The organism is Paenibacillus sp. LjRoot153, assembly GCF_964253085.1.
GTDB lineage: Bacteria > Bacillota > Bacilli > Paenibacillales > NBRC-103111 > Paenibacillus_E.
The window spans coordinates 6,626,081-6,741,423 of record NZ_CAXUQH020000001.1 but is presented as its reverse complement, the minus strand read 5'-3'; the positions used below and the strand labels follow the sequence as shown (position 1 = coordinate 6,741,423).

The 115,343-nt window shown below is 46.7% G+C and carries 94 protein-coding genes, 2 pseudogenes, 2 riboswitches and 1 other annotated feature (2 of these 99 running past the window's edge); of the genes and pseudogenes, 66 read left to right on the top strand and 30 right to left on the bottom strand.

The window, feature by feature from the left end:
* Both ACSQ8P_RS29060 and trmB read left to right on the top strand, forming a co-directional pair.
* Positions 1 to 391, top strand: the 3' portion of a protein-coding gene (locus ACSQ8P_RS29060) for a WGxxGxxG family protein (protein WP_436238369.1). 251 nt of this gene lie to the left of the window's left edge; only the last 391 of its 642 coding nucleotides appear in the window; the start codon falls outside the window, past its left edge; the stop codon is at positions 389 to 391.
* Between the two features lie 148 nt (positions 392 to 539).
* Positions 540 to 1,304 carry a tRNA (guanosine(46)-N7)-methyltransferase TrmB gene (trmB, locus tag ACSQ8P_RS29055; protein WP_436238368.1) on the top strand — a complete coding sequence of 255 codons (765 nt, stop codon included), beginning with the start codon at positions 540 to 542 and terminating at the stop codon, positions 1,302 to 1,304.
* A 61-nt stretch (positions 1,305 to 1,365) separates the two neighbouring features.
* Here the strand turns inward: trmB and ACSQ8P_RS29050 are convergent, their stop codons facing one another.
* Both ACSQ8P_RS29050 and ACSQ8P_RS29045 read right to left on the bottom strand, forming a co-directional pair.
* Positions 1,366 to 2,493: an MGDG synthase family glycosyltransferase gene (locus ACSQ8P_RS29050; protein ID WP_436238367.1), complete on the bottom strand. Its 1,128-nt coding sequence runs from the start codon at positions 2,491 to 2,493 to the stop codon at positions 1,366 to 1,368.
* 3 nt (positions 2,494 to 2,496) lie between these two features.
* Positions 2,497 to 3,027 carry a phosphatase PAP2 family protein gene (locus ACSQ8P_RS29045; protein WP_436238366.1) on the bottom strand — a complete coding sequence of 177 codons (531 nt, stop codon included), beginning with the start codon at positions 3,025 to 3,027 and terminating at the stop codon, positions 2,497 to 2,499.
* 685 nt (positions 3,028 to 3,712) lie between these two features.
* Between ACSQ8P_RS29045 and ACSQ8P_RS29040 the strand changes: the two genes are divergently transcribed.
* The 4 genes from ACSQ8P_RS29040 to rplT all read left to right on the top strand — a co-directional run bounded on the left by ACSQ8P_RS29040 (position 3,713) and on the right by rplT (position 6,326).
* Positions 3,713 to 4,948 (top strand): glycosyltransferase family 2 protein, encoded by a 1,236-nt coding sequence (locus tag ACSQ8P_RS29040; protein ID WP_436238365.1) that lies wholly within the window; start codon positions 3,713 to 3,715, stop codon positions 4,946 to 4,948.
* Positions 4,949 to 4,977: 29 nt separating this feature from the next.
* Positions 4,978 to 5,122, top strand: a sequence feature (ribosomal protein L20 leader region).
* A gap of 52 nt (positions 5,123 to 5,174) precedes the next feature.
* Positions 5,175 to 5,675: a translation initiation factor IF-3 gene (gene infC, locus ACSQ8P_RS29035; protein WP_056609101.1), complete on the top strand. Its 501-nt coding sequence runs from the start codon at positions 5,175 to 5,177 to the stop codon at positions 5,673 to 5,675.
* A gap of 31 nt (positions 5,676 to 5,706) precedes the next feature.
* Positions 5,707 to 5,910 carry a 50S ribosomal protein L35 gene (gene rpmI, locus ACSQ8P_RS29030; RefSeq protein ID WP_028553997.1) on the top strand — a complete coding sequence of 68 codons (204 nt, stop codon included), beginning with the start codon at positions 5,707 to 5,709 and terminating at the stop codon, positions 5,908 to 5,910.
* Positions 5,911 to 5,966: 56 nt separating this feature from the next.
* Positions 5,967 to 6,326 (top strand): 50S ribosomal protein L20, encoded by a 360-nt coding sequence (gene rplT / locus ACSQ8P_RS29025; RefSeq protein ID WP_028553998.1) that lies wholly within the window; start codon positions 5,967 to 5,969, stop codon positions 6,324 to 6,326.
* Positions 6,327 to 6,384: 58 nt separating this feature from the next.
* Here rplT and ACSQ8P_RS29020 read toward each other — a convergent pair whose 3' ends face one another.
* The 3 genes from ACSQ8P_RS29020 to ACSQ8P_RS29010 are packed head-to-tail and all read right to left on the bottom strand — an operon-like array spanning position 6,385 to position 10,298.
* Complete coding sequence (locus tag ACSQ8P_RS29020; protein ID WP_436238364.1) at positions 6,385 to 7,491, bottom strand: GerAB/ArcD/ProY family transporter; 1,107 nt, start codon at positions 7,489 to 7,491, stop codon at positions 6,385 to 6,387.
* Positions 7,492 to 7,516: 25 nt separating this feature from the next.
* The gene (locus ACSQ8P_RS29015) at positions 7,517 to 8,737 is read right to left on the bottom strand and encodes a Ger(x)C family spore germination protein (protein ID WP_436238363.1); all 1,221 of its coding nucleotides are present in this window, start codon (positions 8,735 to 8,737) and stop codon (positions 7,517 to 7,519) included.
* Positions 8,738 to 8,771: 34 nt separating this feature from the next.
* Complete coding sequence (locus ACSQ8P_RS29010; RefSeq protein WP_436238362.1) at positions 8,772 to 10,298, bottom strand: spore germination protein; 1,527 nt, start codon at positions 10,296 to 10,298, stop codon at positions 8,772 to 8,774.
* A gap of 521 nt (positions 10,299 to 10,819) precedes the next feature.
* Here ACSQ8P_RS29010 and ilvB point away from each other — a divergent pair.
* The 5 genes from ilvB (at position 10,820) to ACSQ8P_RS28985 (ending at position 17,178) form a co-directional block, all read left to right on the top strand.
* Complete coding sequence (ilvB, locus tag ACSQ8P_RS29005; RefSeq protein ID WP_436238361.1) at positions 10,820 to 12,565, top strand: biosynthetic-type acetolactate synthase large subunit; 1,746 nt, start codon at positions 10,820 to 10,822, stop codon at positions 12,563 to 12,565.
* Positions 12,562 to 13,050: an acetolactate synthase small subunit gene (gene ilvN / locus ACSQ8P_RS29000; RefSeq protein ID WP_436238360.1), complete on the top strand. Its 489-nt coding sequence runs from the start codon at positions 12,562 to 12,564 to the stop codon at positions 13,048 to 13,050. The genes ilvB and ilvN overlap by 4 nt, the downstream gene beginning before the upstream one ends.
* Before the next feature lie 138 nt (positions 13,051 to 13,188).
* Complete coding sequence (gene ilvC, locus ACSQ8P_RS28995) at positions 13,189 to 14,181, top strand: ketol-acid reductoisomerase (RefSeq protein ID WP_436238359.1); 993 nt, start codon at positions 13,189 to 13,191, stop codon at positions 14,179 to 14,181.
* Positions 14,182 to 14,341: 160 nt separating this feature from the next.
* A complete protein-coding gene (locus tag ACSQ8P_RS28990) occupies positions 14,342 to 15,889 on the top strand; it encodes a 2-isopropylmalate synthase (RefSeq protein ID WP_436239626.1) in 1,548 nt (515 codons plus the stop codon).
* Positions 15,890 to 15,981: 92 nt separating this feature from the next.
* Entirely contained in the window at positions 15,982 to 17,178 is a 1,197-nt protein-coding gene (locus ACSQ8P_RS28985) for a PLP-dependent aminotransferase family protein (RefSeq protein WP_436238358.1), read from the top strand.
* Positions 17,179 to 17,875: 697 nt separating this feature from the next.
* Here ACSQ8P_RS28985 and ACSQ8P_RS28980 read toward each other — a convergent pair.
* On the bottom strand, positions 17,876 to 18,562 hold the full coding sequence (locus ACSQ8P_RS28980) for a DUF559 domain-containing protein (RefSeq protein WP_436238357.1): 687 nt from the start codon (positions 18,560 to 18,562) through the stop codon (positions 17,876 to 17,878).
* Between the two features lie 181 nt (positions 18,563 to 18,743).
* Between ACSQ8P_RS28980 and ACSQ8P_RS28975 the strand changes: the two are divergent.
* The 10 genes and pseudogenes from ACSQ8P_RS28975 to ACSQ8P_RS28930 form a co-directional block, all read left to right on the top strand.
* A pseudogene (locus ACSQ8P_RS28975) lies at positions 18,744 to 19,232 on the top strand (VanW family protein); the annotation flags it as partial.
* A 129-nt stretch (positions 19,233 to 19,361) separates the two neighbouring features.
* Positions 19,362 to 19,817 (top strand): DUF2269 family protein, encoded by a 456-nt coding sequence (locus ACSQ8P_RS28970; protein WP_436238356.1) that lies wholly within the window; start codon positions 19,362 to 19,364, stop codon positions 19,815 to 19,817.
* A gap of 211 nt (positions 19,818 to 20,028) precedes the next feature.
* On the top strand, positions 20,029 to 21,564 hold the full coding sequence (locus tag ACSQ8P_RS28965) for a spore germination protein (RefSeq protein ID WP_436238355.1): 1,536 nt from the start codon (positions 20,029 to 20,031) through the stop codon (positions 21,562 to 21,564).
* Positions 21,561 to 22,658 carry a GerAB/ArcD/ProY family transporter gene (locus tag ACSQ8P_RS28960; protein ID WP_436238354.1) on the top strand — a complete coding sequence of 366 codons (1,098 nt, stop codon included), beginning with the start codon at positions 21,561 to 21,563 and terminating at the stop codon, positions 22,656 to 22,658. Before ACSQ8P_RS28965 ends, ACSQ8P_RS28960 begins: the two co-directional genes overlap by 4 nt.
* Positions 22,655 to 23,776, top strand: a complete 1,122-nt coding sequence (locus ACSQ8P_RS28955; RefSeq protein WP_436238353.1) for a Ger(x)C family spore germination protein — start codon at positions 22,655 to 22,657, stop codon at positions 23,774 to 23,776. Before ACSQ8P_RS28960 ends, ACSQ8P_RS28955 begins: the two co-directional genes overlap by 4 nt.
* 31 nt (positions 23,777 to 23,807) lie before the next feature.
* Complete coding sequence (locus tag ACSQ8P_RS28950) at positions 23,808 to 24,911, top strand: GerAB/ArcD/ProY family transporter (protein WP_436238352.1); 1,104 nt, start codon at positions 23,808 to 23,810, stop codon at positions 24,909 to 24,911.
* A complete protein-coding gene (locus ACSQ8P_RS28945) occupies positions 24,908 to 26,026 on the top strand; it encodes a Ger(x)C family spore germination protein (protein WP_436238351.1) in 1,119 nt (372 codons plus the stop codon). The genes ACSQ8P_RS28950 and ACSQ8P_RS28945 overlap by 4 nt, the downstream gene beginning before the upstream one ends.
* Before the next feature lie 149 nt (positions 26,027 to 26,175).
* The gene (gene leuB / locus ACSQ8P_RS28940; RefSeq protein WP_056609132.1) at positions 26,176 to 27,255 is read left to right on the top strand and encodes a 3-isopropylmalate dehydrogenase; all 1,080 of its coding nucleotides are present in this window, start codon (positions 26,176 to 26,178) and stop codon (positions 27,253 to 27,255) included.
* Between the two features lie 230 nt (positions 27,256 to 27,485).
* On the top strand, positions 27,486 to 28,034 hold the full coding sequence (locus tag ACSQ8P_RS28935; protein ID WP_028554012.1) for a peroxiredoxin: 549 nt from the start codon (positions 27,486 to 27,488) through the stop codon (positions 28,032 to 28,034).
* 79 nt (positions 28,035 to 28,113) lie between these two features.
* The gene (locus tag ACSQ8P_RS28930; RefSeq protein ID WP_436238350.1) at positions 28,114 to 28,422 is read left to right on the top strand and encodes a glycine cleavage system protein H; all 309 of its coding nucleotides are present in this window, start codon (positions 28,114 to 28,116) and stop codon (positions 28,420 to 28,422) included.
* Here ACSQ8P_RS28930 and ACSQ8P_RS28925 read toward each other — a convergent pair.
* The 6 genes and pseudogenes from ACSQ8P_RS28925 to ACSQ8P_RS28900 form a co-directional block, all read right to left on the bottom strand.
* The gene (locus ACSQ8P_RS28925; protein WP_436238349.1) at positions 28,419 to 28,706 is read right to left on the bottom strand and encodes a hypothetical protein; all 288 of its coding nucleotides are present in this window, start codon (positions 28,704 to 28,706) and stop codon (positions 28,419 to 28,421) included. The genes ACSQ8P_RS28930 and ACSQ8P_RS28925 overlap by 4 nt on opposite strands.
* Positions 28,707 to 29,005: 299 nt before the next feature.
* A complete protein-coding gene (locus tag ACSQ8P_RS28920; RefSeq protein WP_436238348.1) occupies positions 29,006 to 30,967 on the bottom strand; it encodes a glycoside hydrolase family 15 protein in 1,962 nt (653 codons plus the stop codon).
* A 179-nt stretch (positions 30,968 to 31,146) separates the two neighbouring features.
* A complete protein-coding gene (locus ACSQ8P_RS28915) occupies positions 31,147 to 33,303 on the bottom strand; it encodes a 1,4-alpha-glucan branching protein domain-containing protein (RefSeq protein ID WP_436239625.1) in 2,157 nt (718 codons plus the stop codon).
* Between the two features lie 132 nt (positions 33,304 to 33,435).
* A pseudogene (locus ACSQ8P_RS28910) lies at positions 33,436 to 34,131 on the bottom strand (1,4-alpha-glucan branching protein domain-containing protein); the annotation flags it as partial.
* Positions 34,132 to 34,163: 32 nt separating this feature from the next.
* A complete protein-coding gene (locus ACSQ8P_RS28905) occupies positions 34,164 to 34,796 on the bottom strand; it encodes a DUF4912 domain-containing protein (protein ID WP_436238347.1) in 633 nt (210 codons plus the stop codon).
* A gap of 292 nt (positions 34,797 to 35,088) precedes the next feature.
* Positions 35,089 to 35,301, bottom strand: coding sequence for a hypothetical protein (locus tag ACSQ8P_RS28900; RefSeq protein ID WP_312886319.1), 213 nt, complete (start codon positions 35,299 to 35,301; stop codon positions 35,089 to 35,091).
* 193 nt (positions 35,302 to 35,494) lie between these two features.
* Here ACSQ8P_RS28900 and ACSQ8P_RS28895 point away from each other — a divergent pair, with 193 nt between their 5' ends.
* Positions 35,495 to 35,917 (top strand): hypothetical protein, encoded by a 423-nt coding sequence (locus ACSQ8P_RS28895; RefSeq protein WP_068666390.1) that lies wholly within the window; start codon positions 35,495 to 35,497, stop codon positions 35,915 to 35,917.
* A gap of 277 nt (positions 35,918 to 36,194) precedes the next feature.
* Here the strand turns inward: ACSQ8P_RS28895 and ACSQ8P_RS28890 are convergent, their stop codons facing one another.
* Positions 36,195 to 36,968, bottom strand: a complete 774-nt coding sequence (locus tag ACSQ8P_RS28890) for a LytR/AlgR family response regulator transcription factor (RefSeq protein ID WP_436238346.1) — start codon at positions 36,966 to 36,968, stop codon at positions 36,195 to 36,197.
* A gap of 189 nt (positions 36,969 to 37,157) precedes the next feature.
* On the opposite strand from ACSQ8P_RS28890, the gene ACSQ8P_RS28885 reads away from it, so the two are divergent.
* Positions 37,158 to 37,787 (top strand): hypothetical protein, encoded by a 630-nt coding sequence (locus ACSQ8P_RS28885; protein ID WP_436238345.1) that lies wholly within the window; start codon positions 37,158 to 37,160, stop codon positions 37,785 to 37,787.
* On the opposite strand, the gene ACSQ8P_RS28880 is transcribed toward ACSQ8P_RS28885, so the two are convergent.
* The gene (locus ACSQ8P_RS28880) at positions 37,758 to 38,399 is read right to left on the bottom strand and encodes a helix-turn-helix domain-containing protein (RefSeq protein ID WP_436238344.1); all 642 of its coding nucleotides are present in this window, start codon (positions 38,397 to 38,399) and stop codon (positions 37,758 to 37,760) included. The genes ACSQ8P_RS28885 and ACSQ8P_RS28880 overlap by 30 nt on opposite strands.
* Before the next feature lie 252 nt (positions 38,400 to 38,651).
* Here ACSQ8P_RS28880 and sigI point away from each other — a divergent pair, with 252 nt between their 5' ends.
* Genes sigI through ACSQ8P_RS28860 form a run of 4 tightly spaced genes read left to right on the top strand, consistent with a single transcriptional unit; the run spans position 38,652 to position 42,033 of the window.
* Positions 38,652 to 39,440, top strand: a complete 789-nt coding sequence (gene sigI, locus ACSQ8P_RS28875; RefSeq protein WP_436238343.1) for an RNA polymerase sigma factor SigI — start codon at positions 38,652 to 38,654, stop codon at positions 39,438 to 39,440.
* Between the two features lie 19 nt (positions 39,441 to 39,459).
* The gene (locus tag ACSQ8P_RS28870; protein WP_436238342.1) at positions 39,460 to 40,836 is read left to right on the top strand and encodes an anti-sigma factor domain-containing protein; all 1,377 of its coding nucleotides are present in this window, start codon (positions 39,460 to 39,462) and stop codon (positions 40,834 to 40,836) included.
* Positions 40,833 to 41,006, top strand: a complete 174-nt coding sequence (locus ACSQ8P_RS28865; protein WP_436238341.1) for a hypothetical protein — start codon at positions 40,833 to 40,835, stop codon at positions 41,004 to 41,006. Before ACSQ8P_RS28870 ends, ACSQ8P_RS28865 begins: the two co-directional genes overlap by 4 nt.
* 13 nt (positions 41,007 to 41,019) lie before the next feature.
* On the top strand, positions 41,020 to 42,033 hold the full coding sequence (locus ACSQ8P_RS28860) for an aldo/keto reductase (RefSeq protein ID WP_436238340.1): 1,014 nt from the start codon (positions 41,020 to 41,022) through the stop codon (positions 42,031 to 42,033).
* Between the two features lie 224 nt (positions 42,034 to 42,257).
* Here the strand turns inward: ACSQ8P_RS28860 and ACSQ8P_RS28855 are convergent, their stop codons facing one another.
* Entirely contained in the window at positions 42,258 to 43,178 is a 921-nt protein-coding gene (locus ACSQ8P_RS28855; RefSeq protein WP_436239432.1) for an IS3 family transposase, read from the bottom strand.
* Between the two features lie 11 nt (positions 43,179 to 43,189).
* Positions 43,190 to 43,510, bottom strand: coding sequence for a transposase (locus ACSQ8P_RS28850; protein WP_436233700.1), 321 nt, complete (start codon positions 43,508 to 43,510; stop codon positions 43,190 to 43,192).
* A gap of 314 nt (positions 43,511 to 43,824) precedes the next feature.
* On the opposite strand from ACSQ8P_RS28850, the gene ACSQ8P_RS28845 reads away from it, so the two are divergent.
* Positions 43,825 to 45,333, top strand: coding sequence for a leucyl aminopeptidase (locus ACSQ8P_RS28845; RefSeq protein ID WP_436238339.1), 1,509 nt, complete (start codon positions 43,825 to 43,827; stop codon positions 45,331 to 45,333).
* A 106-nt stretch (positions 45,334 to 45,439) separates the two neighbouring features.
* Here ACSQ8P_RS28845 and ACSQ8P_RS28840 read toward each other — a convergent pair whose 3' ends face one another.
* A complete protein-coding gene (locus ACSQ8P_RS28840) occupies positions 45,440 to 45,994 on the bottom strand; it encodes a hypothetical protein (protein ID WP_436238338.1) in 555 nt (184 codons plus the stop codon).
* A gap of 129 nt (positions 45,995 to 46,123) precedes the next feature.
* Between ACSQ8P_RS28840 and ACSQ8P_RS28835 the strand changes: the two genes are divergently transcribed.
* The 3 genes from ACSQ8P_RS28835 to ACSQ8P_RS28825 all read left to right on the top strand — a co-directional run bounded on the left by ACSQ8P_RS28835 (position 46,124) and on the right by ACSQ8P_RS28825 (position 53,099).
* The gene (locus tag ACSQ8P_RS28835) at positions 46,124 to 47,401 is read left to right on the top strand and encodes an MFS transporter (RefSeq protein ID WP_436238337.1); all 1,278 of its coding nucleotides are present in this window, start codon (positions 46,124 to 46,126) and stop codon (positions 47,399 to 47,401) included.
* A gap of 1 nt (position 47,402) precedes the next feature.
* On the top strand, positions 47,403 to 48,326 hold the full coding sequence (locus ACSQ8P_RS28830) for a Gfo/Idh/MocA family protein (protein ID WP_436238336.1): 924 nt from the start codon (positions 47,403 to 47,405) through the stop codon (positions 48,324 to 48,326).
* A gap of 345 nt (positions 48,327 to 48,671) precedes the next feature.
* On the top strand, positions 48,672 to 53,099 hold the full coding sequence (locus ACSQ8P_RS28825) for an OmpL47-type beta-barrel domain-containing protein (protein ID WP_436238335.1): 4,428 nt from the start codon (positions 48,672 to 48,674) through the stop codon (positions 53,097 to 53,099).
* A gap of 118 nt (positions 53,100 to 53,217) precedes the next feature.
* Here the strand turns inward: ACSQ8P_RS28825 and gcvPB are convergent, their stop codons facing one another.
* Genes gcvPB through gcvT form a run of 3 tightly spaced genes read right to left on the bottom strand, consistent with a single transcriptional unit; the run spans position 53,218 to position 57,157 of the window.
* Positions 53,218 to 54,675, bottom strand: a complete 1,458-nt coding sequence (gcvPB, locus tag ACSQ8P_RS28820; protein ID WP_436238334.1) for an aminomethyl-transferring glycine dehydrogenase subunit GcvPB — start codon at positions 54,673 to 54,675, stop codon at positions 53,218 to 53,220.
* Positions 54,672 to 56,027 (bottom strand): aminomethyl-transferring glycine dehydrogenase subunit GcvPA, encoded by a 1,356-nt coding sequence (gcvPA, locus tag ACSQ8P_RS28815; RefSeq protein ID WP_436238333.1) that lies wholly within the window; start codon positions 56,025 to 56,027, stop codon positions 54,672 to 54,674. The genes gcvPB and gcvPA overlap by 4 nt, the downstream gene beginning before the upstream one ends.
* A gap of 35 nt (positions 56,028 to 56,062) precedes the next feature.
* The gene (gene gcvT / locus ACSQ8P_RS28810) at positions 56,063 to 57,157 is read right to left on the bottom strand and encodes a glycine cleavage system aminomethyltransferase GcvT (protein WP_436239624.1); all 1,095 of its coding nucleotides are present in this window, start codon (positions 57,155 to 57,157) and stop codon (positions 56,063 to 56,065) included.
* A gap of 91 nt (positions 57,158 to 57,248) precedes the next feature.
* A riboswitch (glycine riboswitch) is annotated at positions 57,249 to 57,369 on the bottom strand.
* A 1-nt stretch (position 57,370) separates the two neighbouring features.
* A riboswitch (glycine riboswitch) is annotated at positions 57,371 to 57,467 on the bottom strand.
* Positions 57,468 to 57,665: 198 nt separating this feature from the next.
* Here gcvT and gcvH point away from each other — a divergent pair.
* A complete protein-coding gene (gcvH, locus tag ACSQ8P_RS28805; RefSeq protein WP_436238332.1) occupies positions 57,666 to 58,055 on the top strand; it encodes a glycine cleavage system protein GcvH in 390 nt (129 codons plus the stop codon).
* Positions 58,056 to 58,099: 44 nt separating this feature from the next.
* On the top strand, positions 58,100 to 58,696 hold the full coding sequence (locus tag ACSQ8P_RS28800; protein WP_436238331.1) for a sulfite oxidase-like oxidoreductase: 597 nt from the start codon (positions 58,100 to 58,102) through the stop codon (positions 58,694 to 58,696).
* Between the two features lie 270 nt (positions 58,697 to 58,966).
* On the opposite strand, the gene ACSQ8P_RS28795 is transcribed toward ACSQ8P_RS28800, so the two are convergent.
* Entirely contained in the window at positions 58,967 to 59,761 is a 795-nt protein-coding gene (locus tag ACSQ8P_RS28795; protein ID WP_436238330.1) for a helix-turn-helix domain-containing protein, read from the bottom strand.
* A 157-nt stretch (positions 59,762 to 59,918) separates the two neighbouring features.
* On the opposite strand from ACSQ8P_RS28795, the gene ACSQ8P_RS28790 reads away from it, so the two are divergent.
* The 4 genes from ACSQ8P_RS28790 to ACSQ8P_RS28775 are packed head-to-tail and all read left to right on the top strand — an operon-like array spanning position 59,919 to position 64,259.
* Positions 59,919 to 60,836, top strand: a complete 918-nt coding sequence (locus ACSQ8P_RS28790; protein ID WP_436238329.1) for an aldo/keto reductase — start codon at positions 59,919 to 59,921, stop codon at positions 60,834 to 60,836.
* A 2-nt stretch (positions 60,837 to 60,838) separates the two neighbouring features.
* Positions 60,839 to 62,791 carry a hypothetical protein gene (locus tag ACSQ8P_RS28785; RefSeq protein ID WP_436238328.1) on the top strand — a complete coding sequence of 651 codons (1,953 nt, stop codon included), beginning with the start codon at positions 60,839 to 60,841 and terminating at the stop codon, positions 62,789 to 62,791.
* Positions 62,782 to 63,618: an amidohydrolase family protein gene (locus ACSQ8P_RS28780; RefSeq protein WP_436238327.1), complete on the top strand. Its 837-nt coding sequence runs from the start codon at positions 62,782 to 62,784 to the stop codon at positions 63,616 to 63,618. The genes ACSQ8P_RS28785 and ACSQ8P_RS28780 overlap by 10 nt, the downstream gene beginning before the upstream one ends.
* Positions 63,615 to 64,259 (top strand): hypothetical protein, encoded by a 645-nt coding sequence (locus ACSQ8P_RS28775; protein WP_436238326.1) that lies wholly within the window; start codon positions 63,615 to 63,617, stop codon positions 64,257 to 64,259. The genes ACSQ8P_RS28780 and ACSQ8P_RS28775 overlap by 4 nt, the downstream gene beginning before the upstream one ends.
* A gap of 413 nt (positions 64,260 to 64,672) precedes the next feature.
* Here the strand turns inward: ACSQ8P_RS28775 and ACSQ8P_RS28770 are convergent, their stop codons facing one another.
* Positions 64,673 to 66,994 (bottom strand): helix-turn-helix domain-containing protein, encoded by a 2,322-nt coding sequence (locus tag ACSQ8P_RS28770; protein WP_436238325.1) that lies wholly within the window; start codon positions 66,992 to 66,994, stop codon positions 64,673 to 64,675.
* A gap of 303 nt (positions 66,995 to 67,297) precedes the next feature.
* Here ACSQ8P_RS28770 and ACSQ8P_RS28765 point away from each other — a divergent pair, with 303 nt between their 5' ends.
* The 14 genes from ACSQ8P_RS28765 to ACSQ8P_RS28700 all read left to right on the top strand — a co-directional run bounded on the left by ACSQ8P_RS28765 (position 67,298) and on the right by ACSQ8P_RS28700 (position 87,594).
* On the top strand, positions 67,298 to 68,857 hold the full coding sequence (locus tag ACSQ8P_RS28765) for an extracellular solute-binding protein (RefSeq protein ID WP_436238324.1): 1,560 nt from the start codon (positions 67,298 to 67,300) through the stop codon (positions 68,855 to 68,857).
* A 93-nt stretch (positions 68,858 to 68,950) separates the two neighbouring features.
* Positions 68,951 to 69,850 (top strand): ABC transporter permease, encoded by a 900-nt coding sequence (locus ACSQ8P_RS28760; protein WP_436238323.1) that lies wholly within the window; start codon positions 68,951 to 68,953, stop codon positions 69,848 to 69,850.
* A 13-nt stretch (positions 69,851 to 69,863) separates the two neighbouring features.
* On the top strand, positions 69,864 to 70,733 hold the full coding sequence (locus ACSQ8P_RS28755; protein ID WP_436238322.1) for a carbohydrate ABC transporter permease: 870 nt from the start codon (positions 69,864 to 69,866) through the stop codon (positions 70,731 to 70,733).
* Positions 70,734 to 70,804: 71 nt separating this feature from the next.
* The gene (locus tag ACSQ8P_RS28750) at positions 70,805 to 75,598 is read left to right on the top strand and encodes an OmpL47-type beta-barrel domain-containing protein (RefSeq protein ID WP_436238321.1); all 4,794 of its coding nucleotides are present in this window, start codon (positions 70,805 to 70,807) and stop codon (positions 75,596 to 75,598) included.
* 104 nt (positions 75,599 to 75,702) lie between these two features.
* Entirely contained in the window at positions 75,703 to 77,697 is a 1,995-nt protein-coding gene (locus tag ACSQ8P_RS28745; RefSeq protein WP_436238320.1) for a beta-galactosidase trimerization domain-containing protein, read from the top strand.
* A 106-nt stretch (positions 77,698 to 77,803) separates the two neighbouring features.
* Positions 77,804 to 78,031 (top strand): spore germination protein, encoded by a 228-nt coding sequence (locus ACSQ8P_RS28740; protein WP_436238319.1) that lies wholly within the window; start codon positions 77,804 to 77,806, stop codon positions 78,029 to 78,031.
* 119 nt (positions 78,032 to 78,150) lie between these two features.
* Positions 78,151 to 78,396: a hypothetical protein gene (locus tag ACSQ8P_RS28735; RefSeq protein WP_436238318.1), complete on the top strand. Its 246-nt coding sequence runs from the start codon at positions 78,151 to 78,153 to the stop codon at positions 78,394 to 78,396.
* A 178-nt stretch (positions 78,397 to 78,574) separates the two neighbouring features.
* The gene (locus ACSQ8P_RS28730; protein ID WP_436238317.1) at positions 78,575 to 80,413 is read left to right on the top strand and encodes a cache domain-containing sensor histidine kinase; all 1,839 of its coding nucleotides are present in this window, start codon (positions 78,575 to 78,577) and stop codon (positions 80,411 to 80,413) included.
* Positions 80,391 to 81,959, top strand: a complete 1,569-nt coding sequence (locus tag ACSQ8P_RS28725; RefSeq protein WP_436238316.1) for a response regulator transcription factor — start codon at positions 80,391 to 80,393, stop codon at positions 81,957 to 81,959. The genes ACSQ8P_RS28730 and ACSQ8P_RS28725 overlap by 23 nt, the downstream gene beginning before the upstream one ends.
* A gap of 201 nt (positions 81,960 to 82,160) precedes the next feature.
* The gene (locus ACSQ8P_RS28720; RefSeq protein WP_436238315.1) at positions 82,161 to 83,435 is read left to right on the top strand and encodes a hypothetical protein; all 1,275 of its coding nucleotides are present in this window, start codon (positions 82,161 to 82,163) and stop codon (positions 83,433 to 83,435) included.
* 40 nt (positions 83,436 to 83,475) lie between these two features.
* Positions 83,476 to 84,408, top strand: a complete 933-nt coding sequence (locus ACSQ8P_RS28715) for an ABC transporter permease (RefSeq protein ID WP_436238314.1) — start codon at positions 83,476 to 83,478, stop codon at positions 84,406 to 84,408.
* A gap of 15 nt (positions 84,409 to 84,423) precedes the next feature.
* Complete coding sequence (locus ACSQ8P_RS28710; protein ID WP_436238313.1) at positions 84,424 to 85,296, top strand: carbohydrate ABC transporter permease; 873 nt, start codon at positions 84,424 to 84,426, stop codon at positions 85,294 to 85,296.
* An 82-nt stretch (positions 85,297 to 85,378) separates the two neighbouring features.
* On the top strand, positions 85,379 to 86,971 hold the full coding sequence (locus ACSQ8P_RS28705; RefSeq protein ID WP_436238312.1) for an extracellular solute-binding protein: 1,593 nt from the start codon (positions 85,379 to 85,381) through the stop codon (positions 86,969 to 86,971).
* Between the two features lie 104 nt (positions 86,972 to 87,075).
* Positions 87,076 to 87,594 (top strand): DinB family protein, encoded by a 519-nt coding sequence (locus ACSQ8P_RS28700; RefSeq protein WP_436238311.1) that lies wholly within the window; start codon positions 87,076 to 87,078, stop codon positions 87,592 to 87,594.
* Positions 87,595 to 87,903: 309 nt separating this feature from the next.
* Here the strand turns inward: ACSQ8P_RS28700 and ACSQ8P_RS28695 are convergent, their stop codons facing one another.
* The 3 genes from ACSQ8P_RS28695 to ACSQ8P_RS28685 form a co-directional block, all read right to left on the bottom strand.
* Positions 87,904 to 88,764, bottom strand: a complete 861-nt coding sequence (locus ACSQ8P_RS28695; RefSeq protein WP_436239623.1) for an IS3 family transposase — start codon at positions 88,762 to 88,764, stop codon at positions 87,904 to 87,906.
* Positions 88,765 to 88,775: 11 nt separating this feature from the next.
* Complete coding sequence (locus ACSQ8P_RS28690; RefSeq protein WP_436233768.1) at positions 88,776 to 89,072, bottom strand: transposase; 297 nt, start codon at positions 89,070 to 89,072, stop codon at positions 88,776 to 88,778.
* Positions 89,073 to 89,381: 309 nt separating this feature from the next.
* Complete coding sequence (locus ACSQ8P_RS28685; protein ID WP_436238310.1) at positions 89,382 to 89,813, bottom strand: VOC family protein; 432 nt, start codon at positions 89,811 to 89,813, stop codon at positions 89,382 to 89,384.
* A 229-nt stretch (positions 89,814 to 90,042) separates the two neighbouring features.
* On the opposite strand from ACSQ8P_RS28685, the gene ACSQ8P_RS28680 reads away from it, so the two are divergent.
* From ACSQ8P_RS28680 to sdaAA, 11 genes are all read left to right on the top strand, one after another.
* Positions 90,043 to 91,866 (top strand): cache domain-containing sensor histidine kinase, encoded by a 1,824-nt coding sequence (locus ACSQ8P_RS28680; RefSeq protein WP_436238309.1) that lies wholly within the window; start codon positions 90,043 to 90,045, stop codon positions 91,864 to 91,866.
* On the top strand, positions 91,850 to 93,472 hold the full coding sequence (locus ACSQ8P_RS28675) for a response regulator (protein ID WP_436238308.1): 1,623 nt from the start codon (positions 91,850 to 91,852) through the stop codon (positions 93,470 to 93,472). The genes ACSQ8P_RS28680 and ACSQ8P_RS28675 overlap by 17 nt, the downstream gene beginning before the upstream one ends.
* Positions 93,473 to 93,612: 140 nt before the next feature.
* A complete protein-coding gene (locus ACSQ8P_RS28670) occupies positions 93,613 to 95,007 on the top strand; it encodes an ABC transporter substrate-binding protein (RefSeq protein WP_436238307.1) in 1,395 nt (464 codons plus the stop codon).
* 83 nt (positions 95,008 to 95,090) lie between these two features.
* Entirely contained in the window at positions 95,091 to 95,987 is an 897-nt protein-coding gene (locus ACSQ8P_RS28665; protein ID WP_436238306.1) for a carbohydrate ABC transporter permease, read from the top strand.
* 18 nt (positions 95,988 to 96,005) lie between these two features.
* Positions 96,006 to 96,896 carry a carbohydrate ABC transporter permease gene (locus tag ACSQ8P_RS28660; RefSeq protein WP_436238305.1) on the top strand — a complete coding sequence of 297 codons (891 nt, stop codon included), beginning with the start codon at positions 96,006 to 96,008 and terminating at the stop codon, positions 96,894 to 96,896.
* A 14-nt stretch (positions 96,897 to 96,910) separates the two neighbouring features.
* The gene (locus ACSQ8P_RS28655) at positions 96,911 to 99,013 is read left to right on the top strand and encodes a heparinase II/III domain-containing protein (RefSeq protein WP_436238304.1); all 2,103 of its coding nucleotides are present in this window, start codon (positions 96,911 to 96,913) and stop codon (positions 99,011 to 99,013) included.
* A 156-nt stretch (positions 99,014 to 99,169) separates the two neighbouring features.
* Positions 99,170 to 102,079, top strand: a complete 2,910-nt coding sequence (locus ACSQ8P_RS28650) for a discoidin domain-containing protein (RefSeq protein WP_436239622.1) — start codon at positions 99,170 to 99,172, stop codon at positions 102,077 to 102,079.
* A gap of 448 nt (positions 102,080 to 102,527) precedes the next feature.
* On the top strand, positions 102,528 to 103,259 hold the full coding sequence (locus ACSQ8P_RS28645) for an SDR family NAD(P)-dependent oxidoreductase (protein ID WP_436238303.1): 732 nt from the start codon (positions 102,528 to 102,530) through the stop codon (positions 103,257 to 103,259).
* Between the two features lie 37 nt (positions 103,260 to 103,296).
* On the top strand, positions 103,297 to 103,938 hold the full coding sequence (locus ACSQ8P_RS28640) for a ThuA domain-containing protein (RefSeq protein WP_436238302.1): 642 nt from the start codon (positions 103,297 to 103,299) through the stop codon (positions 103,936 to 103,938).
* 505 nt (positions 103,939 to 104,443) lie between these two features.
* On the top strand, positions 104,444 to 105,124 hold the full coding sequence (gene sdaAB, locus ACSQ8P_RS28635; protein ID WP_436238301.1) for an L-serine ammonia-lyase, iron-sulfur-dependent subunit beta: 681 nt from the start codon (positions 104,444 to 104,446) through the stop codon (positions 105,122 to 105,124).
* A complete protein-coding gene (sdaAA, locus tag ACSQ8P_RS28630; RefSeq protein WP_436238300.1) occupies positions 105,121 to 106,005 on the top strand; it encodes an L-serine ammonia-lyase, iron-sulfur-dependent, subunit alpha in 885 nt (294 codons plus the stop codon). Before sdaAB ends, sdaAA begins: the two co-directional genes overlap by 4 nt.
* 54 nt (positions 106,006 to 106,059) lie before the next feature.
* Here sdaAA and ACSQ8P_RS28625 read toward each other — a convergent pair whose 3' ends face one another.
* Genes ACSQ8P_RS28625 through ACSQ8P_RS28605 form a run of 5 tightly spaced genes read right to left on the bottom strand, consistent with a single transcriptional unit; the run spans position 106,060 to position 111,151 of the window.
* Entirely contained in the window at positions 106,060 to 106,974 is a 915-nt protein-coding gene (locus tag ACSQ8P_RS28625) for a TauD/TfdA dioxygenase family protein (RefSeq protein WP_436238299.1), read from the bottom strand.
* A gap of 25 nt (positions 106,975 to 106,999) precedes the next feature.
* Positions 107,000 to 108,343 carry an LLM class flavin-dependent oxidoreductase gene (locus tag ACSQ8P_RS28620; RefSeq protein ID WP_436238298.1) on the bottom strand — a complete coding sequence of 448 codons (1,344 nt, stop codon included), beginning with the start codon at positions 108,341 to 108,343 and terminating at the stop codon, positions 107,000 to 107,002.
* Positions 108,344 to 108,367: 24 nt separating this feature from the next.
* Positions 108,368 to 109,204: an ABC transporter permease gene (locus ACSQ8P_RS28615; protein WP_436238297.1), complete on the bottom strand. Its 837-nt coding sequence runs from the start codon at positions 109,202 to 109,204 to the stop codon at positions 108,368 to 108,370.
* Positions 109,197 to 110,075: an ABC transporter ATP-binding protein gene (locus ACSQ8P_RS28610; RefSeq protein ID WP_056609282.1), complete on the bottom strand. Its 879-nt coding sequence runs from the start codon at positions 110,073 to 110,075 to the stop codon at positions 109,197 to 109,199. Before ACSQ8P_RS28610 ends, ACSQ8P_RS28615 begins: the two co-directional genes overlap by 8 nt.
* 35 nt (positions 110,076 to 110,110) lie before the next feature.
* Positions 110,111 to 111,151, bottom strand: coding sequence for an ABC transporter substrate-binding protein (locus tag ACSQ8P_RS28605; protein WP_056609284.1), 1,041 nt, complete (start codon positions 111,149 to 111,151; stop codon positions 110,111 to 110,113).
* A 145-nt stretch (positions 111,152 to 111,296) separates the two neighbouring features.
* Here ACSQ8P_RS28605 and ACSQ8P_RS28600 point away from each other — a divergent pair, with 145 nt between their 5' ends.
* The 4 genes from ACSQ8P_RS28600 to ACSQ8P_RS28585 form a co-directional block, all read left to right on the top strand.
* Positions 111,297 to 112,547: a helix-turn-helix domain-containing protein gene (locus ACSQ8P_RS28600; protein ID WP_436238296.1), complete on the top strand. Its 1,251-nt coding sequence runs from the start codon at positions 111,297 to 111,299 to the stop codon at positions 112,545 to 112,547.
* 81 nt (positions 112,548 to 112,628) lie between these two features.
* On the top strand, positions 112,629 to 114,686 hold the full coding sequence (locus ACSQ8P_RS28595) for a molybdopterin oxidoreductase family protein (protein WP_436238295.1): 2,058 nt from the start codon (positions 112,629 to 112,631) through the stop codon (positions 114,684 to 114,686).
* 53 nt (positions 114,687 to 114,739) lie between these two features.
* A complete protein-coding gene (locus tag ACSQ8P_RS28590) occupies positions 114,740 to 114,973 on the top strand; it encodes a hypothetical protein (RefSeq protein WP_436238294.1) in 234 nt (77 codons plus the stop codon).
* Positions 114,974 to 115,151: 178 nt separating this feature from the next.
* Positions 115,152 to 115,343, top strand: partial view of a cadherin-like beta sandwich domain-containing protein gene (locus ACSQ8P_RS28585; protein ID WP_436238293.1) — the 5' end (the start) only. The gene runs 3,201 nt beyond the window's last position; only the first 192 of its 3,393 coding nucleotides appear in the window; it begins with the start codon at positions 115,152 to 115,154; its stop codon lies off the right edge, out of view.

The window sequence follows — 115,343 nt, the reverse complement described above, 5'->3', positions numbered from 1 at the left end:
AACGAATGGCATTTATAATGGGAGTTTAACGACCCCAAATACGTATTCTGGCTATGGAACAACTGGAAGAGGCACAGGAGTTACGGACCATATAAATGGTTATGGAACGAATCCGGTTGAGAGAGGGGCTAACGCGGTTGAGAGAGGTGTCGAACGCGGAGCTAATGCGATTGAGCGTGGTGTCGATCGCAGCGCAAACATGGTTGATAGAATGAGTACAAAAAGCATTGCAACAACGCCACCAAGCACTTATGGTACTTCTTCTTATCGAGCTTATGCAACAACGGATAATGACAATGATATGGACTGGGGCTGGCTTGGTCTCGTGGGGTTATTGGGCTTAGCAGGTCTACGAAGTAATAATAAAAGAAGAGACGAAAGCTATAAATAAACATCTTCTAAGAGCGAAGCACCTTCCATTTCGGAGGGTGTTTTCTTTCATTCTTCCATTCATCTACTAGAGGAAAGTTTTGATTTTTTTTATAGAATCGTCTATGATTTGTATTCGAAAGCATGTACGTGTAGGAGGCAAATGAATAATGCGTTTACGGGGCAGAAAAGGTATCAGAGAAGATATAGAACGTCAAAAAGAACTCGTTGTATTAAATGCCAAGGATTATAAGGGCAAATGGTCCGAGTTGTTCGGAAACAATAACCCGATTCATGCCGAGCTAGGGATGGGCAAAGGGCGCTTTATTAGTGAAATGAGCAAAAAATATCCGAACATCAATTTCATTGGTGTGGATATGTATGATGAATTGATTCGCAAGGCAAGTGAGAAAGCTAAGATTGCTCATGAAATTACCGCGGACAAGGAAGAAGATGCGGTGCTTAGCATTCCGAACCTAAGGTTGATGTTGTTCAATATCGAGCATATTGAAGAGGCATTTGCTGATGGTGAGCTAGAGCGCGTGTATTTGAATTTTAGTGATCCATGGCCGAAGAAGAAGCATGCGCGCAGACGTCTAACGCATCCGGGGTTTGTTGCTAAATATCAACAAATTTTGAACGCTAAGGGCGAAATTCATTTGAAAACCGATTCCCAATCTTTGTTCGAGTTTTCATTGAATTCGTTTGCTGACATGAGTCTAAGAATGCGCAATATTTCGCTGAATCTTCATGTGGACGGCATTCATCCAGATCATGTGATGACCGAGTACGAAACGAAATTCGCGGGGCAAGGCATGAATATTCATCGCCTAGAAGTTGTGATTGGACAAGAAGCATTGTCCACACATCAAGAGCAGTTGAAGCAAGCCGCTGCATCCGCCCTAGCTGCTGAATCGAAAGAATCAGCTGAATAAGCTCTACAACCAACAGACTTATCCATGTTGCCAATGTGCAGCAAGGATAGTCTGTTTTTTTTCATCCTAACAGTTGGAGAATGACTTCTGAACCATCGCCTGCGGGCAAGTGACTCTTTCTATGTTGATTGGAAATGCGTTGGGCCTGCACATCCGCATAGCGGCTAGCCAGCATAGACAACCAGTGAGAGATCGTATCTGCAGACTGGATTGATTCTCCGAAGCCGTGTCTAGTAAAATAATGCACGTTTTCTTCCTCTTGGCCTGGAATAGGATCATAGAATAACATGGGAATCGATTTAGCTAGTCCTTCCGAGCACGTCATTCCCCCTGGTTTCGTAACGAGCAGGTCGGAGACTTCCATCAACTTGCCAATCTCTTGTGTAAATCCAAGCAGGTGAATATGTGGATGTTGATACCGCGGATCTGCCGCTAGCTTCGAAATGGCTTTGTGATTATGCCCTAAGCAAAAAATAAACTGAATTCGGTCCCTCCACGTCAGTAAATGCTCACTCAATGAATCGCCGCGGATGAGTCCCCAACCTCCGCCCATGACCAATACCGTAGGCCTCGATGAGAGATTGAATTGCTGTCGAATCAATGCCCTATCATGGACTTCTCGGAAGCTAGGATGCACCGGGATCCCCGTAATTTCGACATGTGCTGCCGCAATGCCATGTACAATGAGCTTATGTTTCACATCCTCGGAAGACACCATGTATTTATTCACCTCCTGGCTGACCCATGTTCCATGAACATCGTAGTCGGTGATAACCGTGCATAGAGGGATATGCAAGCCTGCTCTTTTCAATCGAGAAACAACGACGCTTGGAAAAGGATGCGTACATACGATGGCTTGCGGGGCCCAGTGCCTGATCATAGCTGCCGTTTGTGCATAGAAAATGCGATGAAGGGCGAGTTGCGTCAGCGGATTAAGTGATTTTTGATATTGAGCACGGTACAAGCGACCATATAATTTAGGCTGGGCAGCAATGGTTTTCTTATAAGCCCCGAGAATCCAGGGTGCCAACGTTGGATGGAGAAAAGAGCCGAGCTCCACAACACGGGTTTCGATCGTAGAGCAGCGCTGCTCTAAGCTGCTGGCAAGTGCGAATGCGGCTTGCGTATGGCCGGCACCGAAGCCTTCCGATAGGATGAGCACTCTTCTTTTTCGCGATACATGTTCCATGATTTACCCCCAGAATGCGACTGTCACTAGTGATGCCGTTGTTCCAATCAAGCAACCTACGATACAATCCGATGGATAATGAAGTCCCAAGTAAATCCGTGAAAGGCCGACAACCAATGCAAGCGGGATCAGTACGAGTCCTAGAATGGGTAAAGCATAAACGAAAGGGACGATAACCGAGAAAATAGCCGTGGTATGTCCAGAGGGGAAGGAGTGATCCGTCAGAGGGTTTTTATGTGTAATCGTTTGAGGATGGACAAGATAGGGCCGAAGTCTAGGGTATCTTTTTTTCATAATGGCAACAGGAATATGGCTGATGGTTAAAGCCAACAGCGCTTGAAGCCCAGCAATACGCAGCGATCCTTGCCCAAAACAGGCCAAACATAAAGAGATCATAATGGATGACGTCGCACCGCCCAAATGGGTGATCTTCGTAAAAAATTGATCGAGGAAATGATGTTGGATCCGTTGATTGACAAAGTGGAATAGACGTGTTTCATGATCCTGAAGCCAATGGACAACTTTGCTGCTCATGAGTAACCGCCTCCTTCTAACTTGGAATTGCTCGTTATCTTTATTGTACGAAGGGTTTATTAGAGGGGGATTAAATGAATGATAAATATTCATAAATTCAATTTAATGTTGCACTAATCTGGCGTTAACATTTGTGTGATAGGATGGCAATTATCTTCGACTCGGTTCTGCCAAATTCATAGTATATCTTGTTAGTGTTTCCTAAATTTGGAGCGGATATCCCGCCACAGCTAAGGCTGATATGTCCTAATTGTGAACGACGGACTCTTACGGTCTTTGTTAAGCGAATGTTGTTAAGATGGAGAGAGCTATCCATTAACAGGGTAATTAAGCAAAAGTTGTCAGCGAATGGTTGAGTAATTTATAATAAGGACGTCACCGCTTAGAAAAGGTAGTGTTCGTCTAAATGGTGAACTTTTGGTACACAATATATGAAAAACGATGAAAACAAGACATTTTCGACCCGATTTCAAGCGCATGCTCTATTCGGTGTGTGCGAACCTCCCAAATTTCAAAGAACTGACGCTTTTTCGAAGTTTGCAGACTTTGACAAACAGGGAGAAAGAGAGGAGAATCAGAAACGATTGTTTCACCGTTAGTCTGTTAACATGAATGACCTGTACATAAACGCACTAGGCATACAAAAAGATAGCTGACGTGCACAAAAAAAGGGGGATTTTGCTTCATGCTAGACAAGATTATGCTTACCGTTCAGGTTTTCTTGGCTTTGATCGGTGCGTATCAGTTGTTTTTAACGTTTTTTGGTTGGTATCGCCCCAAAAATAAAAAAATGTTTGCTCCACAGAAATCGTTTGCTGTATTGGTTGCCGCTCATAACGAGGAACAAGTCGTCGGGGCCTTGATTGAGAATTTAAAGACATTGGATTATCCGAAAGAGTTATTTGATATCTTCGTGATCTGTGACAACTGTACAGATAACACAGCTGACATTGCGCGCCACCATGGTGTGTACGCAATGGAACGCCGGAATCCGAACCTCAGAGGCAAAGGCTACGCGATTGAATGGATGCTCAAAGAGTTATGGAAACGTGAGCGTCAATACGACGGCGTTGTCATGTTCGATGCTGATAATCTGGTGAGTCCTGATTATTTGATCCACATGAATAACGATCTCTGTTCAGGTTCCCGTGTCATTCAAGCTTATCTAGATACGAAAAATCCGAATGATTCATGGATTACCGGGTCTTTCGCCATCTCATACTTCTACGCGAATCGCTTTGTCCAAACGCCTAGATCCAACCTGGGACTTGCTAATTACCTTGGCGGTACGGGCATGTGTTTCGACTCCAATTTGCTCAAAGAAATTGGGTGGCGGGCAACTAGCTTGGTTGAGGATCTTGAATTTTCGATGAGATGTATTCAAATGGGGATCAAACCAACGTTCAACTACGATACGCGGGTTTACGATGAGAAGCCGCTATCCTTCAACGCTTCTGCTAAGCAGCGTCTACGCTGGATGCAAGGTCACTTTGAAGTAGCCAAACGCTTCTTCTTCCCATTGCTATGGCAAGGAATTAAAACAGGAAGCTGGATGAAAATTGACGCGGCGATCTATTCGGCGAATGTATACAATTTCTTCTTTGGCGCCATATTAACAGTTATGCTATGGATCCAATCCATGACGTCGCACGGAACGGCTGACTCAGCTCTGGTTCATGTCAATCCGGTTGTTATCAATTCACTTAGCTTGGCCATCTACGTGTTGCTTCCGATGTCTATGCTGATTGAGAAGGCACACAAGAAGACGTACAAATATTTATTGCTATACCCGATTTTCATGCTGTCTTGGTGGCCAATTACGTTCTATGCGTTCTTCACGCAAAACAACAAACAATGGAGTCACACTGAGCATACGCGTGTAATCCGGTTGGATGAAATGAAAAGTAAACAAGTGAGTTGACTTTTCTAGAATGAGATGATATTATATTTCGAGTAAAGCAGAAGCGCCCGCTTCTCACCTGACTAACGTAACGTTGGCTGGTTTGAATGAATCATCATGTACATTCAATAGGTTTGTCTTAAACCTGTTATTGATGAAGATGTGGGCCCACTGTGCCCGCATCTTTTTTATATTTGGAAGAGAGTTACATACTTTATGGAGGTGGAACACGATTAGCAAAGACCATATGATTAATGACGAGATTCGTGTGAAGGAAGTACGCCTTATTGGGGCGGATGGAGAACAACTTGGCATAACGCCAATTCGCGAAGCTCTTCAAATTGCACTTGACGCGAACCTTGATTTAGTAAACGTTGCACCGACGGCGAAGCCGCCTGTCTGCCGCATTATGGATTACGGCAAGTTCCGTTATGAAACGCAGAAGAAAGAAAAAGAAGCACGTAAGAATCAGAAGATTGTGGATATCAAAGAAATTCGCCTGAGTGCGACGATCGATGAACATGACTTCCAAACAAAGCTTCGCAATGCAGTTAAGTTTCTTGGTGAAGGCGATAAAGTCAAAGCTAGCGTTCGTTTCCGTGGTCGTGAAATTGCGCACTCGGAGATTGGTCGCAAAGTGCTTGAGCGCCTTGCTACAGAAACTGCTGAGATCTCCTCACAGGAGCGTGCTCCAAAGCTTGAGGGAAGAAGCATGATCATGATCTTAACGCCAAAAGCGACAACTTAGGCGAGTATACTAAATTAGGAGGAACAACAACATGCCGAAAATGAAAACACACAGCAGCCTGAAAGGCCGTTTCAAAATCACTGGCACAGGCAAAGTGATGAGATACAAACAAGGTAAGAACCACTTGCTTTCTGGTAAATCATCCAAGCAAAAACGCGTATTGTCCACGAACCCAACAATGGCTCCTGGCGATGTACGTCGTTTGCAACAACAATTGTCCCTTATCAAAGGCTAATCGTTACTCAGCATAACAATCGAACATCATTTATATATCCCAGGAGGTAGTTCACAATGGCAAGAGTCAAGGGCGGATTTATTCGCGCTCACCGTCGTAAGAAAATTTTGAAATTAGCAAAAGGTTATTTCGGTTCCAAACACCGTTTATTTAAAACAGCTAAAGAGCAAGTAATGAAGTCATTGGTATATGCATACCGTGACCGTCGTCAAACAAAACGTAACTTCCGTAGACTTTGGATTACTCGTATCAATGCAGGCGCTCGTCAAAACGGCTTGAGCTACAGCAAATTGATGCACGGCCTTAAATTGGCTGGTATCGAAGTTAACCGTAAAATCTTGGCTGATCTAGCTGTGAATGATTCCAAAGCGTTCAACGATTTGGCAACAGCTGCAAAAGCGAAAGTAAACGCGTAAGCTTAGCTTCGCGCCTATGAGCTTGTCCCCGTCAGGGGGCAGGCTCTTTTTGTTTTGCTTAAATGTCCGATGATGGGGTTTGCTGTGCGGTAATCTTACGAAATAGCATCGAAATGAACATGAGAATTGGGATAATGACTTGAAATAAAGGATAAATTTTCACGCTAAACTTAAGCCCTAGCCAAACATGAATGGAATAGTTAGGTTCAAGAAACGCCGTGATGAAGATCAGAATACCCACCAGGATGAGCCACTGTCGCTTATTTACAGATGGAAACAAATGTGTAAGTGCATACACAGCTCCCCAATAGAATGTCGTCATTTTCACAAATAAGCCTAGAAACAGCAGTAAAGTGACCATAACGTCTAAGCGTTCTAAGATGTCTCCTACCTCGATGAGTTGTACCGTTTGTAAAAAAGGTAACGTACTGTTGGCGACAAGTGTCGTACCTAAAATGGTAATGTTGAGTACGTTCATCGCAACTAGAAATAGGGCTACTGTGGAATATGCGATGAGACTGAGTTTCTTTAATTTTTGTTGGTCCGGAAATAGATGCCAAATCATAAAGAAGATAATCGTCTGTCCAAAAGGAAAAGACACGATATCAGGAAATGCGGTCTTCAGGACCGGGGATAAGCCATTCTCCAGAACAGGAAGCATGTTGTCGATATGGATCAGGCCTGCGATGCAAATGAGAAAAATAAGGAAGCCGTAGCTAATGGCGACAATGGGCAGAAGTGCTTCCGTCACTCGGAATAGCGTATCCACGCCCATGATGATGGCATAAAAAGCTAATAGGAGGATGATGAACATGGTCACGTATTTAGGTGTTGTGTTTAATAAGGTGAGGTTCGAAATTTCACCGAAATCACGTACATTTCTCATGGACTCATAGGCAAAATAAATGACAAAGGTGACGCCTACACAGGTGCCAATCCATTTTCCGAAACTGAGCTTCAGCAGTCCCATTAAATCTTGGTCGGGTGCCCTTCTTTGGATCGCAAGAAATAAAAGCAAGAGAAAGAAGCCAGCTATCGCAGCAGCCAACATAGCAAGCCAGGAGTCCTGTTTCGCCGAGCTGCCTAATGCAAAAAGCGGTGTGCTCCCGATTTCGAAGAGAATAATCATTACAAAAAGCTGATATTTCGAAATCTGAACCGGCATTGGCGAATCCCCTTTTCTCTTAAATTCACTCACTACTGCCTTTGGTTATCTCCATAAAGGACTTGCCACTCATGCCAATTCTGGCGATTTTCACCTGCACTTTAGCCTCCAATTGAAGGTTAGCAAACTGTTCGTCCCAGTTGGATTTGACCTGATTCCAGATCTTCGAGTTATGCTTGTGCGTCGTATCTGCGAGTAAGAAGACATCTGCTTTTTTCTGAACAGCGGAATGGACAGCATCGGTGATCAGTTTCGTAATTTCTGCACTAGCGGCTTGCTCCAACGTGCGTAAATCTACGGGCTGTGTGGGATCATTCGGACAGCTATTTTCCTCGAGGGTGCCAGTCGCATGGACATCCACATGCATAATTAAATGTCCATCATTGGATAGAATGGGCTTCATCTTACTCTTACTTTTATTAATGCGGAGAGCTGCCTTGACGTCCTCACTGCCCTTTTGACACCCAAAATACAAAGTGGTTTGGTTAATCGAATTTCTAATCCAGCTAATTCCATATTCTTCGTCAGGTGTAAACCAGCCAACGAGTTTGTCTTTTTTGAAGATGGCCATTCTCCCCAGCCGTAGCTTGTTGGTGAAGGAGGTATTCTTAAGCTCCGCTATCGAGGTATTCTCGCCTTTCCCGGAGATGATGATTTCAGGAATAAGCGTATAAGGGGAGTCGCTGTTCATGCTCATCATCATTTGATAAAGCATGAGTTGATTGTAATTCGAGCTGTTATTCGCTTCATTGCGTATCATGTTCTTGATAGCGGCTCCAGGTACTTTTTCCAATGGGATGATTTGTTCAATAATAGTCCTTCCTTCGCCGCCAGTGACTAGGACGCTTACCGTTTCACGTGAATCTGAGTTGCGTAAATAGACATCCAATAATTGTGAAATGCCATGTTTTGCGGCTTGTTCACCGATGACAACGACTCGATTGTGTGCGAAAAAAAGAGAACGCGGCATTTCCCGACTAGATTTCTGCACCGCACCTCGAATCGTCCCCCCTCTCGTCGAGAAAACCATAACAGGTGCCTGCTGCCCAGGACTGCCACCCGTGTTAGGGTTTGCGATAGATTGAGGAATAACAACCTGATAGGAAACCGTCCATTCCTTTCCGTCCCAGTCAATGGCGGTTGCGGAGGTAATGGCCAATTGATTCAATTCTGTCCGATCCCAGCAGCCCGTCAGCAGCAAACAGTGGGAGATAAGAATCACACATCGCAGAATACGTTTACGCACGTCGATAACCTCCCACAGGATATCTTTCTCCTTACTACCGATCTTCCTTAGGCGGAGAAGGCTTGTCATAACGGGTTTGCCTCATTCTATTTCCTTTGCTAAGCGGCCGCATGAACGTTAACCATCTTGGGATGCGAATGAAGGTATCATTTAGTCTACTCAGAACCAATGGTGCCACTGGTGTTAAATAGGGGACACCAAAGGAGCGTAGCGAGACCAAATGAATGAGGACAGCCATACAGCCTGTCAAAATGCCGAATAAGCCGAACGTACCTGCCAAAAGCATCAAGCCAAATCGTATCAATCGTGCGGCTACAGCCATATTCACCGCGGGTGTCACGAAGTTAGAGATTGCGGTAAAAGATACGATGATGACCATTGCTGCGGATACCAAGCCAGCTTGCACTGAGGCTTGTCCTAGTACGAGAGCCCCTACAATGGAAATCGCGGACCCGATGACACGGGGCATGCGGACACCAGCTTCACGAAGCACCTCGAACGTGATTTCCATCAGAAAAGCCTCAACAATCGCAGGAAAAGGAACGCCCTCTCGCTGCGCAGCTAAGCTGATGAGCAGTGTAGTCGGCAGCATTTCCTGGTGAAATGTTGTGATTGCGATATACAGAGACGGCAATAGCATGGAAACGAAGAAGGACAAATACCGAATGAAACGGATGAAACTAGCAATGTCAAAACGTTGATAGTAATCCTCACTCGATTGTAAAAATCTAAAAAATGTGACCGGTGCTTGCAAAACAAAAGGTGTCCCGTCAACGAGTATCGCTATTTGTCCCTCCAAGAGGCCCGCTGCTACCGCATCTGGTCTTTCTGAGTTCATGATGGTAGGAAAAGGAGAGTAGGTCACATCTTCGATGTATTCCTCGATGTAGCCGCTCTCCAGAATACTATCGGTGTCGATCCGCTCTAACCGTTGCAGAGCTTCTTTAACGACATCTGGGTTAGCAATTCCCTCCAAGTAAGTAACTATGACTTCCGTTTGGGTGTATCGGCCGATACGCATGGAAATGAACCGCAGATCAGGTGATCTAATTTTCCTTCGTAATAAAGAAGTATTCGTTCGTATGTCTTCCGTGAAGCCTTCTTTAGGACCCCGGACAACGGTTTGTGTTTGCGGCTCCTCGATGGACCTTTTTTCCCAACCTGCAGTACCTGCAATAATGGCTTCGTTATAACCGTCTGCGATGAGTACTGTGTTGCCAGCGAGTAGTGCTGCGATGACATCATTGCCTTCTGAGCTAAAAGATAGATCACTAATCGTGATCGCTTGACACAGCAAATCATGGAAGCATACATCCTGCTGCCAGAAGGATTCGTTCTCATGAGTCGATTGAAGCGGCTTGGAGATATGTTCATTTAAGATGTCATAATTGGCAAGTCCTTCTATGTAAAATAAAGCTATGTTGTTCGTATCAGGATAAATGCCGATTTCGAGCGGACGATAATGGATATCGGGGCTTTTTCCTAATTTTTGCTGAACCCAGTTGACATTGTCTTGTAGCGATGTAGACATGGGGAAAGGGACTTGCAGAGACGTTTTCATTGTAGGCCTCCTCAGAACTTTCCATAGAATTGGTATTATCTTCTCTCACTTAACATTGTTTTATTCGATCTTACCTATTGACTATTGGCTTTCAGATGCATATAATAATCTTTAATCATATTTGATATGGTGAAGCATACGAATGAATCGCTATGAAGAGGAAGAAGTAATAAGGGCACTTATGCGCAGAGAGCGTTGGACTTGCTGAAACCATCGCCTTAATCCCTTAAGTACGAAGTCACCTCGGAGCTGTTTTCCTGAAACATGTGGATTATCCGCACGTAGTAGGGAGAACCGGAAGAGCACACGTTATCGTGCTGAGGGTAATGTTCGTTTTTGAACATTCCTGCTAAGGTTATGTGCTGTGAGGCATATAGCAAATTTGGGTGGTACCACGGAAGCTTAAACCCCTTTCGTCCCGTTGAACACGTTTTGTGCGTGTCCGGGATGATAGGGGTTTTTCTTATTTTCATGGCATGGTAGACGATAACACGAATTGACTTTTCGAGAGGAGGATCACAATGAATGTTCAAACTGAACCAAAACGCTCTAAAGAAGAACTAATTGAGAAGCTGACGCAGCCAGACCTGATTACAGGCTCCGAGATTTTGCTAAGAAGCTTATTGCTGGAGGGTGTAGACTGCGTCTTTGGATATCCAGGCGGCGCTGTATTGTACATCTATGATGCGATGCATGGTTTTGATGATTTCAATCACTTGTTGACTAGACATGAGCAAGGAGCTATTCACGCAGCTGATGGCTACGCTCGTTCAACTGGCAAAGTTGGCGTATGTATCGCAACTTCCGGACCGGGGGCTACGAATCTAGTCACAGGTATTGCTACAGCATATATGGATTCTGTTCCTCTAGTTGTTATTACAGGTAACGTTGCGACGAACTTCATCGGTACGGATGCTTTCCAAGAGGCTGACATTACAGGTATTACAATGCCGATTACGAAGCACAGCTACTTAGTAAGAGACGTTAATGACCTGCCGCGTATCATTCACGAAGCATTCCATATTGCGAACTCAGGACGTAAGGGCCCGGTTCTCATTGACATACCAAAGGATGTCTCCGCTCATAAAACGATATTTAAGCCTGCAAAGGATGTAAGCATTCGTGGTTACAACCCTACGGTGCAACCGAATAAACTGCAAGTTGATAAGCTGATCAAAGCCATCGAAGAGGCTGAGCGTCCAGTTATCATAGCAGGTGGCGGCGTTGTTTATGCGGATGCTTCCAATGAATTGATCGAATTTGTTAATAAAACACAGATCCCAGTAGCCACGACTTTGCTTGGCTTAAGCGGCTTCCCAAGTGCACATGAGCTATGGCTCGGTATGCCAGGGATGCACGGAACGTTTACAGCGAATACAGCGATCCAGAATGCAGATCTATTGATTTCTATCGGTTCCCGATTTGATGATCGGGTGACGATGAATTTGAATGGTTTCGCTCCAAAGGTAAAAGTGATCGCTCATATCGACGTAGATCCAGCTGAAATCGGCAAGAACGTGAAGACGGATATCCCATGCGTTGGTGATGTGAAAGCCGTTCTGACCTATGCGAATACGAAAGCGAAGTCTGCGAATAACGCAGCGTGGATCGCTGAGCTGCAAGAAAGCAAAGAGAAGTTCCCGTTGAAATACGGCGAAACTGAAACTGAGCTTAAGCCGCAATACGTTATTGAAATGATCAGCGAAACAACCAAAGGTGAAGCAATCATTACAACTGACGTTGGTCAGCATCAAATGTGGGCCGCGCAGTTCTATAAATTCAAAAATCCTCGCTCCCTGGTAACATCAGGTGGACTTGGAACAATGGGCTTCGGATTCCCATCGGCGATCGGCGCTCAAATGGGGAACCCGGATAAACTGGTTGTTTCCATCAATGGAGACGGCGGCGTTCAGATGTGTGCGCAAGAGCTTGCGATCTGTGCGATCAACAACATTCCGGTTAAAGTTGTTATTATCAACAACCAAGTGCTTGGGATGGTTCGTCAATGGCAAGAGATCATTTATGAAAATCGTTATAGTCACATTGACTTGGCAGGAAGCCCTGATTTCGTGAAGCTTGCAGAAGCTTACGGCGTGAAAGGTTTGCGCGCGACGACGAAAGAAGAAGCGAGAAGAGTATGGCAGGAAGCCCTCGATACACCGGGGCCTGTCGTTATTGATTTCGTCGTACCGAAGGGCGAGAACGTGTTCCCAATGGTTAAAGCGGGCGATACAATTAGTGACATGTTAATGGGGGATTCGGAATGACAACTAAACATACAGTTTCCGTACTCGTAAACAATCAGCCTGGTGTCCTGCAACGCGTTTCTGGTTTGTTTGGACGCCGCGGCTTTAACATCGAAAGCATCACCGTAGGAGAGTCCGAGGAAATCGGACTTTCTCGGATGGTTATCGTGACCACGGGTGATGATAACACATTGGAGCAAATCTCCAAACAATTGTACAAGTTGATTGACGTTATCAAGGTTGTTGATTTGAGCTCCAATCCAATGGTAGCCAGAGAACTCGCACTTATTAAAGTAAATGCTGAACCCATTATGCGTCCAGAAATTCTGGGTATCGTTGAAACGTTCCGCGCGGCAGTTGTGGATATCGGTCCTGCTTCATTGATCGTGCAAGTTGTTGGAGATTCAGATAAAATAGATGCTATGGTCGAATTGCTTCGTCCTTATGGCATTCGTGAGCTTTCCCGTACGGGCGTTACTGCGATGATTCGCGGTTCGGTGAAATAAAATAGAAACACATAGTTTCAATGAAAAGTAAGCTCTCTTTGAGTGGGTGTTTCAGCGAAGTACCACGGTAAATCGTTGAAACACCCACTCAAGGGGTAGACAAAACGGATTCATTATATCAAAGGAGGATTTATTCGAATGGCAGTTACTACTTACTATGAAAAAGATGCAGACTTAGCGGTACTTAAAGGTAAAACGATTGCGGTTGTTGGTTATGGTTCCCAAGGACACGCACAAGCACAAAACTTGCGTGACAGCGGGTTGAACGTTATTATCGGACTTCGTGAAGGCCGTTCATGGAACGCAGCTAAAAACGACGGTTTTGAAGTTGTATCTGTAGAAGAAGCAGCACGTCGCGCTGATGTTATCCAAATTTTGATGCCGGATGAAACGCAAGCTCGCGTATACAAAGAGTCCATTCTACCGAACATGAAAAAAGGCGCAGCTATCATGTTCTCCCACGGATTTAACATCCATTTCGGACAAATCGTTGCTCCTGAAGGTACAGATGTATTCTTGGTAGCTCCTAAATCCCCTGGTCACATGGTACGTCGTACGTACGTTGAAGGCTTTGGTGTACCTGGCTTGATCGCAATCGAGAAAGATGCGACTGGCAATGCAAAAGCAATCGGTCTTGCTTATGCAAAAGGTATCGGCTGTACACGTGCAGGCGTTATCGAAACTTCTTTCCGTGAAGAAACAGAAACTGATTTGTTCGGTGAGCAAGCTGTTCTTTGTGGCGGTGCTTCTGAGCTAGTTAAAGCTGGTTTCGAAACATTGGTTGAAGCTGGTTATGCACCAGAGATGGCATACTTCGAGTGTTTGCACGAATTGAAATTGATCGTTGATATGATGTACGAAGGTGGACTTGCTTCCATGCGTAGTTCCATCTCCAACACAGCTGAGTACGGTGACTATGTAACGGGTCCTCGTATCATCACAGCTGAAACGAAAAAAGCGATGAAAGAAGTTCTTTCCGACATCCAACAAGGTAAATTCGCTCGCGATTTCATCTTGGAAAACCAATCCAACTTCGCATTCATGAACGCAACGCGTCGTAACGAAGCTCAACACCCAATCGAGGTTACTGGTGCTCAATTGCGTGAAATGATGCACTGGATCAAAAAATAATCATTCGTCATTATTGAATTTTATAGCTGTACATTCCACAGGGAGTGATTGAGGAGAATTTCCCAATTGCTCCCTGTGAATACTATACAGACTTAGAAAAAATATCTTAGCAATGCTTACGAAGTAGGTTTTCTATCGAAAACTTTTAGGAGGTGACATGGTGCGTAAAATTTACATTTTTGATACAACCCTTCGTGATGGTGAGCAGTCACCAGGCGTGAACCTGAACACACAGGAGAAGGTTGAGATCGCCTTGCAGCTAGAGAAGCTTGGAGTAGATCGTATGGAAGCTGGTTTTCCTGCGGCATCCCCAGGGGACTTGGCGGGTGTGAATGCGGTCGCTAGAGCGATTAAGAACGCTTCTGTAATCGGCTTGTCCCGTGCGAGAGAGAATGATATCGAGGCTGTGCGTGAAGCCCTTCAAGGTGCACAAGATCCATGTATTCATCTTTTCCTTGCTACATCTCCGATTCACCGTCAGCATAAGCTGCGGATGGAGAAGCACCAAGTGCTGGAAACGGCTGAAGCGGCGATTAAATATGCGAAGAAGTATTTCAGCAAAATCGAGTTCTCACTTGAAGATGCTGGACGTACGGAGCTGGACTTTATCGCTGAAGTAACAAGCATGGCGATTCGTGCTGGCGCTTCTGTCGTGAATATTCCAGATACGGTTGGGTATATGACACCGTATGATTACGGTAATATTTTCAAAATGCTGAAGGAAACAGTCCCAGGCATTGAGAAGATTCAATTGAGCGCGCACTGCCATGACGATTTAGGCATGGCGACTGCGAACGCGCTTGCAGCTGTTCTTAATGGTGCTGATCAAATCGAAGGTACCATCAACGGGATTGGCGAGCGAGCAGGGAACACCTCGATCGAGGAAGTCGTTATGGCGCTGGAAACACGCCAAGACTTCTACCAAGCGAAGACTTCGCTTGTGTTGAACGAGATCTACCGCACCAGCCGTCTAGTCAGCAAGCTGACTGGCATGGTGGTGCCTGGCAACAAGGCGATTGTTGGCGCTAACGCCTTCGCGCATGAGTCCGGTATCCATCAGGATGGGATGCTCAAAGAGAAAACCACATACGAGATTATGTCTCCTGAAACGATCGGCGTGAAGGAAAGTAAGCTCGTGATGGGCAAACACTCCGGACGCCATGCGTTCCGTGAGAAGCTCATTGATCTCGGCTACGAGCTCGGCGACGAGCAAGTAAACGTAGCTTTTGCCAAATTCAAGGATTTGGCAGATCGCAAGAAGCAGGTAGAAGATGAAGATATTCGTGCTTTGATCGAAGAAAAATTGATCGAGACACCGGAAATTTTCGCTTTAGGCACGCTTCAAGTTGCTTACGGCAACCAAATGACGCCAACCGCAACGGTTCACGTACGCTTCCAAGATGGCAGTGAAGTGGCTGAAAGCGCGGTAGGAAACGGTTCGGTTGACGCGATTTATAACGCGATTGATAAAGCGACGAAGGAAAACGTAGAGCTTGATGACTACTCAATCAAATCCGTTTCCCACGGAAAAGATGCGCTTGGTGAAGTTCACGTTGTGTTAAAGCAAGATTCCATGTCTGTTCAAGGACGCGGGATTTCGACCGATATTCTGGAAGCTAGCGCGAAGGCTTACCTAGACGCTGTGAACAGACTGATTGAGAAACGCAAAAACCCAACAAGTAACAGAAGCAACGTAACGTTAATATAATCTCTTAGCTTTCATGGCAACCCGGATTAGCACCTCACCTCAACGAATCGAGGAGAGGTGCTTTCTACAAATGCGAAAGGATGCGTCCCTGTATGAAATATCGATTTTCTAAATCGTTGGAAGGCTTCTCATCGTCTGCTGTAAGAGAAATTCTTAAGCTGACACAAGGGAGCTCGATTATTTCCTTTGCTGGCGGATTGCCTGCTGAAGAGTTTTTTCCATTGGACGCGGTTAGTGAAGCGTTCACAAGAGTTGTTGGCGGCGGGAAGTCTGCGTTGCAATACGGTTTGACTGAAGGCTACAAGCCTTTGCGCGAATCCTTATGCAAGCGGATGGCAGCGAAGAACATGCTGGTTACACCGGACGAGATGCTGTTGACGACAGGGTCGCAGCAAGCGATTGACCTTTTGACACGTGTATATATTGATGAAGGCGATGTTATTCTCGTTGAAAGCCCGACGTATTTGGCAGCGATCCAAGTGTTCCAAGCCAAAGGCGCAAAGATCTACTCCGTTGACAGCGATAGCGACGGCATGATACTTGATGATTTGTCAGCTAAAATTGCGAAGCATAATCCGAAAATGGTTTACGTGATTCCAACCTTCTCGAACCCTGCGGGGCGTGCATGGAGCTTGGAGCGTCGTCAAGGCTTACTGGATATTTGCCGCGGTGCCGACGTGCTTATTCTGGAAGATGACCCGTATGGGGAAATCCAGTTTGACGAGAGCGAAAGCTACCCGACTGTTTACTCGCTTGGTGGCAAAGCTGAGGGTGGTAACGTCGTATACACAAGCACTTTCTCCAAAACCGTAGCTCCTGCTTTCCGTACAGGTTGGGTGATGGGGGACGAGTCGCTGATTCGTCAAGTTGCACGCTTCAAGCAATCCGCCGATTTGCACTCCAGTACGATTGATCAGCAAACGTTGTATCATTTGCTTGAGCATTTTGATCTGGACGCTCATATTTCCTTAATCCGTGAACAGTATTTGGATCGGATGAAGTTCATGTCAGGACTGCTCAAGGAGCTGAACTGGCCAGGTCTGAAATGGGAAGAGCCAAAGGGCGGCATGTTCATTTGGGTCGAGCTTCCTGAGCAAATTAACGCAGCGGATTTGTTGAAAATAGCGGTCAAAGAAGGCGTCGCTTTTGTTCCGGGCGCTACGTTTTACGCCGAGAATCCACAGTACAACACGATGCGCTTGAACTACACACACACCGATCGTGAAACAACGATTCTGGGGATGAAGAAGCTCGCGAAGGCGATGGAATCATATTTGCAAAATGCTTAAGAGAAGAAGCACCCAAGGCCGTTGGCTTTGGGTGTTTTTTTTGCGTGGCGAAGTGCGCAGCATGCTACGCTGGGCGGGGATGGGGGAATAGGCGCGCCGGCTGTGCCGAGCGGGAACGGAAGGGATAGCGCCCTTTTTGGGCGCTATTGAGGTGGTCGCGGCGCTCGTGGTCGCAGATAAGGCCCGAAAAGGGCCTTAAAGCGTAGCGCGCCGGCTGCGCCGAGCGGGAACGTGAGGAATAGCGCCCCTGTTGGGCGCTATTACAGAGATCGCGGCGCACGTGGGCGCAGATAAGGCCCGAAAAGGGCCTTAAAGCGTAGCGCGCCGGCTGCGCCGAGCGGGAACGGAAGGAATAGCGCCCCTGTTGGGCGCTATTGAAGTGCTCGCGGCGCTCGTGGTCGCAGGTAAGACCCGAAAAGGGCCTTAAAGCGCAGCGCGCCGGCTGCGCCGAGCGGGAACGGAAGGAATAGCGCCCCTGTTGGGCGCTATTACAGAGATCGCGGCGCACGTGGGCGCAGATAAGGCCCGAAAAGGGCCTTAAAGCGTAGCGCGCCGGCTGCGCCGAGCGGGAACGGAAGGAATAGCGCCCCTGTTGGGCGCTATTACAGAGATCGCGGCGCACGTGGGCGCAGATAAGGCCCGAAAAGGGCCTTAAGCGGTGCACGCCGTCTGCGCCCACCCGCATGGCCGCAGCCCCTCACCTAACCATCTGGCTGGCAACGGTCGGGTGTAGTTGATAGAATCTAATCCGTTGCTGCCCTTCAACCACGGGGACGAGAATCTGCTTCTCTTTCAACTGGTGGAGGATGTTCCTTGATTTCTTAATTCCGAATTGAAAAAGTTCAGATACATGACGAGGAGAGATCGCTTTTCCTTGTGAGAGTGCTAGCCGACAGATCGCTTTTTCGACGATATTTAACTCCCCATATTGTTCCTGATCACCATGCTGTTCGCTGAAATACTTACCAATAAATTGCAGAATAATCTGCTCGCACATACGAGGATGATTCTGCACATCATCATAGGAAAAACGTAATACTTTCCATCCGTCGATTATCAAATGATTTTGGCGTATGAGTCCATCAGAGAATTGTGTGCGACTGATCTGGCTGGCGTGTGTGGTGTACCCATCAATTTCGATAGCAAGTTTCAGTCCTTGCCTAATGTAAGCAAAATCGATATAACGGATGCCATCACGGAAATCCTTAACCTCAAATTCTGGATGCAAATATAGAAACTCACCCAATGCTCTCCACCACACTTGTTTCAAAAATAATCGCTCGGCATGACCATGCCCTTCCATTAATCTGCGCAATCTTTCACCTTTTCGTTTGCTGGAATGCTCCTGAATGAATGCCTTATAAGATGTATCGAATAATGTCATAACCCAAACTTCCCCCCTTTTTTATTAGAAAAGAAAATAAAGAAGCCGCTCCCTAGCATCAGCAAAAGCTGAACTAGAGAAGCGGCGTGTGCTTCACTACCATTTTTTAACACTTTACCATGGGCATGTGGGAAAAATCAAGCAATGGGATTATTTCACAGAGTTAGCTGCGTGAGCAAGGGTGCTCTTTCACGGAAAGGTGAAGACGGGTGTTGGAGGCGGTTTGTGTCAGCTTTCGAATTTGATCTATTGGATGACGCTGCATACGTCGCTTACGGTAACGGAAAGGTATCGTCACAGCTATGATGTATTTCCAGATGCAGGGAGATCGCAGCCTTTTGGGAGCGGGGCAACCTGTTACTATAATTACTTGGATTTGCAAATTCGGAACGAGACACAAGAACCGTATCAGCTGAAGATCCAGGTTTCGGATACCCATTTAGTTGGCGAATGGCGCGCACTTAGTCCCAATCTTCATAGCTACGAAATTTATGAGAAGAGCCACAGAATTACAAGAGAATACTGGGGTGGATATGTCCGGCATAATCAAATTCACCGGAAGGTGATGAATCGAGAAGGGTAGCTCGTTAGGGATGAATGGGTGACGGATAACCATGCCATTATGATGTACGAACCTTTGCTGACAGCTGGAGATGGCGATAATAATTGATGAAATTTTAATCGGGTATATGGTAAAAATATACACTAATGGTGTCGGCACACATAGAAAATTCTACCTCTAGATTGTATCTTATAAACTGTGTTGTTTATATATTACATAGCGAGAGGTGAATTTGGCATGAAGTTTCTTGTACTTATTCATGTTTTGTCTGCCATTATCGGGGTTGGTCCAACGTTTTTTGCGCATGTGCTGTTAAGAAAAAAACAAACGCTAGAGGAATTGCGGATGTCCTTGCGCGTCGGAAGTCGGTTGGAGATCTTCCCGAAAATCGGAGGTACGATTGCCGTGCTAACTGGATTGTTATTGATTTGGTTGGGTGATTACGGCTCCATCATGCAAATTTGGTTGATCGGCTCGCTTGTGGCTTATGTGATCATTCAAATTATTGCCATCGGCTTCGCTACGCCTAATCAGAAAAAACTCGGAGGCTGGGTGTTGGATCCTTCCAATCAGAAAGCGACCTCACTCCCTGGTGAGCAGCTGCTGCTATGGGCCAAGGCTCGTAACTATTTCTATGCGGCATCTACCGTAGGTGTCATTTTGTTTATTTTTATGATCATCAAACCAAGCTAATATCAAGCGATGGGCATTTAGTTTGAAGAATCTCGCGAAGGCGATGGAATCGCATTTGCAAAACGAATTAAGATTGGTAACCAACACTCAGAGGCATGGCTCTGGGTGTTTTTTTATGATCAAATTTGGAATGAATCACCAACTGGGGAATAATTTTACCTAAAAGTGGGAAAATATGCTGTACATGTTATAGAGGAATGGTGGTGCAAAGATGGTATCGATTCGGAGATGGTTAAAAGGAATGAATTCAGATCCAAGTAAGCAATCATCCCTTCCTCTACATCAAACGATTACAGGAGTCATTGAAAATGACCTTACTACCTTGCAAACATTTTTTACATTTGCTCCAGATCTCGTTACACGTCGGTTTCAATTAAGAACAGGGGACAATGCCGTTCTTGTCTATTTGGAAGGGCTCATTGATAAATCAGCGGTCAATAATAACATCTTATACCCGCTTATGTATGAACTCGAGTCGATTGACGATATTTGGAACTCTTCCATTACGATTGCAAAAACAGAAATGATCACCTTATGGGCAGATGGTGAAAGCGCGATTTTTGAAGGTAAAAGCATCCTAATTATTGAGGGGCAGAAGCGTTCACTTATTTTACATACACAAGGCTGGCCTCAAAGAGCAATTAAAGAGCCGCAAATCGAATCGACGCTAAAGGGGTCACATCAAGGTTTTGTCGAGACTTCAGGACAGAATATTGCTATGATCAGGCGCTATCTTCCTAATCGCGAACTAAAAATAAAAGAATATAGTGTCGGTTCTCGGGGGAATACGAGAGTATCTATCATGTATCTCGAAGATGTCATACAACCTAATATTGTGAAGGAAATGGAAGATCGATTATCACAAATTAATGTAGATGCCATTTTGAATACGGGAGAATTAGCGGAGTATATTGAAGATCATCCAATAAGTTTGTTTCCGCAGTTAATTATGACGGAACGTCCCGATGCGGCTGCAGCCCATATTTTGCAAGGAAGAATAGTTGTCGTTGTCGACCACTCCCCCAGCGTAATCGTGGCTCCTGTAACCTTTTCGGCGTTCTTTCAAAGTGTTGATGATTACAGCAATCGTTGGCTCATAGCCACTTTCCTGCGTTTATTGCGCTTTCTAGCCTTAATTACAACAATCTCTTTATCGGCGATATATATAGCCATTGTTTCGTTTCATTATGAAGTACTTCCTTTGGCTCTGTTGGTATCGATTGGAGAATCCAGAGCAAAAGTACCTTTTCCTCCGATTGTTGAGGCGTTTCTTATGGAATTGGCACTAGAGATGTTAAGGGAAGCGGGGTTGCGTCTACCAGGTCCTATCGGACAAACGATAGGTGTTGTCGGGGGTATTGTCATCGGTCAGGCGGCCGTCCAAGCGGGAATTGTGAGTAATATTATGGTTATCATTGTTGCCATCACGGCAATTTCCTCCTTTATTATCCCTGATTATGATATGTCCTCCTCGCTGAGGTTGCTTCGCTTTCCAATGATGCTTCTAGCCGCTGTTTTCGGTATGGTGGGTATTGTGATTGGATTGATGATTATAGGTGCGCAACTTATTTCAATGGAATCGTTCGGAATCTCCTATGGAAGTCCGATTGCTCCAATCCGACTGTCTGATTGGAAGGACGTATGGATTCGACTCCCGATGTGGAAAATGAAAAAACGCCCAGTCTCGACCGATCCAACTCAACTTATAAGACAGGGGGCAAACAGAGAAGGTGAAGATCAAGTATGAAATATACGTTTAATCAAATTTCTTTGTACCAATACATTTTAATCATATTTGAAACTCAAGTTGGGATCGGTGTCCTGTCCCTTCCTCGCGATTTGGCCAAAACCGGGGGTTCGGATGGGTGGATATCCATTGTACTGGGGTGGATTTTATCCATCCTAGTAAGTTTAGTTGTCATTCAAGTCATGAATAAGAACCCCGAATCCACCATATTTGAACTTTTAACTCAATACTTTGGCAAGTGGGTGGGGAAAGGTTTATCTGTTTTTTGGATTCTGTATGCGGCCTATGCGGCAAGCGTGGTCATGTTTTCAACAGTCTATCTCGTAAAGTTATGGATCGTACCTGGTATGCGGGAAGTTATCTTGATGCTTCTGTTTATCATTCCCATCTATATCATCACGAAGCATGGAATTAGGGTGATCGGACTCTTTGCTGAATTCGTTCTCCTTATCTCCTTGTGGATGCCTTTTTTATTGTTGTATGCCTTAAAAGATACTCATTGGTTGTTTCTTCTTCCAATCGGTAAAGATGGCCTGTACCCCATTCTCTCCACCGTAAAATCAACAATTCTTTCTTTCCTTGGTTTTGAAATGGCTTTTATCCTATACCCGTTTCTAAAAGATAAAAAATCCGCGTCCAAAGGAATAGTGATTGCGAACTCTTTATCCATGATGATATTCGTTATGGTAACCGTAATCAGTTTTGTTAGATTTTCTCCAGATGAGATCAATGATTACGTCTATCCTACGCTCAATTTACTGAAGCTCATTCAACTGCCATTTTTAGAGAGGTTGGAAATCATCTTTCTTTGCGTTTATTTATTTACGCTGTTTATGACGATCATTCCCTACTTGTATGCAGCTGTTCTTGGTGCAAGTCAATTATTCGGTAAGCAGGATCATCGAACTATGTTACGAGTTGTCATGTGCCTCTGGTTCATCTTACCCTTCTTCTTTCTTCCTTCTGGTTCCCAAATAAATGATATGGGCAAATCGTGGGGGATGGCAGGTACTTATTTCGCTTATGTGCTTCCCATTATACTGTGGATCTATGGATGGCTGTTTCATCCTGCTAGAAAGGAACAAAAGCAATGAAGACACGGTGGGGCATTCTTGTATCGTGGGCAGCCTTATTATGTTGTTTAACAGGGTGTGGTAAGGAAGTATATATAGAAAATCAACGGTTTATGGTTGCTGAGGGTATCGATTTTGATGAAGATAAGAAATTGGTCATCTACACAGCCAGTCCTGTCTTCAGTAGAGAAGCAAAGGATAGATATAAAATCACTTCGACAACTGCGGATACGATACGTATTGGTAAGAAACAACTCGAGTCGCAAATAAACGGCAGTTTTGGGCCTGGCAAGTTGCAAAGTATGCTTATAGGAAAAAACCTGCTGCAGCAAACCAATGTATTACCCTACTTAGATGTCTTCTTTCGCGATCCTAAAAATGAAATTAATGCCAATATGATTGTGGTTGATGGGCCTGTTAAGGAGGTTATGTATGCAGATATGCGTGATAAAGGCCAATTGGGTAGCGTGATCAAACTAATGATTGAAAGTACATATAAAGGCAGAATTTCAGTACTGACAACCCTTCAGAAATTCCATCAACAACTGATGGATAATACAATAACGCCAAGTATAACTGAAATGAGAGTAGAGAAGGATGATCTTGTTATTTCAGGGACCACCCTTTTACATAAAGATGGTACCTATGCAACTTCTTTGAATATTCAAGAAAGTTCGTTATTGCTATTATTGCAGCGAAATACGAATAATCCCATACCGCTAACTTTTCACATTCCTCCTGAAATATTTCATTCGGAAGAAGAAATGTCTTATGTGAGTTTCAATATTAACAAAGTAAAGGTTAACTTTAAGTCAAAATTTGAAGAAAATCATCTTACAATCGATATCCAGATGAAGGTTCAGATTGATTTAATGGAACGCATGTTTACTTTAGACATGGAGAAACAGAGCAAACAGCTGGAACAAGCGGTTGAAGATGAACTAAAAAAAGAGTGCCAGGCTGTAATCAAGAAAGCTCAAAAGCATGAAGTGGACCCCTTTGGTTTTGGGATTTATGTGAGAGCGCACGATTATAAAAACTGGAAGAAGGTAGAGGATAATTGGGTAGAAACACTATCTGATGCAACTGTTAATGTTTCTCCTAAAGTTTCCATCAAAAGTACCGGTGTTTCCGAATAAAGAAAAGCCAACGAAAAGGAGAGGATTAACCATGAACAAATATTCGTTCAATCAAATCTCCTTGATACAATATATCCTTATTATTTTTGAAGCCCAAGTCGGGATTGGGGTCCTATCCCTGCCAAGCGATTTAGCTAAGAGGGCAGGTACCGACGGATGGATATCAATAATATTAGGCTGGATGGTGTCTACGCTGCTAAGCTTAGTCATCATTCGAATTATGAAGAAGAATCCCGAGCATACCATATTCGAACTTTTAACTACATACTTTGGTAAGTGGGTGGGTAAAGGCTTAACGGTAGTATGGATTGTGGTTGTCGTATGTGGAGTAAGTACCGTTATGTTTTCAACGATTCATATCATGAAAATATGGATCGTTCAGGATACAAGGAACGTCATCTTAATGATCCTTTTTACCATACCCATCTATATCATTACGAAGCATGGGATAAGGATGATTGGACTCTTCGCTGAGCTTGTTTTATTTATCACTTTGTGGTTACCTTTCTTATTGCTATTTGCACTAAAAGATATCCAATGGATGTACCTTTTTCCAATAGGAAAAGTTGGCGTGTATCCCATTCTGTCTGCCGTAAAATCAACCATTTATTCTTTCCTTGGATTTGAACTTGCTTTCATTCTTTATCCTTTTCTTAAGGACAAGAAATCAGCTTCCAAAGGAATTGTGATTGCCAATTCATTAACAATGATTGTGTATCTAGTAACGACAATCGTCTGTTTTATTAGATTCTCTCAGACTGAGGTCGCAGATTACGTTTATCCCATGCTTAATTTATTGAAGGTGATCCAATTGCCTTTTATAGAACGGCTGGAGATCATCTGCCTGAGCTTTTATTTGTTTATGATATTTATGACGATAATTCCGTATCTCTACGCGGCCACTCTCGGAATTAGTCAATTATTAGGCAAGCAAGATCATCGAAATGGTTTACGCATACTCCTATTCCTATGGGTCTTATCGTCATTCTTCTTTATCCCTACTTCTTCCCAAATCACTCAAATGGGCCAAGCCTGGGGGATAATAGGGATATATAGTGCTTACGTATTACCAATTTTTCTTTGGATGTATGGATGGATTTTTCATTATTTCATGAAAAAGGAAGCGAAATCATGAAGAAATTCAAACCTATTTCGTTGATATTGGTCGTTTTAATGATCGTATCAGGGTGCGGTAAAGCCGTCTATATAGAGAATCAACAGTTTGTTCTTACAGAGGCAATTGATTTTGATGAGAATAATAAGCTTGTCGTGTACACGTCAACTCCTGTTTTCACGAAAGAAGCCAAGGATCGATATAAAATCACATTCGCAAGGTCTAATACGATGCGCAAATCAAAAGGGCAAATTAACAGTAAGACCAGCGGCATCCTGGCTTACGGAAAATCTCAAAATGTTCTCATAGGAAAAAAACTGCTGCAGCAAAGAAACCCATATCCCTATTTAGATGTTCTCTTCCGTGATTCCCGCAATGAGATTAATGCGAATGTGATTGTGGTTGAAGGGACAGTTAAAGATGTGATGTATACGAACATGAGTGATAAAGGCCGAATTGCCACCGTGATCAAAGATCTTGTAGAAAGCACTTATAAGAGCAGAGTCACCGTGCAAACCTCACTACAACAATTTCATCAACAAATAAAGGATAAAGGAATGACGCCTGCTTTAACTGAAATGAAACCTGTGAAAAATGAACTCATCATTTCAGGTACTGTTCTTTTACATAAAGACGGTACTTTCGCGACCTCTTTGAATCATCAAGAGAGTTCTCTGCTTATTTTATTGCAGGGTAATACGAAAAATAGCATTCCGTTAACGTTTCAACTTTCTCCTGAATTGTTCCATACGAACAAAGAAATGTCCTATGTGAGCTTTAATATCAAAAAAGGAAAGCCTAAGATTAAGGCGAAATTCGAAGATGATCATTTGACGATAGATATTGAGATGAAGGTAAAGATCGATTTGACGGAGAGACTGTTTGAACTAGACGTAGAGGAGAAGAAAAAACAGTTAGAACAAGCCATTGAAAAAAATTTGAAAGAAGAATGCGCGGCTCTAATCAAGAAAGCTCAAAAATATCAAACAGATCCCTTTCAATTTGGCGTCCATGTACGCGCATATCACTATAAAAACTGGAAGAAGGTAGAGGATAATTGGGGAAAAGCGTTATCTGAAGCAACAGTAAATGTTTCACCTGAAGTGAGCATCAAAAGTATTGGGGTATTAGAATAGTAATTGAACTATGTTAATAGGTGAAACCTATAAATGCGATAGCTTTTATATCTAAAGAGGAGAGTCTGCTTATGATACAATGATAGCAGGTTATACCGATAGGGATGTTAACAAACTAGGTTTGCTAAAATAAGGAGTGAATGATTGTCATGGCTGATGTGAAAAAAATTGCGGTAATCGCTGGAGACGGTATTGGTCCAGAAGTCGTTGCAGAAGCAGAAAAAGTATTGAAACGTACCGAAGAATTATTCGGATATCAATTTGAAACAGAACACGCGCTTTTCGGCGGTATTGCAATCGATGAGAAAGGTACACCACTTCCGGAAGAAACATTGAAAGTTTGTCAATCCGCAGATGCTGTACTTCTTGGAGCAGTTGGTGGTCCGAAATGGGACAACAATTCCAAAGAACTTCGTCCTGAAACAGGTCTTCTAGGTATTCGCAAAGCGCTTGGCTTGTTCTCCAACATCCGTCCTGCGTTCATTTTCGACTGCTTGAAAGAAGCTTCCACATTGAAACCAGAGGTTCTTGAAGGCACAGATTTGATCGTTGTTCGTGAGTTGACTGGCGGTATTTACTTCGGTGAGAAATTCCGTCGTGAAACAGCTAACGGTCAAGAAGCGGTTGATACTTGTGCATATAACGTAACTGAAATCGAGCGTATCGCGCGTCAAGCGTTTGAAATTGCACAAACACGTCGTAAGAAGCTTGCTTCCGTTGACAAAGCGAACGTTCTTGAAACATCTCGCCTATGGCGTGAAACAGTTAACCGTATCGCGGTTGACTACCCAGATGTTGAGCTTGAGCACGTATTGGTTGATAACTGTGCGATGCAATTGCTTCGCCGTCCGTCCAGCTTCGATGTTATCGTAACAGAGAACATGTTCGGCGACATCTTGAGCGACGAAGCAGCGATGCTTACAGGCTCCATCGGGATGCTAGCATCTGCTTCCCTTGGCGAAGGCGCATTCGGCTTGTACGAGCCGGTACACGGTTCTGCACCTGATATCGCAGGTCAAGGTATCTCCAACCCAATCGCAACAATCCTTTCCGTTGCTTTGATGTTCCGTTTGACGTTCGGTTACCACGAAGCTGCGGATTCCATCGAGCGCGCTGTGAAAGAAGTCTTAGACGCTGGTCACCGCACAGGCGACATCGCAGTGGATAAGAGCACAGCGATCGGTACGCTGGCAATGGGTCAATTGATTGTTGACGCAATGCGCAAATAATCATACAAATAAGCTCGCACTTTCGAAGCAGATTTGCTTCGGGAATGCGGGCTTTTTTTGTTCCAAAAACGTATGCAGGGGAATGAATGCGTTCACAAGGGAGTTGACCCTTGAATTAAAATAATTATTATCTAATATACGATCTAATTATTGACTTTCAAGTAGGGGGATGATACCATTTTATACGGATAATATAGAATTTAGATAGATTTTGAGGAGGAATTATACCCATGGCAGAACGTTTAGTTGGTAAACAAGCTCCTGATTTTACAATGGAGACAGCTACAGGTGACGGTACAGCATTTGGTAAAGCATCTTTGTCCGATTACAAAGGAAAATGGTTAGTTCTTTTCTTCTACCCATTGGACTTCACATTTGTATGTCCGACTGAAATCACAGCACTTAGCTATGCTGCTGACCAATTCAAAGCATTGGACACTGAAATTCTTGGTGTTTCCATCGACAGCATCCACACACACAAAGCGTGGATCAACACACCGGTTAACGATAACGGTCTTGGGAAATTGGCATTCCCACTTGCTGCTGACATTACGAAATCCGTTGCACGTGACTACGGCGTTCTAATCGAAGAAGAAGGTATCGCGCTTCGCGGTCTATTCATCATCGATCCAGAAGGCGAATTGAAATACGAAGTTGTTAACCACAACGACGTAGGCCGCAGCGTAGAAGAAACACTTCGTGTGCTTCAAGCGCTTCAATCCGGCGGATTGTGCCCAATGAACTGGAAACCAGGCGACAAAAACTTGGTTGTTAAATAAGTATTAATTACATAGGAAGGCCCCTCGGTTAGCATGCGAATGCGGGCGGAGGGGTCTTTCTTCTTAAGGAGAACAGACGATGGATAGTATAACGACCGAAGATTTATATTGGATACGTAAAGAAGGTAATGAAGCGGTTATTGGTTTCACTGAGCATGCCTTAGAGAAATGGGGGATGATTCTGTTCATCGAGCTGCCAGAGAAGGGGGCCGAGTTAACGAAAGGGGAGTTCATGAGTACACTCGAAACCGCTGTTGAAGAATTTGATTTATTTTCGCCCGTGTCAGGAAAAGTGCTTGCGGTGAATATGTTGGTAGACCGTACTACCATGCTGCTATATGAGTCGCCTTATGACAAGGGCTGGTTGTTTCGATTAGCGTTGGCTTAGTCACCGCCACCGCCACCATCGCCACCACCAGAATCGCCGCCTCCACTATCCCCGCCACTGTCGTGGGAGTGCCCGTGATCACTATGACCGCCATGATGCCCATGGCCACCATGATGGCGATGATCCTCATACAGAGAAGAGTCGCTAGCAAAGCCGCTATAGCTGGCGTCATGGTTGTCATGTCGACGTCTTCGCTGTCGCCTGCGCTGAGACTCGTGGGAGAAAGCAGAAAAAAGAAATAGAATGGCAATTACGAAAATGAAAATGGTGATGAAAGTACCCATATACAGGCCTCCTCGATGAAATAACTGGATTTTCTCCCGCTAATTCTGATTATTCTAAGCAAGTTTAACGAATAACTGTATTTTCTACATCTAATCCACGATATTTACCTCACAACCGACAGATTCACTAAATTTAACTGTAGAAAACCCATCAAATCAACTAATACGGATAAATTTACAAAAAATAAATGTATATTTTCCATTTATGATGAGAGATGGCATGGTGGTCACTACTAGTGGGACTTGCCTCAGCCGAAAAAAGCCGTCCCCCATAGAGAACGGCCGACATACTTGGATAATTATTTGGTAAGTTGTTTGTACTTGTTCAGATACTTAACCACAGTGAGCACATAGGTCGCATGAGACCAAGTAAGTGGAGCAACAGATACAGGCTCGCCGGAGAAAGGATCTAATTGCTCGGACAACACGCCACTTTCCATGGCATGTTTGACGACCCACTCGAGTGTTTTGCGCGGAGCCTCTAGGTCGGCAATCGTTTTGGCATACTCGATTTCCCATTCCGCAATCCAGAGGGTACAAATGATCCAAGGATTGCCCGGCACTTTCTCAATATCGGTGGAGCGTTGGAAGTAATAATCATGATGATAACGGGCGGAGCCACCGACTTCCGTTTTGATCATGAGACCTTCTTTATTCGCTTGCATCGTGCTTACTACACGTGGATCGTCAGCAGGCAGTACGCCAAACTCAAAAATGCCGTACACAGAGCTTTCCAACGTCATATCCTTAACCCATTGGCCGTCTTCCATATATAAGCCGCGAACGAATCGTTGTTCACCTTCGTCCCATAGATGCTTCAGGATACCGGATTTTATTTTCTCCGCCGTATGTTTGTAGCGATTGCTGCGCTCCTCATCTCCAAACAGGTTGCTGAAGTTCGAAGCAGCGATCAATCCCCCGTACACAGCAGATGCTGTAAAGGTGTAGATCCCGTAGCGTTCTTCCCACAGATCGTAACTCGGCTTCGGTAGATTCAGTTCTTGATCAATGTAAGTGGACATGAATCTCGCCGCTCTGCGAATGAGATTGCGATATAAAGATTGAGCAAACTCCAAACTTCCATTTTTCTGAAAATCCTGCCAAAGTGCAAATAAGACAAGCGCCGTTTCATCTTCCTGAATAGGAAGCTGTACACGGCCGGAATGAATGTAGGGATGCCAGCTGGAGCCTACGGTGCCGTCAGGATTATATTTGTGATGCAAGTAACCTTCTGGCGACAGCACATTCGCACAGAAGTTAAAGAACGGAATGATCATCCCTTGGTAACCAGCCATGGACATGGAATAAGCGATTAACGCACCATCGCGCGGCCACATGTAGCTGTAATGATCTCGGTTGCTCTGCATGATGTCAGAATCGTTCGCCGCAATAATAGCCCCGTTCACATCGGTTTGCGTGCGGACGAGCAGCAAGCTTTGTTTGAAGAGACGTTGTACTTCAGGTGTGAGATCGAAGTAGTCGCGATCGATTTTGTTCGCCCAACGCTGCCAATACACCGTAACACGGTCAAGCAGCTTGCCTGGGTGGCTGTCTTTAACATAGGAGTCAAGCTTCTTAACTTCCTCCAGATTCTTGCCTGCGCCCATCCAGTAGTAGAGCGTTTGATTTCCGTTAGGAGGGACGAACAGTCGGAAAGAGATCGTACTATCGACCGAGCCCTGTGCAATGGCATTGCCCATCAGATGACCATCTTCAGCATCACGCCATGTGCCTTCGGCGTTATAGAACCTTTTGACACCAGTGGAATATTGATAAATCCCTTCCGTGCCAGTACTGCCGTTAAACATGAAGTAACGATCTTTTTTATAATGAAAGACGGTATTCGTTGAAGGGTAGTACGCAGCTGTATCGCCAACTTCCGTCTCATTAATGAGTAAGTCCTGGTTGAAGAACATACGTACTTCACGAACCGTATTCGTGTGATTGGTAATGTGAATTCGTTTCAAATAAATATCCTCACGCTGGTGAACACCGTCATTCATAAGCAGAGTTACACCGAGGCCGGGATGTGTAGCTGTCACTTCAGTGACTAGGGAATCCTCCACATACGCAAGCTTGAATTGCCACTCAGGGGCATTCAGCCATGCGAAGTCACCATCTACCCATACACCAACACGGCACTGATAACCGCCAATATGGTTAAGCTGGCCTACGAAAGGATAGTACAGATCTCGCATGTAGGAATGCTGATCGAGGTTAATAAGGAATTTTCCATTTCCGATGACCAGATGTCTTGGCAATACAATCACTTCCCCACTCTTTTGTTTGATCGCGCATTCAGATCAGGCCAGGAGGACTGAACGATGGAGCACAAGTCTTGCAATTAGGTTACCTAATTCTGACAAAGGAATCAATGATTCTTTGAAAAAATTCTGAAAATTCTTGCTGGTCACGCTTTCATTTGGTATGGATATCCATATTACTTGATTATTTCCTTTTGATGGGGGGAATGACTGGTTGAAGCAGCAAGATTCGAAATCACTGCCTCGTAAACGTGAGTTGTCAAAGATCCAATTTTCTTCCAGTTATATTCGCTATGAACGGTACGTAAGGCGGTAGCAGCAAGCTTAGATGCATACTGCGGTTGTTCCAAAAGCTGAATGATTTGTGAGGCCAACGCACCCCTGTCGCCTGGAGGACATGTACATCCGTTAACCCCGTGGCTGACAATCTCCGCAAGGCCACCCGTATCTGAAACGATGAGCGGCGTCCCGCTGGCCATCGCTTCCAATGCGACTAATCCGAAGGGCTCGTAGAGGCTTGGGAAAATACAAATTTCGGCTGTTTGTAAAAGCAAGCTTTTGTCAGCCTCATCGAGAAAGCCAGTGAAGCTTACCCGATCTCCAAGGCTTAGAGCGATTTTCTCTAACGTATCGCGCTCAGGACCCGTTCCGGCGATGATGAGTTTGGCGTCCGGGCACTGCGCGAGCACTTGCGGCATCGCGGCCAAAAGGGTGTGTACGCCTTTTTCATACACAAGACGGCCTAGAAAAGCAAGGACGCGCTGCGGCACCTCGCTAGGAGAAATGGCGGTAGCAAGCAGTGGATTCATCGTGAAAAACGCTGGATCTGGTTTACGCAAGGGAGAAATACTGTTAGGGATTGCTGTTATTTGGTGAATAGGAATATGAAAGAGCGCCTTAATTTCCTGCTGCATGGATAGACTGCAAACGATGAGATGATCGGCCGCTTCTGTTAATTTACCTTCTAGGGTATGAATCCGCTTCTGAAGCGGTGACTCGAGCTTTCCAAGATTACGTCCTGTTTCCGTAGCGTGAATCGTTGCTAGAAGAGGGAGGTGTACTTGATGCTTGGCGACATGTGCTGTGTAGTAAACAAGCCAGTCATGCGCATGCACCAGATCGAACACGAGGCCCTGCCGTACGATGCCTAACATAAGATCCGTGAACGCCATATTCATTTGGAATACGCGATCTAGGAAGTGTAAGGAGTCTGTTGTAGGGAGTACTTCCGCTCTATGAATATGGACGCCCTCTGAAACTTCATAAGGAAGACACCCCGGAGACTGACAGGTGATGACATGAACGGAATGTCCGTCGGCAGCAAGCTGTCTGGATAAATCGTAAACCGCTCTTGCCAGACCACCAATGACATGAGGCGGGTACTCCCAAGCCAGCATGAGAATGCGCAGTTTGGACGGATGGCTCTGTTGATTAGCCTCTTTGTTCGAGTCAACGGCAACTTCGTTTAATGGTATTACGGTATCTACACTGGATGAAGAGCGTAGCAGGTCATGTTTAGAGGAAGATGGCTGAAAAAGTCGATAATGAAGCTCTGGTAAGAAAGGAGTTTTCCGCTCCAATGCGTGAACTAACATGGACAGCTCTTTGTCTGAGGCGGTTTTGTCTAATGTATTCATAAGGTTATGGAATTGGGATAAATGGGTTTCAATACGCTTCTTCGCATATGAGGTGACCGTATCCGCGTCCAGAATAAACGTCCAGTCGCTGCTCTGCGCGAGCATCAGCTCCCGCGCTGCTTGATTCAGCGCCCGCAGCTGCAGGCTGCTAAGCGCTGCCGGGTCCTGGTGCTTCTGCGCAGCCAGCATCATGCGATCCTCCGCCGCGTGCAGTCGCGGCGTAACCCACTGGCTGCGCGGCTGCAGCCAGACCTCGGCATAGCCGCCGCGGCCCCAGCTCGACACCGGAAGCTCCGCTACAGTGGTTGGCGCATGGGCGGCGGCGTAGCCGCCAAGCGTAGTCGTCTGCACGACTACGCTATCATCGCTGCGCGCGGCAAGGCCGCGCAGCACGGATTCAAGCCACTGGTGGCCTTCGTACCACCAGTGCCCAAGCAGTTCGGCATCGTAGGGGCATACGATGACATAGGGCTCTTCAGGCGCAGACGCAGCCTCTGCGCCTAACGCCAGGCGCCGCTCCGCGAGGCGGCGCACCTGCGCCACCCGGCTAGCGATGAAGTGCTCAGCATGCTGCTGAGCTTTCTGAGCGGCGCGCGCCGGGTCGTAGGGCACTTTGGCGTCACCATCGCCGGTGACGCTGTAATACTTGAAGCCCGTATTGATGCGTGCGCCGTCCGGCAGCACGTAGGGCTTCAAGTAGGCCCACTCGGCCCCGCCATCGCGGCCGAGGTCATGCCCGATATCGCGATAATATTCGCGATAGTCAGGGTCGCCGGGGTACCCAGCCTCGGCGCTCCAGACATGGGCGCCGGCCTCGGGATCCCGGGCGAACGCACAGGCGCCGCCTGGTGTGCGCAGCGGCAGACCAGCCGTGTCCTTGTCTGAGGCACCCTCGCGGCGGGCTAAGGTGTGCGCATGCGTATCTACGATGAAGTAACGTAGATCTAACGCTTGCAGGTGCGGCTCAAGCGCAGGCGAATAGCCGCACTCTGGCAGCCAGATGCCTGCAGGCGCGACCCCGAAATGCCGACGGAATTCCTGTACCGCCGACTCGAGCTGCGCACGTAACGTACCATCGTTCTTTACTAAGGGTAAAAACGCATGTGTCGCGGCGCAGGTAATTAATTCTAAGCAGCCTGTGCTGCTGAGGCTGCGGAACTTGGCAATGAGATCGCCGTGGAGGCGATCGTATAGAAGGCTGAGCCGGTGATACCGATCCGCGTACAGCTTAGCCAGCGGGCCGAAGGCTTCATCGCCCCAGAGGCGAATAACTTCACGCTGCCCCAACTCACATAGGGAGGAGAGGTGCTTGCGAAGTCGCAGATGCATGCGGGAATCTTCTAGCATGGCAAGCAGTGGCGGAGACAAAGAAAGTGTAAGGCGGAACGGCACCTCATCTTCCATAAGCTTCTCCATCATGTCGATGAGAGGCAGATACGTATCGACAACCGCTTCGAAAAACCAGCGTTCTTCTAACGTAATTTCAGATGCATTGTGGCGAACATAAGGGATATGGGCATGCAAGAGCAAAGCAACATAGCCTTGTACGTTAGTGCTCAATCAGTATCGCCTCCAGATTCCATATCTACAAGGTAAGTGTTCTTCGGGACATACACCGAATAGGCAGAGAAATACGCATGTTCATCGGGCGTTACTTGCGGTAAAAGAAGAGACGTTAGCTGGTAAATAAACGGATGATCTGATTCGACTGTATGATGATTGCTAGGCAGGCTTATCGCTGGGATTTGAATGATATTGGAATGCAGAAGCGGAATAAAACATCCTTGCTCATTCCGGATACCTAGTGTTGCCAAATACCATCGGCCAGAGGCTAAACCGCTGAGAAAGCAGGAATCTCCAGGGGGAAGCATAAGCTCTGAGACCCTATTCGCGGGTTGCTGCAGCTTGCTGTAAGACGTGCTGGGAGATGGATCGACTACTTCTTGAAACCGTAGTGTTGGAGTTAAAGAGCGCCAGTCCTTCTCGAAATGCTCTTGAAGAAGCATCTGCTTACTGGAAGAAAGCTGCCAATAAATAAACTGGACGGTAGGAGATTGTGATAGTAAATAAAGCGAATCACGATCAAAGGCAAAGTGGCGTGCTTGAATAGAGATCAGACTCACCTTTTCTGCTTGCTTATGTTGTAAGAAGGAGCAATTGTGTTCATAGAGGTTGTTCAAAAAGTCCACTTTTGATCACGAAGTAGTCCATGAAGCGTATTCGACATCGAATATTGAATTCAGCCGGAACTTCTGGTGCTCACTTAGCTATCACTAAGCTCCGCTCCTCATTTCCTAGCTTCTTTCAATCTTCTCGGTGCTGAAAACCAGATTTTTGAACTTGCACTAATCCTATGTTTTATTGTAGCATATGCGCCATATAAACCAAAAATCTCCACCCCATAAGAAAGGGGGGAGATTGCTTGTGTACCACTTGCGTTCGCTCATCATGATTGGCCGAGGGTAAAGGTGATCTTGGGACTTACTTGGTTGAAATGTTTTCTTCCATGTACCTACTCTCCGTAAGTCTCATTAGAGAATCATATCGATTCGCCGATGTGAAAACCAAGAGATACTCATCTTGTTTTACATTGGTGTAGGAGGCTCTGAATCCGGTATGATACTGGACTGTCATGCTGGAGGATTGATCGTCATACTGCACAAAGGCTATCTGTCTGGAAACACTCGGAATCATGTTCACGCCGCTCTCCCCTTCATCTTAAGAATTCGGAAAACCCGTAATGGATCGATCATTACTATAATTATGCTTAAACAAACACATTTAGAATGATTTGACATAAGCTAGCTCTCTTATGAAAAAGGAATTTCACACATTTGTAACGAATATATTAAATTAATCCGGGTTCGACGATTAGGAGGGAATTCCCATGAGTTTTTGCTGTGGAGCGAGTATGATTGGAACAAAAGGTACTTTGAAGCACATACGTACACAAATTCACAATGTGCCCATCCTCTTCTGCCCGGTATGTCACCATATTGAGGTTCACTATTTGGTGGAGAACGAATATGAAATCCTCGCCGAATATGCCCATGGGGATGGCGCTGCTGAAGTCGATTTTATTGAATACGTAGATGGCAAAGATCATCTGTTACACGACAATTGTGTAAATCACGAAGGTGAAGAACCGCTCGATATCGTTCGCTGTCAAATTGACATGGCGTTAGATCTGTTAGGATTCGCCAAAACGATTGAGGATCAGGAATGGGAAGAGCAACTTATGAAGCGATTGAAAATGCTTAGCGCACGCCGCGACAAGCTGAAAAATAAAAAGACCTCTAAGAATTCCTAGAGATCTAAATGAAAATTCCGATTAAATGGAGAACCTCCCGTTAATTTTCTGGTTTTTGCTAATTTCGAAGCAAATTACAGAGAATAGCTGGAGGTTTTCCTGTTATTTAGCTTAGAGGAGGAATTTTAGCAATAATAACGGGTTGTATTATTTTCAATCATAGGTGCTTCTTCCAATACAACTAGTTTTTACTGTTGGCAGGAAAATAAAAATGAGAGCCGCACTGCTACTGGCAGCGCGGCTCATTTAACATTTAGCCTAAGTTACACATCCGTACTCACTTGACTTCCTGAAGCAGCTTTGCGAATTCCTTTTGCAAATCACGGCTGAGAGGAATCTTGACGGTGGTATGCCTCAAATGAATGATAAATCTCCGAGAAGTGGGGAACCCGCTTTCTTTCACAAACGAAACGACATGCCGCAGATTCACTAGATAGCCCTTAAAGGGGCTAAACATGTGGGGCGTGCTTTGAGCCAAAATATCCGATAAATTCGAACTGGATTCCATTTGAGCACCGTTCACCAGATGAATTCTGGAGAGTCGCTTGTCTTCCTTTTCCACAAAGAGAATGGCATCTTCGGAAATAGGGAGCTGTGATTTTTGATTTTTAACTGTAATCCACGTTGCTGAGGCAGGCTGTGGTTCTTGCGAATTGCGGCTTCGCTCTAATTGAATTTCAGCAATCGTTTTGCGGATCGCAGCTTGAAATTTCGGCAGCATGACAGGTTTGGAGAGAAAGTAGACAGAATCAAGCTCATGAAAGGCCGTCAAGATATGCTCGGTATTCGTGGTTCCACTAACCATAATGACCTTCATTTGGTACCCTGAAAGGCGTAAGGCTTGCACAACGCTGATGCCATCTAATTTACCTTCAAGCCCAATATCCATGAGAAGTATATCAGGTTGCAGCTTATCGTAATCCCGTAGAAATTGTTCCCCGTCCGATACGATCGAAATAACCTGTAATCCGCATTGCTGACAATAGTTTTCAAGTAATTGACCTACCCAGTAATTATCTTCTACGATGGCGACTGTAAAGCCGTGCTTCATTTACTGATCTCACTCCAATCCTTTCAAAGACAATAGCAGGAACTATGTCATCTTATACGCTAAAACAGCCAACTTAGTCCACTTTGAAGGCAAAAGTACGAATATCTTGTATACTATTAAATGTAATTAGATAAATTGTCAAGTTGCTTATAGCATGATTTCGTCGCTTAGAAATGAGGGAAAGTGCAATTGTTCACATGGGTAAAATTGATACTAGCCATTATTCATTTTGTTCCCATGCTCTTATTCTCCTTACTGCTATTTCGGATTCGGATAAAGCCATATTGGAAACAAATATCGCTAGCCGTGTTGGTGGGTTCACTGCTCTCATTGATTAATAATTCGCCTCTAATATTGGTCTGTATCATATGCATTTTACTTATGTGTGTATGGAAATATCGGTTTGTACCTGCTTTACTCATAGCACTTTCGGGCTACATTATGCCAGTCCTAATATCTACGACGGTCATTGTTTGCATCAATATCACACAAGACGAAGCCTATAACGTGATCAAGAACGATCTTACCATTACGTATGTGACGGGTTTCTTTATTTTGTTGGGCAAATTGACATTCCTCATGACGCTATACAAGGGGAGATTAGGATTTACCTTCCTATCGCATTATACGAGAATTCCGTTCAATCGAGAAAATGTCGGAGTTTATTTATACATGATCGTTGTTATTATAGGCATGATCTACCGTCATGCTTTAAGTGATAATGTATTCAGTGTGGTGATGCCCATTCAGCTGTTGAGTATGGCAACGATTCTCTTCCTATATGTCATGCTAAGTAAAGAACTTGGCTTTCAAAGATGAGGGACATTGATTACCCAATAATTCCAGAGCGTGTCCATTATTAAATGCGACATAATCAAGAATAGTTTGATGATACTTCTTCTGCGGAATTGCTGCGGCAATGATGAAGGGTGCATTTTCATATGTATCAAAATAAAGTTTGCCTTCTGAGGAGGCATACTTTTTTATTTTGTTCAGATTTACGAAAAGATGCATATCCATTTTCACAAAATGATGCTCTGTTAATGTTTCAATAAAGTGTGTGAAGGCCACCAAAGATTCGACCTGTTCTTCTCGCATTCCGTCTTCTGAATAGTAGATAATCGATTGGATTCCGAATTCTACATACCAAATAGTATCCAAATTTGCTTGCGCCGGCTTCGACCAAGTGGAAGTTTCTTCTAGATATCCTGCCTTTTTAAGTAAATCAGTATACGGATATTGATAAGCTTGTGCCAACTTTCTCAAGGTCTCGGGAGATGGTTTAATAACATCATTGGTTGTTCGATTACGACCCAGTTCCAGATCTCGAATATATGCATGAGATAGGCCACTCTTATTAGCTGCTTTACGCAATGAAGCTTTGCCTCGTAACGTTTCAAGAAACTTACCGAAGTGATTGCTTGCTTCCATATGAAACACCTCCCTGTCGTACCTCCTCTATTCAACATGGCTCATCTGAGATGGCATCGCGATAGAGGTTTTCTTAATATTATAAAGGATTGATAAAGCAATTGAAACCGTAAACAAGGGTTTATTTGCCAGTAGGTGCTCATTTAGAGATCTGTGTTATAATGAATCAGCAAATTATTTATAAATTTCATCATACGTACCCCCCGAATTGTTATATATAAGGACGAAACTACTATACTGTGAGGTGGAAAGGTGCTACTGGTACTATTCAAAAAGTTTCTGGGAAAGAATGAGTCCCATGGAAAAAATGAACCGCAAGCCTCTTCACTTGAGGTAACCATACATCAGATTCAAAACGGAGACCTACGACTAAGGAATCAATTTATTGCAGATTATCAGCCCTATGTAGCGAAAGTAACGAGCAGGTTTTGCAAAAGATTTATTGATCCCGCAAGAGATGATGAGTTTAGCATTGCTTTAGCAGCTTTTAATGAAGCTATTAATCAATACTCTTCGGTTATGGGAAGATCATTTCTAGGTTTTGCAGAAACGGTTATTAGGCGAAGGCTCATTGATTTTATTCGCAAGGAGCAACGCTTTAAAGGGCAAATCCCTTATAGTTCGTTTGACCAAGAAGATGATGAAGACAACTTAATGAATCCAATTGAGGTTCATCAAGCAATCGAAGCCTATGAGAAGCAGAAGGGTTTAGAAGAAAGGCGAAGTGAAATTATTGATTTTAATCGCTGCTTAAGTGATTTTGACATTAGTTTCTCAGAATTGACGGATGCCTCCCCCAAGCATGACGACTCAAGGCAGATGTTGTTCGGTATAGGACGCACACTTGCACAGGATTCAGAGCTTATGCGCACTCTGTTGACGAAACGACAGCTGCCAATTAAAGAGCTGCTCGAGCAAGTTCAAGTATCTAGAAAAACCTTGGAACGAAATCGTAAGTACATCATTGCCATTGCACTTATTTTTAACGGTCCTTATCCATATTTACGGGATTACTTACATATTCGTGATGAAGAAAGTTGAATGAAAGGAAGAACAGCGCATGAACAAGGGGATCGTAATGGAATTAAGCGAAAGCTCCATTATTGTAATGAATTCAGAGGGGCGTTTTGATAAGTTACCAAGGGGGACGCGCAGCTGCGAGTTAGGTGAAGAGATTCTCTACTCACCTGTGAAGCGTCGGTTACAAGTACCGCAAATGGCTGTCGTTTCAGCATTAGCTGCTGCAATTGTTGTATGCTTCGTTCTGGTTACAACTTTGTCTGGTGGCGTGCCCGGCAATAGTGTTGTTGCGTACGTAACCATTGATATTAATCCAAGTGTTGAAATTGGAATCGATAACAATGAGATTGTTCGTGACCTGCATGGACTCAATACAGATGGTGAGGATTTGATTCAAGCCTTAGTGTTTGAAGGTAAATCTTTAGAGGATGTAACGTCTGATATTCTCGATAAAGCTGAACAAGGGGCATTGGCGAAGGGTGAAGGAGATATTATTATTTCCTCAACGGTTGTAGGAGCCAAAACAACGGTCAGCGACGAAGCCATTGCAACGAAGCTGAAAGCTCAGGTCAACAAACACATCGAGGACAGTCATCCGGACCAAGTGAAGAACTATGAAGTGCAAGCCTTCGCTGCTCCACAAGAGATAAGACAGGAAGCGAAAGCAAGCGGCGTATCTGCAGGGAAATATGCGATCTATCTAAATGCCATTGATAATGGTGCGCAAGTATCGCTGGATGACATCAAAACGACTTCCATTCATCAACTTGCGAAGGACAACGGTGGTATTCAAACGTTCGTTAAACCAGATAAACCGATTGATAAGTCTTCTTTGCAAAGATTACTTGCTGACGAAAAGTCCGGAAAGCTCAGTGAACGAGCACAACAAACTTCTGTTGCTGCAAAATCCGGTGCGGGTAATTCATCTAATAAAGATGACGATAAAAACAATAAAAATAACAACGGCAAAGGTAACAACGCAGGGAATACCCCAGGCAGAGTGACGAATAAACCAACGCCGACGCCAACATCAAAGAACGATAGAGACAAGAATGACAATACTGGTAGAAATAATAACAATAATAGCAATAATAATAACAATAGTAACAATGGTAAGAACAACGGCAATGATAAGGACGATAACGATAATAAACCGACCCCAAAGCCGGATCGTAAGGATGATGACGACGATGGGAATAAACCAACTGTAACGAAGAAACCAACTTCAACGCCAAAGGCAACTCCAACACCTAAGGTAACTGCGAAGCCTACAGTGAAACCAACAAGCTCAAGTAGACCTACGGTGAACCCATTCCAGCAATCTAAGGATGACAACGGGAGATTCCCAAGTGTCAATTGGGGCTGGGGAAGCAACGATCGGGACGATAACAGTAATCAAAATGAGGGAAAAAGATGAAAGAAAAGCACCTGAGGCAATTGTCTCAGGTGTTTTTGTATGTAGGCCACATGTTGCCCAGCATGGAAAGTGGAACTGACTTGTATTACAATATTGAAGTGAAGAAGGAAGCTCTTGCGGGAGAGCATGAGGATTTCCAAGTTAATTTAATAACGAACCAGCAAACCTGAGGGGGAATAAGGCTTGAAATATTCAACATTTGGGAAGTCAGGTTATAAAGTGTCGTCTTTAGGGTTTGGCGCCATGAATCTGCCTAGCGTACCCTTGGAACAAGCGAGAGAAGCGCTTAATTATGCTTTGGATCATGGCATTAATTACATAGATACGGCAGCTGCCTACAGGAACAGCGAGGAAATTATTGGAGAGTGTATCTCGCATCGAAGACAGGATTATTTCCTGGCAACGAAAACAGGCGCACGTGATTACGCTACTGCGAAAGCTGAAATTGAGCGAAGCCTGGTACGCATGAAGACCGATCATGTTGATTTACTGCAAATTCACTATGTGAATAATGTAACGGAATACAAGAAAGCGATGGAAGTCGGTGGCGCCTACGAGGCTGCGTTAGAGGCTCAGCGCGAGGGGAAAGTACGATTTATCGGCATTTCCGGACATCGACCAGATCTACTTGTCAAATGGATTGCGAAAGGGCAATTCTCGCAAATCTTATTTCATCTGAATTTGGCACAGCCCTTCGCCCTGGATGAGCTAATTCCTAAAGCGGCTGAAATGGATTTGATGCGGGTAGCGATGAAGCCTTTGTCAGGCGGATTCATTCAACCGGTGGATCGAGCGATCCGCTATCCGTATAGTCAAGATGTGCATGTAACGATCTCAGGGATGGTTAGCGTTAAGGAAGTACAAGAGAATTTGGATGCACAACGGACGGAAGTTGGCCCAGAGGAGCGCCGTGAATTAGAACAGCTTGCACTTGAATTAGGTGAGCACGATTGCAGACGGTGTAATTATTGCTCTTGTCCTCTAGAAATCCCGATCCCCGACGTGATGATCGCGAGTAAGTTTAGGGAGAAGTTTGGCCTGCTGCCGAAAGGGGATGGATTTTTCAAGCGACATCAGGAAAAAATAACAAGCTGTGCAGACCATGATCCTTGTAAAGTAGTCCCACTGTGTGAAGCGAAGTGCCCGTACCAACTGCCGATGTCGTCGGTTGTGCAGAAGGCAGCTTCATTTTATTAGGGGAGTTAGTGGAAAGGTTGCGGGGGAGAAGAACCAAGCGGAATGGACCCTCCAACCTGCCAGCTCAGGCGAATAACTTGAAAAAGTCCATCTAATTTCGACTACATACATTGATTTAGCGGAATAGATGGATTTTATGTAGTTATTTCGGCTAGGCCCCCTTAATTTGGAGTCTTAGCCTACAGTAATTGTGCATTCTTAGAAAAGCTCACTATTTCGAGCGTTTACATGGAATTATGAAATGCCGAAGAGTCTTCCAGTGTCTTTACCCATTCTGAAAACTTGCTTGGAGGCATTAATCTCAAACTACCGTGCATTTTACGATTATTGTAAAAATCCATATAGTCATCGAGTTTCTTGTACGCTTCATCAAAGGTCATAAAATCTCTTTGACTGAAGAGATCACGTTCTAAGAGGCTATGGAAAGACTCGATGAATGCATTAAGGTTCGGAGTCTTTGGCGGTATGCGTTCATGTACCAAATCGAGGCTCTCACAGGTGTCTTGAAATAACTTACTAATGAATTGAGGCCCGTTGTCCGTTCGAACGACTGGTAATTCCTCACTAGCCGTTATACGGCTCTGTATTGCGTTCCATAATGTTTGGACGGCATGTTTGGCTTCACAAATCGGACCTTTGTATTGCCCAACAACGACGCGGTCAAACACATCAATAATACTGAGTACATAGAAGAAACGTTCCAGTCCAATGACATAGCCATACTTAATATCCATTTGCCAGAGCTGGTTGTGCCCTGTTATGGATCTATTTTTCGCTAATCTACGGGGATGTGTCTGAATTCGTTTGCGTTGTTTTTGAAGGATCCCTAGCTCTTTACACAAGCGATACGACTTCTTTTTGTTCAGTCTCACGCCATGTTGGTTGCGAATGCATTGTGCTAGAAGTTTATAGCCGTAGACATGTTCCTCGCCTTCAAGAAGCTCTAGAAGCCACTCTTTGATTTGTTCATCACTAACCTTATTACCTGTTTCTGTATGCGAGTAACCAGGCACGGGGCGTCCCATTACAGCATTTGTCGGGCATATCGGCCTAGATTGTGCAGATCGCTTTTTCCGATCATAGTATGTGGATTCAGACAATCCAAGTATGCGCAGAACCTTTGCAGTTGAATTTCCCCGCTTAATAAATAGATCTGCTACTTCAAATTTTTCAGATAAGCGGGGTTCTTCTTTTTTAGCAGCTCACGTAAAATCTCAATTTCTAGTTCCTTTTCACCAAGCACCTTACAGGCCTTTTCATAGCGCTCTTCAACTTCTTGTAGCCTTTGAAGCTCTTGCAAATGCTCGTCCGCCATAGGTATTTCTTCTTGTGGAATGGAGTCACGGTGCTCCCTAACCCACTCGCGAATGGTCTCAGGATGAATGTCGTACATACGAGCTAACACCCCAACCTTAACTCCAGCCAATGCTTCTTTAACAATTTTCAGACGTTCTTCTTGCTTCAATCTTTTTCCCATACCGGATCATCTCCCTTATCCCTATTTTAATAAAATGGGTAGGAAGACTCCAGTTTCATTAGGGGGCCTAAGAGATTTTACCTGGTTTGGCTTGAAAATGGCAGATATGCTGAAAATAACTGGAGTTTTTCCAGTTAAATGGATTTTTCGGTGAGATGTGAAGGAATTAGCGGGAGTTTTTACAGTTAATTGGCGGGGGAACCTGAATTGGGTATCAAGAATCAAGATATGGAAAACAGGAATCGTGTTGAGAGCGATCAGTGGGAAGAATAAAGCTAGAATTGAAATATGGATGAGGGTAGGGATCATTTCCTATGTTTACTAAAATAACAGACATCACAACGCGTGTTTACACCTCGTTGTTGGAAAATACAGACGGGGCAGACGCGATTCTCGTCTGCCTCACAGAAGCGGAGCTGCGCCAGGACGGCGTCCTCGGCCAGCCGCAGCTCGACCAGGCCCTTGAGCGCATGCGCGCAAAGGGCCTATTCACGGGCGCCTCAGGCGAGCTCGAGGCGCTGCCGACCCACGGGCTGCTGCCGTACGCGTACGTGCTGGTTGCGGGGCTCGGCCCCGTAGCCACGCGCGATACGCTGCGCGCAGCCGCGGTTTTTGCAGCGCGCAAGATGCTCGCGCTGCAGTTCGAACGCTTGGCGCTGAAGCTGCCAAGCGGCATAGAGACCAGGTCAGCCGCCTCGGCGCTGACCGAAGGGCTGCTCCTCGGTACGTACCGCATCGCGGCGTACCGCAAGAACGAGCCTGTGCGCGCGGAGCTGCGGCAGGCGGTGTTGCTCACAGAAGCGGCTGCGGATGCAGCGCTTCTGAAACAAGTGATCGCAGCCGCAGAGGCGGTTGCGGAGGGCACGAACTATGCCCGGGATCTCACGAACCTCCCGGGCAACAAGCTTGTGCCGGCTTCCCTCGCAGAGGAAGCCATCAAACTCGCCCAGCACTATGGCTTCGCCATAGAAGTGCTGGATGAGCACGAGATCACCGCCCGCGGGATGGGCGGCCTCACGGCGGTGGGCGCGGGCAGCGTCCACCCGCCACGCATGATCACCCTGCGTTACACGGGTGATCCAGGCAACGCCGACGTGCTGGGCCTCGTCGGCAAGGGCGTGACCTTCGATACCGGCGGTATCTCGATGAAAAAGCCCGACGGCATGGAGGAAATGATCAGTGATATGGGCGGAGCCGCCACACTGCTCGGTGCTCTGCATGTTGTCGGTCAATTGAAGCCGAAGGTGAATCTGGTTGTGGTCATTCCCGCAGCAGAGAATATGACGTCTGGTACGGCGTACCGTCCTGGGGATATCGTCACGATGCTCAGCGGGCATTCCGTGGAGGTTCTGAATACCGATGCGGAGGGCCGTATTATTTTGGCTGAGGGAATTACCTACGCGAAAGCGCAAGGGGCCAACCGTCTGATCGACGTAGCGACATTAACGGGCGCGATTTTGATCTCCTTTGCAGATATCGCTACAGGGGCCGTAACGAATGATGACGGGTTCTTGAAGCCATTTCTGCAAGCGGCTGGGGATGCTGGTGAAAAAGTATGGCAGCTTCCTAATTATCCCGAATATCGTGCGATGTTGAAAAGTGATGTAGCCGATATCAAGAACGCGACCTCCTCCGACCGCTGGGCAGGTGCGATTACGGCAGGTCTGTTCATCGGATACTTTGCCGAGGGAACACCGTGGATCCATTTGGATACCGGCGGCACAGCTTGGCTTTGGTCGGCCAAAGGCATTGAGCCCAAAGGGGCAACAGGTGTTATGGTCCGTACGTTAGCGGCGTATTTGTGCGGCGAGCAGCTCGGTTAATCTTTTTCATAAAATTAAAAAATCACCCACGCTTAAGACTTCTCCGACCTACCTGTGCATGTAGGCTGAGATCTCAAGCGTTGGGTGATTTTATGTTTTGCGGCTATTAGGCGCCAACCTGTTGCCCAACAGAGGCAGGTTGTTTAACGTTGGTTTGCAGCAATTCTTCAATATCAGAAATACGAATAATGAGACGGTTTACTTCATTGGTTGTATAAGAGAGCTGTTCGGTGCGCTGCTCGAGCTGGGATAAGGAAATGCCGACCCAATTTTTCTTACGGCGATGCTTGAACAGATCGTATTTGAGTACGGTAAGCGTTGCCGCAAAAGGATCTGGCTTTACATACACATCTTTCATGTTATCTGCCAAATTGAAGAAAAGCTTGCCACCATTCCATTTGACATAACCTGGATCAAAAAGGATCACGAGAAAATCAGATTCTCCGCCGTCCTTGTTTTCCATCGAAATGAGGCGTACAGCGCCGTTCGCTTTGGGCTTAATATATTGATTCGAGCGGATATCTGGTAGAAAAGGCACTACAAGAATCGGGCATACACTAGCGATATACAAATAAGTAGTTGACTCAAATTTCATAGAGAGTACAATGAAAATCAAAAAGAGCAACAAGGTTGCGAGCAAACCCCACAATTTAGGTTTCATAAGTTTACAATGATCCCGCCTGACATGATAGATTAGGTAGTCACTACTATTTTAACATAAGCGACCCATAGGTTGTAAACTATTAGATCCTGCTAACCTTGCTAGACACACAAAAGGAGGTTTATGCCTATGAAATTATTCGATATGAACGCGCGTAAGCCGAAGAAAAAAATGTCCACCTATCGTAAAAGCTTATTAGTCGCGACATTTGAGGGCTTCCCGGCTGTTATTATTTTTCAGCTGCTCGGCGGACCGTTCTTAACGGGTTACTTGATTTACTTGGGCGCAAGCTCGACCGAGATTGGCTTCATTCTAGCGATCACGACCGTTGTGAACATTATACAAATTGCGATGGCAGTCATCATGCAGAAATTTCGAAATCGCAAGCGCATGCTGATTATATTCGGATCTACACATCGTATATTATGGGCTTGTGTAGGTTTAATTCCTTTTGTCTTGCCGCAAGAGTATTGGGTGATCTCCTATATGATTCTGTATACGGCTGCGCATTTGGGGAATGCTGCTGGGGGAATTGTGTGGACCTCGTTAATCAGTGATGCGGTACCTGGACCGATTCGTGGGCGATATTTTGGGCTGCGCAACACCATTCTGGGTGGCGTGAGCTCGCTGGCGCTATTCGTCGGTGGTCAGATTCTTGATAAGTATCCGGGTGAGACGGGTTTCAATTATATTTTCATGATCGTAAGTGTATGTGTGGTTCTTAACGTGATTGCCTACTTTTTGTACCCGAATCCGCCTTTCGAGCCTTCAACGGCATCCAATCCAGTTGGTATGATTCGGAAGCCCTTAATGGATCGCGCGTTTCTAAAAGCGATTATTTTCCTGGCTGCCTTCCTCTTCGTGCAAGGATTGACCGTACCTCTTTTCTCCTATGTTATGCTGAAGTTGATGAACATTTCCTATGGAACTGTTTCCTATATTACAGTGGTACATACCTTAGTCATGATGGCTAGCTATTATGTATGGGGAAATTTGAATACGCGATTCTCGGCACAAACCCTGCTATTATGGTCCTTGCCCATCATTGCATTAGCCTGTTTGTTATGGGGAGCGATCGCCTTCATTCCAGCTGTTGTTGTGCTGTTCTTGGTTCATATTGTGCTCGGGATTGGCTTGGGAGGCTTCAATCAAATGGTTTTCGCTTTTACGATAGGGGATACGCCGAAGAGTGAACGTCCAATGTATATTGCTACTTACTCAGCGATTACGGGCTTTACGGCGTTCTTAGGGCCTGTTGCAGGAGGGAAGATTTACGCCATGATTACGGATCAACCGATGTGGGTGCAGGTATATGGCGTGTCTACGCTGGTTGGTGCAATTTTGCTCATATTAGGATTGTGGGTAGGACGGTATGTATTACGAACAGAGATAAGGAGTGGCGTTTAGCATGTCAAAAAAAAGAATTGGCCTCATCGGCTTAGGCGATATTGCGCAAAAAGTATACTTACCGCTGCTTTCCGTCAATGAACGGGTGGACCTTGTAGGAATAATGAGCTCTACCCTAGCAACCGTGGAACGCATGAAGAGCAAGTACAGGGTTCCGTTCGGGACGACACAGTTGGATGAATTGTTAGCGCTGGGGCTGGATGCTGTTTTCGTGCATAGTCCGACGTCGACGCATTTTGATATTGCAATGAAATGTATGGCGCATGGCGTTGCGGTATATGTAGATAAGCCGCTGTCGTATGCGTGGGCAGAGTCCGTGGAAATGGCTTCCTATGCGGAGCGCAAAGGTGTGCTGCTTGCTGCTGGCTTCAATCGTCGCTATGCACCGCTCTATATCGAGGCGAAGACGTGGTTGCAGGAAGCGGGCGGATTCGATGTGGCCTCAGCTGTTAAACACCGTACCAAGCTGCAAGGACATAGTGCCAAAGAAACGCTGTATGACGATCTGATCCACATGCTGGACACGTTACTTTGGTTAGGAGATAGCGCTTATGAGGTTAGTGCCTCCCATCAACAGGTGGATGATAGCGGCAAGCTGCTGCATGCCTCAGGCACGCTAGGTTTTGGTTCCGCAATAGGCTCCTACAGTATGGTCAGACTCGCTGGCGTTGATTTGGAAAAGGTGGAGCTGCACGGCAGCGGAAGATCCGTCGAGGTGACGAACTTGGAGTCAGCGGTCTTTTATGATAAAAATGCCGCTCCACGTCTGCGCACCTTCGGCAGTTGGGACACAGTGCTGGAGCGTAGAGGCTTCGCTGGTGTCGTCCAGCATTTCTTGGACTCACTGGATGATCCGAATGCTTGCGGCATTCGGGGGGATCTGGTGTTGGCTTCGCACGAGCTGGTGGAGAAGCTGTCTGTGTGAAGGGGACCCGAACCGGGTTCCGGATCTTAATCTAATCTTGAAGCCCTCATCTTGTTCAGACAAGATGAGGGCTTTTTCCATTTTTATAACATGCAAAAAAGTCCAATGATAGAATCCATGTTTACAAGCAGCTGGAAGACGCGAGAGTTCATATAAGTTGCTTTTGTTCATGCTGCGAATGGAAGGATTGTTCAGTGTTAGACGGTATGTAGACTACACAGATACGGGTTATGGTTCTACCATATAGACAGAGGTGATGAAATCGCAAAGCGAAATTTGATGTACGGGAGGTTACTTTACTCATCACTCAACCCACCTCATCTCAACCACAAAAGGAGACGGAGCATGATGCATAGAAAGCACAAACTGTTAGGATGGTTTTTGCTGTTGATAGCCATTACATCTCTTAATCTCACCAAACAACCAGAAGCTTCAGCGGCTCCTGCGCTACCCACGACCTATTTACAGGATGATTTCTCGGACGGCGATTATACGACTAATCCTGTATGGACAGCAACCTCTGGAGCATGGAAAGTGAATACAGACCCCACAGATGCCATTAATAAAATGTTAAATCAGACGGACGCTGGTGAAGGTATCATTACCGCGGGAGATTCTACATGGACGAATTCTACCGTTACCATGCGTTTCTATACAGGTGCCGGTGGAGCTTATCCGGGTATTCTGGCGCGAGTACAAGACTATAGAAACTTTTATTATTTTCAAATGCAAACGACCACTACCTTGGTTCTTTCTAAAAGAATCAACGGTGCGGATACAACGATAAGAAGCTTCAGTTATCCCATGAACAAAAACACATGGTATACGCTAAAAATGGTTACGGTCGGCAATTCCATTAGATGCTATATCGTTAACAATGGCGTTGATAAACTAATTTTTGATGAGTCCGACACGACATTTCCAAGTGGGAAAATCGGAATTCGGAATAAATGGCAAGCCATTTATTTGGATGATGTGAAAGTAACAGACGCACCGGCTGTCAACACATCAGTGGTTCAATCCAACACCCAAACCAACTCCACGATATCCCTGAATTGGCCGCAAGTAGACGGGGCAACAAGTTACAATATTTATCGCTCAACGACGGCAAATAGCGGTTATACCTTTGTATCCACTAGCGCAACCAACAGCTTTGTGGATACGGGGTTACTTTCTGATACCGCGTATTATTATAAAGTAGCCTTTCTCTATGGCGGACTGACGGAATCGCAATGGTCTTCTGAAATAAGTGTTCGGACTACGCCAGCACCACCTGCAGCACCTACGGGACAGACTGCAACAGCCGTAAACGCCTCGAAAATCAATTTGAGTTGGACAGCGGCAGTTAAGGCAACCGGATATCGGGTGTATCGATCTGCTGATGCGGGAAACACATTCACTCCGGTATATGACGGAACGGCCTTGAACTACGTAGATACTGGGTTAAATCCTAACACAGCCTATAAGTATCAAATCACAGCTTATAACACGATTGGTGAATCTCCAGCAGCATCTGTACAGGCTTCTACGTATCGCTATGATGCCCCTGGAAATTTCCAAGCAGCTTCAGTTACAGATACAACAGCTGCACTAACCTGGGACGCCCTGCAAGGAACAACCGTAACGTACCAAATAAGCAGATCCTCAAGTGCGACTGGAACGTATAGTCAGATATACAGCGGTCCGAATACGGTGTATATCGATACAGGCTTAACGCAAGGCACAGGATACTTTTATAAAATAGTTGCCGTCATAGATGGGATCTCATCAGCCTTATCAGATCCGCTTGGCGTAGGCACAGTGAGGACAGCTTTTACACCTGGTACGATATGGTCAGATCTCAGTGGGAACCCGATTGATGCCCATGGAGCAGGTATCATGTATGATCAGAAAGCGCAGAAATACTATTGGTACGGTGAATACCATAAAGGCGCTTGGCCTGCAGCTGGAGTGAGAGTTTATTCTTCCACGGATCTGTATAATTGGACAGATGAAGGTATGGCACTCACCATGGTCAAATCGATGGATGATTTTACGAACGATCCTTTCATTTCCGCGCTCTATGCCGGTAGAACGGATACGATAAACATCTGGGCAGATATTCGAACGGGCCGAATTATTGAAAGACCCAAAGTTATCTATAATGATAAAACAAAAAAATATGTCATGTGGGCTCATATTGATGGAGATAAAGATCCGTATAATAACAACGCGAACTATGGCAAAGCGCAAGCCGGTTATGCCATAAGCGATTCACCTATAGGACCGTTTATCTACCAGAAGAGCTACCGCATGGATCAAGCACCAACGGGGCAGATCGATTATCAGCCTGGCAACCCTGGCATGGCGCGCGATATGAATTTGTTTAAAGATGATGATGGTACGGGATATCTCATCTATTCCAGTGAAGAAAATCTAACGATCTATATTTCCAAGCTGTTGGATGATTACTCTGACGTGACTGGCTGGCACACAGATGGCCATGTAGATGCTAATGGCAAACCTGTCCGCGATACAAGCTATAAGGCTGTTTACGGCACAGATTACGTAAGAGTATTTCCTGGTACTCAGCGTGAAGCTCCAGCTATATTTAAATCGAATGGAAAGTACTACATGATCACTTCTGGTGCAACTGGATGGTCTCCGAATGAGAATAAATTCAGTGTTGCAGATTCTATGTTTGGTCCATGGTCAACGCCGGTGAATCCATTTGTAAGGACATCGACATCAGATCCAGACCCCATGACAGCATTTAAATCGCAATCGACATTTGTGATCCCAGTTGACCCCGCGAAAGGAAAATTCATTTATGTGGGGGACGATTGGAATGGCGGACAGTTTACGACAAATGGCGGTGCCAAATATATATGGCTGCCAATTGAATTTGGGCAAGGTACGGATATCTCGATAAGATGGTATAGCACTTGGAATAAAGATGTATTGAACAGTATGGGCAAAATGGACATTAATCTGAAATTGCCTGAAGTTGTTGCTACGGGAGCAGTACTGAATTTACCGACTCAGGTAGCAGTACTCCCAAGTGGTGCAACGGTTGCAACGACAACCGCAGTAACATGGTCAGTCAATTCACAGCCTATAACGGCGAATACATTTGCACTTCCAGGTGTGTATACCTTACAGGCTGTTCTTCCACAGTTTAATAATAAAGCGTTACGTTTTAAAATATACGCCGTTCCTGATAAGACCATCTATTTCGTAAACAGCGGTGGTTATGCGACAAGTGATTACAGCCAGTTAACCTCATATCTTCAAGATACACTTGTTAATAAGGACGTAGTTGAACAGGCGTATAACGCTGCCGATCCGGCTCCTTGGGGCTATGTAGGAACGAATTCGAATTCAGCAGGTTCAGCAAGTGGAGATATTTTCTCAACACTCCGATATCTGAATGGCGGCAATGTTAGTAATTCCCCTGCGGGTACGGACCTGACCTACAAGTTCAATGTGAAGAATGGTTCCTACACAGTCTACACAGGCTTCAACGATATATGGAATAATGCCTCCAGGAAAGCTGACTTATATATCAATGGGGTTAAAAAGAATGCGATCACTTATATTTCCAATACAGTCTATGGAAATTCTGTTGATGTGACGGATGGCACGATCACGGTTACGGTGAGAAATACGGCTTCACAGGATCCGTTGATCAACTGGCTGATGATTGTTGATCAAACACAGACACATGATCCTTTAAGGGGACTTCAGGTTGATTCGACAACATCCCATTCTGCGGAGCTTTCCTGGAACAAAGCGATCGGGGCAACCTCCTATACACTGTACAGATCAACCAGTGCAGGTGGCACCTATGCGCCTATTTATCAGGGAGGAGCAGCAAGCTTTACGGACAGTGGAGTTGATCCTGCAGTACGTTATTACTATAAGGTTACGTCTACCAGCGTATCTGTCGAATCGCCAATGTCAGATTCAGTCTCGATCCTTTTAGATCAAACAAAGCCAGTTACCGAATTTGCTTTGGCAGGAGCGGCTAACAGCGGCTGGTACACGTCGAATGTCGTATCGTTACATGCTGCTGATGATTTATCTGGAGTAGCCAAGACGGAATACACACTTGGTGATTCGACGAATTGGACGGAGTATTCGGGACCGTTTACACTACCGCAAGACGGTTCTTATTCAATCCAGTACCACTCCGTGGATAAGGCAGGCAATGTGGAAGAAGTGAAACAGCAGACCGTACATGTTGATGTAACACTGCCTAGCTATAAGTTTTTGATCAATGGCAATGAGTTAAGGGAAGGAGACTCGTTTGATGATCATCTGCCTCTAACCTTCCAAGTGTCCGATAATCTATCTGGATTAGCATCTGCACAGATCACGGTTAGCGGCTCGGTCTATGCGTTAGATCTGACAAGGAGCTCAAGCGTAGTTATTGATTTAGCGGGAAAAGTTGGAAGTAATCATGTATCTATCATGGTTGAAGATATAGCTGGAAATAAATTGCTTAAAAATGTCCAAATCCATGTGACAACCAGCATAGAAGCCATGGATCAGCTGCTTACTCGCTATAGTGCTTCTTTAAGCCATTCATTAACATCTCAGTTGAGCAACGCCCTCAAGCAGGCGCAGCATAAAATGGATGTGAATCGACCGGATCAGGCTGCAAAGCATATGGAGGACTTTGTGAAGCATCTGAATAAAGCAGAAATTGGGAAAGATATTGATAACAGCGGAGTAAAAGCTATCTTTCTTGCGGATGCAAATAATTTGATTGTGAAATGGTCATCTCAGTGAAAATAGGAGTTAATCTTAAAGTGAGGTCGTAACACCAAATAAAGGCTGATCCCAAAAGTAGTATTCTACTTCTGGAATCAGCCTTTTCACATGTCGTAGCGTGAGTCAGATGTACGTTTTACCCGCAGGTACAATTCAGAACCGGCTTCCGAGCTGCCAACGCTTCATCCATTCGACTGACGACGGTCGTGTATGGGGCATTTTTAACCAACTCTGGCGTCTCTTCTGCTTCTTTGGCGATGACGATCATCGTATCGATGAAGCTATCCAAAGTTTGCTTACTTTCCGTTTCCGTTGGCTCGATCATGATGCATTCTTCCACGCTGAGCGGGAAGTAGATCGTTGGCGGGTGGTAGCCGAAGTCGAGCAACCTTTTGGCGATATCGAGTGTACGTACGCCCAGCTTCTTCTGGCGATTCCCAGATAGCACGAATTCGTGCTTACAGAAACGAGGATGTGGAACATCGAAATAAGGTGTTAATCGAGCTAGCATATAGTTTGCGTTAAGGACGGCGTACTCAGATACTTTGCGCAAGCCCTCCGGACCCAGTGTACGAATATACGTGTATGCACGAACAAGGATGCCGAAGTTGCCGTAGTAGCCTTTGACGCGACCGATGGACTGTGGATAGTTGTAGTCGAAATAGAAGCTGTTATCCTCACGTTGGGCTACAAGCGGCGTCGGCAGAAAAGGAATCAGCCGTTCTTTGACTCCAACGGGACCCGCGCCTGGACCGCCTCCGCCGTGCGGAGTGCTCATGGTTTTGTGCAGGTTGAGATGGACCACATCGAAGCCCATGTCCCCTGGCCGCGTGATGCCCATAATGGCATTCGCGTTCGCGCCATCATAGTAGAGCAGGCCGCCTGCGGCATGCACGATTTCGGCGATCTCGACGATTTGTTCTTCGAACAAGCCGAGCGTGTTTGGGTTCGTGAGCATAAGAGCGGCAGTATCGGAACCAACGGCACGGCGCAATTCGTCGATATTCACGAGGCCGCGCTCATCGGATTTGATCGTCACGGTTTGGAAGCCAGCAACCGTTGCACTGGCTGGATTCGTGCCATGCGCGGAATCCGGACAAATGACCTTGGTACGGTGTTCGCCGCGGCTTTCGTGATATGCGCGGATCATCATGAGCCCCGTCCATTCGCCATGTGCGCCAGCCGCAGGCTGCAAGGTTACGCGATCCATGCCTGTGATCGCTTCGAGATCATGCTGGAGATTGTACAACAGCTCCATGGCGCCTTGTATCGATTCCTCCGGCTGATACGGATGAATATGAGCAAAGCCGGGGAAGCGGGCGACGTCTTCGTTGATTTTGGGATTATATTTCATCGTACACGAGCCTAGCGGATAGAAACCATTATCTACACCGAAGTTGCGACGAGAAAGCGCCGTGTAGTGGCGGATGACATCGACTTCGTATACCTCGGGTAGGTCTGGCTCTAGCTGCCGCCGAAATTTGGCAGGAAGAAGTTCATCGATATTCACGTCGGGAACATCCGATTCGGGTAAGGAATACGCGACGCGTCCAGGATGGCTCATTTCAAAAATGAGTGCTTTTTCGTTGTTCATACGAGTTCCTCCAATGCGGCTGCAAAGCTATCAATGTCTTCGCGTGTACGTTGTTCGGTGACGGCGATTAACATATGGCCGGCTAGCTCTGGATAGTCGCGGCCGAGATCGTAGCCGCCGATGATGTTCCGCTGAAGAAGCTGACGATTCAGCTCCTCAATGTTTGTGCCGTCCGGCAGCTTGACGGCAAATTCATTGAAGTAGCTGCCTGTGAACGGCAGCGCGAGTTTGGTTGACGCGGCAAGGCGATTCGCCGCGTAATGGGCTTTGCGGACGTTCAGCGTGCCGACGTCTTGGATCCCTTGCTTGCCCATCGTGGACAAGTACACGGATGCGCAAAGCGCTAGAAGCGCTTGGTTTGAGCAGATGTTCGACGTAGCTTTCTCACGTCGTATATGCTGCTCCCGCGCTTGCAGCGTAAGCACGAAACCGCGCTTGCCATCGCGGTCCACGGTTTGGCCCACGATGCGCCCCGGCATGCGGCGCATCCAGCTCTCCGCGACGGCGAAGTAGCCGCAGCTCGGCCCTCCCAGCGCAGCTGGGATGCCGAGCGGCTGGCAATCGCCGACGACGATGTCAGCGCCGAGCTTGCCCGGCGCTTCGAGCAGCCCGAGCGTGAGCGGATTAGCGCTCACGACGAGCAGTGCGCCCGCGCCGTGCGCGAGCGGTTCTACAGCCGCGATATCCTCCAAGCAGCCGAAGAAATTCGGTGATTGGAGGATGACGGAGGCTGCGTCGCTCTCGAGCTTGGACGCGAGATCGTCCAGATCGGTTACACCTTCGGGTGTAACCGCGATCTCGACGACGTCCAAGTTCAGCCCGCGGGCGGACGTGCGCAAGACAGCGCGCGCCTCCGGGTGCACCGCGCGGGACACGAGCAGACGGCTGCGCTTCGTCGCGCCGCTGGCTAGCGCGCCGGCTTCGGCCAGCGCTGTTGCCCCATCGTACATCGAGGCGTTCGCCACGGCCATGCCGGTGAGCTCACAGATGTACGACTGAAATTCAAAAATCGCCTGCAATTCCCCCTGGCTAATCTCCGGTTGATAAGGCGTGTACGCGGTGTAGAATTCGGACCGCGAAATGACATGATTGATCACCACCGGAAGGTGATGATCGTAGATGCCAGCGCCGAGGAAGCTGGCGTAGCGCTGGAAATCCGCGTTGCGCCCTGCCAACTCGCGCATATATCGGAGTAATCCCTGCTCACTGAGGGCATTCCCCACTTGCAGTTCACCCTGAAACCGCACCTGCTGCGGGATATCGCTAAACATCTCTTCCATGGAGGAGATGCCGATGGTTTCCAGCATTTCCTTTTGATCCTGCTCCGTAATAGGTAAATAACGATGTTTCATGTCAAGGGATGCTCCTTCCAACCCGGATTCGGGAATTATTTCTTTTTGTGAAAAGGGGTAGTAACGACTGAAGCTTTCACTTGCGCGCCTCTAATCTCTACAAAGACTTCCGTACCTAGGGCGCTAAACGCGGAATCAATCAGAGCTAAGCCAACATTCGTTTTGTACGTTGGAGACTGCGTACCTGTTGTTACCTCACCAATCTGTTTACCTTCAGCGTATACGGCATAATGAGGACGCGGAATGCCGCGTTCTTGCATTTCAATGCCAACAAGTTTACGTGGCACTCCGTTTGTTTTTTGCTCGAGCAGGGCATCCCGCCCTATGAAATCACCTTTATCCAGCTTCACAAAATAGGAAAGTCCCGCCTCAAGCGGCGAAATTTCGGGGGACAGCTCCTGTCCGTATAGGGGAAGTCGCGCTTCAAAGCGAAGTGTATCCCGAGCTCCTAGACCTGTCGGGATGAGCCCATGCTCGGCACCAGCCTCCAGCAGTTCCCGCCACAATGCGATAGCATCCTTCTGATCGACATATAGTTCAAAACCATCTTCACCTGTGTACCCCGTGCGGGATAGCAACGTGGTTACACCGCCTACCTTCACATCGGTGAGGAAATGGAAAGTTTTCAACGACTGAATTGGTGCGTCGGTCAATTTTGCTACAATATCAACTGCACGAGGTCCTTGCAGCGCTAGCAAGGCAGTCTCATCAGAAATGTTGATCAGCTCGACCTGACCTGTCAGATGCTGCTGCAGCCAAGCGATATCTTTCTCAATGTTGGAGGCATTGATAACCAGCATGTAGTCATCTTCGCTCAGCTTGTAAACTAGCAGATCATCAACCACTCCGCCACTCGGGTAGCACAGGAGGCTGTATTGGCATTGCCCTTCCACCAGTTTAGACACATCATTCGTCGTAACTCGTTGTAAAAAAGCGAAAGCATCCGGGCCCTGAATACGAACTTCGCCCATATGCGACACATCAAAAAGACCCGCTTGCCCCCTGACAGCATCATGCTCCTTTTGAATGCCAGTGAACTGTACGGGCAGCTCCCAGCCGCCAAAATCAATGATTCGCGCGCCATACTCCGCGTAAATCGGGAAAAGCGGTGTTCGTTTCAGCATGCGTATAACCTCACCTTCCATCGAGTGATTTTCCGTTGGTAGTATTTCCGGAAATGCCAAAAAAGAGCAAAAGGTATGCAACACAAACATACCTTTTGCCCCTGTCCTTTGTACCTGAGAGTTGCCTAGAACGGATGAACCTATACGCTCAACCGTTAAGTTTCCCCTTGGGTGTTCGATTCATCGTGCTTGCTGATTCCTCGAAGCTCTCCAGAGTCGCGTCCGATACAGGTCCTTTTGCCTGAGAGATTCACCACTATGGGCTTACTCCTTCGGCGCTGCCAACGTGCTCTGCAGTCTCTCCCTGTATCCTCATTCGCCAATATTTAATTAGCCTACTTATCTTCATTATGTGCCTAAATTGGTGTAGATTGTCAACAGTAACTTTTGTGCTTGAAGGTCAGTAGAGGGTCTGCATGCTCGTTTCCCTGCATCTCGGACAGCCATCTTGACTTTGATGTTCACAGTAGATTAAGCTAAAAGCAAAATTTGTAAGTAAGTGAGGCGTGGACTGATGAGCAATGTACAAGCCAATTTGTTATACACCAAAGAGCACGAGTGGGTAGAGAAGCTATCGGATACGGTGGTTCGCATAGGGATTACCGATTTTGCACAAGATCAATTGGGTGATATTGTATTCGTGGAGCTTCCGAAAGTTGGCGCTTCCGTAACAGCGAATGAGAGCATTGGAAGTGTGGAATCGGTCAAAACGGTTTCGGATATTTTCTGCCCGGTATCTGGCAAAGTGACAGCTGTGAACAGCACGTTGGAAGGCTCGCCAGAGTTAGTTAACAATGCATCCTTCGGAGAAGGCTGGATGGTTGAGGTTGAAATTTCTGGACCGGAAGCATTGGAAGGCTTATTGAGCGCTGCCGAATACAGCTCCTATATCGGTAACGACTAGTTTTTGCTTCGATTTAGGCGAAATGGATGGATGGAGGGTGTTCCATGCAATTTGGGCAAAAGCTGCCGCAGGATCCGAATGATCGTGTTCCTCCTGGGCAAACGCTGACACAAGGCTGGCCTGTGCTGCACTATGGGTCCGTGCCCTACTACAACGACATGAGCAAATGGGATTTGCGTCTGTTCGGTTTGGTGGAGGAAGAGTTCACCATTACGTACAAGGATTTCATGGCGCTGCCACGCAAGGAATTTAAGAATGACATCCACTGTGTGACTACGTGGTCCAAGTTGGACAATGTGTGGGAAGGCATTGCTGTGTCGGAGCTGATAAGCAAAGTGAAGCTGAAGCCAGAAGCAACCCATGTAATGCTGCACGCGGAGCATGGATGGACGACGAATCTTCCACTGGAAGATTTCCTGATGGAGACGTCTTTTCTAGGCATCCGACATAATGGTGTGCTGCTAACACCTGACCACGGAGCACCTGTAAGGATGGTAGTTCCGCATCTCTATTTCTGGAAGAGCGCCAAATGGCTGCGAGGTATCGAGTTCATGGCGAAGGATAAGCCAGGGTTCTGGGAGCGGAATGGATATCATATGTACGGAAATCCATGGAAAGAAGAACGCTACGATTTTGATTAGCGATTCAAAAACTTAAGTGGCAATTAATAATTATTTGCGGGTATGAATATGAATTGAGTATGTTAGAGTAAATATAACAAAAGAGACGGATTCGCGGTCCGTCTCCTGCACAACACTTGGATGGAGACACTCCGAGTGACATACCGGAAATGAATAACCCCTACCCTATGGCGCTAACCTGAGTGGGGTTATTTTCTTTTCATATAGGTTAGTTACTATATACCATTTGAAGCCTGTCATCGATAGGCTTATTTTCATTTTTAGGAATAATCAGGAAGTTTCATAGGATGTATTTCCGCTCTCCAATTTGGCCTTCTCTCTATATGCTGTTGGGGAAATACCAATTGTCCGTTTGAACATTCGCGAAAACATCAGGGGGTCTTGGTAGCCCACGGAAAGAGCAATTTCGGCGATGCTGAGAAGCTGCCTGCGGAGAAGACGGCAAGCTTTTCTCATCCGAACATCGGTCAAATATCGGTAGGGGGACATGGATAGGCGCTGCTGGAAGAGACGGCACAAGTATTTGGTGTCCAGTCCTACATGCTCAGCGATTTCGTTTAGACCGATGCGATCAGCATAGCGGGCGTTCATATAGGAAACAGCATTCCGAACGTGGTGTCCGACATCTGCTCTTAACGGGGGCGCATCGTCCGGTATGGCCAGCGTACCGAATATCTGGTACAGCAGAGCGGTCAGAAGGAGCTCCTTGGCCGGTTCTTTGCGCAGCCTCATTAAATTGCCAAAAAGAGATTCAATTGGCAATGTCGAGTCAGCAGTTCGGACAGGAGACAGGGCAGTAAATCCAGCCAGTTCGACCAGACGGGTGGCCAACGTCCCGACAAAGCCGAACCAAGAGTAGCTCCAGGGCTCATCCGAATCGGCACAATACGAGTGGACGGTGTCTGGCATAACGAGGAACAGTTCGCCAGGACCGATCCGTTCCGTTCGGCCGCCAGTCGAGTAAGTACCATATCCGCTGTGAATGTAATGAAGAATGTACATATCTCTTACGCTGGGCCCGAATGACATGTCTGGCAGGCAACTTTGCGTGCCGACCTCGAGCACCGCCAGATCGGTTAAACCAATCGGTTCTGTATAAATAAATTCCACGTGTGCTTTCGCCTCTTCCTCAAATAGAGAAGATATGCCATGAGATGGGGAACTCTGGCTATTTTGATTATAAAGGATGAACACTACAATTTACAGTAGGAGGGATAGACAAATGGAGTATACTACATTCGGCCGCACCGGTCTTCGTGTATCGAAACTCGGGCTAGGCGGCGCACCCCTTGGAGGGGTTTTTGGACCTGCAGATGAACGTGACGTCGAGAAGATGATCCATGAGGCGTTGGATAGTGGCATCAATTTTATCGACACGGCACCGAGCTACGGCAGAGGTGAGTCGGAACGTCGAATCGGCAAGGCGCTGAACGGTGGAAGAAGAAACGAGGTTATGTTGGCATCGAAGGCAGTAGGTCCGGGAGAATCGTTCAATTATGCGACAACGATTCGCTCCGTTGAGCATAGTTTGGAACGGCTTCAAACCGATTGGATTGATCTGCTGCAAATTCACGATGTGGAGCAGGTTCCGTATGAAACGATTGTGAACGAGACGCTTCCTGCCCTGGAGAAGCTGCGGGATGATGGAAAGATTCGCTATATCGGCGTTTCGACAAGAATTTTGTCACTTCTGCAGCGATATGTTTGGCTAAATCGATTTGACAGCATCCAGTTTTATGCGAGATATATGCTGATTGATCATACGGCAAAGGACGAACTGCTCCCGCTCGCAACAGAGAAGGAAATTGGTGTTATTAACGGCAGTGTACTTGGACTCGGCTTGCTTGCCGATACGCCGGCACCGTTTTTGAGGCCTAACCTCATCGATGAGGCAGCGACACGAATGGAGCAGCTCAGGTTTTTACGCAAAACAGCGCCGCACGGTCTCGTCGAGCCAGCTATGCGTTTTAGTCTGTCGAATCCAGGTATTCATGTTACCTTGACGGGAGCCGCCACACCGGATGTCCTGCGCACGAACTTGGCATTTTGTGATGGGCATGGACTGGATCCAGATGAGCTGCAACAGGTATATGCTTTATTTCAGGGCAAAAGTTTATTTCCGGCTGAGAAGGAGGAATAGAAATGAACACACAAGAGAGCATGTTGCCAAGGATTGTAGCGGAAGAGCGAATGGCTCCACCAGAGTGGGCGCTGCAGGAACAGTGGTTATTTGCTACGCTGAATCAGGCGGCGAAGGAGTTTGTAGAGCGCTACACACAGCCGGATGGAAGTCTGATTTGGCAGAAGGAATGGCCAGGTATGGACGGTTCGGATGACCCCTATGAAGGGTTCATGAATCTAGCGCTGCTCTACGTATTAGGGGGCAGTCGTGAGCTTTATGATGTATCCCGTAAGATTTGGGAAGGGATTACTTGGCAATGGACCGAGTATGGACAAATTTCCCGAGAATTCGATGCTTACTATGATTGGATGCATCATGGTGAAGGTTATTTATTTCTGTACTTTCTCGGACTTGCTGGTCCTGTTACAAGCAAGGACAAGCAGAGAGCAGTACGCTTTGCCAACATGTATACGGGAGACGACCCAGATGCTCCCAATTATGATAAAGAGCAAAAGCTTATCCGATCACCATTGAACGGAAGTAAGGGTCCGCGGTTCACGGTGTCGGAAGAGGATTGGGTCACGCATCGCAGCATTCTCGACCACTATCCTGCACCGTATGAAGATATTCCTGGTGTTGATTTTGCGAGCGGCAAATGCCCTTGGTCCAACGATGATGTCTATCAGAAGATGATTGCGATGATGAATGAGCGAATGAACCGGGGAGACGTCCCTCTGAATTTGAATGCAACCGGATTGATTACGCACGCCTTCATGCATACTGGAGACGCAGCCCTTCGCGATTGGGTGGTCGATTATCTCGCAGCATGGGAAGAACGTACCCATACTAACGGAGGAGTTATTCCCGACAATGTCGGACTGTCTGGCTTAATCGGCGAGTACAACGAGGGCAAATGGTGGGGAGGCTACTACGGATGGAGATGGCCTCACGGCTTTATGACCATCATTGAGCCACTGACGAACGCGTGTATGAACGCCGTTTTACTTACGGGAGACATGAACCAGCTTGAGTTAGCCCGTTCCCAGCTAGATGCCAACTGGGCGCTGCGGCGGGAAGAGAACGGCCAGGTACTCGTGCCGAATAAACACGGGGATAATGGCTGGTACGATTGGCGGAAGGCGCTGCCGAAATATCCTGTCTATTTGTGGACGATGTCCATGGCTGACGAGGATCTAGAGCGGCTAGAGCGTATTCCGAAGGATCATGATTGGAATGAAATAACTGTGCCTGTTGTATCAGGAAGAGACAGCCGGACAGGTAAGGAAACGAAGCACTATATCGGGAATACAGAGCCTTGGTTCCAGTACATTCGGGGGTTCAACCCGGACTATCCGAAGCGGATATTGGCCGCCAATATGGAGCTGGTCGGTCGGCAGCTGGAGAAAATGCGCTCAGACCAAGGCGACCCGCACGGGTGGAAAAGCGACTTTGCAGACGGTGACTTCTCAAATATTCATATCTGGCAAGAAATGTGCCCGCTATATTTTGAGTCGCTTGTACAGCTGACACTGGGAGGACCGATGCATATCTCTCACGGCGGTCTGCAGCATGCGCGGGTGCGCTATTTTGATTCGCAGGAGAGACGGCCAGGTCTTCCACTTGGCGTATCTGCCCTTGTAGAGGCGCTTACACCGGAGAGCGTGACGCTGCAGCTCTGCAACACGAGCTTGTTTGATGAACGCGAAGTCGTCATTCAAGCAGGAGGCTTTGGAGAACACGAGTTCACTAGCGCCCAGCGAATAGACGCAGACGGATATCCGCAAGGCTCGCACATGGAGCTCCAAGGTAAATGGCTGGCGGTAAATCTAAAGCGAGGTTCAGGCATTAGGCTGAGGCTAGGCATGAACCGTTACGTCAACTCGCCGAATTATGATATGCCGTGGCCGAACCCTTATGCCGCTGATCTGCTGGTAGGGCGTAGAGGAGAGGAAGGGGAAGCGGCATGTACATAGATTGCCACGTTCATTTTTGGAAGCCATCGCGTGGTGATTATGGTTGGTTGAAGCCTGAGAATGAGCTGCTCTATAAGGACTACCTGCCAGAGCAGCTTCTTCCTGAGCTGGGCGCTTTCGGTGTTAAGGGGCTTGTAGCCGTACAGGCTGCCGTTAGTGCGGAGGAAGCAGTATTCCTGCTGGAGCTGGCGCAGACATGGCCGGTTATATCCGGTGTGAGCGGAGGGCTCGATCCGTTCGCGGATCTTTTTCACGAGCAGCTTGAGTTATTAAAAGCCAATCCGCGCTTTACCGGCATTCGATTAAGCGGCAGCGCATTTCGCTCTGAACGGTCCGAGGCCGACCGGAACAAGCTGCGGTCGGCGCTCGCTGCGCTGATGCAGGCTGATCTCACGCTGGATCTGCTCGTACAGCCCGGAGACCTTTCAGCTGTTGCATCGTATTTGGAGGAGACGCCCCAGCTCAAGTCGGTTGTTAACCATCTGGGCTGTCCAAACATTCGGGAGCAGCGTCAGGAACCGTGGCTAACAGGTATGAAGCGGCTAGCCCGGCTTCCCCTTGTGGCAGTTAAACTGTCCGGTATGATCACGATGGCAGGCGGATTTCATCCTGAAAAGCTTCGTGATTACACCGATCTGTTGCTTCAGTTGTTCGGCAGCGAACGGCTGCTGTTTGGCAGCGATTGGCCTGTCGCTTTGCAGGCAGGTGGCTATAGGGACGTCATCGACTTGTTCGAGGCGGTACTGCCGGATAAACTTGCAGAGGAGGAGAAGGGAATGATTCGCGCGGGCAACGCCAGCCGATTCTACCCGATGATACTGACATGATGAGATGGATGTATAGGGCGCAAGTGAAGGGAAGCTGCGAAGCGAACTTCGCTCTCGTGCTTGCTGAAGCAGCCGCAAGTTGGCAGCGCGAGCTTCGCGAACAGGGGATTGTGAGCTGCTCGATTTTCGCGAAGGGGAGCGGTGTATTTCTTTATTTTGAAACGACGAGCGAAAGCTGCGAATGGGAATGGCCAATCACATGCAGGCAGTTGCTGGAGGCATGGCCGGGCGGTATTGGAGGCGTGCAGCGATATGCTGTTCCGATGCTCGATATTTATCACGATGGTGAGCCGGAAATGAGGGAATCCAGGCAACAATCCGACCGTGAGCGAGTCGGCAGTCTAGCACAATTGAAACCGTCGAAGTACAGCAGCTATATCTTCTATCATTATGCTTTGCAGGAGGAGAAACCGAGCTGCTTTAATCCGACTTATATGATCGGCGCGCACGAAGAATTGATTTTCTCCTTTCATGAACATCCGTCGCCCGCGTTCGAACACGGACAGACGCGAAGGAAATGGCCTGCACCGATTACGCCAGATAATTGGCATGACATCATGCAGCCACATTTTATCCCCTGGTCGGAGAGTGAGCAGGGACCCGTCGTGTGGGAAACAATGGACACCATCCTGTCCTTTTAATATTGTGATTAAAAAGGGGCTGTCCCAAAAGACAACCCTGAGAAAAGGAAACGAGGATACGGCGTAGGATTGTAGCTGGTTTGTGGCTTGCGAACGCAAGGTGACTGCCGATTCGTGTTAGATGTATAAACTACAGCTAATTTGCTCGAATTTGAAGTATTTTCTTGATTAAATGGAAAAAATACATTTAATTTGTATGTAATTTGAAGAATCGAGCAAATCGAAGAAATATTACTACAGGAAATACAGTTAATCTTTCAAATTCGAGAAATCCGCTTCAAATAGATGGAGAAAATCCAGTTAGATTGCGGAGGCAGGTTTATTAACTCATCCGTTATTAACAAAAAGAGGCTGTTTCAAAAAGTCTGAACGGACTTTTGGGACAGCCTCTTCTTTGTATGGTCTCACGATTCTTATTCCTCCAGACCTCCCGCTGGGATCTGGTCTACTGTCTGCAGTAAGCGGTATTGTCCAGGCGTAGTCCCCATCCGGGATTTGAACAGCTTGCTGAAGTAACTGACGTTGGCATAGCCGATTTCACGGCAGATGTCCTCCAGCGAATATTTTGGCTGCCGCAGCAGTTCACAGGCCCGTTTGATTCGAAGATGTATCAAATGGTCGTTAATCGTTGTGCCTGTTGTTTCCTTGAAAATACGGCTCAAAAAGGACGTACTTCGCTGCACATGCACGGCAACTGTCTCGATCGTGATGTTGTTATTGTAGTTCTTCTCCATAAATTCGGTAGCAAGCTGAAGTGTTAGATCATTCAGCTTCAACCGCTTCTCCCGATTGTGCGCAATGATTTGGGCGCACATCTCCATCAAGCGTGCCTCCATATCGCGAAGGGTCTGGATACCAGACAGCACGAACGGTCGATCACCGAGTACGGCGGTCATATCTCCTCCCGTTTGCACCAATGATTTTACAATCTCCCCGCTTAATTGAAAGAAGAGTTGCTGCACGTTGGCTTTCCCCAGCCTGCGGGCGGTCACTTCTTTCGTAATACGGCTGATTGTCTCTGCACATTCCTCCTCGTTCAGCTGAAGCAGCGCCTGAAGCAGCTTGGTCTCTAGCTCATAGGGGTAAAAATAGGTCTGTTCATCCTGCTTCCATGAGCTAACGATCGTATAGGGCACGATTTCACCTTTGCCGACATACATTTTCAGGCTGAGCGCTTCGACCGACTCTTCATAGGCAGATTGAACCGAATACACACCTGTGTGGATGCGGCTAAGGCCAATCGTTGCTATGATCCTGTAGCGGCTCTCCATATTACGTTGTAGTTTTCTTGCTAGCTCAATTGGAAAATCGTCTTGATTGGCTGGGACAGCAAGAATGATGATGATGCGTTCATCGTCCCTCGCGAAGATTTCGCCGTCGATTTCGGGACCAAGCTCTTCAATTAAGCCATATTGAAATAGATGATAATGAAGATTGCCGGTCGAGTCATTCAGCAGTGATTGTTCCTCCAACTCGATCGTCAAGATGGCAAATCGTTCAAAATTCAACTTTAATCCCAAAAGCTCCGCTGCATTCTCCTGCTCACTGCTTTGCTGTGAAATCGCCCGCCCCTTAATGAGGTCGCTTAAATATTTCTCCTTGATCGCTGAACGGTTGTCGCCAAGCAACGTTTCTACCCGTTCCTTCTCGCTAAGGATCGTCTCCCGGCTATGACGAAGCCGTTCGAATGCCTGCTGAATGAAGCTAGCTTCGTCGGCGGCAGGCAGGGAGGCTTCAGGGTTAGCTCTTTCACTGCCGCTAATATAAGCGAGAACGCTTTTGAGCGGCCGGTATAGTCTCTGTGAGATGAAGAACAGTAGCACAATGGCAACAGTGACGTAAAGAGCTGAGACGGCTGCTACGATCAGTTTAATACGGCCTAAGCCCTCCAGCAGGACGGATCGCTTGGTAAAATTGACAAACTTCCAGCCTGTCACATTAGAAGTGGTGTAGGTCACGATCCACCGTCGATCGTCGACGTAGGAGCCGCTTCCCGGGGCGGATAGCACACTAGGATCAAACTTCCCGATCAGGGCTGCTGCTTCTTCCGTTTCACTGTAGAGCGGTTCTCCTTGGGGCCCGAGGACAAGCGTCAGCCCCTTCTTATTATGAAAATGACTCAAATATTCTTTAAAGAGCAGATCAAGCTTCAAATTGATGACGATGGCCCCATCTACCGGACCGATGAGTGGCATTTTCTGCATTAAACTGGTAGCAAGAAGTCCTTTTACAGCACTGCCAGGACGATTGGTAAGCCATACCGTTCGATTCGCGGTTTCTTCATTCATGACCGTCAGCCAAGAACGATCGGTGAAGGAAGATAACGGGGACATTTTCATATCGGAACGGGAGGTCAGTACGAGATCGAGTTTATTGTATACGAGATAAATGGAGTCAATATAAGGGTTCAGTTTCTGCTGTTCTTCCAGAAATCGTGTCAAGTCAATGAGGGAAGACACACTCAGTTTATCGTTTATTTTATGATACAAGTAGGATTGGGTCATGACCATGCTCGAGGCGATATTCTGTATCGCATGAAGTTCTTTATGGATCAGTTCCCGTTGCTGCTCCATGATGGATTGATTATATTCAATCGAATTCTGAATGCTGGTATCGGCCGAAATCGTATAGGTGATCGAGGAAATAAGGATGACCGTGACAATGATAATTGCTGTCATAGATAACAGCAGTTTGACGAAGAGAGATCGGTTGCGAATCACTTGAAGACTAGGCATCCAGACCCTCCTTTCGTAGTGTTAGCGTTTTCAATTTCAGATGGATGACGTGCTCGGCACGAAGAAAATTATAGCACAGAATGAAGTAGGTGGAAGCCGTGAGGCGAAAAACATACGAAAAATCGAATAACATAACGCTATAAAAATAGCCCCAGAAAGGAATAACATAACAAAAATCGAATGAGATGATTGTGTAGTTATGTGCCAACGGATATCGTAAATGATGTAACCGTTCCCAATTCCCGGCCGGGGCAGAGCGTGTTAAGGAACAGAATTCATGATGTGAAGCAGGGGGAGATTATATTGCCTATCTATAAAATGAAACCAGTCGCACTCACCGTCTTAGCAGCTAGCATGGCCGCAAGCGTACTTAGCGGATGTTCCGCAGAAAAGAAAACAACTTCCGAATCGAGTCAACCGAGTAGTACTGCTGCTGCAAAGCCAATTGAAATTACGTGGGGCATTCAATTCCAAGCGCCGGCAGTCGTTGCCGATACGCCAGTACAGAAGTGGCTTGAACAGAAATTCAATATCAAAATCAAACCTGTCAAAGTGACCGATGCCAGTATTGCTTCGGGTGACGTACCGGATGTGTTCATGCTGGGTGATCCATCCAATGTCTCTGCCTATCAAGCACAAGGTGTTCTGATGGACCTGGATCCGGGCATGGTGAAAGAGAAAATGCCTGAATACTATAAAGATGTTGAACAGTCGAAGGCGCTGTTCCAGACGGTAACGTTTAGCGACAAGCTATGGGCAGTCCCGATGTTTATCGATTTGAAACCTTATGACCTTACCATGTTATGGCGCAAAGACTGGCTCGACAAAGTCGGTATCACGAAGCTTCCAGAGACACTGGATGAATTCGAGCAGGCGGCTTATGCTTTCGCGAAGAAAGACCCAGATGGCAACGGCAAGAATGACACCTATGGCTTGACCGGTACGGCGACTTCGACTTGGTCAACGGGCTTTTACTCCATATTTGGCGCTTTTGGTGTACAACCAACCATGTGGCATGAAAAACAAGGACAGATTATGAACGGTTCCGTTATGCCAGAAGCAAAGGCTGCTCTTGAGAAATTGCGCAAATGGTATGCAGACGGCGTGATCGATCCTGAATATATTACGGATACACAAGATTCGTACCGCAAGAAGCTGTATAACAGTCGGATCGGTGTGATTGAGGAGCAAGTCGGAAAAGCAGCGCTGGCTGATGGTGCAACAATTATAGCGATGAAAGACATCAATCCGAATGCCAAGCTCCAACTGGGTAAAAATCCGAAAGGACCTGGCGGCAGCGGCAGCTGGGATTGGGGAGTGAAAAGTAATTACATTGTGCTTGGCAACAAGGTGAAGAATGACCCAGCTAAGCTGAACAAAATTTTTGAAATACTGCGAGCAGAGAGCAGTGACGAAGAAACGATCAATATGACGAGCTTGGGTGTCAAAGGAACGCAATGGGATTTTGTAGCTAGCGGAGCGACTTCTGGTGCAACGAAAGTCTTAACGGGCTTCGAAAAGCAGGAACAACGTGATGCCGTTGGTATCCGATTGTTCTCACTCGGCAATATCACGACTCGGACCTATCGGGATAAATATTCGAATCCACAGCTGAACGAAGCAGTTCGTACGTATTCTTCCGCACCGAACCAGACCGATGCGCTGCTGTTCGCTGCGCTTCCGTCAGATGGCAAGTATAAGAAGGATTTGACGGCGCTGACGCAAAAATATTTTGCCCAAATCATCAGCGGAGAATTGCAGCTTAGCGATTTCGATAAGTATGTGGCGGAGTGGAAAGCGAAGGGCGGAGACGAGCTGACCAAGGAAGCCAACGATATGTACCAGAAGCAGTTTAAAAAATAATCAGCTTGAGAAGCGAATCCGCATCCCCGGTAAGCAAGCCGTTTGCCGCTGCCGGGGGAGGAGACGCAACTGGCCCTGAGGAAGTGCAAAGACATGAAGATGATTTTGAAGAATAGGGAGCTATTTGCGCTCTATCTGTTTGCTTTTGCCTTTTTTCTCGTATTCAAATATGGCCCGATCTACGGGGTACTCATTGCATTCAAGGATTTTCGCGTTATCGATGGGATATGGGGCAGTCCTTGGGTAGGTTTTAAGCATTTCGAGGCGCTGTTTCATTCAGCCGATTTCTATCGGTTGCTGAGTAATACGCTGCTGCTGAATCTGTACTTGCTGCTGTTCGCCTTTCCCGCACCGATCGTGCTGGCGCTTCTGCTTAATGAGATCAGATCCCGCTTTTTTCAGCGCTTCGTGCAGATGACGATGTATTTGCCGCATTTCGTTTCGTGGGTCATCATGTCCGGTCTCGTCATCTATTTCCTGTCGCCGACAACGGGCGTCGTGGCTGAGATCGTCGGTTGGTTCGGTGGGAAACCGGTATTTTACATGGGCCATAAGGAATATTTTCGCTCCATTGTGGTAGGTTCTGCCATTTTGAAGGATATCGGCTGGGGCTCCATTATTTACTTTGCTGCACTGTCGGGCATTAATCCGGAACTGCATGAGTCGGCAATCATGGATGGGGCGAATCGCTGGCAGCGTTTGTTTCATATTAATATTCCGTCCATTATGCCAACGATTGCGATTATGTTCATTCTCAGCCTAGGTGGCTTCTTGAGCGCGAACTTTGAACAAATTATCAACTTGCTCAATCCTGTCACTTTTGATACAGGCGATGTAATTGATACTTACGTCTATCGCGTAGGACTACAGCAATTTCAATACAGTTATACGGCTGCGATTGGGTTGTTCAAGTCGCTGGTAGGATTGCTGCTGATTCTGGGGGCTAACTTCACAGTGCGCAGATTGAGCAAGGGAGAGAGCGGCTTATGGTAGGAGGATTCGCAACATGAGAAATAGAAACTGGCAGGATCGCTTAAGCGTCAGCATCATTTATATCGTACTTGGCGTGCTCGCCATTATTGTCGTCTACCCCTTTATTCACGTGCTTTCAGTATCGCTAAGCGGGAGGGGAGAGGCACTCCGCAATGGCTTTCACTGGTTTCCGAGGGATCTGACCTTGACACCTTACAAGGAATTACTGACTTATCCGTTCATCTGGAAAGGGTACGGCAATACGTTGTTCCGCATGGTTGTCGGCACAGCGCTTACCCTAATCGTTACCGTTTGTGCAGCCTATCCGCTGTCTCGCAATGAAATGCCATGGAAGCGGGTACTGGTAATGCTTCTGCTTTTCACAATGATCTTCGATGGTGGGATCGTGCCGAACTATCTCCTTATAAAGGAGCTGCATTTGCTGAATACGCGGTGGGTTTACGTGCTGCCGCATGCGGCGAACGCGTTTCAAGTGCTAGTCATGATTTCGTTCTTCCGCTCGATTCCGGATGCGCTAATTGAAGCGGCACGGATTGACGGAGCACGTGATCTGCGTATTCTTACTCGCATTATTTTGCCACTGTCGGTCCCTGTTTTGGTTACGATTGGCCTCTGGTCGCTTGTGTATCACATTAATGCGTTTATGGACAATTTGTTGTATGTGACAGATCAATCCAAATTCGTGTTACAACAGATTGTCCGGCAAATTCTGATTGAGAACAGGCTCGATCCGTTTACGACGGCTGTGAATGAGATTCCCCCTGCGCCAGAGAGCTTGAAGATGGCAGCAGTCATCGTTTCCGCGCTTCCAGTATTGGTTATGTATCCTTTCCTGCTTCGTTATTTTGAGAAAGGTACAATGATTGGTTCGGTAAAAGGGTGAAGGGGTAGCGCAGTCCTAATTACGTCTCTCTAGTGACAAGTAAAATTTTATTTGCGAAGGGATGTAGAGATATGCTTAGAAATAAAGCAATTATTCTCGCGATCACTGCAATTTTGTTGAATCTGTTTGTTTTACCTGCCGCTCAGGCCGAATCCGGATTACCGGAAACGGCCTTCTATGTGGCAACTGATGGAAGCGATTCCAATTCAGGTGGAATGGATGCCCCTTTTCAAACGCTGGAGAAGGCACGCGATGCGGTTCGTCAGCTGAAGAGCGCTTCTGGCTTGCCAGCTGGCGGTGTGACCGTTTATTTGCGTGGCGGTATGTATAATCGAACAGCCAGCTTCCAGATCGAGCAGCAGGATTCCGGAACGGCTGATAGTCCGATCACATACAAAGCCTATCCTAACGAGAATGTAAGACTTTCCGGCGGACAATCGCTTGATAAGAATTGGTTCGCGCCAGTTACGGACCCGGCGATCCTGCAGCGAATCATTAGTACTGATGCGCGTACCAAGGTGCTGCAGGTTGATCTAAGTAGTCACGGCATTTCGGATTACGGCGTGATGAGCCGGCACGGTTACTATAAGGCAAACGATGTCAGTCAGGTTCCCCCCATGGAACTGTACGTGGCAGGCGAGGGTATGACGCTTGCGCGCTGGCCAAATAATGGTACGGTGCAAATGGGCGACATCATTGATGCTGGTCCGACACGTAAGGATACGGATCTGCAGGACCGAGGAGGGACGTTCAGTTACACGTACGACCGTCCGCAATACTGGACGAATGCCGACGACATTTGGCTGGATGGGATTTTTGGATACAGCTGGGAATGGTCGTACAACAAGATCGCTTCAATCGATACGTTGAATAAGCAGATTACATTGCGCTATGGCGAAATGAGCGGCTTGTTCAAGAACTGGTATCCGGATTTCCATTTCGCGCAAAATTTGCTCGAGGAGATCGATATGCCCGGGGAATATTACATTGACCGTACGCAGGGCGTCTTGTATTTCATGCCAACAGCATCGTTTGAAGCGGAACATCCCGAGATTACCGTGACGATGCTGAAAACACCGATGATTAATTCGGTCGGAGCTTCCTATGCCACGTTCGAGGATCTGACTTTGGAGAATGGGCGCGATTCGGCTGTGGTGATTATGGGTGGCGATCACGTGCTGCTATCCCACTGCGAAATCCGCAACTTTACAAACGGCGGTGTGCAGATTAATACGCCAAGCCGGTGGTTATACAATGATTTTGCAACAGCAACGGGGGTGAATCACGGAATAACGAGCAGTCACATCCATCATATCGGCGGGACGGCGGTCACTTTGAACGGAGGAAGCCGTGTTACGCTGGAGCCTGGTAACAACTATGTGGAAAACTCTCATATTCACGATTTCGCTTATTATCACAAGGCGTACAATCCGAGCGTCATTCTGACAGGTGTCGGCAACCGTGTGTCTCACAACGAAATTCACGATGCGCCGCATCCCGGCATTCTGATCTTTGGCAACGATCACTCCGTGGAGTACAACAATATATATGATGTATGCAAGATGTTCTCCGACCTCGGAGCCATCTATATGAACGCAGGCGAGACACCGCAACAGCGGGGGACCGTCATTAGGGGAAATTATTTCCACAACATTGGTGAATCCAAAGCTGGGGTAGAGGGTGTTTATCCAGACAATTTCACGATGGGGCTGACGATTGAAGATAATATTTTCTACAAAATGGGTAATTCCGCAATTAAAAATAACGGTGGGGCGCACATCAAGACTCGGAATAATCTGTTTATCGATAGCGAAGTACCCTATGATTATGCCGACATCTATTTAGGCGATGCACCTGACAAGCAGATCCCGAAGAATTACATGCCGAAATGGCAGACGTTGTTTGCCCAAAACAATAATTTTGTAGGGACGCCTTATTTGGTCAAATATCCCGAGCTCGCTGACTTCTTTACGGAAAATCGGTATTATCCGACAACGAATACCTTACAGAACAATGTGATATACAACCCTACCCGAGCACGCAGCAGCATCACTAACGCACAAGGGGCGTACGATAAGTTTAATTTGCTGCAGTATGCGAATAACTGGGTGACGAACAGCGATCCTGGTTTTGTAAATCTAGCGGCTGGTGATCTCAATTTGAAAAGCGATGCTGCAGTTTTCCAGCAAATTCCCGGCTTCCACCCGATTCCATTTAACAACATAGGGATTATCGGAAAAGCAGGGCCGTATCTGGCGCCAGATACCATTCCAGTGCAAGGTGTTCGGACCTACGATACAAATGTAACGATTGGCATCGGCAAAGCGTATGAGCTGCATACGGCTGTGTTACCATGGGACGCGACGAATACAAAGCTGCTATATACATCCAGTGATCCGAGTGTTGTCAAAGTAGACAGCAAAGGAACGCTTAAGGGGGTGGGTATCGGTCAAGCAGTCATCACAGTCACTTCAGCAGAAAATCCGCTGCTTCAGGATGAAGTCATGATTAATGTCGAGATCGGAGACGGTATTTACGAATATACCGATTTTGAGACGGGGCGAAATAGCTGGCCGGTGGATCCGAACCGATCCGTCATAGATATGGGTGGCAATCATATGTATAAAGTGCTGAAAGGCGCGACGGCGGTTTCGCCGAACGAATACACCAACTACGAATTAACATTTAAGATGAAGACGCCGCCAACCATGCCGAGTCTAGGCACCATTTATTTCTTCGACAGGCTAGGCTCGAACGGCGGAGGCCGCATCGGCTACCGCAAGCTGGAGGACGGCACGTCCAAATGGCTTCTCTATAATAAGGCTTGGGCGACCGTTAAGGAAGTGAATCTGCCATACTCCGATTTGGCGCCGGATACCGAGTACAGCGTCAAGCTACTGGTAAAAGGTGCTGACATCAGCCTCTATGTGGGTGGCGTGCTGAAGCTGAAGGCGACGGATTCGACGTACAATCCATCCGGTACGGTCGGCTTTTATGCAGGTGGCTTCGACTATCTGCTATTCGATGACATCAAGCTGTCGGTGCCGACCACGAAGGTTGCAGGGCTGCTGCTGGATCGAACCAGCGCGAATATCGGGGCGGATGAAAAGCTGAAGCTGCAGGTGAGCTTTGATCCTTCAGATAGCGTTAATCACAATGTTACTTGGACATCGAGCAATCCAGACGTAGCCGTTGTTGATGCTAACGGCTTGGTTACCGCCGTCGGATCAGGTGAGACGGACATCACCGTAACGTCGGTCGAGACGCCTGAAGCGTCAGCAACTAGCCACATCATCGTGTCGGATGTTCTGATGAAGACGGATTTTGAATCCGGCGGAGGCGGCTGGCCGGTGGATCCGAATCGGAGCATCATTACGGTAAATGGCAACCATAAGTACCGGCTTTTGAAAGGGGCGTCAGCCACATCTCCGCGTTCGTTCACGAATTACGATTTGACTTTCAAACTGAAGACACCGGCCACGATCCCGAGCGCGGCGACGTTTTATATATTTGATCGTTTGGTTTCCGGCAGCGGCGACCGAATCGGGTACCGGAAGACGGTAGACGGAGCGTCGCAATGGATTCTTTATAACGGTTCATGGGCGACTGTGAAACAGTCCAACCTGAATTATGAGGATTTGGCTCCGAATACGGAGTATACCTTTGAACTGAACGTGAATGGCGCGGATATTTCGCTATTTGTCAATGGGGCGCTCAAGTTAAAAGCGTCTGATCCTGCGCACAATTTGACCGGAACGATTGGGTTCTACGCAGGTGGTTTCGATAATCTGCAGTTTGACGACATCGTGGTCACGCAGCTTCGCCAACCGATAACGGAAGCAACCATCGCTCCTACCCAGCCGGATGGAGCAAATAACTGGTACGTGCATCCGATTACGATTCAGTTAGGTCGAGGCGAACGTTCGTCCACTCTGGCACAAACCAACTACAGTCTGGACGGCGGAGCGAATTGGAACGTGTATACATCGCCGATCACGCTCGACCAGGATAACGAGGCGATTGACTTTCGTTACCGTTCAACCGATCTGGCAGCAAATATGGAGACAGCGAAAGCGATCACGCTTCATCTTGACCAGGTTGCGCCAACAACAACGTCTATACTGTCACCGGCGCAGCCGGACGGACCGAACGGATGGTACGTCCATCCGGTTACTGTGACACTGACAGCGTCTGATACGACTTCCGGTGTGACGAGTACGGTGTATAGTGAAAATGGAGGAGCGACTTGGCAGCCCTATCTGACTCCGATTGTCATCCATACAGATGGTATCCACTCTTTTTCTTATCGTTCTATCGATCAAGCAGGGAACGAGGAGGCTGTTCAAACGGTAGGTGTTCAACTAGATATGTCGGCTCCGATTATCGCGGTTTCTACGCCGAGCGCGAATCAGGCGTTGAGTGCCAGTGAAGTGCTTATACCTCAATTTACGCTTACCGATTCCTTGTCCGGTGTAGATCAGTCTCAGACGAAGTTATGGCTTGACGATCAGCAAGTCCATGAGGGGGATCAGATTCCACTGTATACGCTCCCTCTTGGGATGCATGCGCTCCTCGTGAAGGGGGTTGATGCAGTCGGGAACGAACGGAGTCTCACCGTCACGTTCCAAACCTATGCTGACATCCATTCGCTGCAGTCGCTAATTAGTCAGTTTACGGCCATGTCATGGATTGATAATAAGGGAATCGCGAACAGTCTGGTAGAAAAGCTTCAGCATAGCAAGTTGAATGCATTTCTTCACGAAGTGGAAGCACAAAGGGGCAAGCATATCACATCAGCTGCTGCGCAGATACTCCTTAAGGTTGCGAGTGACTTGCATGAAGAGCACGGAGAGGGCCAGGCGTGAGCCTGTTCCTCTTTAGTCTTTCGCAGATTTTTATACACTGAACCCGTTTAAACAAGAGGGAACTTAAATATATTGATAGTATAAAATGGAAAGGAAGAGACCGCATGCGATTTCGTCAGGTACATCTTGATTTTCACACTTCGGAAGCCATAGCGTCGATTGGAGCACGTTTTGATAAGGGGCAGTTTCAGGAAATGCTTAAGCTTGGCCATGTGGATTCAATTACGATTTTCTCCAAATGCCATCATGGCTGGGCTTACCATCCGTCGGAGGCGAACGAAATCCACCCTGGGCTGAGCTTCGATTTGCTTGCCGCCATGATTGAGGCTGCACATGACATTGGTGTGAAAACACCCGTATACCTCTCGGCAGGTTTGGATGAAAAACTAGCAAGACGACACCCAGAATGGCTCATCCGTGATGAGAACGACCAAACAAATTGGGTCAAAGGCTTTATGCTGCCTGGCTATCACCAGTTTTGCTTAAACTCTCCCTATTTGGACATTCTGATCGAGCAGATCCGGGAAGTTGTGTCCCGATATGAGCTGGACGGCCTGTTTTTGGACATAGTAGGAATACGCAAGTGCTACTGTCACAGCTGTGTAGAGAGTGTGCGCCAACAAGGCCAGGATCCACGGGATGAGAAGGCTATGCGAATACTTTGGGAGAAAACCTACGCGAACTATAAATCGAGGTTGAAGGAAACGGTGGAATCGATCAAGTCAGGACTGCCAATCTTCCACAATGGCGGACACATTACACGAGGCCGTCGCGATCTGATTGGTATGAACACACATCTAGAACTGGAATCACTGCCTACGGGTGGTTGGGGCTATGACCACTTCCCGCTGTCAGCTAGGTACGCGCAAACGCTTGGCGTCGATTTTCTCGGTATGACAGGAAAATTCCATACGTCTTGGGGAGAATTCGGCGGCTATAAGCACCCTAACGCGCTCCGTTACGAAACGGCACTCAGTATGGCTAATGGTGCCCGCTGCTCGATTGGCGATCAGCTTCATCCTGACGGCTATATGGATGAAGCGACCTATGCACTGATTGGCGCGGCTTATCGCGAAGTCGAGGCCAAGGAGGCATGGTGCGTTAAGGCGACGAATGTTGCAGATGTGGCGCTGCTAACATTGGAAGCAACCGGCTTGCATCCGAAGGCCAATGTGTCCAAGTCGGATTCCGACGCAGGGGCTGTACGCATGCTGCTTGAGGGCAAATTCCTGTTCGATGTCATTGATCTGGAGAATGATTTTACTGCATACAAAGTGCTAATACTACCGGATTACGTAGCGGTGGATGATAAACTTCAGAGTAAATTGGACCATTTCTTACTACAGGGTGGCAAAATTCTTGCAACGGGCTGGTCCTGCCTTGATCCAGAGGGCACCGGATTTACAATCGACCTCGGGGTGCGGTATGTAGGAACAAATCCATACCGCCCCGACTATTTCCGCCCTCTGTTCAATCTTGGAAGCTGTAGAGAAGCCTCTTACATTTTCTATTCACAGGGACAGAAAATCGAGCTTGCGGGCGGAACAGAGCTTGCACACCGTGAAAACCCATATTTTAACCGCGATCTGTTTACGTTCTGCTCGCACCAGCATACGCCAAGCAGCTATGAATATGGAGGACCGGGTATGGTGGAAAGCGAAAGAGGTATGTATATAGCGTGGAACATATTTGAAGATTATGCGACCAAAGGCAGCCTTGTGTTAAAGGAAGCGGTCATACATGCGTTGAATCGACTGCTCCCTAAGAAGACGCTGCAAACAAATCTCCCAGCGCAAGGCGTCATCACGCTGCAGGATCAACCAGAAGAGAATCGTCTGGTTAATCATTTGCTGTACGCAACCCCAATCCGCCGAGGGAAAACCATCGAAGTAATCGAGGATATTGTTCCCCTATATGACGTCCAGGTTTCCGTTCGTACTTCCAAACACGTGAAGAACGTATATATGGCACCGCAGATGACAACGCTCACCTTTAGGCACGAAGACCAGACGGTTTTCTACACAGTACCTAGGCTGGAGTGCCACCAGATGGTTGTCATCGAGTATGAATGTTCCACAAAAGAAGAACAGGTTCATTAGGACCTGTTCTTCATGCTATTCATAGAGCTACCCATCCAACCTTCAAGTGACCAATAGGCACATGAGCACATACAATGGTTAAGAGTTGGAAGGGAGTGGCCAGAGCATGCCTGCAATTATTAACGGTGGAATCAAAATCCTCAATGTCACTCAGGGCTCCAATGTCCAGATTGGCGATACCTTGGTAATTAACCTTACCAGCAGCTCCAAAATCTTTGCGGGAGCCAACTCGTTTTCGCCAGGGGATAGCTTTGGAAGTGTTCAGAATGTGCTAAATGGGAGCAATAATACGGTCGATCCTGACCTCGTGGATACGCCGAATAATACGATATAATTGCTGCTCATTAACTTCCATAAATTGGACGAATTTTGCGCCGTAGTTGACGGTCCTAAAGGGATAGGGTGCTGCGAAGGATATACGGAACGCGAATCCATTTTAGGGGATAGAGACGCTTGTTAAAACGAAAAGTGATTCGGATATATATTGGAAATCTAATGTGGTTTCTTCCAGTCCTCATTTTGATCATGGGGGTCAATCCTTCTGTCGTAGGCAGTTTTTGGTGGAAGGCGCTGGGTTTTCTACTCTTTGCTAGTATTGTTGTCGTATGTATCAGTTCTTGGCTTCAGGTACACCGTGAACAACGTGAACTTGATAAAAAGCGACTCGATTATGAGTCTGTTGTATACCGTCAATTTTAATAAGACTGACTGACCGTCGATGCGATACGCATGGGCGTTTTTTTTCGTTTTTTCGTATACCTAAAGATCGTATCCGTTTTTCGATAATAAATAGATGTCAGCAAGTAAGGGGATGTATTACACTAGTAGGTATTATTACGCAGGAAAGACTTGGCACAATTCAGGAGGCCATCTGTAGATGAAGCATCGGCAAGTGCTACAGTATATTAATCAGCATTTTAAAGTGAAATTAATTATGACACTGTCGATCATCATCATTCTTTGTTCCCTCATTACTGGGTACATTTCGTATCGTATTTATTTAAATTTGTTTGAAAGTGAGATCAGTAAGCAGTATCTAACGACCAGTGAGCAGACGATCGAGCAGATTGGTTTCAAAATCCAAGATATGTATCGGATTACCGATTTTATTATTTTTCACCCCCGCGTTGAGCAAATTGTGCAAGGAATCCGTGCGGAGCCGCCAGATGGTGAGACCAAAGCCTATCGTAGATTTATTTTGGAACGTGAATTGTCGGAAATTCTGCTGCCATTGAAGAATGAAACGCCGCAAATACGTGCGTTATATATTGTTGATCTGGAAGGGAATAATTACTACTTCAGTCATACGAACCCGTCCATGCAGATTACGTTTCCTGATTTTTACAATAAGGTGAAGACGGGGGTGAACCAGACATCAGCGGAGATTGTATGGCAGCGATTAAGCATTCCTGATTCCTCTGATCCTTCCGGGGAGAAAAGCAATCTGGTCGCAACTCGCCTGCTCAAATCGACGAAACAGCAAGCTGTTTACGGGACGCTGGTCATGATTATTGATGAGTCTTTTCTGACAAGTCCCCTAGACAAACTAATGGCTGGCAGAACGACAGGAGCGTATATTTTCGACCAATATAATAAATTGTTGTATAGTCGAGTGCCGCAGGGCAGGGCTGGGATTATTCCTGCATGGGAAAATCAGGAGAGGTCATTTATCGAGCGGAATGAAAATGAGGATTATTTGTTTGTAAAAAGCACCTACGAAGCCCGTTCTTTCAAGCTTGTTAGTGGTATTTCCCTAGCGGATATTGAGGAAAAGGGCAGGATGGTGTATCAGGTTGCTGTCATTTCTGGTCTCGTCAGTGTTCTGCTGATGGCGGTCTGTGTCTCGATTTTCAGCGGTAGAATGTTGAAGCCTTTACACGGATTAGTGTCCGCCATGCATCAATTGCGCAGAGGTAATTTGGAGGTTGAAATTCCCAAAACGTCTAATGATGAGTTTGCTTTTCTGGCGGAAAGCTTCAATCGAATGGTCGAGAATATTCAATCGTTAATTAAGGAAGTGTACGTCAGCAAGCTGAGTGAACAGGAAGCGGAGCTTAAAGCGCTGCAGGCTCAGTTGAATCCGCATTTTTTATACAACGCACTGAATTCGATTTATTGGAAAATCATGCTCCTGTACGACGATGTAGAGACGGCTTCCTTGGTGACAAGTTTATCTGATTTATTGCGTTATTCATTGGAATCGGTCTCTGCGCCAAGTACTTTGCAAGAGGAGCTTAAGCAAATTCGAAATTATATGACGATCCAAGAGGCTCGGCACGGTGAAGGGCTGCATGTTTCCATCGAAGCAGAGGATGAGCTTCTGGCCTGTGGGATGCAGAGGCTGATTCTTCAGCCGTTAGTTGAGAATGTCTTCGTTCACGCATTTCGTGATCAGCCGGACAACAAGTGGTTATGGATTCGAGCTTTCCGCCAAGGCGCTGATTTACAGATTGAAATCGAGGATAATGGGAGCGGCATCGATGAGGAGACATTTGTACGTCTGACGGAAGAACAGTCGGTGTATGATCATCAGAGGGAACGGGAGAGTATTGGTGTTCGGAATGTTGTACGTCGTATTTACTTGGTCTATGGCGATCCCTATCGCTTAGAAATCGAACGCTTGCCGCAGGGCACGCGGATGCGCTTGATTTTGCCGTGTGAACAGATGATGTCTTTCGAAGGGGGAAAGGTGGATGAACCACATCTTATTAGTTGAGGATGAGCCATTATTTCGCAAAGGGCTTGCCAAAATGATTACGGGATCTGAAACCAACTGGCATGTCTGCGGTGAGGCCGAGAACGGGCAGGAAGCAGAAATCCTTATAGCTGAGAGGCTGCCGGACCTCGTCATTACGGACATTCGCATGCCATTAATGGATGGCTTAGAGCTGCTGAAACGGAGTAAGCTCAAGTTCCCGCATATCGAGTTCATCGTCATAACGGGATTTCAGGATTTCCAATATGCGCAAGCCGCATTGCGGTACGGTGCCATGGATTTGCTAATCAAACCGTGTGGTAAGCAAGATATTTATGATGCGTTAGATAAAGCTGAGGTTCGGGTATTGGAGAAGCAAGCGAATCTGCGCAAAGCGGAAACGGAGCACGCCTTATTGCTGGAGAACACGTTAAGAGGGCTCTTGTTGCGCTTCTCCTATCGTGCAGAATTAGCAGCGGAATTAGAGATGAGTTTAGCTGACTGCAAACTGGTCTTATTCCAGATCACGGACTTCATGCCTTCACACAAAAAGTATACGAAGCGGGATATGCCGTTACTGCAGTTTGCGGTGCTAAATATGATCGGCGAATTGCTCGATATGTATCACATGGATGGGAAGCTGTTATTGATCGAAAATGGGCAGTTTGCCTTGCTTTGTCAGGATTCGTTCGAGGAAAAGCTTGTTTGTGAAGCGGCTTGTGAAACCGTGGAACGGTTACTTGGCTTACAAATGTCTTCTTATTGTGTAGGGGCAGCAGCTGGCGTTCAGGATCTTGCTGATCTATATGAGGCAGGGCGTAGCATGTTAGGCGCAACTATGGTTGCGGCGCAGGACAAAAACGATGCACAGGTCGATAAACAATTATCGACGAATCGAGCCCAGCAGCAGCTCATTAGTACGCAGACGATTGCGTTTATCTTAGCAGGACAAATTGAGCCGATGAAGCTATATCTAGCCCAATTGATGAAGGACATCTATGGATTGTCCGTGGAAAATGGGAAAGTGGAGGCTTTGTCGTTCAGCTTTGCTTTACAGGAAACTGCACGCAAGCAGTTTGAGATGGCGTATGAACCACAGTTATTGACAGAGCGCATCGCGCTGCTGCACGCCTGTGGCACGAATGACGAGGTGTCTAATTGGACGGGCATGGAATTGGACCGCTTCATGAGCAACTTCACGGCGTGGCAGGAGAAATATAGCGAGAATGTCGTGTGGAAGGCGGCACGATACATGGAGGAGCATTATGCGGAGCAGTTGCCACTTCAAATGGTGGCCTCGCAGGTGCATTTGAATGCGACCTATTTCAGTCATCTGTTCAAAAAAGAAACAGGACGCAGCTTTGTTGATTATTTAATTGAACTGCGGATGGAGAAAGCGAAGGGACTACTGGCTAACACGGATATGAAAATTACCGAGGTGTCGGGCGTAGTTGGGTACGATTTGCCGAACTATTTTGCCAAACTATTCAAGCAAACAACAGGCCTGTCGCCGAAGGATTATCGCAAGATGGTTCGACCTGATGCGATTAGCAACGTGAGGAATTGATAAGTTCTCTGTAGTATCATTAGCATCCCCCATTGTCTATCTGAGACGCTGGGGGATTTTTTGTGCGCGCGACATTTGGCGTATGGAAAGCTGTACATTTCCAGTTAGAATCTAAAAATCGTATCCGTTTTCCCATAAATCGTAGATGTTGCATGGGCCCAATTTTCTTACAATTAACTACATAATGGTATGATAAACACAATGACAACGAGAGGGGGAAGCACTCTGCGTAATCCATTCCAACGAGCTTGCCTTCCAAAACTGATGACCACTGTGGTGATCATATCCATTATGACGGGCTGCTCTACCCATTCTAAGAATGCACAAGAGACCGACGCACAGAAGTCTGCGAAACGTGGCAAGGTTACCGTCACGATTTATGATCGTGGCAACATTCCTTCGGGCCAAGGAACGGTTGAAAATAATCTCATGACAAAATGGATTAACCAAGCAGGTCCCGTGGATGTCACCTTCATTCCTTTACCAAGGACGCAATCTGATCAGAAGCTGAACAATCCGAATTTCGTCGTTCAGGGCAACGAGCTCATTCATGGATGGGACAATATGCAGGCAGTAACAGCGTTCAAGAAGAGACTGTACAATGAGGGATTGGTTGACAAGGAATTTTATATCGATAAGTACGGGGCTAAGGCCAAGCGAGATTTCTTGAATGGGAAAATCGGCATTTATATGGACCAGTTCAATGTTCCGATCACCTTCTATAATGACTTCTATGTGGGTCTGAAAAAGAGTGTGCCAGATGCCGAGCTGGCTATTATGCCCTATCCGACAACCCCTGTGGGACGATTTAATCCGATTTTCGTCAACCCGATTCAAATGACAGGTGTCGTAAATGCCGAAACGAAAGATCCAGAAGCGGTAATGAAATATGTGGATTTCGCAGCTTCGGAGACGTTTATGAAAACGATGTACTACGGGTTCGAAGGTGTGCACAGTAAGACACTGCCAGGTGAATGCCCTCAGGTGACGGATTTGAACAAATGGCAGAAGGAATTCAACTATGCGTCTGGCGATTTCGGGATGTTAGCCTCACCAACACTTGCCGGTAAATGCTATTTCGGTGTGGAGAAAATGGATACGAAAGACCCCTTGCAGCAGGAAGTTAAGAAGATGTTCGAAGCGAACTCTTCCTTTATCGATTTTAATTTGCAGATGGCAGGACCTACGCATTCCGAGCAAATGCCGCAGCTGTCGAAAGATCTTCAGCAGATTCTTACAGACACGATGAAGCAAGTGGATGTAGGCGATGGCGACATTTGGATGAAGGCCATATTGACACCGAATTATTCGCCAGAGCAAGCGAAGAAGGATGCCATTGCAGTTTGGGAGAAGGCGGGTGGCGCACAAGTGGACGCTTGGTATAAAGCCTTTTATGAGAAGGACAAGGATACGATTATTTTGAGCAAAGATATTTATGATATTTTCAAGCAACAACGTGCGCTTCAGAACAAATGAGAGGCGCACCTGACACTCAGTTAGGTGGTGACGAATCGGTATGGCATCTGAGATGGCTAGGAGTAAGACGCAGCTTGCATTGCGCTACATCAATAAGAAGAAATATTTGTACATCCTGTTGATTCCTGCTGTTGTGTACTTTCTCATTTTCAATTATGTGCCGATGTACGGCATTATCATTGCTTTTAAGGATTTCAATTTCTCCAAAGGGATTGTCGGAAGTCCGTGGATTGGCTTTGAGAATTTCCGGTACATGTTCGGGCTGAGTGATTTCTACACGGTGTTCTGGAACTCGTTGTACTTAAGTTTTCTGCGACTTGTATTTGGGTTTCCGTTCCCAATTCTACTGGCATTGCTGCTCAATGAGATGGGTAACCGTACCTACCAACGCATTACCCAGACAATCATCTATCTACCGCATTTTATTTCTTGGGTTGTCATTGGGGGGATTCTGGTCAATTTCCTGTCCCCGTCATGGGGCGTTGTGAATATTTTCTTGAAGCAGTTTGGCTTCGAGCCTGTGTTCTTCTTAGCGGATACGAATTACTTTCGACCTTTGGTAATCCTCAGCAGCATGTGGAAGGAATCGGGTTGGGAAAGCATCTTGTACTTAGCCGCGATGGTAGGGATCAATACAGAACTATATGAGGCCGCTAGTATCGATGGCGCGAACCGCTTCCAAAGAATCCTATACGTCACGCTGCCAGGGATCAAATCGACGATTATTATCCTGCTGATACTAAGGCTGGGTCATATTATGGGCAATGGCTTTGAACAGATTTTTGTATTGCAAAATCCGTTGAACCTCAGTGTTTCCGAAGTGTTTGAGACCTATGTGTACCGCGTCGGTTTGATTGGCGGAAGGTTCTCTTTCGGTACAACCGTTGGGCTGTTCACCTCTGTAATTGGGTTAATATTCCTGCTAGCGAGCAATCAGATCGCAAAGTGGATGAAAGAAGATGGGATTTGGTAAGAGGAGGTTACAGTTGTGGGCATTCGATCGTTTGGCGATAAAGTTTTTGATGGTTTGAATTATGGCATTGTGACGCTGTTTGCAATCGTTTGCTTATTTCCATTCTTCTATGTGGCAGCGTTCTCGATTACTCCGTACTCCGAGTATTTGGCGAATCCTTTGAAGCTCATTCCCTATCACATTGAGTTAGCGGCGTATAAGCAGATTCTGCAGATGCCGCTCATGTGGACCGGGTATAAGAATACGCTGCTCATCACGATTATAGGCGTAGCACTCAATATATTCCTGCTCCTGATTTCAGCCTATCCGCTCTCCAAAACGGACTTAAAGGGCAGAAATGTTATTATGATTCTCATTACATTTACGATGTTCTTCAATGGCGGCTTGATTCCTAACTTTTACTTAATCAAAACGTTGCATATATACAACACGCTATGGGCAATGATCCTGCCCGGCGTCTTGGGTGCCTACAATTTGATCTTAATGAAGAACTTTGTAAGCGCTATACCAGCGAGCTTGGAGGAATCGGCGTTTATCGACGGGGCCAATGAAATCAAGGTTTTATATAAAATTATCGTGCCACTTTCTAAGCCGGCTATTGCGACCTTCGTTATTTTTCATGCGGTGACGCAGTGGAACACGTTCTTCTCAGCAATTATTTACACCTCCAAGCGAAGTCTGTGGCCATTGATGTTGATTTTGCGGGAGATGGTTGTCGATGATGGCGGCATTGCCAAAGATGCTATGGATATGAATAACAGTGGGATAACGGTGTTTACCATCAAGATGGCGATCATCATCTTTGCTACGCTGCCGATCCTGCTTGTGTATCCTTTCCTGCAAAAGTATTTCATGAAGGGTGTACTGGTAGGTTCGATTAAAGGGTAATTTCATCATTTCACACGGTTAGCCTCGATTAAATCTGCCATCCCGCAGTTTAATAATAGCAATCATAAAGGAGTTGTTGGTATTGAAAGGGTCAGTCAAAAGCATCGCAAGCAGTCTAATTTGCATCGGGTTACTGTCTTCTATCGTTATGGCTTGTAGTTCTAACACAGATAATACGGCAACCACAGCTGCTACGACAGCACCGAGTACAAGCACAGCGTCAACAGCACCAGCCAAAACAGCACCTGTCAGTATTAAAATGTTTAACCGGGTCAATGCGAACGTGGTCATTGATAACAATCCCGTCATTGCTGAAGCTGAGAAGCTGGCCAATGTAAAGCTATCCGTAGAAGCGCCTCCAATTAACAACTATGTCGAGAAACTTCAGGTGATGATGGCATCCGGTGATCTGCCAGATCTCGTATACAACTGGGGCGGGGCTGACGCGAATCTGGAGAAATGGTCCAAGGACGGTCTACTGACGCCGCTGGATGACAAGATTGCGAAGTATCCGAATTTGACGAAAAACATTACGAAAGAAATGTGGGACGCCGTTAAATCTATTAACGATGGTAAAATTTATCTAATCCCGAGAACGAACGTTGTGAATCACTGGGGCTATATGGTCAACCAGCAATGGCTGAACAAGTTGAATTTGAAAGCACCTACAACATTGGATGAGTTTACGAATGTGTGTAAAGCTTTTACCAATAATGATCCAGATGGTAACGGTAAAGCCGATACCTACTGTCTGAGCTTGTCCAATCCTAGCCTTGGCAGCAATACGGTGTGGAATTCCACCTTCTTCTTGGCTTCTGCTTTTAATCTTCCGATTATCAATGGCGTCAAAGATACCGATGGTGCTTATAAAATCAGAGAGAAAATGTCTGGCTATATTCCTTTCCTGACGTATTTGAAAGGGCTAAACGAACAAAAACTCATCGATCCCGAGTACCTGATTAACAAGATTTATGTGGATCAAGAGAAGCTGAATCAGAATCGCGTAGGTATCATTTATTCTCATCAGTACGCAGTTATGGCCAACTTAGCCAAGGATAAGGAATCTGACAAAAAGTACTCGTATCAACCTGTCTTAAAAGATACTAAGGGTGTAGCCATGGATCTCGTTACGCCGGCAGTGTGGGGCGGTTGGATGATTCCGAAATCGTCCAAAAATGTGGATGGCGTATTGAAATTCCTGGATTGGGGTAATACGACTGAAGCGAATACCTTGTTCCAACTAGGTATGAAAGGATTAACGTTTGACAGCTATGATCCTGCTACGAAAAACATTTCCCGTACAGCCGACCAAGCAACCAAACTTGCTTCCACAACGAGCACGTATATGACGCTTGCGAACGCAATTGATGGCAACCCAGCTATTATCGAGGGCGCGGATACAGTAGACAGATTGAATACGTACAAAGCGCAATTGGATGTGGCGATGAAGCAAATGACTGTAGTCAACGTGCCTGCCGTTCGCTCACCTAAAATCTTGAACCTGAATACAGCAATTCCGGATCTAGTTAAGAAAAAAGACGATCAAGAATTGAAATACTTGATGGGCACACTTACGCTCCAACAGTTTAAGGACTTTTTGGAGAAAGAATGGTATCCAGCTACAGCGGATGCCGAGAAAGAATACGTGGACTACATGAATAAGTTAGGAAAATAATAAATTTCTTGAGATACCCTGACAGATAGTTGTCAGGGTATTTACTTTATAATAAGGGTATAACTGGGAATAACGATAAAACCAATTGAAGGAGTGTATGTTGAATGACACAAACGGCTGAACGTATGTATGACTATCATGTATGGGCGAATCAAACGCTGATAAACAGGTTGAAGGAACTTCCACAGGAGGTGTACCGTCAAGAGATTCAGAGTGTGTTTCCGACGGTATCGAAAGTGATTGCTCATATCTACCTTACAGATCGCGTGTGGTTAGATATACTTGGAGGTCGGGATATGCAGGCGGCTATGTCAGCCTCTTGGCAGATAACGGAAGCAACAGAGAGCAAGAGCTTGGATGAGCTAGAGGGTATGTATAACGAATTGTCGCTGCGATTTAAAGCATTTTTGAAGGAACAGCCTGATTTGGAAAAGAAAATCACGGTCGATAATCCACATGCAGGAGTAAGGGAAACCAGTTTGACTGAGATGGTTCTCCAAGTCGTGAATCACGCTACATATCATCGGGGGAATGTCACGGCTATGCTGCGCCAAATGGGTCATGCTTCGGTCATGACGGAATACGCGCTGTTCTGGTATGCGGGTGCAGAGCAGCTTACTTAAACGCGTCGAAGCTAAGGATGTTTTGCGCGGTTACTTGCTGTCGCGTTTGTACCATATTCAGGCAGCTCTAAAACTTGCAGCACCTCCCAGAACTGCTCAACCATCAAATATCTGCCCTACCTGCAGGCACATTCCCATGCCATCCACAAAATAGATGGATATTCTGATGTTAATTTGAGCGAAATCAGCTAGGAAGTTGGTTTAGATGGATTTTATGTAGCTAATTTTGAGGAAATCCAATGAGTTGGCGAAAAGTGGGAATAATAACTGTAGGAATGCTCTTCTGTCAAGAAAGTGGACGTCACTAAGTTATGCGACCTGCTGGTAGTATAGCTGCTCAAATTGCTCAGGTGACATGTAACCAATTGTGCTATTCGACCTTGTCCTGTTGTAAAAGAACTCAAGATACCGATACAGCTTCTGCTGAGCTTCTTGTTTGGTCTTGAATTTTGGGTTGCTATAGATGAATTCACGCTTCAAAATGCTATGAAATGCCTCAATACAGGCATTGTCATAACAGTTTCCTTTTCGACTCATACTTGGTGTTATCCCGTAGTTTTCGAGCTGTTTGCGGTACTCTTTGGACGCATATTGAGAACCTCGGTCGGAATGGTGAATCAGGTCTTCTCTAGGCTTCTTCACGCTATAAGCCTTCTTAAGTGCATCTAAGACGAGATCCGTTGTCATTCGGTCACACAGTTTCCATCCAACAATTTGCTTTGTGTAAAGATCTAATATGCTTGCAAGGTAGAGCTTTCCTTGACGGCATGGAATGTAAGTAATATCTGCTACCCATTTTTCATTTGGCTTCGTTGCAGCAAAATCTTGCTGAAGGAGATTGGGCGCAATCGGCTGGTCGTGGTTAGAATCCGTTGTTTGCACTCTGAATTTACGTGCCATGCAGGAGCGTAACCCTTGTTCACGCATAATAAGGCCGACCGTCCGTTCCGATACGCACAAGCCTTCCTTTAGAAGTTCTTTGTGTATACGTGGGCTGCCATAGATTTCATGCTTCAGTTGAAAATAGTATTTAATACGATCTGTTAGTTCCTCTTTACGCTTGCACTGCTCAGAGACGTCAGCTGTTTTCCATTTGTAATATCCGCTCTTGGACACTTTTAAAACGTTGCACATCTTCTCCAATCGAAACTCAGAGCGGTGATCTTCAATAAACTGAAATCTCAGTTCCTTTCTTTGCTGAAGATGTGCATGGCCTTTTTTAGAATTGCGATCTCTTCCTTGAGATCTTCGATTTCCCGTTTCTGATCATCAATGAGTTGAGACTGCTCGCGGAGGTTTTCCACTTTGTTCACAGGCTCATGATCAAACTCACGGTATTTCCCCAGCCAATTTCGAAGAGTACCAGGATTAACATTCAACTCGTCCGCGATATGCTCTAAGGATTTAGTCTGCTCTTGCACATACTTTACAGCTTCACGTTTAAAAGTTTCATTATATCGTTGTCTTGATTCGCTCATGGAGAGACACCTCTTAGTTAATTGTTAAGCTTATTATTACTTCTACACTAAGAGACGTCCACTTTTTATTCTAAGTGCAGAAATCCATCTATTCAGCACATTTAGGTTAAATGGGCCGAAATAGATGGATAATTTCCATTTAATCACTACTGCGGCTAGTCGGTGAGTCGGTCGTGTAATCGAATAGTCGGCCAGTCCGTGAACCGGTCCTGCGGCCAGTTAGTCTGCCAGTCAGCGCAACCTGCCCAGCCCCAAAGAAATAGGCCCTGTCGCAATCATGCGAACAGAGCCGTTTTCACGTTTTCACGTTTAATTCATCGATGCGCCTTCTGTGAATAGGTGGAAAGTCACCCCGAATTTATCCTTGACTTGTCCGTATGCCGGGCTGAAAAATGCCTCATGCAACTCCATAATAACCGTGCCGCCATCTTTGAGCCCTTCGAAATATTGCTTCGATAGGCTGGCATCCTTCGTAGTAATACAAATCGTCACATGATCTCCCTGTTGAACGGGTTTACCTGGGTCGGAGTCCGAGAACATCAGTTGACTTTCGCCGACTTGCAGCATGGCATGGGCAATAAGCCCTTTTTGTTCATCGGCAAGCGGGTAATCAGGGCTGGCAGGCATTTCACCAAAGGTCTGTTTAAATAGGACTTGAGCATCCAGCGCTTTCTCATAGAAGGCAATTGCTTCACCAGCAGTACCAGGCAATACTAGATACGGAGTTAAACGAACGGACATCAATAAACAGCTCCTCAAATTGAAGTAGTTGAAAGGTAAAAAGTCTACCTCTTATTATTACCACATTTCCCCGAAAAAATAAAGAACATACGTTCTAGTTATTGGACGATATAGCGAAATAGTTGCCCTCGATCTCGAATTTCCCCCATGCTCTCGGAAAGTGACCTATACTATAATATAGTAGATAAAGACTATCTTCTCACACACAGGAAAGGTGCTATCGTCGCCTATGAATAAGCTTGCTATATGGTCGTGGCTGTCACGCCTGTTCCATTCCTTCTCACTCAAACAACGCATATGGTTTACCTTTGTCATATTAATTACCGTAGGTATGGTGGCAACAGGGAGCATCGCCTACCTCATCGCGTCCAAGGAAATTCAGCGCAATGCGATGCAGTCTAGTCAGGATACCGTGAATCAATCTGCGCAAATCGTCAATGAAAGACTGAAAAATATCGGAACCGCTGTGCGGGCTCTCATGTTCAGCGACGCCTTCAAGCAGCTGATGAAAGATGTTCAGAATAAAGATAGTACTAGCTACTATAAGTCATTGACGGCTTTGCAGTACGTCTTCAATCAAGTGAAGTTTAATGATTCCATGATCGAAAGTATATTAATAGCCACGCCAATTGGGGATTTCTATCCGACCTCAAGTGCACGTAATATTTCGAACTCATTTTATGAATCGGACATGTTTAAGCAATTTAAGCTTTTGAAGCGCGGCTTTTGGAGCACAGGGCATGTGGATCCGTTTTTTACGGGGAAACAGCGGGTCATCTCGCTTGTCGCAGAGGGTGTAAGTGAAGATTCGATCATGCTTAACGAGCCAACCAATGTGTATGTGGTCATCAATGTGAAGGAAGATGATTTGCGTGAACTCTTTATGGATAATTTGTCGGATCCCAATAAGCACTACTACTTCGTAGACTCACAAGGGGAAGATATTAACTACGCCGATCGTATTCAGGATAAAGCCTTCATTCAACGTCCCGATTTTGTGCATCAACTTACCAATGATAGTAAAGGATCGTTCTTTTTCAAGGATAAGGATCGTAATAACTACCTTGTTAACTATGCGCGCTTAGACGTCAAAGATGATTGGATGATTGTCAGTGTCCAAGCCAAAGATAAATTGTTAGCCAAATTGAATGGCATCAAGCAAGCTACGACATTAGTGACCATCGGCTTTGTCCTCGTTTCCCTTTTTATCACGAATAATTTAACGCTCCTGCTGCTCAAACCGTTGTTCCGACTGCAGAAACTGATGAAGCGCGTAGAAGAGAATGATCTGGAAGTACGTTTTGAAAGCGAGTATAAGGATGAAGTTTCTCAGGTCGGTTTCCGCTTCAACCGGATGTTGGACGAGATTAAGCAGCTTATTGCGGACGTCACCAATCGGGAACGTGATAAAAGGAAAGCAGAGATTAAGGCGTTGACGGCGCAAATGGATCCGCATTTTTTCTATAACACACTCAATACGATTTATTGCAAATCAGTCCTGGGTGAAAACGAAGATGTGAATGAAATGATTTTGGCCTTATCGAATATGTTCCAATTGAGCTTAAGTGGGGGCAGGGATTTGATTCCACTCGCAGATGAGCTCGATCATGTTCGTCAATATTTGGCGATTCAGCAAAGGTCGTATGAGAATTTATTCGTCTTCCAAATGGAGGTCGAGCCAGAGCTGCTAGCTTGCCTTGTACCTAAAATCATGATCCAGCCATTGATTGAAAATAGCATTTTGCATGGCTTCAAGGATATGACCTCCGGTGGTGAAATTCAGCTCAGAGCTCGAACCGAAGATGAGTGGCTGCATATCACGGTGGAGGATAACGGACATGGTCTCGTTCCCGAACGCCTTCTTCAAAGTATGATGCACCCGATGACCTCGAAGCATGGCTATGCCCTGCGCAATATTTATACGCGTCTGCAGCTGTACTATGGGACTGAACAACGGATGGAGATCGGGATGAATGCATTTGGCGGAGCTCAAATCGACTTGTGGCTGCCACGGTATGAGAAAGAGGAGGATTTCCATGGACCGACTAATTAAGCTATGTGTGGTGGATGATATTCGAAGTGTCGTGGATATGATTACGAAGAAGATTCCATGGGAAGATCATGGGATCGAAATCGTAGGAAGTGCGACCAATGGCGAGGAAGGCTTTGCGGTAATTCGTGAAACACGGCCAGATCTGATTCTAACCGACATTCGTATGCCCAAAATGGATGGTTTAGAAATGACCCGCAATATTATGGAGATCCTGCCTACGAGTAAAGTTGTTATTTTAAGCGCGTATACCGACTTCGATTATGCCCAAAAAGCGATCCAATACGGAGCATTAGATTATGTGAAGAAGCCTTTTTCCATTGAACAGATTGTGAAAGCGGTCGTAAAGGCGAAGGAGGTTTGGGAGCAAGAAAACCTGAGCCGCACGCAGCTGATCGGTCTCCAACAGAAAATTAAGGAAAGCATGCCGGCTCTCCGGCAGGAGTACTTATCCCTACTCGTCTACCATCAGACTAATGAAGCGGAACTGGCGCGTTTATCCGACTTTCTGGACATTAATGAGCTTAAGCCTCCGTTTGCGGTAATGACGATCCAAATTGATCAATTTACCGATAAATATGGCGAAGTGCCGGTGAAAGAACTAGAGCTAGTTCGTTTTTCCTTGCAAAATATTGTAGAAGAGACGATTGCCTTAAGCGGGCCAGCGGTTGTGTTCAGGGAAGGTTTCAATCGGTATATTTGTATTCTCCATGTGGGGAATCATGAGATGCCGATTGCAATTGCAGACCAGTGCTGCGCGAATATTGCGCGACATACGAAATTTACGATCTCCATTGGCATTGGAAATAGTGTAGAGACCGTGCAAGAGCTGCCCAAGAGTTATCAGCAGTCACTTAGCGCATTATCGTATCATTTCTACACAGGAGGTAATGGGGCATTCAGATATAACACGGACGCAGCAGCACTGCCTGTGGAGTGGATTTACACGGAGGATAGCGAGAATGAGTTTCTGTTCGCTTTTCGCTCGGGTAATCGGGACGCCTGTGTCGAGTGGGCGATGACGGTTTTCACGGAGATGGGGAAAGTGTCGATTCTCCCTGAGCCTGGCGTCGTAGAGCGTTTATTGCAAGGTCTTGTACTTCGCATGCTGCGTGTGCTCATGGAGAAATTCCCTCGCCATAGCTTAGCTGAATTTGAAACGAAAAATCAGGAAATAAGAGACAGCGGGGCTGCTATTCTGGAGTATCGCGCATGGTTCATCGAGCTGTGTGAAATAGGCTGTCGACTGATCCATCAAGAACGGGCCAGCGAGTCGCAGAAAATTATCCATCGTTCAGCGGAGTACATCAAAGCGAATCTGAATATGGATTTGACCTTGGAGCACTGTGCGAAGCAGGTGAACTTAAGCTGGGGCTACTATTCGAATTTGTTCAAAAAAGTAACCGGGTCGACGTTCCAACAGTTCGTTACGCAAGCCAAGATGGAGAGGGCGAAGTCGATGCTGATCGAGGATTATCAGGTACAGGAAATTGCGCAGCAGCTGGGCTACGAGCATCGGCGTTATTTCAGCGAGGTATTTAAAAAACAGACCGGTCTAACGCCGACGGAATTCAAAGAAATGTCGCTAGGCAAGCCCTCCAAGCCGTGAGGACTTGCCTGTTTTATTACCATGGGGAAGGGAAACATATAGAAATATCTGCCCTCATTCAAGAGTTGACCACATTATCAGCACAAGGGAAATCTTTTAATATTAGAAATGTAAACAACAGATTTAAGGGAGGCTTACACATGATTAAGAAAATAGGGACGGTCACATTAACAGTCGCACTGGCAGGTAGCTTAGCAGCTTGCAGCTCCACCAAAACCGAAACTGCAGCAAGCCCTGCAGCATCGGCGAAAGCATCCAGTGGGCCGGCGAGCACAGCTCCTTCCAAGGCCAAAACGAAGCTCTCTTATTGGACGGGTGACCGTCATGATATGGATTATATCAAGAGTGTTGTTCAGAAATTCAACGAAACGAATGGCGATAATATTGAAGTTGAAATGGTTGTAAAGACGGAAGACTTTAACCAAGCGATTGATCTGGCTTTTGCTTCCGGACAGGCGCCTGACATCATTCGTGTCAAAGAAAATACGATTCAACCTTTTGCAGCGAAAGGGTATCTGAAACCTATTGATTCGTATGTAACGGATGCGATTAAGAAGAAATTCCCAGTCATTGATGATTTCAATCGCATTGGTGGCAAAATGTACAGCCTTCCAAACTACGGATCGACGATTCGTCTCGTTTACAACAAAGAGCTTTTTGCTAAAGCTGGAATCACGGCACCTCCGAAAACATTGAAAGAAATGGTTGAAGATGCGAAGAAAATTACCGCAGTTGGTAAAGCGAATGGCTCCTACGGCTTCGCGCAGAACTTCAAGAGCCCGGACAGTGCCCTTGGTCGTTCAGCAAGAGTAATTGCAGAAGCAAGCGGCTACGGCGGCTTTGGTTATGATTTCAAAACAGCGAAGTTTGATTTCGCAGGGTACAAAGATATCATTCAATCCTTCAAGCAAATGGTTGACGACGGCAGCACATTGCCAGGTATGGAATCCTTGGATATTGATCCACTTCGTGCACAATTCGCGGAAGGTAAAATCGGTATGTACATCTCCTTCTCTTCCGAGCCAGGCGTATATGCGAACCAATTCCCAGCGAAGATTGAATGGGCTGCAGCACCTGTTCCTACCATTGATGGCACGATCAAAGGCGCAAGTTCATTCCTTGGTGGTCAATGGCTATCCATCAGTAACACGACCAAAAACGCCGATCAAGCTTGGAAGTTCATGCAGTTCATGTATGAAGATGAAGTCTTGAAAACGTATCACGAAAAAGGCTTTGGCTTGTCGATGGTACCATCTGTATCCTCTGTTGCCAAAAAACCAGAGATCAAAGGCATTGAAGGCTTCTTGCCTAGTGGAAATGACGGTACATGGCCGCTTCAACCAACCGTTACGGTTGAAGGTATGAAATATAATGATGCCTTCTTCAAATATATGATCAGTGGTGGTAATTTGGATCAGATTATTCAAGATTTGAGCAAACGTTATAACGATGCGTTGGATAAAGCAGTCGCGAAAGGCGATGTCAAAGTAGCGCCGAATCCAAGTTTCGATCCAATGAAATTAATGATGAAATAAGAGCTAATTGAAGAGGCATACAGCGAGAGTGGAGGTTAAACTCCACTCTCGCTCTCTACTTAGCGTGAAGGAGAGGGAATGGGATGAACAGAACACGCCAGATCGGGTTTTCATACTTATTTTTGTTTCCAAGCTTTCTACTGACCATGGTGCTGGGTGTCTATCCGATTGCTTGGGCGATTCGATACATGTTTTATGAGTACAAGGGCTACGCGGCTCCAACGTTTATTGGATTCGATAACTTCAGTCGACTTTTCCGGGATACGGAGTACTGGCATTCTGTCGTAAATACATTCGTCTATGCAGGTGGAAAGCTCATCATAACACTTCCGTTATGCTTAGCACTTGCCGTTATATTGAACTCCAAGCTGCGCGGACGCAACTGGTTAAGAGCAATCTATTTCATGCCTACGATTATTAGCTCAGCTGTCATGGCTGTCGTATTCTTTATCATTTTCAACTCGTACAACGGTATTCTTAATCAGTATTTATTAAAGTTTCATATCATCTCTGAAAGAATCGATTGGCTCGGTCCCAAGCATGCGATGCTGACAACGATCATCATTGCGGTATGGGGGGCGGTAGGGAACTACATGCTGTTATTTCTAGCTGGTCTTCAAAATATCCCGAATGATGTGTACGAAAGCTCATCCTTGGACGGCGCGAATAAATGGCAGCAGTTCTGGTATTTAACGATTCCAATGCTAGGTCCCGTGCTGCAGATCGTGATCATGCTCGCGATTATCAATTCCCTCAAAGGGTATGAAAGCATTATGGTTCTTACCGAAGGCGGACCGGTAGGGAAAACGGAAGTTATGTATCTCTATGTTTACAAGCTCTTTTTCCCAACACCATCAGGATCTTTTACGGATCAACAATTTGGCTACGGTAGTGCTGTTGGTTTCATGACCGCTGTCATTGTCGGCATCATCACGCTTGTGTATCATCTGATGTCGAAACGCCTAAACAAACTACAATAGGGAGGAGACTTAAGAACCATGGAAGTGACAGAAGCGATATCTGCTGTTCATATAAAGAAACAAACGCATTCCTTCTCAGCGGGGAGATGGGGGGGAAGAGCGCTGCTCTGGTTGTTTTTACTAGTAACCGCCTTGCTCATCGTTTTCCCAGTCGTTGTGACTTTTTTAGGCTCCTTTATGTCAAATTTGGAGATTACCAAGGGGGGCAAGATATTCCCGTCTTCCTGGCATATTGAGAATTATAAGGAAGCCTGGGTACAGGCCAACTTTGCGAGATTTACTTGGAATAGCTTGTTCCTGAGTGGAGCAACGACGATCGGCGTGCTGACCGTAGCTTCCATGGCAGCTTATGTGGTTGACCGTATTAAATTCCCTGGAAAAGCGATCTATGTGGCGATTCAAGCCTCCACGATGTTTATCTCCATTGGAGCAGTCGTCATTAGACCGCAGTTCGAGCTGATGGTGAAGCTGCACCTGAATACGAGTTTATGGGGCGTTGTTCTCATTCTGGTTAGCGGACACGCGTATATTTTCTTTATTCTACTAAGTTTTCTGCAGGGTATTTCCCGGGAATTAGACGAAGCCGCGCGAATTGACGGCTGTTCCAACGGAGGTATTTTCTGGCGAATTATTTTGCCTCTCATGCGACCAGGACTCGGGGTTGGGGCCTTGTTTACTTTTTGCGGGGCGTGGAATGAGTACTTGCGACCGTTAGTATTCACGATGACGAATCCAAAGCTGCAAACGTTGACCGTTGGGTTATCTTATTTGCGGTACGGGACAACAGCTGCGGTTCAAACGCATTATATGCTAGCTGGAGCGTGCTTATCGATTCTTCCGTTGCTGCTGGTTTATATGATTGCGAATCGTTCGTTTATGCAAATGACGGCGGGTTCATTGAAAGGCTAGGAGGACTTCTGACCATGGACATCAAGCGTTTAGAAAGACTGCGTTGGAACGCAGGAAGATCAGAATTTCAATCAGCAATGGCGCTGTTACGACGGGATGCGGAAGAAGCGGCGAAGATCACCTTCGCCATTCGCTCCCATGAGCAAGGCGAATGGATGCACTATTATTATTGCGATGAAGATGGGACTCGGCTCACTTTCCAGTGGAACGAGCCCTTTCTTCATCTCTGTTCGACCTGTGGCAAGGAGAGACGAAGTAAGCTGCTTGATGGGGGCTGGACGTCATTTGCGCATAGTCAGATCGGTCGTGCTGTGTATCACATTGCTTTATTGTATGCGGTGGAACCTGATGCAGGCCGGCTGCATAACGTTAAATCCTATCTGATGGCGTATGCCGACCACTATGAAACGTACGCGATTCATGGTGATATTCCTTATAATGGGCCCGGGAAATTATTTGCTCAAACCTTAGATGAAGCCCATTGGATCACAGATCTGGCACTTGGCTTTGATGTGATACAGGAGCATCTGACTCCAGCTGAGGTTGCGCATATTCGGGTAGGTTTGCTGGAGCCCTGTGCTCGGTTTCTCATTGCGCATAAAGAAAAGCAAATCCATAATCATTCGGTTTTGATTACATCGGCGATTGCCGCGCTTGGGCTTTTGCTAAATGATAGAAACGTGCTTGATGCAGGCTTAGCAGGGGAATATGGTTTGGATGACCAGCTTGAACGTGGGATTTTTGAGGACGGCTTATGGTACGAGGGGAACGTGCAGTATCACTTCTATGCGTTTCAATCGTTGCTGCACTACGCCTTAATAGCGGAAGGAACACCGTGGGATGTCTGGCAAAAGAAAGCGCTGAAAGCGATGTTCGATTATCCACTACAGTTGGTATTACCTAACGGCGTGATGCCGACGCTCAATGATGCAGGGCTTGGCCATCATATAGGCACATATGCGCCATATTACGAGATTGCCTACGATATCTACGGAGATGGCAAGTATTGCTCGCTTTTGAATACGGCCTATGGCACAGATGATGCAGATCGGCGCATGAAAGAAGTAAATCGAACAAAGCGAGATTCGATTTATGCCTTGATGTTTGGTCAGGACTTGATCGGACATGTAGAGGAGTCAGACAAGCTTGGGGAAGAGGTGCAGCGGACACGCTCTTTACCTGGAAGCGGGCTAACCAAGTTAGTGAACCAAGATGGCTGGCATGTGATCGTGAAGCACAGCCGGTTCGGTGGCGAGCATGATCATATGGACCGACTTGGCTTGTCCATTATGCACGGCAATGTCCCGTTACTCGTCGATCCGGGCACCACGGCATACGGGATTCCAGTTCATTACGGGTGGTTTAAGCATACGTATTCGCATAATACCGTGAGTATCGACGGGGCAGACCAGCCGCCACGGGATGGGCGATTGATTCAAATGCACGAAAAAGCATGGGGTGTGTGGTTGGAAACCGCTGTGGATTGGTTGGCTGAAGATTATTTGATGAAAGATCGTATTATCCTGCCTGCTGAGCTCAATCCTTGGGACATTGACGCCTCCGAAGGTGTTCAAATTCGGAGAATTAACTTGCTAGCAGAGGATCATCTGCTAGATATCGTTCAAGTTACCGTCCCAGTCCCACGGGTGGTCCATGTAACGAATCATTTTAGCGGCACGCTGCTAGGCAAGGATGATGCTGCCAAATGGTCTACGTCGGAAGATCAACTTGGCCGACTGGATCAGCAATGGTTCAAGGAGAAACGGAAGCTGGTGCAGGACGTATCGGCCTTCGAATACCGCATGAGTGAAGGCATGTTGGAACAACACGTTTGGTGTTCGCAGCCAACAACGACATATACAGCACTGACCCCAGACAATCCGCCGAGCGGGCAACGAACGTCTTTCATTACAACCGCTGCTGTGGAACAATGTGCGATTTTTGTGCAGCTGCTGCACGTCGACCGAAGTAGGGAAGTGAAGGCACAGGGTCATCTTGAGGTTGTTATGCTGTCGAATAGCAACCTACAAGTCGTGTGGAATCGAGTTGGATCGCAGATCACGTATGATGTGCAGTTGAGAGGAGAGAAGGCGGAGCTGAATAGGAGAAATAGCTGAGATGTCCATTGCAGCTAATTAGTATAGAAAGCTGCCCTTGATATGTAAGTCCCCGCATTACGGGGCTGAGGGCAGATTTATTACAATTATAATTGTAAGCGTTTTACTATCTCGTTTAGGCGAGGACATCTGAAGGAGGGAATTTATTTGCGCAAAATGAAGGCTTGGCTGATCGGATTATTTTCATTTATTTTTATCCTTGGGAGTTTAGGTGCTGTGCCAGTTCAGGTTCATGCGGCGACCATCTCGTCTTACGCATTGCCTTCGATCTACGCCGCATCCACGGTGTATGGCCTCAAGGTAGATGCAACAACGATTCCAGTTGTTAGTTACACAGGCGATTACGATTATGCCCATTTCTCCATGTCGGGCGCAGCAACCATTGAGATTACGGCCATAGGGCAAGCGAACATTACGTCCTACTCCATCTCCCCCAAGAAGCTTAATTTGACGGGAACAACGAGTGGTAATAAGCTGACTTTTACAGTCAGTGGCGACGAATATCTGATTGTCAAAATCAATGGGCAACGCGCGCTGGTCATCGCTGCTGACCCTGCGGAGACGAACAAACCTGCCTCGTCGGGGACGGGAATTTATAATGTGAAATCCTCGCCATACAACGCGGATAGCACAGGTGCAGGTATGGCGACGACAGCCATTCAGAATGCGATTAATGATGCTGCCAACTACACAGGCGGGCAAGGAATTGTCTATGTGCCTGCGGGGATCTATAAAGCGGGGAATCTCGAGCTGAAAAGCGACGTTGCTTTATATTTAGAAGGCGGCGCCGTGCTTCGTTTTACTGGGGTTGCGAGTGACTATACCGTGAATTGGCACAAGGATTCTCAGAGTCGTGACGTCACTTGGTGGTTATACACACCGACCGGCGCAGACAATGTGAAGATATACGGTCGGGGTACCATCGACGGTAATGGCAAGTACGCGACAACGACGAACAATTTTGCCAGTAATATTATCGTGCCGATTGGGACTACCAATTTTACCTTCGATGGACCGTTGATTCGCGATTCTGGGTCGTGGGCTGTAACGCCAGCAAGGTCGAACGATCTTACATTCAAAAATATGAAGATCTTTAACCGTTTTGACATGGGTGAGAATGACGGCATCGATGTGAATGAATCTCAGAATGTGCTTGTGCAGCATAGCATCGGAATTGGATTGGATGATCCTTACACAACGAAAACGTGGGATCAGTCAGTGGATATTAGTCTAAGCTGGCCGGGAAGTCCCGAGCCTGTCAGTAATGTCGTGTTTGATGATCTCATTTCCTGGACGGTATGCTTCGGATATAAAGTAGGTCAAGGGATGAGACAAAATCAAAGTGATGTGACTTTCAAAAATAGTGTGGTTTACGATGCATCTGTCGGTATCGGTGTCGATCATAAATACGGTGTGGGTGCGCTTACGAATGTTACCTTTGATAATATCGATATTGAGAAAATAACCTATACCAACGATAGCACGCGAACTTGGGCCTTTTTTATCATTCGGAACGCTGATAGTTTCGGTGGCGGCACGATTAATACATTGAATGTCAAAAACATTCTAGTCCGCGATGCTGGAACGACTTTAGGGACATTGAAAGGCTACAGCAGCACCAAAGACATCAGTAATATTACGTTTAATAACATTGTCATGCCGGGCAGTGCGACACCTGCGCAAAATTTAGCTCAAATGAACATACTCAATCGAGCTTATCATACACCTGTGACTATCCTGCCAACGCAAATTGCAGAACCTGTGCAACGACCGAATTTAGCGTTGAATAAACCAGCTACAGCCTCATCTTCCGCTGCTGCGCCGAGTCTTTCTTTTGATGGTAACTTTGGTACGAGATGGGGTTCCAGCTATACAGATGCCGAGTGGATTTATGTGGATCTAGGCTCCCCGGTGAATGTTGATGCCGTAAAGCTCTACTGGGAAGCTGCATATGGGAAGAATTATCAGATTCAAGTGTCGAGTGATGGGGTCAACTGGACGAATGTATTTACCACGACGACAGGGGATGGCGGTATCGATGACATTAGCTTCACACCGACTTTGGCGAGATATGTGAAAATGAATGGGACGCTGCGAGGCTCAGTGTATGGCTATTCGTTATGGGAGTTTGAAGTGAACGGAACCGTAGGCAACTTAGCCATTGGGGCAGGTGTTTCGGCGACTAGTTCCGTAGAGAATGCGAATTTTTCGACAGCTAAAATCAATGACGGACAACGTAACGCGGTATCCGGTTCTATGGGGTGGACCAGTAACAACAGCTTAACAACGAATCATACAGAGTCGGTGACATTCGATATGGGTTCGAACAAGACGATTTCGAAAGTAGATCTGTATCCACGAAATGACGTTGGCAATATCGGTCAGAACTTTCCGATTGACTTCACGATTAAGACTTCGACGGATAATGTGAATTGGTCGACAGTGGTGACACGTACGGGCTATGCGCAGCCGGGGAATGCTGTTCAAAGCTTTGCGTTTTCTGCGGTATCTGCAAGATATGTGAAGATCGAAGGGACAAATCTACGCCCGAACCCAAGTGATGCGAATCGGTATCGGATGGCCTTTCCAGAGGTGGAAATCTATGCGTCTAATCAAGCAGCTGGGGCCATTGTGTCAGCGAGCAGCTCATTGGAAAACACCAATTACTCCACGAACAAAGTGAATGACGGCGGGCGCAATTCCGTTACGGGTTCAATGGGCTGGACCAGCAACAACAGCTTAACTGCGAACCATACCGAATCCATGACGCTGGATATGGGCTCCAATCGCAGCATGGCGAAGGTGGACCTGTATCCGCGTAATGATGCGGGAAATATCGGTCAGAATTTCCCGATTGATTTTACGATTCAGACGTCTACGGATAATGTGAATTGGACGACAGTCGTGACGAGAACGGGCTATGCGCAGCCAGGAAATGCGGTGCAAAGCTTCACGTTCACCGCTGCGACAGCGCGTTATGTGAAAGTGGAGGGAACGAGCCTGCGTCCAAATCCGAGTGATGCGAATCGGTATCGGATGGCGTTTGCTGAGGTTGAGGTGTACTGAAGTAAGGGAAATAACCACGTTAGCCTTGGGGCTGATGTGGTTATTTTTTCATAAAAGAGATGGCCGGCGCCAAACACAAGTCCTTCATGGTCATGTTCTTCAAGTATGTAGGCTCATTGTGCGTGGACTCCAGCAACACGGTTAGGAAGGTATACAACGCCGAAGTCAGCTGCTAAGGCTTGCTGTAATACTGCTGGTTCGCATCAAACAGTTTGTTAAAGCACTGTCGAATTTCCAGCTCCCGATCGCATGAAATAAGGGGATTTTCGGGTGTAACCGATTTCCATTTATCTAATTTTGTAATAAAATTAACTTCTTGGCGGCAATGCGCTTTCAGCTGACAAAGGTACGCGGAGAAGCTCGTCAGGCTTATGCTCGGTAAAGTCACATCACGTTGACGAAAGTCTGTTACTATTACATATATAGATAAGATAAAGGAGCTGCAGCTATGAATATCAATCGTTGGGCCCTGGTCACCGGAGCAGATCGGGGGCTTGGCCTCGCCTTGGTCAAAGGACTGTTGGCACGAGGTTATGACGTATGGGCAGGGCAGTACGCAGAGGAATGTCAGGCATTGCAGGAATTGGAGGCAGCCTATGGTAAGCGGTTACGTCCTATTCGTCTGGATATCAGCGATGCGAAGAGCGTGGCGGAAGCGCTGCGTATGGTGGCTGCTGAGACAGAGCAGCTAGATCTGCTTATAAATAATGGAGCCATCCTGGGGAACATTACCTCCACGATTCAAGATGAGCTGGATTTTGAAGATATCGAGCAGGTGTTCCGCGTCAACACACTTGGCGCATTGCGTATGACGAATGGACTGATTGATCTTATTTTAAAAAGCACCGACAAGATCATTGTGAACATCTCGTCCGAAGCCGGGAGCGTCGGGGCCTGTAAGAGAACAGCTTGGTATGCCTACTGCATGTCCAAGTCTGCGCTCAATATGCAATCTCAGCTCGTTCATAACCAAATTTCTCTGCAAGGCGGCAAAGTGCTGGTTGTGCATCCCGGGCATGTGCAGTCCTACATGAAGGGCGAGCTTGATGCGTCTGCCAAGTTGTCGCCAGAGCAATCTGCTCAGCACATTCTCGGCCTCCTCGAGCAGCGTCTCGGCCCCGATTGGCCGGATCAGGCGCTGGCACTGACCGATTACCAAGGGGGACAATGGCCGTGGTAAGACATGGCGACATGACGTAAAAAGGAGATGGATTCGTATGGCAAGTATTCCAACCTTGCTGCTTGGCAATAACGACGATGCGCCGTACCATATACTGCGTGCGGTGCAGGAGCTTATTATCGATAACCTTGGAGCGTCTTTTCAAGTGACAGCGGTAGAAGGTACCTCTCACCTGAAATTGGACGTCCTCCAGTCTTATCCGTTAGTCGTTTCCTACTTAGATATTTGGAAAAAAGTACCTGAGGCTGAAGAAACAGCGGGCCTCCTCCAATATGTTGCTGGCGGCGGTGGACTGCTCGTCATCCATAACGGCATCTCGATCCAGGGCAGCCCAGAGCTAAGTCAGTTGATTGGAGCTCGATTCACGGGGCACCCGGCTTATACCACACTCCCCTTCACGATGACGGAGAGCAATCATCCCTTGACGAAGGGACTCGAGCCGTTTGAGATGGACGAAGAGCCATACCGCTTCGAACTAGACCCGTTCGCGCCGATCGAGCTCCTCTTGACGTACACACATGAAGGCAAAGAATGGCCTGCAGCTTGGACGCGCACCTATGGGTTGGGCAGGGTCGTTTACCTGATGCCTGGCCATCACCCGCCATCCTTTCAATCGGAGGCTTATGGGAAGTGGATCCGTTCTGCGGGCTTCTGGGCGGCAGGCTCACCACTAACCTAAGATGACATTCGGCTCCAACGAGTTGACAAAAACCAGTGCCTAGATAGGCACTGGTTTTTTGAACGTTCTATTCATCCAGCTCGCACCCGAACCCGAACCCGAACCCGAACCCCTCTCCCAGCTAACGGACACAGGGGACGTTATTCGTGAGTAATCGAAGTTTTTAAACTTCTAATGGACACAGCAGCCTCTATCCGCCTGAAATCAGGCAGCAAACAGCACTTTATGCCATAATAACGCCTGTGGTGTCCGTTAGCTCCCCAAAAGAGCCACTAAGCAATGAATAACGTCCATGGTGTCCGTTAGCGTAGCAATCCACCGACTCGCGCCCCAAAAATGCCGCAAAGTAGCGATCCAATGTTCTACATAGGGCGACGCAGCCAAGGCACTAAGTTAATACATAAATTTCTCTATATAGTCAATTTAAAGACTTGTCTTTTATATGTCCCCTTTCATACAATAGGAGAAGATAGTAAGTAACACCTTAGGATTGGAGCGCTGTGTGATGCGTTTTAAAGATGTGTTTTCCATCATCGGCCCCTCGATGATCGGTCCCTCCTCCTCGCATACCGCGGGTGCGATTCGTTTGGGACGCGTCGCCAGGCAGCTGCTAGGCGAGCAGCCGCTCAAAGCAGAGATCACGTTATACGGATCCTTCGCGGATACGTATCGAGGTCATGGTACGGATCTCGCGCTGGTCGGCGGGATTTTGGATTTTGAGACGGATGATCCACGTATTCCTCAAGCGGCAGATGAAGCGGAAGCGTTAGGCGTCACTGTAGCTTTTCATATTAGTAAAGATAAGGCCGACCATCCGAACACGGTGGGTATTGTACTTACCTCAGAATCGCGGAAAGTCAGCATGAGAGGGGCCTCGATCGGTGGAGGCAATGTAGAAATAATTAACGTTGATCAATTTGATGTGAAATTCACAGCGAATTATCCCACATTGGTTATTTCACATCATGATCGGCCAGGAATGATTGCAGATATTACGACACTGCTAGGAAGCAATTTAATCAATATTGGATTTATGGATTTGGATCGGAAAGGGCGTAACCGCGAAGCGATGACGGTCATTGAGACGGATGCATCGATTCCAGCTACTTTAGTTGAACAAATGCTGCGGTTGAACATGATCACCGACGTTAGAAAAGTGGACCTTGCAGAAAGGAGCGACGCATGAGATTCCGGACATTAAAGCAACTTGCTGAGGTATGCGCAGCGGAAGGCTTGACGATAGCAGAAGTAATGCTGGCTGATCAAAGTCAAGAATCAGGAAAACCGCCCGAGTATGTGTTTGATAAGATGCGAGCGTACTATCAAATCATGAAAGAGGCCGTGACCAAAGGCCTGACCGAGGACACGACATCGCGAAGCGGGTTAACGGGGAGGGATGCGCAGCGTGTCGCCTCTTATCTCACGACGACGGAGGCATCGCTCGGAGAAGAGGCTTGCAAGGCGATGGCTTATGCGCTAGCAGTTTCGGAGGTTAACGCATCTATGGGCCGAATCATTGCCACGCCGACAGCTGGCTCGTGTGGGATCATTCCAGGTGTATTTATTAGTTCTCAGCAGCGTTTTGGCTGGGAGGATGATCATCTGGTGAAGGGGCTGCTATGTGCGGGTGCGATTGGGTATGTGATCGCCAACAATTCTTTCGTTTCTGGTGCGGAAGGCGGATGTCAGGCCGAAGTTGGCTCTGCGATCGGGATGGCGGCAGGCGCACTCGTTGAGCTGCGCGGCGGCACCCCAGAACAAGCGATGCATGCGGTAGGGCTTGCGCTCAAGAATACGCTTGGACTAATCTGCGATCCTGTCGGCGGACTGGTGGAAATCCCTTGCATCGTTCGCAACGGTTTCGGAGCAGTTAATGCGATGGCGGCAGCCGATATGGCATTGGCCGGTGTCAGATCGGTCATTCCTTCGGACGAGGTCGTCCATGTCATGTACGAAGTGGGCACCGCCATGCCGGAGAAACATCGGGAAACAGCCAAAGGCGGCTTAGCGCAGACACCGACTGGGCGCAAAATTATGAAGGAACTGAACCTGAATAGGAAGCAATAGCAGCTATGCAAATAACCGCCACCTCAATCATAAGGGGGCGGTTATTGTCATTTACTAAGATGCATTAGGCTGCTTTTTTCGTGTAACGCTTTGTCGACCATCAATGCTAACGGGGATATCCCCATCTACAGTAACTCGGCGCACAATGCGATGTTGATCGCCATAATCATTAATCGCATAATGCTGAGTTGCCCGATTATCCCAAATCACGACATCGCCAGCTGACCAGCGCCAACGAACGGTATTTTCCAGCTTGGTGATATGGGATTGAAGAAGTGCAATTAATTGCGCGGAATCCGCAGAAGAAAGGCCAAGTATTTTCTTGGCAAAATGCCCAAGCACCAAAGTGCGCTCACCCGTTTCTGGATGTACACGAACGAGAGGATGTTCCGTTTCATACACGGTTGAGGCAAACACCTCCCGATGGTGCTGCTTCGCCGAGTCTGATACTTGCGGACGATGTGCAGCATAGTCGTAATCATTACTATGCAGCGCCCAGAGCTGATCAACCAGGTTGCGAAGTTCGGCTGGTAGGTGCTCATACGCAGCAGCTGTATTCGCCCAGACGGTATCTCCGCCAGAGAGCGGCACAACGACGGCACGGAGGACAGATGCTTGTGGATAAGCTTCCACGAAAGTTACGTCTGTGTGCCAGGAATCAGCTCTTCCCCCATGATTGGAGTCTAGCTCTAGCACATAGTCGGTACCCTGTTTAATAGGAACCGTAGGATGAGCGACAGGAGCACCTAACAAGCGGGCGAATGCTTCTTGACCAGCGTCATCCAGCTGGTGCTGTCCACGAAAGAAAAGCACTTTATGCTGCAATAAGGCTTCTCGGATCGCTGAAACCGAGTGAGTGTCCAATTCAGCATGAAGGCTTACTCCTTTAATTTCTGCGCCAATTCTTCCAGCAATCGGCAATACCTCAATGTCCCCAGCTGTTTGCTTAACTTGCTCATTTGTACTCATCGTCTTGGCCTCCAATATTATAGTTTTATGCGCCTTCTACGGCAACAGTCGCATACTGGTTAAGGGGTCTTGCAAGTCCCAAATGCCCCCGAAGTGTGGAGCCGGAATACTCAGTTCGGAACAAGCCTCTGCGCTGCAGTTCTGGAATGACAAACTCTGCGAATTCTTCGATCCCTGCAGGTAAATACGGCGGCATCACATTAAAGCCATCACTGCCCCCATGAAGGAACCATTCTTCGAGTTGATCGGCAATTTGGATAGGGGTGCCAGCGAATGTGCGATGCCCACGACCGCCAGCTAGACGGTGAAGCAGCGCGCGAATGGTTAAGTTCTCGCGTTGTGCGAGGTCAACGACTAGCTGAAAGCGGCTTTTATTGCCGTTGATGTCGGACAAGCTAGGAAGCTCCGGTAACGGACCATCCAAGGGATAGGAGTGCAAATCGACGCCCAGCATATTTGACAGCTGATTGAGACCATATTCAGGAACAGTTAATTCGTTTAATTGTTGCTCTTTCTCTTTCGCCTCAGATTCGGTCCTACCGATGATGGGGCAGATGCCAGGCAGTATTTTCAACTGCTCAGGAGAGCGGCCATACTTCACTAATCGAGCTTTGACATCGGAGTAAAATTGCTGGGCTTCGATGAGGGTTTGCTGTGCAGTAAATATCGCCTCAGCGTATTGCGCAGCGAATTCTTTGCCATCTTCAGAAGAACCGGCTTGAACGAGCACAGGATACCCTTGCGGGGATCTAGGAATATTCAAGGGACCGCGAACTTTGAACGTGTCGCCGACATGATTGATCTCTCGGACTTTACTCCGATCCGCGAAGGTGCCAGACTCCCGATCGATGATGAGAGCTTCATCTTCCCAGCTATCCCACAAGCTGGTTGTGACATCTAAGAATTCTTTCGCTCGCTCATAGCGCTTGCTGTGCTCTAAATGGGTATCTTTGCTGAAATTACTGGCTTCAAAAGAGCTGCCCGACGTAACAATATTCCATCCAGCGCGACCTTTGCTGATATGATCCAGCGAAGCAAATTTACGGGCAACATGAAACGGTTCGTTATACGTCGTGGAGACGGTACCAATCAGTCCAATATGCTCCGTAACAGCGGCTAACGCCGATAGTAGAGTAAAAGGCTCGAGGCCAACAAACGCGCCATGCTTAATATTTTGACTTACGGCCAACCCATCTGCGAGAAACAGAGAGTCGAACTTCGCCTTTTCCGCAATTTGAGCGATCCGTTGAAAATATCGAATATCGGTTATGTTCTCAGGCTCTGTATTCTGATGCCTCCATGAAGCTTCGTGATGTCCAGTATTCATGAGAAAAACATTTAAATGTAGTTGTCTTTTGGATTGACTCATAGTCATTCACGCCACCTTTTTCATTTATTCGCTGTAAGTTTGCTTCCAGCCGGTCAATCTTTTCTCAAGCGTAACAAGCAGGAAATTAATAATGACACCAATTACGGAAATCGAAATAATACCTGCGTACATGTTCGTAATCTGGAAGCTGAATTGTGTGTATTGAATTAAGTAACCCAGGCCAGATTTGGCTCCGACCATTTCAGCCGCGACAAGTACGAGTATAGAGCTTGCACCTGCCTGCCGAATGCCTACGAAAATCGTGGGAATTGCAGCAGGGATGATAACCTTGCGAAATAGTTGAATAGAAGACAAGCCCATTGAACGGGCCGATTTAATTAAAAGGGGTTCCACATTTTTCACACCGCTGATGGTGTTCAGTAGGAGCGGGAAGGCGCAAGCATAGAGCACGATGGCTACCTTAGAGGTTTCACCTAGCCCCAATAAGAGGATGAATACGGGTAGAATGGCCAGCGCTGCTGTATTCCGAAGCAACTCAAGCAGAGGATTGAGATATTCGGAGACGGGCTTCCACCAGCCTATCGCAAGTCCTAGGGGAATACTGAGCAATATGGCTAACAAGAATCCGCCGAGAGAGCGCGATAAGCTTGCAGTCGTATGCTCAGCTAGATCACCGGAGAGCAGAAGTTGCCACCAGGACGTAGCGATTTCGGAGATCGGAGGGAAGAATGTGGCATCGACGAGCCCGAGGCGCGGGGCAAATTCCCATAAGAGCAGCAAGGCGATAATCACAATGCTGTTTTTAAATGCTTTTCGCAGCTTTGTTACGATCCAACCGATGGCATCAAAGCTTTCCTTTCTACCCAAGATCAGGGCTTTACCTGCATTTACACTAGCCATTGATAACGCCTCCTTTTATCACTGATTTACTAGGCTCAAAGCTATCCAAGGTCTTACTTTTCTCTTGTTCTTGCGCTCTGCTTACTTCATCTTTGAGTAAATCCCATACTTCATGCCGCAGCTTGACGAAATCTGGGTTGGATCTCAAATCTTCTTCACTTCTCCTCGATTCAAAAGGAATATCAAGCACCGTCTTAATTCGCCCAGGACGCGAGGTCATCACAGCCACTCTTTGCCCCAAATAAACCGCTTCTTCGATACCGTGCGTGATAAAAATAATCGTTTTCTTCGTGGCTTCCCAGATGCGCAATAATTCGCTTTGCAGTGTTTCTCGTGTTTGTGCATCAAGTGCTGCAAAAGGCTCATCCATCAGCAGCACTTCAGGGTCATAAGCTAAGCTCCTTGCGATCGCAACACGCTGCTTCATGCCGCCGGAAATTTCGTGGGGATATCTATTTTCAAAACCGGATAGGCCCACTAACTGAATAAACTCTAAGGCAATTTTGCGTCGTTCCTTACGAGGCACGCCCTTAGCCTCCAAGCCAAATTCCACATTGGCAAGTGTTGTTTTCCAAGGGAATAAGGCATATTGCTGGAACACAATCCCACGATCAAGATTAGGCCCTGTGATGGGCTTCCCATCTAGTAGAATTTGTCCGCTGCTAGGCTTCGTTAACCCTGCAAGGAGGTCCAGAAGTGTGGATTTACCGCAGCCGCTAGGCCCAACAATGACCATGAATTCTCCCTGTTTGACGTCCAAGTTAATATCCTGTAAGGCGGAGATGGGCTGTGAATCTTCTTTCAGGTGCCCTAAGTTTCGCTGAATACGAAACGATTTCTGCACATGCTGAATGCTAATTTTAGCTGTCATTGACTTGCCTCCTTCACGTTTTCTTTAGATGATGTTTACTTTTTCTCATTGACAAAAGGGTTAAATTCATTCGTATATAGGCCTTTGACACTCAACTGTCCCTCTTTAATCACACCTTCGTTGACAAGCCAATGGATCCAGGTGTCGAATTCTTTGTCAGAAATGAGCCCTCCTTTACCTGCAATGCCCGTACTTTTCCAGAACTTAACGGTAGAGGTGTCTTCTTTGCGATCGCGTGCGTTGATGATTTTTTCATAACGAGCCACGACTTCGGTCTGAGGTGTTGTGCGAGCCCATTCAATGGCTTTGGCTGTCGCTTCAACAAATTTATGTGAGGCATTGGGATTGTTCTTGATGAATTTGTCAGTCAGTACATAGCTTCCAGCACTAAAATTGCCAAATAAATCTTTATCTTTGAATAAAGGCTGAATGCCGCCGCGTTCCAGCGCTTTATCACGAAGGGTGCCTCCAAGTGCGGCTACATCAATTTGTGCAGCACGCAGTGTTTGCTCTGATGTCACCGGTGGAACGACAACCAAGGTGACTTGCTTAATTTCCTCGGCTGTAAGACCCGCTCTGTGCAAATATTCTTTAATGACGAATTCATGGTGTGCACCTAACGTATTTACCGCAATTTTTTTGCCGATAAGATCCTTTGCTGTTTTAATCGGACTGCCATCTAGCACGTAATATCCAGTCCACGTATTATCATCGACACCATAGTAAGAAATAACGGGCTTAATTGGTGCCTTCGCAGCGATCAGCTTCACAATGGCACCATTGAAGGCTCCGCCAAAATCCGTATCACCGGTTACGACTGCTTGAATATCTTGCGGACCGCTAATGGTATTGCCGATAAACTTTAACTTCAAGGGGGCGAGGTAGCCCAAATCTTCAGCTAATTCGGGATATGTAACGGAACCGACGCTACCTTGATAGCGAAGCTCAGAAACTTCTGGCGTCTGGCCTTTTGCTGAAACGGTTTGATCTTTGTTGCCACAAGCGGATACGACGAAGGATGAGGCAAGAACGAAAGATAAGGCTGTCACATAACTTCTTTTCAATGGTATGGTCATAATCCAATTCCCCCTTACGATAATTTCCAATCCTTAAACTTATAATTCCTATAGACTTACTGTGTATTGGTTTATATAATGAAATATACGATTACACCCATTTTCTGTCAATAAATTGGCGACACATGAACAGGAATGACGATGAATGACCATTATGAACCCAATCGAGGTGACTTTGATGTCCATGCAGCGATTCAATCTGATACCCTTGCAGGAAGCGATTGATTTACTCGGTGTTAGCCGTTCGACCTTTGATCGGTGGCGTAAATTAAAGCAACTTCCTTTTGTGAAAATTGGCAAAGAGATCTTAATTGATAAGAAAGAATTAGAGCAATGGGTACGTCTCCATGCGGTTAGTCTACAAAATCCTGTATTTACAGCAGGAGCATCGTCTACCGTATCTACACAAGAAAGCCCAACATTAACGGTTGGTTATCAGAGTGGAACAGCTCATATGTGGACATCTCTCATCATGAAAGAGCTGGGCTGGTTGGAAGAAGAGCTGGCCGCAGCCAATCCAAGTCGTGTGGTACAGGTGAAATGGTTCGATGGTGCTAACGGTGCGGTGCTTCTGCAAGGGATGGTAGGCGGCAGCATTCAGATTGCGTCGTTGGGAGACTATCCGATTGTCCTAGGTGCTTCGCTGTGTCAGACGTTCCCGGCTTTTAAACCTGTTCTAATTGCTTTTGATGGTAAAACCTCCGGTGGACAAGGGATTTCGCTCATTTTACGCAAAGGGCTGGAGCCCAGTGATATTTCGGAGATTTGTGGTTGGTCACTCACGTCGGCCGCACAATCGAGTGCAGGTAGACGGTTATCGAAGCTGCTCCAATCACTGGGAGGGGGCGGAGATCAGGTCATTCACAAAGAAATGGATGAGAGTATGGCGGGGATTGTAAAAAGGAAAATTGCAGGATGTGCCATGTGGGAGCCTTATATCTCTTTGGTTAACTATCACGGAGTCGGCAATGTGCTTTTTCAAGAAGGAATTGGGGAAGATTACCTTACGGGTGTCGTCGCAGACGAGAGGTGGGTTCATCATCATGAAGGAGATACCATCGCTTATTTGAAAGCACATCTCCGAGTACACGCCTTTATTCGCAATGATCCCGATGCAGCGGCAGAGCTGATTTCCCGAATTAAAGGGATCCCCGTGGAGATTGCCGTTGCCATTATGACCAAAGTCAGATGGGACGCTTCATTTTATACAAAAGATATGAATTCGCTCGCACAGTTGTATCAAGAGAATGGCGCTGTTCACACGTCCACATTATCCAAATTACAGGACACTCGTTGGAATGGTGACTATTTACAGCAAGCGATTAAGGCTTTAAAGCTACCTCATTTGAGTGGTCATCCCTTAGAGGGAGATTGGTCAGCTGAACAATTGTACTAAAAGTGCGCGGTTTCACTTCCATTCCATTTCGGTATATAGTAAAGAAATGATGTATGTGGAAGGGAGCTACGAAAGAAGATCATGCGCACAACAATGACGACCACGATGACGGAAGAACAACAAGGTATCTTTCCAGCCGTTTGCCCACTGGACTGTCCAGATCAGTGCGGTTTACTGCTTCATAAAGAAGACGGGAAGATTGTTAAAATAGAAGGAGACCCTGATCACCCCGTGACACAGGGAGCCATATGCAACAAAGTTCGCAACATGACGGCACGTATTTATGATGATAAAAGGCTGCAGTATCCCATGAAACGAGTCGGCCCCAAAGGGGAAGAGGCTTCTTTTAGGCGAATATCCTGGGATGAGGCATTGGATACCATCACGAGTCGCTGGAAAGAATTGATTGCCTCGGAAGGCCCAGAAGCCATATTGCCTTATAGTTTCTATGGCAATATGGGACGGATTGGGACGGAAGGTATGGATCGTCGCTTCTTCCATCGGATGGGAGCCAGCCGTCTGCTGTATGCCATTTGCGAATCTGCCGGCACCGAGGGCTACAAATATACGATGGGCGGCAGCTATGGGACCGATCCCGAGGATACGGTGCATGCGAAGCTGATCATCATGTGGGGCATCAATGCGGTCAGCACGAATATGCATCAGGTTATGCTGGCTGAGAAAGCCCGCAAACAGGGCGCGCAAATCATCGTCATTGATGCGCATAAAAACCAAACAGGCCGCTGGGCGGACTGGTTCATTCCCATTTTGCCGGGAACGGACGCGGCTCTGGCACTTGGCATGATGCACATTCTGTTCGCTGAGAATCTGACGGATCAGGCTTTCCTAGAGCAATACACGCTAGGGTATGAGGAGCTTAGGGAGCATGTGAAGTCATATGATCCTGCCAGCGTATCCGAGATTACAGGCGTGCCTGTCGAGGACATTTATCGCCTTGCTCGTTTATATGGTGAGACATCCCCTTCCTTTATTCGTATAGGGAACGGGATTCAGCATCATGATAACGGCGGCATGTGCGTGCGGACTATCGCTTGCTTGCCAGCTCTAACAGGACAGTGGCTGCATCAAGGCGGCGGTGCAATCAAAGGGAATGGCGCCTATTTGGAGCATAATTTGCCAGCTTTGCAGCGGCCTGATTTGCGTACGAAGGAAGCTCGACAAATCAATATGAACTTGCTTGGCAGCGCTTTGCTCGAGCTAGATCCGCCAATCCATGCGTTATACGTGTATAATTCCAACCCAGCGTTGGTCGCGCCACATGCGAATAAAGTAAAAGAAGGGCTGGAGCGAGAGGATTTATTCACTGTCGTGCATGATCTGTTCCTAACGGAAACAGCCAAGTATGCGGATATTGTGCTGCCAGCTACGTCCTCTTTTGAAAACACAGACTTCTATCGCTCCTATTGGCATCACTATGTGCATCTTCAACTCCCTGTGATTGCGCCTTATGGCGAGAGCAAAGCGAATGTGGACGTATTCCGACTGCTTGCGGAGAAGATGGGCTACGAGGATGAAGCGCTTCGGGACAGTGATGAGGACATGGTTCGTCAGGCTTTGAATCATCCTGGTAATCCGGCTATAGCTGAAATTACCTATGATGCGTTGCTGGAATCGGGATTCATGAAGGCAGCGACCCAACCCTTATTTCCTGGGAAACTTAGGACACCTAGCGGCAAAATTGAACTATACTCGGCCGACATGGCGAGCAAGGGTTTTCCAGCTCTTCCTATGTATGTGCCGCTTGCCGAGGACAGTGATTTGCCCTTTATGTTCATTCCAGCACCAAATCATAACTTCTTGAATTCAACCTTTGCGCATAACGAGAAGCATGTCCGCATGGAGAAAATTCCGAAGCTGCATATGCATGAAGACGATGCATCGGCTTTAGGCTTGGCCAGCGGCGATCTCGCACGTGTGTGGAACGAGCGCGGCGAGTGTGAACTGGTCGTTATGGCAGGCAGTGATGTGGTGCGCGGGGTAGTTGTCAGTCAAGGGCTTTGGGCAGATAGCCCAGGCAGCAAAACTCGCGTGAATGTCCTGACGCCAGATCGCGTGGCGGATATGGGCGGTGGGGCTACCTTTTTCTCTGGACGGGTAGGCGTGGAAAAGTTAACTTGAGCTCTAACCTTTGGGCGCTGGGCGGCATAGGGTACATCAGGAGATGATGACTTATGCCTATTCAGCAAAAAGCTTACGCCTTAATTGGAAGGCCCGTTGGTATTTCCCTCATGGATGGTACCGGGGTATCCGGCATTCTGTGCAGTGTACAAGGAGGCTCGATCTACGTCATTGAGTATTTATACCATACGCAATTCGCTACGAAACACTATACGTTTAATCAAGTGAGAGATATTTTGCCGTACCCGCAATGTCCACAGTCGTATACACCACAGCCTTTGTACTAAGATAACGTGAATGAATGAACTTGAACCGATCCTTTTGGGATCGGTTTTTTTGTGGAAATCCGAATTTAGTCACTCCCGAACCTAAATAAATGACAATTAAATCGAGCGGAAAGCATGTATCATCATTTATGTATACGCTTACAATTATATCATTTTAAGGATAAGGAGTTTTGCTGCAATGAAATTTCATAATGTCCAAAAAAAGTTTGCAATCATGCTTATGTTTTCAATGATATTGTCGTTGCTCCTTCCTGTAGCAGGAATGGCAGCAGATATTGAGGTTGAGGTTGTGAAACTTCCCCCTGCGGCGGATGCAGCGATCGCGTGGAAGAGCGGGGATACGGCTACGCCAACACTCGCGGATACGAAT

Bases quoted from the DNA above. Each gene is read 5' to 3' on its own strand.
- ACSQ8P_RS28825 (WP_436238335.1), top strand. From the start codon at position 48,672: ATGATGCATAGAAAGCACAAACTGTTAGGATGGTTTTTGCTGTTGATA.
- ACSQ8P_RS29010 (WP_436238362.1), bottom strand. From the start codon at position 10,298: ATGAAAACGTCTCTGCAAGTCCCTTTCCCCATGTCTACATCGCTACAA.
- ACSQ8P_RS28755 (WP_436238322.1), top strand. From the start codon at position 69,864: ATGAGAAATAGAAACTGGCAGGATCGCTTAAGCGTCAGCATCATTTAT.
- gcvPA (WP_436238333.1), bottom strand. From the start codon at position 56,027: ATGAAACATCGTTATTTACCTATTACGGAGCAGGATCAAAAGGAAATG.
- ACSQ8P_RS28640 (WP_436238302.1), top strand. From the start codon at position 103,297: ATGGCAAGTATTCCAACCTTGCTGCTTGGCAATAACGACGATGCGCCG.
- ACSQ8P_RS29045 (WP_436238366.1), bottom strand. From the start codon at position 3,027: ATGAGCAGCAAAGTTGTCCATTGGCTTCAGGATCATGAAACACGTCTA.
- ACSQ8P_RS28955 (WP_436238353.1), top strand. From the start codon at position 22,655: ATGAAGACACGGTGGGGCATTCTTGTATCGTGGGCAGCCTTATTATGT.
- ACSQ8P_RS28965 (WP_436238355.1), top strand. From the start codon at position 20,029: ATGGTATCGATTCGGAGATGGTTAAAAGGAATGAATTCAGATCCAAGT.
- ACSQ8P_RS28780 (WP_436238327.1), top strand. From the start codon at position 62,782: ATGTACATAGATTGCCACGTTCATTTTTGGAAGCCATCGCGTGGTGAT.
- ACSQ8P_RS28950 (WP_436238352.1), top strand. From the start codon at position 23,808: ATGAACAAATATTCGTTCAATCAAATCTCCTTGATACAATATATCCTT.
- infC (WP_056609101.1), top strand. From the start codon at position 5,175: ATGATTAATGACGAGATTCGTGTGAAGGAAGTACGCCTTATTGGGGCG.
- ACSQ8P_RS29040 (WP_436238365.1), top strand. From the start codon at position 3,713: ATGCTAGACAAGATTATGCTTACCGTTCAGGTTTTCTTGGCTTTGATC.
- ACSQ8P_RS28960 (WP_436238354.1), top strand. From the start codon at position 21,561: ATGAAATATACGTTTAATCAAATTTCTTTGTACCAATACATTTTAATC.
- ACSQ8P_RS28895 (WP_068666390.1), top strand. From the start codon at position 35,495: ATGAGTTTTTGCTGTGGAGCGAGTATGATTGGAACAAAAGGTACTTTG.
- ACSQ8P_RS28870 (WP_436238342.1), top strand. From the start codon at position 39,460: ATGAACAAGGGGATCGTAATGGAATTAAGCGAAAGCTCCATTATTGTA.
- ACSQ8P_RS28645 (WP_436238303.1), top strand. From the start codon at position 102,528: ATGAATATCAATCGTTGGGCCCTGGTCACCGGAGCAGATCGGGGGCTT.
- ACSQ8P_RS28680 (WP_436238309.1), top strand. From the start codon at position 90,043: ATGAATAAGCTTGCTATATGGTCGTGGCTGTCACGCCTGTTCCATTCC.
- ACSQ8P_RS28980 (WP_436238357.1), bottom strand. From the start codon at position 18,562: ATGACATTATTCGATACATCTTATAAGGCATTCATTCAGGAGCATTCC.
- trmB (WP_436238368.1), top strand. From the start codon at position 540: ATGCGTTTACGGGGCAGAAAAGGTATCAGAGAAGATATAGAACGTCAA.
- ACSQ8P_RS28610 (WP_056609282.1), bottom strand. From the start codon at position 110,075: ATGACAGCTAAAATTAGCATTCAGCATGTGCAGAAATCGTTTCGTATT.
- ilvB (WP_436238361.1), top strand. From the start codon at position 10,820: ATGAATGTTCAAACTGAACCAAAACGCTCTAAAGAAGAACTAATTGAG.
- gcvH (WP_436238332.1), top strand. From the start codon at position 57,666: ATGAGCAATGTACAAGCCAATTTGTTATACACCAAAGAGCACGAGTGG.
- ACSQ8P_RS28985 (WP_436238358.1), top strand. From the start codon at position 15,982: ATGAAATATCGATTTTCTAAATCGTTGGAAGGCTTCTCATCGTCTGCT.
- ACSQ8P_RS28715 (WP_436238314.1), top strand. From the start codon at position 83,476: ATGGCATCTGAGATGGCTAGGAGTAAGACGCAGCTTGCATTGCGCTAC.
- ACSQ8P_RS28830 (WP_436238336.1), top strand. From the start codon at position 47,403: ATGTCAAAAAAAAGAATTGGCCTCATCGGCTTAGGCGATATTGCGCAA.
- ACSQ8P_RS28785 (WP_436238328.1), top strand. From the start codon at position 60,839: ATGAACACACAAGAGAGCATGTTGCCAAGGATTGTAGCGGAAGAGCGA.
- ACSQ8P_RS28620 (WP_436238298.1), bottom strand. From the start codon at position 108,343: ATGAGTCAATCCAAAAGACAACTACATTTAAATGTTTTTCTCATGAAT.
- sdaAA (WP_436238300.1), top strand. From the start codon at position 105,121: ATGAGATTCCGGACATTAAAGCAACTTGCTGAGGTATGCGCAGCGGAA.
- ACSQ8P_RS28670 (WP_436238307.1), top strand. From the start codon at position 93,613: ATGATTAAGAAAATAGGGACGGTCACATTAACAGTCGCACTGGCAGGT.
- ACSQ8P_RS28850 (WP_436233700.1), bottom strand. From the start codon at position 43,510: ATGGGAAAAAGATTGAAGCAAGAAGAACGTCTGAAAATTGTTAAAGAA.
- ACSQ8P_RS28880 (WP_436238344.1), bottom strand. From the start codon at position 38,399: ATGGAAGCAAGCAATCACTTCGGTAAGTTTCTTGAAACGTTACGAGGC.
- ACSQ8P_RS28800 (WP_436238331.1), top strand. From the start codon at position 58,100: ATGCAATTTGGGCAAAAGCTGCCGCAGGATCCGAATGATCGTGTTCCT.
- ACSQ8P_RS28770 (WP_436238325.1), bottom strand. From the start codon at position 66,994: ATGCCTAGTCTTCAAGTGATTCGCAACCGATCTCTCTTCGTCAAACTG.
- ACSQ8P_RS28615 (WP_436238297.1), bottom strand. From the start codon at position 109,204: ATGGCTAGTGTAAATGCAGGTAAAGCCCTGATCTTGGGTAGAAAGGAA.
- ACSQ8P_RS28930 (WP_436238350.1), top strand. From the start codon at position 28,114: ATGGATAGTATAACGACCGAAGATTTATATTGGATACGTAAAGAAGGT.
- ACSQ8P_RS28740 (WP_436238319.1), top strand. From the start codon at position 77,804: ATGCCTGCAATTATTAACGGTGGAATCAAAATCCTCAATGTCACTCAG.
- ACSQ8P_RS28865 (WP_436238341.1), top strand. From the start codon at position 40,833: ATGAAAGAAAAGCACCTGAGGCAATTGTCTCAGGTGTTTTTGTATGTA.
- ACSQ8P_RS28720 (WP_436238315.1), top strand. From the start codon at position 82,161: ATGACAACGAGAGGGGGAAGCACTCTGCGTAATCCATTCCAACGAGCT.
- rpmI (WP_028553997.1), top strand. From the start codon at position 5,707: ATGCCGAAAATGAAAACACACAGCAGCCTGAAAGGCCGTTTCAAAATC.
- ilvC (WP_436238359.1), top strand. From the start codon at position 13,189: ATGGCAGTTACTACTTACTATGAAAAAGATGCAGACTTAGCGGTACTT.
- ACSQ8P_RS28625 (WP_436238299.1), bottom strand. From the start codon at position 106,974: ATGAGTACAAATGAGCAAGTTAAGCAAACAGCTGGGGACATTGAGGTA.
- ACSQ8P_RS28835 (WP_436238337.1), top strand. From the start codon at position 46,124: ATGAAATTATTCGATATGAACGCGCGTAAGCCGAAGAAAAAAATGTCC.
- ACSQ8P_RS28900 (WP_312886319.1), bottom strand. From the start codon at position 35,301: ATGATTCCGAGTGTTTCCAGACAGATAGCCTTTGTGCAGTATGACGAT.
- ACSQ8P_RS28725 (WP_436238316.1), top strand. From the start codon at position 80,391: ATGAACCACATCTTATTAGTTGAGGATGAGCCATTATTTCGCAAAGGG.
- sdaAB (WP_436238301.1), top strand. From the start codon at position 104,444: ATGCGTTTTAAAGATGTGTTTTCCATCATCGGCCCCTCGATGATCGGT.
- ACSQ8P_RS28970 (WP_436238356.1), top strand. From the start codon at position 19,362: ATGAAGTTTCTTGTACTTATTCATGTTTTGTCTGCCATTATCGGGGTT.
- ACSQ8P_RS28945 (WP_436238351.1), top strand. From the start codon at position 24,908: ATGAAGAAATTCAAACCTATTTCGTTGATATTGGTCGTTTTAATGATC.
- ACSQ8P_RS28890 (WP_436238346.1), bottom strand. From the start codon at position 36,968: ATGAAGCACGGCTTTACAGTCGCCATCGTAGAAGATAATTACTGGGTA.
- ACSQ8P_RS28650 (WP_436239622.1), top strand. From the start codon at position 99,170: ATGAAGGCTTGGCTGATCGGATTATTTTCATTTATTTTTATCCTTGGG.
- ACSQ8P_RS28595 (WP_436238295.1), top strand. From the start codon at position 112,629: ATGCGCACAACAATGACGACCACGATGACGGAAGAACAACAAGGTATC.
- ACSQ8P_RS28675 (WP_436238308.1), top strand. From the start codon at position 91,850: ATGGACCGACTAATTAAGCTATGTGTGGTGGATGATATTCGAAGTGTC.
- ACSQ8P_RS28840 (WP_436238338.1), bottom strand. From the start codon at position 45,994: ATGAAACCTAAATTGTGGGGTTTGCTCGCAACCTTGTTGCTCTTTTTG.
- ACSQ8P_RS28685 (WP_436238310.1), bottom strand. From the start codon at position 89,813: ATGTCCGTTCGTTTAACTCCGTATCTAGTATTGCCTGGTACTGCTGGT.
- ACSQ8P_RS28775 (WP_436238326.1), top strand. From the start codon at position 63,615: ATGATGAGATGGATGTATAGGGCGCAAGTGAAGGGAAGCTGCGAAGCG.
- ACSQ8P_RS28690 (WP_436233768.1), bottom strand. From the start codon at position 89,072: ATGAGCGAATCAAGACAACGATATAATGAAACTTTTAAACGTGAAGCT.
- ACSQ8P_RS28700 (WP_436238311.1), top strand. From the start codon at position 87,076: ATGACACAAACGGCTGAACGTATGTATGACTATCATGTATGGGCGAAT.
- ACSQ8P_RS28760 (WP_436238323.1), top strand. From the start codon at position 68,951: ATGAAGATGATTTTGAAGAATAGGGAGCTATTTGCGCTCTATCTGTTT.
- ACSQ8P_RS28935 (WP_028554012.1), top strand. From the start codon at position 27,486: ATGGCAGAACGTTTAGTTGGTAAACAAGCTCCTGATTTTACAATGGAG.
- ACSQ8P_RS28655 (WP_436238304.1), top strand. From the start codon at position 96,911: ATGGACATCAAGCGTTTAGAAAGACTGCGTTGGAACGCAGGAAGATCA.
- ACSQ8P_RS29050 (WP_436238367.1), bottom strand. From the start codon at position 2,493: ATGGAACATGTATCGCGAAAAAGAAGAGTGCTCATCCTATCGGAAGGC.
- ACSQ8P_RS28600 (WP_436238296.1), top strand. From the start codon at position 111,297: ATGACCATTATGAACCCAATCGAGGTGACTTTGATGTCCATGCAGCGA.
- ACSQ8P_RS28790 (WP_436238329.1), top strand. From the start codon at position 59,919: ATGGAGTATACTACATTCGGCCGCACCGGTCTTCGTGTATCGAAACTC.
- ACSQ8P_RS28845 (WP_436238339.1), top strand. From the start codon at position 43,825: ATGTTTACTAAAATAACAGACATCACAACGCGTGTTTACACCTCGTTG.
- ACSQ8P_RS28665 (WP_436238306.1), top strand. From the start codon at position 95,091: ATGAACAGAACACGCCAGATCGGGTTTTCATACTTATTTTTGTTTCCA.
- ACSQ8P_RS28605 (WP_056609284.1), bottom strand. From the start codon at position 111,151: ATGACCATACCATTGAAAAGAAGTTATGTGACAGCCTTATCTTTCGTT.
- leuB (WP_056609132.1), top strand. From the start codon at position 26,176: ATGGCTGATGTGAAAAAAATTGCGGTAATCGCTGGAGACGGTATTGGT.
- ilvN (WP_436238360.1), top strand. From the start codon at position 12,562: ATGACAACTAAACATACAGTTTCCGTACTCGTAAACAATCAGCCTGGT.
- ACSQ8P_RS28730 (WP_436238317.1), top strand. From the start codon at position 78,575: ATGAAGCATCGGCAAGTGCTACAGTATATTAATCAGCATTTTAAAGTG.
- gcvPB (WP_436238334.1), bottom strand. From the start codon at position 54,675: ATGAACAACGAAAAAGCACTCATTTTTGAAATGAGCCATCCTGGACGC.
- ACSQ8P_RS29020 (WP_436238364.1), bottom strand. From the start codon at position 7,491: ATGCCGGTTCAGATTTCGAAATATCAGCTTTTTGTAATGATTATTCTC.
- ACSQ8P_RS28660 (WP_436238305.1), top strand. From the start codon at position 96,006: ATGGAAGTGACAGAAGCGATATCTGCTGTTCATATAAAGAAACAAACG.
- ACSQ8P_RS28745 (WP_436238320.1), top strand. From the start codon at position 75,703: ATGCGATTTCGTCAGGTACATCTTGATTTTCACACTTCGGAAGCCATA.
- ACSQ8P_RS28590 (WP_436238294.1), top strand. From the start codon at position 114,740: ATGCCTATTCAGCAAAAAGCTTACGCCTTAATTGGAAGGCCCGTTGGT.
- ACSQ8P_RS28750 (WP_436238321.1), top strand. From the start codon at position 70,805: ATGCTTAGAAATAAAGCAATTATTCTCGCGATCACTGCAATTTTGTTG.
- ACSQ8P_RS28925 (WP_436238349.1), bottom strand. From the start codon at position 28,706: ATGGGTACTTTCATCACCATTTTCATTTTCGTAATTGCCATTCTATTT.
- rplT (WP_028553998.1), top strand. From the start codon at position 5,967: ATGGCAAGAGTCAAGGGCGGATTTATTCGCGCTCACCGTCGTAAGAAA.